This window comes from Mesorhizobium sp. M0045 (genome assembly GCF_040323385.1).
Taxonomy (GTDB): domain Bacteria; phylum Pseudomonadota; class Alphaproteobacteria; order Rhizobiales; family Rhizobiaceae; genus Mesorhizobium.
Genome location: NZ_JAMYUY010000019.1, coordinates 1 through 103,698 on the forward strand (window position 1 = coordinate 1; position 103,698 = coordinate 103,698).

At 61.9% G+C, this 103,698-nt stretch carries 99 protein-coding genes, 4 tRNA genes and 1 riboswitch; of the genes, 51 read left to right on the forward strand and 52 right to left on the reverse strand.

Features of this window, described 5'->3' with window-relative positions; translation table 11 throughout:
- Positions 1 to 126 precede the first annotated feature (126 nt).
- From gfa to NKJ72_RS24325, 5 genes are all read left to right on the forward strand, one after another.
- Positions 127 to 696 (forward strand): S-(hydroxymethyl)glutathione synthase, encoded by a 570-nt coding sequence (gene gfa / locus NKJ72_RS24305; RefSeq protein ID WP_352479737.1) that lies wholly within the window; start codon positions 127 to 129, stop codon positions 694 to 696.
- A 66-nt stretch (positions 697 to 762) separates the two neighbouring features.
- Positions 763 to 1,230, forward strand: coding sequence for a YaiI/YqxD family protein (locus NKJ72_RS24310; protein WP_352479738.1), 468 nt, complete (start codon positions 763 to 765; stop codon positions 1,228 to 1,230).
- A 5-nt stretch (positions 1,231 to 1,235) separates the two neighbouring features.
- On the forward strand, positions 1,236 to 1,913 hold the full coding sequence (locus tag NKJ72_RS24315; RefSeq protein ID WP_352479739.1) for a DUF1345 domain-containing protein: 678 nt from the start codon (positions 1,236 to 1,238) through the stop codon (positions 1,911 to 1,913).
- A gap of 101 nt (positions 1,914 to 2,014) precedes the next feature.
- On the forward strand, positions 2,015 to 2,893 hold the full coding sequence (locus NKJ72_RS24320) for a cytochrome b/b6 domain-containing protein (protein WP_352479740.1): 879 nt from the start codon (positions 2,015 to 2,017) through the stop codon (positions 2,891 to 2,893).
- Between the two features lies 1 nt (position 2,894).
- Positions 2,895 to 3,704 carry a molybdopterin-binding protein gene (locus tag NKJ72_RS24325; protein ID WP_352479741.1) on the forward strand — a complete coding sequence of 270 codons (810 nt, stop codon included), beginning with the start codon at positions 2,895 to 2,897 and terminating at the stop codon, positions 3,702 to 3,704.
- Positions 3,705 to 3,732: 28 nt separating this feature from the next.
- Here NKJ72_RS24325 and NKJ72_RS24330 read toward each other — a convergent pair whose 3' ends face one another.
- Positions 3,733 to 4,335 (reverse strand): DUF3011 domain-containing protein, encoded by a 603-nt coding sequence (locus tag NKJ72_RS24330; RefSeq protein ID WP_352479742.1) that lies wholly within the window; start codon positions 4,333 to 4,335, stop codon positions 3,733 to 3,735.
- A gap of 86 nt (positions 4,336 to 4,421) precedes the next feature.
- Between NKJ72_RS24330 and NKJ72_RS24335 the strand changes: the two genes are divergently transcribed.
- The 4 genes from NKJ72_RS24335 (at position 4,422) to gcvP (ending at position 9,921) form a co-directional block, all read left to right on the forward strand.
- A complete protein-coding gene (locus NKJ72_RS24335; RefSeq protein WP_352479743.1) occupies positions 4,422 to 5,249 on the forward strand; it encodes a transporter substrate-binding domain-containing protein in 828 nt (275 codons plus the stop codon).
- Positions 5,250 to 5,366: 117 nt separating this feature from the next.
- Positions 5,367 to 5,453: riboswitch (glycine riboswitch) on the forward strand.
- 148 nt (positions 5,454 to 5,601) lie between these two features.
- A complete protein-coding gene (gene gcvT, locus NKJ72_RS24340; protein ID WP_352479744.1) occupies positions 5,602 to 6,720 on the forward strand; it encodes a glycine cleavage system aminomethyltransferase GcvT in 1,119 nt (372 codons plus the stop codon).
- A 5-nt stretch (positions 6,721 to 6,725) separates the two neighbouring features.
- Complete coding sequence (gcvH, locus tag NKJ72_RS24345; RefSeq protein WP_352479745.1) at positions 6,726 to 7,094, forward strand: glycine cleavage system protein GcvH; 369 nt, start codon at positions 6,726 to 6,728, stop codon at positions 7,092 to 7,094.
- 16 nt (positions 7,095 to 7,110) lie between these two features.
- The gene (gene gcvP / locus NKJ72_RS24350) at positions 7,111 to 9,921 is read left to right on the forward strand and encodes an aminomethyl-transferring glycine dehydrogenase (RefSeq protein ID WP_352479746.1); all 2,811 of its coding nucleotides are present in this window, start codon (positions 7,111 to 7,113) and stop codon (positions 9,919 to 9,921) included.
- Positions 9,922 to 9,992: 71 nt separating this feature from the next.
- On the opposite strand, the gene NKJ72_RS24355 is transcribed toward gcvP, so the two are convergent.
- The gene (locus NKJ72_RS24355; protein ID WP_352479747.1) at positions 9,993 to 11,162 is read right to left on the reverse strand and encodes a GGDEF domain-containing protein; all 1,170 of its coding nucleotides are present in this window, start codon (positions 11,160 to 11,162) and stop codon (positions 9,993 to 9,995) included.
- 273 nt (positions 11,163 to 11,435) lie between these two features.
- Here NKJ72_RS24355 and parE point away from each other — a divergent pair, with 273 nt between their 5' ends.
- Positions 11,436 to 13,487 carry a DNA topoisomerase IV subunit B gene (gene parE / locus NKJ72_RS24360; protein ID WP_352479748.1) on the forward strand — a complete coding sequence of 684 codons (2,052 nt, stop codon included), beginning with the start codon at positions 11,436 to 11,438 and terminating at the stop codon, positions 13,485 to 13,487.
- A 168-nt stretch (positions 13,488 to 13,655) separates the two neighbouring features.
- Here the strand turns inward: parE and NKJ72_RS24365 are convergent, their stop codons facing one another.
- A complete protein-coding gene (locus NKJ72_RS24365; RefSeq protein ID WP_352479749.1) occupies positions 13,656 to 14,777 on the reverse strand; it encodes a DUF2336 domain-containing protein in 1,122 nt (373 codons plus the stop codon).
- 152 nt (positions 14,778 to 14,929) lie between these two features.
- Here NKJ72_RS24365 and NKJ72_RS24370 point away from each other — a divergent pair, with 152 nt between their 5' ends.
- On the forward strand, positions 14,930 to 15,379 hold the full coding sequence (locus tag NKJ72_RS24370) for a MaoC family dehydratase (protein ID WP_352479750.1): 450 nt from the start codon (positions 14,930 to 14,932) through the stop codon (positions 15,377 to 15,379).
- 3 nt (positions 15,380 to 15,382) lie between these two features.
- Complete coding sequence (locus tag NKJ72_RS24375) at positions 15,383 to 16,264, forward strand: HpcH/HpaI aldolase/citrate lyase family protein (RefSeq protein ID WP_352479751.1); 882 nt, start codon at positions 15,383 to 15,385, stop codon at positions 16,262 to 16,264.
- Positions 16,265 to 16,282: 18 nt separating this feature from the next.
- Here the strand turns inward: NKJ72_RS24375 and NKJ72_RS24380 are convergent, their stop codons facing one another.
- Positions 16,283 to 16,867 carry a nitroreductase family protein gene (locus NKJ72_RS24380; RefSeq protein WP_352479752.1) on the reverse strand — a complete coding sequence of 195 codons (585 nt, stop codon included), beginning with the start codon at positions 16,865 to 16,867 and terminating at the stop codon, positions 16,283 to 16,285.
- Between the two features lie 156 nt (positions 16,868 to 17,023).
- On the opposite strand from NKJ72_RS24380, the gene NKJ72_RS24385 reads away from it, so the two are divergent.
- A complete protein-coding gene (locus NKJ72_RS24385) occupies positions 17,024 to 17,989 on the forward strand; it encodes an RgsD C-terminal domain-containing protein (RefSeq protein ID WP_352466968.1) in 966 nt (321 codons plus the stop codon).
- A gap of 231 nt (positions 17,990 to 18,220) precedes the next feature.
- Here the strand turns inward: NKJ72_RS24385 and thrS are convergent, their stop codons facing one another.
- The 4 genes from thrS to NKJ72_RS24405 form a co-directional block, all read right to left on the reverse strand.
- Positions 18,221 to 20,194: a threonine--tRNA ligase gene (thrS, locus tag NKJ72_RS24390; protein WP_352479753.1), complete on the reverse strand. Its 1,974-nt coding sequence runs from the start codon at positions 20,192 to 20,194 to the stop codon at positions 18,221 to 18,223.
- Between the two features lie 168 nt (positions 20,195 to 20,362).
- The gene (gene blaOXA, locus NKJ72_RS24395) at positions 20,363 to 21,175 is read right to left on the reverse strand and encodes a class D beta-lactamase (protein WP_352479754.1); all 813 of its coding nucleotides are present in this window, start codon (positions 21,173 to 21,175) and stop codon (positions 20,363 to 20,365) included.
- 145 nt (positions 21,176 to 21,320) lie between these two features.
- A complete protein-coding gene (gene yidD, locus NKJ72_RS24400) occupies positions 21,321 to 21,695 on the reverse strand; it encodes a membrane protein insertion efficiency factor YidD (RefSeq protein WP_352479809.1) in 375 nt (124 codons plus the stop codon).
- Positions 21,696 to 21,774: 79 nt separating this feature from the next.
- On the reverse strand, positions 21,775 to 21,942 hold the full coding sequence (locus NKJ72_RS24405; protein ID WP_352479755.1) for a hypothetical protein: 168 nt from the start codon (positions 21,940 to 21,942) through the stop codon (positions 21,775 to 21,777).
- 91 nt (positions 21,943 to 22,033) lie between these two features.
- Between NKJ72_RS24405 and NKJ72_RS24410 the strand changes: the two genes are divergently transcribed.
- Positions 22,034 to 22,948: a LysR substrate-binding domain-containing protein gene (locus tag NKJ72_RS24410; RefSeq protein ID WP_352479756.1), complete on the forward strand. Its 915-nt coding sequence runs from the start codon at positions 22,034 to 22,036 to the stop codon at positions 22,946 to 22,948.
- On the opposite strand, the gene NKJ72_RS24415 is transcribed toward NKJ72_RS24410, so the two are convergent.
- Positions 22,945 to 23,391, reverse strand: coding sequence for an iron-sulfur cluster assembly scaffold protein (locus tag NKJ72_RS24415; protein WP_352479757.1), 447 nt, complete (start codon positions 23,389 to 23,391; stop codon positions 22,945 to 22,947). The two genes, NKJ72_RS24410 and NKJ72_RS24415, sit on opposite strands and share 4 nt — an antisense overlap.
- 240 nt (positions 23,392 to 23,631) lie before the next feature.
- On the opposite strand from NKJ72_RS24415, the gene folE reads away from it, so the two are divergent.
- The 3 genes from folE (at position 23,632) to NKJ72_RS24430 (ending at position 25,831) form a co-directional block, all read left to right on the forward strand.
- Positions 23,632 to 24,294 (forward strand): GTP cyclohydrolase I FolE, encoded by a 663-nt coding sequence (gene folE, locus NKJ72_RS24420; protein WP_254818364.1) that lies wholly within the window; start codon positions 23,632 to 23,634, stop codon positions 24,292 to 24,294.
- Positions 24,295 to 24,304: 10 nt separating this feature from the next.
- Positions 24,305 to 24,775 carry a phosphoribosyl-AMP cyclohydrolase gene (hisI, locus tag NKJ72_RS24425; RefSeq protein WP_352479758.1) on the forward strand — a complete coding sequence of 157 codons (471 nt, stop codon included), beginning with the start codon at positions 24,305 to 24,307 and terminating at the stop codon, positions 24,773 to 24,775.
- Between the two features lie 84 nt (positions 24,776 to 24,859).
- Positions 24,860 to 25,831, forward strand: coding sequence for a patatin family protein (locus NKJ72_RS24430; protein WP_352479759.1), 972 nt, complete (start codon positions 24,860 to 24,862; stop codon positions 25,829 to 25,831).
- 20 nt (positions 25,832 to 25,851) lie between these two features.
- Here NKJ72_RS24430 and recJ read toward each other — a convergent pair whose 3' ends face one another.
- The 5 genes from recJ to NKJ72_RS24455 form a co-directional block, all read right to left on the reverse strand.
- Complete coding sequence (gene recJ / locus NKJ72_RS24435) at positions 25,852 to 27,636, reverse strand: single-stranded-DNA-specific exonuclease RecJ (protein WP_352479760.1); 1,785 nt, start codon at positions 27,634 to 27,636, stop codon at positions 25,852 to 25,854.
- 60 nt (positions 27,637 to 27,696) lie between these two features.
- Complete coding sequence (gene glpX, locus NKJ72_RS24440) at positions 27,697 to 28,680, reverse strand: class II fructose-bisphosphatase (protein WP_352479761.1); 984 nt, start codon at positions 28,678 to 28,680, stop codon at positions 27,697 to 27,699.
- A gap of 199 nt (positions 28,681 to 28,879) precedes the next feature.
- Positions 28,880 to 30,193 (reverse strand): homoserine dehydrogenase, encoded by a 1,314-nt coding sequence (locus NKJ72_RS24445; RefSeq protein WP_352479762.1) that lies wholly within the window; start codon positions 30,191 to 30,193, stop codon positions 28,880 to 28,882.
- Between the two features lie 42 nt (positions 30,194 to 30,235).
- Entirely contained in the window at positions 30,236 to 31,453 is a 1,218-nt protein-coding gene (locus NKJ72_RS24450) for an LL-diaminopimelate aminotransferase (protein WP_254818358.1), read from the reverse strand.
- A 40-nt stretch (positions 31,454 to 31,493) separates the two neighbouring features.
- Complete coding sequence (locus NKJ72_RS24455; RefSeq protein WP_254818357.1) at positions 31,494 to 31,880, reverse strand: hypothetical protein; 387 nt, start codon at positions 31,878 to 31,880, stop codon at positions 31,494 to 31,496.
- Between the two features lie 97 nt (positions 31,881 to 31,977).
- Here NKJ72_RS24455 and phaC point away from each other — a divergent pair, with 97 nt between their 5' ends.
- From phaC to NKJ72_RS24480, 5 genes are all read left to right on the forward strand, one after another.
- The gene (gene phaC, locus NKJ72_RS24460) at positions 31,978 to 33,813 is read left to right on the forward strand and encodes a class I poly(R)-hydroxyalkanoic acid synthase (protein ID WP_352479763.1); all 1,836 of its coding nucleotides are present in this window, start codon (positions 31,978 to 31,980) and stop codon (positions 33,811 to 33,813) included.
- Positions 33,814 to 34,140: 327 nt separating this feature from the next.
- Positions 34,141 to 35,253 carry a YcbK family protein gene (locus NKJ72_RS24465; RefSeq protein ID WP_352479810.1) on the forward strand — a complete coding sequence of 371 codons (1,113 nt, stop codon included), beginning with the start codon at positions 34,141 to 34,143 and terminating at the stop codon, positions 35,251 to 35,253.
- A 173-nt stretch (positions 35,254 to 35,426) separates the two neighbouring features.
- Positions 35,427 to 35,501 (forward strand) — tRNA-Glu (locus tag NKJ72_RS24470).
- Between the two features lie 163 nt (positions 35,502 to 35,664).
- Positions 35,665 to 35,976: a hypothetical protein gene (locus NKJ72_RS24475; RefSeq protein WP_352479764.1), complete on the forward strand. Its 312-nt coding sequence runs from the start codon at positions 35,665 to 35,667 to the stop codon at positions 35,974 to 35,976.
- Entirely contained in the window at positions 35,973 to 36,332 is a 360-nt protein-coding gene (locus tag NKJ72_RS24480; RefSeq protein ID WP_352479765.1) for a hypothetical protein, read from the forward strand. Before NKJ72_RS24475 ends, NKJ72_RS24480 begins: the two co-directional genes overlap by 4 nt.
- Positions 36,333 to 36,478: 146 nt before the next feature.
- On the opposite strand, the gene NKJ72_RS24485 is transcribed toward NKJ72_RS24480, so the two are convergent.
- On the reverse strand, positions 36,479 to 36,778 hold the full coding sequence (locus NKJ72_RS24485) for a DUF982 domain-containing protein (RefSeq protein ID WP_254818355.1): 300 nt from the start codon (positions 36,776 to 36,778) through the stop codon (positions 36,479 to 36,481).
- A gap of 301 nt (positions 36,779 to 37,079) precedes the next feature.
- On the opposite strand from NKJ72_RS24485, the gene map reads away from it, so the two are divergent.
- Both map and radC read left to right on the forward strand, forming a co-directional pair.
- A complete protein-coding gene (map, locus tag NKJ72_RS24490) occupies positions 37,080 to 37,907 on the forward strand; it encodes a type I methionyl aminopeptidase (protein ID WP_254818354.1) in 828 nt (275 codons plus the stop codon).
- A 50-nt stretch (positions 37,908 to 37,957) separates the two neighbouring features.
- Positions 37,958 to 38,704 (forward strand): RadC family protein, encoded by a 747-nt coding sequence (gene radC, locus NKJ72_RS24495; RefSeq protein WP_352479766.1) that lies wholly within the window; start codon positions 37,958 to 37,960, stop codon positions 38,702 to 38,704.
- 87 nt (positions 38,705 to 38,791) lie between these two features.
- On the opposite strand, the gene NKJ72_RS24500 is transcribed toward radC, so the two are convergent.
- The 3 genes from NKJ72_RS24500 to NKJ72_RS24510 form a co-directional block, all read right to left on the reverse strand.
- Entirely contained in the window at positions 38,792 to 41,371 is a 2,580-nt protein-coding gene (locus NKJ72_RS24500; protein ID WP_352479811.1) for a bifunctional diguanylate cyclase/phosphodiesterase, read from the reverse strand.
- Positions 41,372 to 41,730: 359 nt separating this feature from the next.
- On the reverse strand, positions 41,731 to 42,585 hold the full coding sequence (locus NKJ72_RS24505; protein ID WP_352479767.1) for a class I SAM-dependent methyltransferase: 855 nt from the start codon (positions 42,583 to 42,585) through the stop codon (positions 41,731 to 41,733).
- Positions 42,586 to 42,835: 250 nt separating this feature from the next.
- A complete protein-coding gene (locus tag NKJ72_RS24510; protein WP_352479768.1) occupies positions 42,836 to 43,930 on the reverse strand; it encodes a glycosyltransferase family 4 protein in 1,095 nt (364 codons plus the stop codon).
- Positions 43,931 to 44,424: 494 nt separating this feature from the next.
- Here NKJ72_RS24510 and NKJ72_RS24515 point away from each other — a divergent pair, with 494 nt between their 5' ends.
- From NKJ72_RS24515 to NKJ72_RS24555, 9 genes are all read left to right on the forward strand, one after another.
- Positions 44,425 to 44,781, forward strand: coding sequence for an SPW repeat protein (locus tag NKJ72_RS24515; RefSeq protein ID WP_254818350.1), 357 nt, complete (start codon positions 44,425 to 44,427; stop codon positions 44,779 to 44,781).
- A gap of 127 nt (positions 44,782 to 44,908) precedes the next feature.
- Complete coding sequence (locus NKJ72_RS24520; protein ID WP_352479769.1) at positions 44,909 to 45,358, forward strand: DUF2231 domain-containing protein; 450 nt, start codon at positions 44,909 to 44,911, stop codon at positions 45,356 to 45,358.
- Between the two features lie 68 nt (positions 45,359 to 45,426).
- On the forward strand, positions 45,427 to 46,704 hold the full coding sequence (locus NKJ72_RS24525; RefSeq protein WP_502895572.1) for a PQQ-dependent sugar dehydrogenase: 1,278 nt from the start codon (positions 45,427 to 45,429) through the stop codon (positions 46,702 to 46,704).
- A gap of 270 nt (positions 46,705 to 46,974) precedes the next feature.
- On the forward strand, positions 46,975 to 47,790 hold the full coding sequence (gene coxB, locus NKJ72_RS24530; protein ID WP_254818347.1) for a cytochrome c oxidase subunit II: 816 nt from the start codon (positions 46,975 to 46,977) through the stop codon (positions 47,788 to 47,790).
- A gap of 91 nt (positions 47,791 to 47,881) precedes the next feature.
- Positions 47,882 to 49,651, forward strand: coding sequence for a cytochrome c oxidase subunit I (gene ctaD, locus NKJ72_RS24535; RefSeq protein WP_254818346.1), 1,770 nt, complete (start codon positions 47,882 to 47,884; stop codon positions 49,649 to 49,651).
- Positions 49,648 to 50,352, forward strand: coding sequence for a cytochrome c oxidase subunit 3 (locus NKJ72_RS24540; protein WP_352479771.1), 705 nt, complete (start codon positions 49,648 to 49,650; stop codon positions 50,350 to 50,352). Before ctaD ends, NKJ72_RS24540 begins: the two co-directional genes overlap by 4 nt.
- A 13-nt stretch (positions 50,353 to 50,365) precedes the next feature.
- Positions 50,366 to 51,088: a heme-copper oxidase subunit III family protein gene (locus NKJ72_RS24545; RefSeq protein ID WP_254818344.1), complete on the forward strand. Its 723-nt coding sequence runs from the start codon at positions 50,366 to 50,368 to the stop codon at positions 51,086 to 51,088.
- Between the two features lie 10 nt (positions 51,089 to 51,098).
- Positions 51,099 to 51,503, forward strand: coding sequence for a cytochrome C oxidase subunit IV family protein (locus tag NKJ72_RS24550; protein WP_352479772.1), 405 nt, complete (start codon positions 51,099 to 51,101; stop codon positions 51,501 to 51,503).
- A 144-nt stretch (positions 51,504 to 51,647) separates the two neighbouring features.
- Positions 51,648 to 52,121 carry an aminoacyl-tRNA deacylase gene (locus tag NKJ72_RS24555; protein WP_254818342.1) on the forward strand — a complete coding sequence of 158 codons (474 nt, stop codon included), beginning with the start codon at positions 51,648 to 51,650 and terminating at the stop codon, positions 52,119 to 52,121.
- A gap of 65 nt (positions 52,122 to 52,186) precedes the next feature.
- On the opposite strand, the gene NKJ72_RS24560 is transcribed toward NKJ72_RS24555, so the two are convergent.
- From NKJ72_RS24560 to tig, 5 genes are all read right to left on the reverse strand, one after another.
- Complete coding sequence (locus NKJ72_RS24560; RefSeq protein WP_254818341.1) at positions 52,187 to 52,999, reverse strand: DUF2189 domain-containing protein; 813 nt, start codon at positions 52,997 to 52,999, stop codon at positions 52,187 to 52,189.
- Positions 53,000 to 53,315: 316 nt separating this feature from the next.
- On the reverse strand, positions 53,316 to 54,248 hold the full coding sequence (locus NKJ72_RS24565) for a heme o synthase (RefSeq protein WP_352479773.1): 933 nt from the start codon (positions 54,246 to 54,248) through the stop codon (positions 53,316 to 53,318).
- Between the two features lie 147 nt (positions 54,249 to 54,395).
- Complete coding sequence (locus tag NKJ72_RS24570) at positions 54,396 to 54,749, reverse strand: c-type cytochrome (protein ID WP_502895573.1); 354 nt, start codon at positions 54,747 to 54,749, stop codon at positions 54,396 to 54,398.
- A 212-nt stretch (positions 54,750 to 54,961) separates the two neighbouring features.
- Entirely contained in the window at positions 54,962 to 55,486 is a 525-nt protein-coding gene (locus tag NKJ72_RS24575; protein ID WP_352479775.1) for a hypothetical protein, read from the reverse strand.
- 161 nt (positions 55,487 to 55,647) lie between these two features.
- Positions 55,648 to 57,123 (reverse strand): trigger factor, encoded by a 1,476-nt coding sequence (tig, locus tag NKJ72_RS24580; protein WP_352479812.1) that lies wholly within the window; start codon positions 57,121 to 57,123, stop codon positions 55,648 to 55,650.
- 343 nt (positions 57,124 to 57,466) lie between these two features.
- Between tig and NKJ72_RS24585 the strand changes: the two genes are divergently transcribed.
- Positions 57,467 to 57,551: transfer RNA gene (locus NKJ72_RS24585), tRNA-Leu, on the forward strand.
- A gap of 92 nt (positions 57,552 to 57,643) precedes the next feature.
- Here the strand turns inward: NKJ72_RS24585 and NKJ72_RS24590 are convergent.
- Both NKJ72_RS24590 and NKJ72_RS24595 read right to left on the reverse strand, forming a co-directional pair.
- The gene (locus tag NKJ72_RS24590; protein ID WP_352479776.1) at positions 57,644 to 58,228 is read right to left on the reverse strand and encodes a GDYXXLXY domain-containing protein; all 585 of its coding nucleotides are present in this window, start codon (positions 58,226 to 58,228) and stop codon (positions 57,644 to 57,646) included.
- On the reverse strand, positions 58,225 to 59,343 hold the full coding sequence (locus tag NKJ72_RS24595; RefSeq protein WP_352479777.1) for a DUF2157 domain-containing protein: 1,119 nt from the start codon (positions 59,341 to 59,343) through the stop codon (positions 58,225 to 58,227). Before NKJ72_RS24595 ends, NKJ72_RS24590 begins: the two co-directional genes overlap by 4 nt.
- A gap of 223 nt (positions 59,344 to 59,566) precedes the next feature.
- Here NKJ72_RS24595 and NKJ72_RS24600 point away from each other — a divergent pair, with 223 nt between their 5' ends.
- The 5 genes from NKJ72_RS24600 to NKJ72_RS24620 all read left to right on the forward strand — a co-directional run bounded on the left by NKJ72_RS24600 (position 59,567) and on the right by NKJ72_RS24620 (position 62,352).
- Positions 59,567 to 59,707, forward strand: coding sequence for a DUF1127 domain-containing protein (locus NKJ72_RS24600; RefSeq protein ID WP_254818335.1), 141 nt, complete (start codon positions 59,567 to 59,569; stop codon positions 59,705 to 59,707).
- 48 nt (positions 59,708 to 59,755) lie between these two features.
- Positions 59,756 to 59,896, forward strand: a complete 141-nt coding sequence (locus NKJ72_RS24605; protein ID WP_254818334.1) for a DUF1127 domain-containing protein — start codon at positions 59,756 to 59,758, stop codon at positions 59,894 to 59,896.
- A gap of 371 nt (positions 59,897 to 60,267) precedes the next feature.
- On the forward strand, positions 60,268 to 61,677 hold the full coding sequence (gene trmFO, locus NKJ72_RS24610) for a methylenetetrahydrofolate--tRNA-(uracil(54)-C(5))-methyltransferase (FADH(2)-oxidizing) TrmFO (protein WP_352479778.1): 1,410 nt from the start codon (positions 60,268 to 60,270) through the stop codon (positions 61,675 to 61,677).
- Positions 61,678 to 61,746: 69 nt separating this feature from the next.
- Positions 61,747 to 62,037, forward strand: a complete 291-nt coding sequence (locus NKJ72_RS24615) for a type II toxin-antitoxin system ParD family antitoxin (RefSeq protein WP_352479779.1) — start codon at positions 61,747 to 61,749, stop codon at positions 62,035 to 62,037.
- Positions 62,038 to 62,151: 114 nt separating this feature from the next.
- Positions 62,152 to 62,352: a type II toxin-antitoxin system RelE/ParE family toxin gene (locus NKJ72_RS24620; RefSeq protein ID WP_352479780.1), complete on the forward strand. Its 201-nt coding sequence runs from the start codon at positions 62,152 to 62,154 to the stop codon at positions 62,350 to 62,352.
- Positions 62,353 to 62,415: 63 nt separating this feature from the next.
- Here the strand turns inward: NKJ72_RS24620 and NKJ72_RS24625 are convergent, their stop codons facing one another.
- From NKJ72_RS24625 to yajC, 4 genes are read right to left on the reverse strand one after another with little or no spacing between them, the layout of a single operon-like run.
- Complete coding sequence (locus tag NKJ72_RS24625) at positions 62,416 to 63,243, reverse strand: phytoene/squalene synthase family protein (protein ID WP_502901892.1); 828 nt, start codon at positions 63,241 to 63,243, stop codon at positions 62,416 to 62,418.
- Positions 63,244 to 63,268: 25 nt separating this feature from the next.
- Positions 63,269 to 63,658 carry an Mth938-like domain-containing protein gene (locus NKJ72_RS24630; protein WP_352479782.1) on the reverse strand — a complete coding sequence of 130 codons (390 nt, stop codon included), beginning with the start codon at positions 63,656 to 63,658 and terminating at the stop codon, positions 63,269 to 63,271.
- Between the two features lie 15 nt (positions 63,659 to 63,673).
- Positions 63,674 to 66,226 carry a protein translocase subunit SecDF gene (gene secDF / locus NKJ72_RS24635; protein ID WP_254818330.1) on the reverse strand — a complete coding sequence of 851 codons (2,553 nt, stop codon included), beginning with the start codon at positions 66,224 to 66,226 and terminating at the stop codon, positions 63,674 to 63,676.
- A gap of 51 nt (positions 66,227 to 66,277) precedes the next feature.
- Positions 66,278 to 66,619, reverse strand: coding sequence for a preprotein translocase subunit YajC (yajC, locus tag NKJ72_RS24640; RefSeq protein WP_352451381.1), 342 nt, complete (start codon positions 66,617 to 66,619; stop codon positions 66,278 to 66,280).
- On the opposite strand from yajC, the gene NKJ72_RS24645 reads away from it, so the two are divergent.
- Together NKJ72_RS24645 and NKJ72_RS24650 are read left to right on the forward strand one after the other, a co-directional pair.
- Complete coding sequence (locus tag NKJ72_RS24645) at positions 66,525 to 66,761, forward strand: hypothetical protein (RefSeq protein WP_254818400.1); 237 nt, start codon at positions 66,525 to 66,527, stop codon at positions 66,759 to 66,761. The two genes, yajC and NKJ72_RS24645, sit on opposite strands and share 95 nt — an antisense overlap.
- A gap of 147 nt (positions 66,762 to 66,908) precedes the next feature.
- The gene (locus NKJ72_RS24650) at positions 66,909 to 67,784 is read left to right on the forward strand and encodes an ATP-binding protein (RefSeq protein ID WP_352479783.1); all 876 of its coding nucleotides are present in this window, start codon (positions 66,909 to 66,911) and stop codon (positions 67,782 to 67,784) included.
- Positions 67,785 to 67,881: 97 nt separating this feature from the next.
- On the opposite strand, the gene NKJ72_RS24655 is transcribed toward NKJ72_RS24650, so the two are convergent.
- The 13 genes from NKJ72_RS24655 to NKJ72_RS24715 all read right to left on the reverse strand — a co-directional run bounded on the left by NKJ72_RS24655 (position 67,882) and on the right by NKJ72_RS24715 (position 84,354).
- A complete protein-coding gene (locus tag NKJ72_RS24655; protein ID WP_352479784.1) occupies positions 67,882 to 69,414 on the reverse strand; it encodes a peptidoglycan DD-metalloendopeptidase family protein in 1,533 nt (510 codons plus the stop codon).
- A gap of 263 nt (positions 69,415 to 69,677) precedes the next feature.
- The gene (locus NKJ72_RS24660; protein WP_352479785.1) at positions 69,678 to 70,343 is read right to left on the reverse strand and encodes a protein-L-isoaspartate(D-aspartate) O-methyltransferase; all 666 of its coding nucleotides are present in this window, start codon (positions 70,341 to 70,343) and stop codon (positions 69,678 to 69,680) included.
- A complete protein-coding gene (gene surE, locus NKJ72_RS24665; protein WP_352479786.1) occupies positions 70,340 to 71,098 on the reverse strand; it encodes a 5'/3'-nucleotidase SurE in 759 nt (252 codons plus the stop codon). The genes NKJ72_RS24660 and surE overlap by 4 nt, the downstream gene beginning before the upstream one ends.
- Positions 71,098 to 72,402 (reverse strand): serine--tRNA ligase, encoded by a 1,305-nt coding sequence (serS, locus tag NKJ72_RS24670; protein ID WP_352479787.1) that lies wholly within the window; start codon positions 72,400 to 72,402, stop codon positions 71,098 to 71,100. The genes surE and serS overlap by 1 nt, the downstream gene beginning before the upstream one ends.
- A gap of 415 nt (positions 72,403 to 72,817) precedes the next feature.
- Complete coding sequence (gene tatC / locus NKJ72_RS24675; protein ID WP_254818322.1) at positions 72,818 to 73,681, reverse strand: twin-arginine translocase subunit TatC; 864 nt, start codon at positions 73,679 to 73,681, stop codon at positions 72,818 to 72,820.
- A complete protein-coding gene (gene tatB, locus NKJ72_RS24680) occupies positions 73,678 to 74,364 on the reverse strand; it encodes a Sec-independent protein translocase protein TatB (RefSeq protein WP_352479788.1) in 687 nt (228 codons plus the stop codon). Before tatB ends, tatC begins: the two co-directional genes overlap by 4 nt.
- Before the next feature lie 27 nt (positions 74,365 to 74,391).
- Positions 74,392 to 74,613: a twin-arginine translocase TatA/TatE family subunit gene (locus NKJ72_RS24685; RefSeq protein WP_352479789.1), complete on the reverse strand. Its 222-nt coding sequence runs from the start codon at positions 74,611 to 74,613 to the stop codon at positions 74,392 to 74,394.
- Between the two features lie 178 nt (positions 74,614 to 74,791).
- Positions 74,792 to 75,571, reverse strand: coding sequence for an SMC-Scp complex subunit ScpB (gene scpB, locus NKJ72_RS24690; RefSeq protein ID WP_352479790.1), 780 nt, complete (start codon positions 75,569 to 75,571; stop codon positions 74,792 to 74,794).
- Positions 75,568 to 76,368 carry a segregation and condensation protein A gene (locus NKJ72_RS24695; RefSeq protein WP_292664905.1) on the reverse strand — a complete coding sequence of 267 codons (801 nt, stop codon included), beginning with the start codon at positions 76,366 to 76,368 and terminating at the stop codon, positions 75,568 to 75,570. The genes scpB and NKJ72_RS24695 overlap by 4 nt, the downstream gene beginning before the upstream one ends.
- A gap of 58 nt (positions 76,369 to 76,426) precedes the next feature.
- Complete coding sequence (gene nagZ, locus NKJ72_RS24700; protein ID WP_352479791.1) at positions 76,427 to 77,446, reverse strand: beta-N-acetylhexosaminidase; 1,020 nt, start codon at positions 77,444 to 77,446, stop codon at positions 76,427 to 76,429.
- 117 nt (positions 77,447 to 77,563) lie between these two features.
- Positions 77,564 to 81,217 (reverse strand): SPOR domain-containing protein, encoded by a 3,654-nt coding sequence (locus tag NKJ72_RS24705; RefSeq protein WP_352479792.1) that lies wholly within the window; start codon positions 81,215 to 81,217, stop codon positions 77,564 to 77,566.
- Positions 81,218 to 81,320: 103 nt separating this feature from the next.
- A complete protein-coding gene (argS, locus tag NKJ72_RS24710; RefSeq protein WP_254818316.1) occupies positions 81,321 to 83,078 on the reverse strand; it encodes an arginine--tRNA ligase in 1,758 nt (585 codons plus the stop codon).
- Positions 83,079 to 83,139: 61 nt separating this feature from the next.
- Positions 83,140 to 84,354: a deoxyguanosinetriphosphate triphosphohydrolase gene (locus tag NKJ72_RS24715; RefSeq protein WP_352479793.1), complete on the reverse strand. Its 1,215-nt coding sequence runs from the start codon at positions 84,352 to 84,354 to the stop codon at positions 83,140 to 83,142.
- A 73-nt stretch (positions 84,355 to 84,427) separates the two neighbouring features.
- Between NKJ72_RS24715 and erpA the strand changes: the two genes are divergently transcribed.
- The 4 genes from erpA to NKJ72_RS24735 all read left to right on the forward strand — a co-directional run bounded on the left by erpA (position 84,428) and on the right by NKJ72_RS24735 (position 86,387).
- Entirely contained in the window at positions 84,428 to 84,775 is a 348-nt protein-coding gene (erpA, locus tag NKJ72_RS24720) for an iron-sulfur cluster insertion protein ErpA (RefSeq protein ID WP_254818314.1), read from the forward strand.
- Between the two features lie 2 nt (positions 84,776 to 84,777).
- Entirely contained in the window at positions 84,778 to 85,167 is a 390-nt protein-coding gene (locus NKJ72_RS24725) for a VOC family protein (protein WP_352479794.1), read from the forward strand.
- A gap of 30 nt (positions 85,168 to 85,197) precedes the next feature.
- Positions 85,198 to 85,992, forward strand: a complete 795-nt coding sequence (gene xth, locus NKJ72_RS24730; protein ID WP_352479795.1) for an exodeoxyribonuclease III — start codon at positions 85,198 to 85,200, stop codon at positions 85,990 to 85,992.
- A 77-nt stretch (positions 85,993 to 86,069) separates the two neighbouring features.
- Entirely contained in the window at positions 86,070 to 86,387 is a 318-nt protein-coding gene (locus NKJ72_RS24735; RefSeq protein ID WP_352479796.1) for a hypothetical protein, read from the forward strand.
- 24 nt (positions 86,388 to 86,411) lie between these two features.
- Here the strand turns inward: NKJ72_RS24735 and NKJ72_RS24740 are convergent, their stop codons facing one another.
- The 8 genes from NKJ72_RS24740 to NKJ72_RS24775 form a co-directional block, all read right to left on the reverse strand.
- Positions 86,412 to 87,248 carry a tetratricopeptide repeat protein gene (locus tag NKJ72_RS24740; RefSeq protein ID WP_023678939.1) on the reverse strand — a complete coding sequence of 279 codons (837 nt, stop codon included), beginning with the start codon at positions 87,246 to 87,248 and terminating at the stop codon, positions 86,412 to 86,414.
- Complete coding sequence (gene ilvD, locus NKJ72_RS24745; RefSeq protein WP_352479797.1) at positions 87,235 to 88,959, reverse strand: dihydroxy-acid dehydratase; 1,725 nt, start codon at positions 88,957 to 88,959, stop codon at positions 87,235 to 87,237. Before ilvD ends, NKJ72_RS24740 begins: the two co-directional genes overlap by 14 nt.
- 276 nt (positions 88,960 to 89,235) lie before the next feature.
- Positions 89,236 to 90,456 (reverse strand): OmpP1/FadL family transporter, encoded by a 1,221-nt coding sequence (locus tag NKJ72_RS24750; protein ID WP_352479798.1) that lies wholly within the window; start codon positions 90,454 to 90,456, stop codon positions 89,236 to 89,238.
- Positions 90,457 to 90,837: 381 nt separating this feature from the next.
- Positions 90,838 to 93,621 (reverse strand): valine--tRNA ligase, encoded by a 2,784-nt coding sequence (locus tag NKJ72_RS24755; protein WP_352479799.1) that lies wholly within the window; start codon positions 93,619 to 93,621, stop codon positions 90,838 to 90,840.
- A 391-nt stretch (positions 93,622 to 94,012) separates the two neighbouring features.
- Positions 94,013 to 94,900 (reverse strand): DUF2497 domain-containing protein, encoded by an 888-nt coding sequence (locus tag NKJ72_RS24760; RefSeq protein WP_352479800.1) that lies wholly within the window; start codon positions 94,898 to 94,900, stop codon positions 94,013 to 94,015.
- A gap of 199 nt (positions 94,901 to 95,099) precedes the next feature.
- Positions 95,100 to 96,491 (reverse strand): TolC family outer membrane protein, encoded by a 1,392-nt coding sequence (locus NKJ72_RS24765; protein ID WP_352479801.1) that lies wholly within the window; start codon positions 96,489 to 96,491, stop codon positions 95,100 to 95,102.
- 186 nt (positions 96,492 to 96,677) lie between these two features.
- On the reverse strand, positions 96,678 to 97,346 hold the full coding sequence (locus NKJ72_RS24770) for a protein-L-isoaspartate O-methyltransferase family protein (RefSeq protein ID WP_352479802.1): 669 nt from the start codon (positions 97,344 to 97,346) through the stop codon (positions 96,678 to 96,680).
- Between the two features lie 89 nt (positions 97,347 to 97,435).
- Positions 97,436 to 97,509: transfer RNA gene (locus NKJ72_RS24775), tRNA-Cys, on the reverse strand.
- Positions 97,510 to 97,725: 216 nt separating this feature from the next.
- Here NKJ72_RS24775 and NKJ72_RS24780 point away from each other — a divergent pair.
- Entirely contained in the window at positions 97,726 to 97,926 is a 201-nt protein-coding gene (locus NKJ72_RS24780; RefSeq protein WP_352479803.1) for a hypothetical protein, read from the forward strand.
- A gap of 55 nt (positions 97,927 to 97,981) precedes the next feature.
- Here NKJ72_RS24780 and NKJ72_RS24785 read toward each other — a convergent pair whose 3' ends face one another.
- A complete protein-coding gene (locus tag NKJ72_RS24785; RefSeq protein ID WP_254818304.1) occupies positions 97,982 to 98,242 on the reverse strand; it encodes a hypothetical protein in 261 nt (86 codons plus the stop codon).
- A 220-nt stretch (positions 98,243 to 98,462) separates the two neighbouring features.
- Here NKJ72_RS24785 and NKJ72_RS24790 point away from each other — a divergent pair.
- Positions 98,463 to 98,537 (forward strand) — tRNA-Asn (locus NKJ72_RS24790).
- Between the two features lie 253 nt (positions 98,538 to 98,790).
- On the forward strand, positions 98,791 to 99,534 hold the full coding sequence (locus NKJ72_RS24795; RefSeq protein WP_352479804.1) for a tyrosine-type recombinase/integrase: 744 nt from the start codon (positions 98,791 to 98,793) through the stop codon (positions 99,532 to 99,534).
- On the opposite strand, the gene NKJ72_RS24800 is transcribed toward NKJ72_RS24795, so the two are convergent.
- Positions 99,482 to 99,952, reverse strand: coding sequence for a hypothetical protein (locus NKJ72_RS24800; RefSeq protein WP_352479805.1), 471 nt, complete (start codon positions 99,950 to 99,952; stop codon positions 99,482 to 99,484). The genes NKJ72_RS24795 and NKJ72_RS24800 overlap by 53 nt on opposite strands.
- Before the next feature lie 678 nt (positions 99,953 to 100,630).
- Between NKJ72_RS24800 and NKJ72_RS24805 the strand changes: the two genes are divergently transcribed.
- Genes NKJ72_RS24805 through hxsC form a run of 3 tightly spaced genes read left to right on the forward strand, consistent with a single transcriptional unit; the run spans position 100,631 to position 103,572 of the window.
- Complete coding sequence (locus tag NKJ72_RS24805) at positions 100,631 to 100,957, forward strand: HxsD-related protein (protein ID WP_352479806.1); 327 nt, start codon at positions 100,631 to 100,633, stop codon at positions 100,955 to 100,957.
- A complete protein-coding gene (hxsB, locus tag NKJ72_RS24810) occupies positions 100,914 to 102,407 on the forward strand; it encodes a His-Xaa-Ser system radical SAM maturase HxsB (RefSeq protein WP_352479807.1) in 1,494 nt (497 codons plus the stop codon). Before NKJ72_RS24805 ends, hxsB begins: the two co-directional genes overlap by 44 nt.
- Position 102,408: 1 nt before the next feature.
- Positions 102,409 to 103,572 (forward strand): His-Xaa-Ser system radical SAM maturase HxsC, encoded by a 1,164-nt coding sequence (hxsC, locus tag NKJ72_RS24815; protein WP_352479808.1) that lies wholly within the window; start codon positions 102,409 to 102,411, stop codon positions 103,570 to 103,572.
- Positions 103,573 to 103,698: the final 126 nt, after the last annotated feature.

Consider the following 103,698-nt stretch of genomic DNA (forward strand, 5'->3'; position numbering starts at 1 on the left):
AGGGCTTTGACCTGATGCATGAAGGCAAGTCGATCAGGAGCGTGGTGGTTTACTGAGGAGGAGAAAGCCGCCGGCTAACCAGCCAGCGGCCGACAATGCAGATGTTCAACACGGGAGGAGACAAAAATGCCGGAAAAACTGCATCCTAAAATCGACAATGGATTGCCACGGGAAAAGCCCGGCTTTGCCGGCGGCACGCTGGTCTGCGCCTGCACCAGCAATCCGGTCAAGGTGAAGGTCAAGGGCCAGATCGCCCACAATCATGCCTGCGGCTGCACCAAATGCTGGAAGCCGGAAGGCGCGCTGTTCTCGATCGTGGCGGTTGCCGGTACAAACGACGTGACGGTGACCGAAAACGGCGACAAGCTGAAGGTGGTCGATCCGGGCGCGCTGATCCTGCGCCATGCCTGCACCGGCTGCGGCGTCCACATGCACGGCCCGGTCGAGCGCGACCACGCTTTCAAGGGGCTGTCCTTCATCCATCCGGAACGCTTCCAGGAGGATGGCTGGTCGCCTCCGGGCTTCACCGCCTTTGTCTCGTCGATCATCGAATCCGGTGTCGATCCGAGCCGGATGGACGGCATAAGGTCACAGCTGAAGTCGATCGGGCTCGAACCTTATGATTGCCTCAATCCTGGCCTGATGGACTATATCGCCACCTGGACGGCCAAGAGATCCGGCGCGTTGCCGGCCTAGTAGCCGCTCGACTATCATCGATCGAGCCGGGCGAAGCCGCCCGGCTCTTTCACATTTGGAACAACGATGCCCGCACCTGCTATTCTCGTCGACGCCGACGCTTGCCCGGTGAAGGCCGAGGTCGAAAAAGTCGCCGAGCGGCACGGCATCGTCGTCACCTTCGTCTCCAATGGCGGCTTGCGTCCGTCGCGCGATCCGATGATCCGCAATGTCGTCGTCCCCAAGGGCGCCGATGCCGCCGACGACTGGATCGTCGAAAATGCCCGGTCCAACGACATTGTGGTGACCGCCGATATCCCGCTTGCCGCGCGCGCGGTGGCGCTTGGCGCCCACGTACTTGGTCCCACCGGACGCCCGTTTACGCCCGAAACGATCGGCATGGCGGTGGCGATGCGCGACCTCAAGCAGCACCTGCGCGAAACCGGCGAGAGCAAGGGCTACAATTCGAGCTTCGCGCCGCAGGATCGCTCGCGGTTCCTAGGCGAGCTTGACCGCATCCTACGGCGAGCGCTGAAATCCGCGCCAGCGGACTGAAAACCATGGCGGCTGGTACCCCGACCAAGATGCCCATGCGACGCCACACGCTGTTCGCGGTGTCGGCCTGCATCGGCGTGGCAGCCTTTGGCGCAGCGCTGATCTGGCGTGCGCCGCTTGCCTATTCGATCGGCGCCAATGTGTTCTTTGCCGCCTATCTGGTTCTTGTCATCGCCCACATGCCTCGGCTTACCGGCAGCTATCTGCGCAAGAATGCAGGCGACACTGACCTGCCGGTACTGGCGATCTTCGCGGTCACTCTGGTTGTGGTCGCTATTGCCATCATTTCGTTGTTTCAATTGATCAACAGGGAGAAGAGCGCGGACGCCGTCGAGCTTACGGTGGCGCTGCTGTCCATCCCGCTTGGCTGGTTGACCATCCATGCCATGGCGGCACTTCACTACGCGCATCTCTATTGGTTGGACGGCGATGCGATGGATGGCGACACCAAAAAGAGGATTCCAGTCGGCGGCCTCGACTTCCCGGGCGGCAAGCGGCCGGAGGGCTCGGATTTCCTCTATTTTTCGACAGTGATCGGCATGACGGCGCAAACCGCCGACACCAACATCACGACCTCGCAAATGCGCCGTGTCGTGCTTGTGCATTCGATCCTGTCGTTCTTCTTCAACACAGTCATCGTGGCAGCCGCAGTCAACCTCGCCGTCAGCCTCGGCAGTCCGTAATAAATCCGTGATCGGGTGAAACATCGCTTAGGCTGGCGACGTATTGGGAGGAGAAGAGATCTGACAGGCCGCGGCGAACGCGCGGCCGGAGGGAACAACAGATGGAATCGCTTGCCAGAAACCAAGCCGCCGGAGCAGATACCGCCGCGCCGAGCGATGCGACGCTGATCTATCGCCAGTCACGCTGGACGCGGCTGACGCATTGGCTATGGGCGATCGCGCTGTTCTTCATGCTGCTTTCCGGCCTGCAGATCTTCAACGCCCGCCCGCAGCTCTACATCGGCAAGGAGTCGGGCTTTGGCTACAACAACACCATCTTCGCCATCGGCGCCGAGAATACCGCGGCTGGCCCGCGCGGTTACACCGAAATTTTCGGCAAGCGCTTCGATACCACCGGCGTGCTCGGCTGGTCGGGTCCGGCCGGCCAGGAGACTTCCCGGGCCTTCCCGTCCTGGGCGACGATCCCTTCCTATTACGATCTCGGCACCGCGCGCGTCGTTCATTTCTTCTTTGCCTGGGCGCTGACCACCACGCTGCTGGTCTGGCTGGTCGCCAGCCTCATCAACGGCCATTTGCGCCGCGATCTTGCCCCGCGCCTCGATGATTTCAGGCGGCTGCCGCAAGACATTGTCGACCACGCCAGGTTCAGGTTTCACCACGGGCGCGAATACAACACCTTGCAGAAGATGGCTTATGGCGCTGTGCTGTTCGTGTTGCTGCCGCTGATGATCATCACCGGCCTTGCCATGTCGCCGAGCATGGATTCGGTGCTGCCGTTCCTCAACGATCTGCTCGGCGGCCGGCAGACGGCGCGCACCATTCATTTCACGGTCATGCTGCTGCTCGTCGCCTTCTTCATTATCCACATCCTGATGATCCTGGCCGCCGGTCCGATCAACGAGCTGCGCTCAATCATCACCGGCTGGTATCGAACCGACCCGCCGGCGCATGCCGACAATGCGCCAGAGAGGAGTGCCTGACATGGCGAAATTCGAGATCAGCCCCAAGCTACAGATAAGCCGAAGAAAGTTCCTGACCTCGGCCAGCCTCGGCCTTTCCGGCATCATGCTGTCGGGCTGCGACGCCTTCGACAGCCAGCTTGGCGTCGGCGACAGCCTGCGCAGCTTCCTCGAAAGCGCCAATGGCCTGACCTGGCGGGCGCAGCGGCTGCTTGCCGGCGCTGATGCGCTGGCGCCGGAATTCACCGAGGCCGACATTCGCCAGCCGCAGCGGCCGAACGGCGTCACCGCACCCGACGACGATCTCTACAAGGGCCTGCTCGCCAGCGATTTCGCCGACTGGCGGCTGGAGGTTTCCGGCCTTGTCGAAAAGCCGCTGTCGCTGACCCGCGAGCAGCTGATGAACATGCCGAGCCGCACCCAGATCACCCGCCACGACTGCGTCGAAGGCTGGAGCTGCATTGCCAAATGGACCGGCACGCCGCTGTCGCTGGTGCTCGACCAGGCCGTGGTCAAGCCGCAGGCGCGCTATGTCATGTTCCACTGCCTCGACACGATCGACCGCAGCCTTGCCGGCGATATCAAATATTACGGCTCGATCGACCTGATCGATGCCCGTCATCCGCAGACGATCCTTGCCTATGGCCTCAACGGCAAGCCGTTGCCGGTCGAGAACGGCGCGCCGCTGCGCGTCCGCGTCGAGCGCCAGCTCGGCTACAAGATGCCGAAATACCTCTACAAGATTGAGCTGGTCGACGGCTTCGCCAATATCGGCGGCGGCAGAGGCGGCTATTGGGAGGACAATGGCTACGACTGGTACGGCGGCATCTGACTGAAACCTGATCTCAGTTTCACCTAAACTAACTGTCGTCGTCGCTGTCGTCGCCGTCGCTCCGCAGGGCCGGATTCAGGTCGGGATTATCGTCCGGGGTGACGAGCTTCCCAAGCCCGTGCGGTCCTTGGTAGTTGCCGTGGGTATCGAAGTTGGGATTGCCCTGATTGTCGAATTGCGGCGTCGGATCGATCGATTGGCCGTAACGGCGCGGGCGCGGCTTCGGATAGTAATTATCGGAATGATGGCGATGCGAATTGCTGTTGTCGAGAATGGCGCCTACCACGCCGCCGACGATAATGGCTGCGGCGAGGTCGCCAGCAGAGGGGTTACGGTTGGGGCCGGCGACCGCGAATTCGGCCGAGCAACCATTGTCGACCCAGATGCCGCCGCCGTCATAGCCCCAGCTTCTACCGTATACGCAACGCGCCTTCGATAGACGGGAGGTCAACTGCACGCCACGTCGCGTATCGACCCCGCAATAGGAATAACGGTAATCGGCGCTGGAGCAGACCACGCGTTTTGCCCCCGTAGCCTGCGCTGCCGCCGGCAGCAACGAAAGCTTCGCCGGGTTGCCCAGGATGCAACCCAGGAACATCATCGAACCGGTAACCGCCATCCGTGCCGACATCGCAACTCTCCATCAGGGTCCGCTATCGACAGAATGGCACCTCTGTGTAAGTCTGACAACCGGACGGGCTCAGTGAGGTTATATTAATGCGCGCTAAGATTATCGCCACTATTATACTTGCCCTTTCTGCATGGTTGGCGTTGTCGCTGCTGCCAGCCCGGGCGGACGACAGCCTCAAGCGCATCATCGAGCAGAAGATACTGACGGTCGGCGTCGCGCTTAATCCGCCATGGATCCTCAAGAAGGCCGACGGAAAGTTCGCCGGCTATGATGTCGACCTGACCAGTGCGCTCGCGTCCGATCTCGGCGTCGACCTGAAGCTGGTCGAGGTGCCATGGAACGACCTCAAGACGCGATTGCTCAAGGGTGATTTCGACATGATCGCAGCGGGCTACGCCAGCACGCCGGAACGCGCACGCGAGGTGGTGTTCTCCGACCAGACCGGTACCGCCGATATCCGCATGGTGGCGACGATCGCCAGTCTTGGGAAAAGGCCGGGCAAGGCACTGGCGGCGCCGGGCTACAAGATCGCCGTGCTCTCCAACTCGACGGACGAAGCCGCCGCGAGGGAAGCATTCCCGAAAGCGGCCATCGTTTCATTCGACAATGCGGCCGATGTTTTCGCCGCCGTCATCAGCGGGCAAGCACAGGCGATGGTGGCGACATCGCCGACGCCGCAAATGGCCGCCAGGCTTTATGACGCCCGGCTCAAGCTGGTGGGCGGCCCGCTGTTGCGGACGCCGGAAGCGTTTGCCATGCGGCCGGACGATCTCCGCCTCATCCAATACGTCAACAACTGGATCGGCGCGCGCACCGCCGACGGCACCATAGGCGGCGTTCGCCGCTACTGGTTCGGCAGCTTCAAATGGATGTCGCGCTTCGAGACAGCCAAGCCCGAGCCCGCAAAACAATAGGGTCGCGACCTGTTCGCGACGAGGTAGCGAAGACTTGCCAGTAAAAATGTCGCTGGCAGGTGACAAGGTGTCGTCCACGGGCTATGGATGACGAGTCGAGGGCTCCTGACCGAGTCCTACCTGTTTGCGGGAGAGAGCAGCGAGAGCTGCCGCCGAAGGGGAAATCGCCCGAAATCTCTCAGGCAAAAGAACCGTAGACGGGAAAGACACTCTGGAAAGTCGGGGCTTGCCCCCGCGCCGAAGGTGTAAGCGCTGCCGACAGAGTTACGGGGCGCGAGTCTCTCAGGCTTCAGACAGAGGGGCACGGACTGGTCGCCATTCGCGGCCGCTTGCGTGCGACTCTGGAGATGACATGACGGGCGACGACACCAAACACCTTCCCCTCGAAGATCTGCATGTGGCAGCCGGTGCGCGCTTTGGCGCCTTCGCCGGCTGGTCGATGCCGCTGACCTATCCGGCCGGTGTGATGAAAGAGCATCTGCACAGCCGCGAGCATGCCGGCCTGTTCGACATCTCGCACATGAAGCTGTTCGAAATCAGCGGTCCGGGGGCAGCAGCGCTTCTGAACCGCGCCTGCCCGTTCGATGCCGGCGCGCTTGAGGTTTCCCAGTCCAAATATACGTTCTTCCTTAACGAGGCCGCCGGCATTCTGGACGATCTGATCGTCACCAGGCTTGGCGCCGAGCGCTTCATGATGGTCGCCAATGCCGGCAATGCCGCCGCCGACGAAAAGCATCTGCGCGCACTGGCCAACAATTTCGAAGCAGAGGGCGATTTCGACGTGAAGGTGGACGCACTCGACCGCGTCTTCCTTGCCATCCAGGGCCCCGAAGCGTGGGCTGCCCTTTCCCGCGCCGGCATCGAGACGGGTTCGCTGGTGTTCATGCACGGTATCGAGCCGCGCGAAAACTGGTTCATGAGCCGGTCTGGCTATACTGGCGAAGACGGCTTCGAGATCGGCCTGCCGGAAGCGGATGCGCGAAACCTCGTCACCAGGCTGCTCGAGGACGAGCGGGTGATGTGGGTCGGCCTTGCTGCCCGCGACAGCCTGCGGCTCGAAGCCGGGCTGTGCCTGCACGGGCTGGACATCACGCCGGAGATCGATCCGGCCAGCGCCGGGCTGATGTGGGCGATCCCCAAGGAGGTTCGCGCCTCTGGCGCCTTCATCGGCGCCGATGCGCTGCGCGCCATCGTGGAGCGCGGCCCGGCGCAAAAACGCGTCGGCCTGAAGCCGGAAGGCCGCCAGCCGGTGCGCGCCGGTGCTGCCCTTTTCGATGCCGACGGCAACTCTGCCGGCCACGTCACCTCCGGCGGCTTCGGCCCCTCGGCCGGTCATCCGGTCGCCATGGGCTACGTCCAGACACCGCTTGCCAAATCCGGCGCAAAACTGTTCGCCGATGTCCGCGGGACGAAAATCCCGGTCGACATCCACCCCTTGCCCTTCACGCCCCATCGCTACCGCAAAGGATGATTTCAATGGCAAAGACCTATTTCACCGAAGATCACGAATGGCTGCGCGTCGAGGGCGGCATCGCCACCGTCGGCATCACCGATTACGCGCAGGAGCAGCTCGGCGATCTCGTCTTTGTTGAACTGCCGGAGCCAGGGAAAAAGCTGTCCAAGGGCGATACCGCCGTGGTGGTCGAATCGGTCAAGGCGGCTTCGGACGTCTACGCACCGGTCGACGGCGAGATCACCGAGGCCAACACCTCGCTGTCATCGGATCCTTCGCTCGTCAATTCGGCGGCAACCGGCGACGGCTGGTTGTGGAAAATGAAGCTGGCCAATGAGAGCCAGCTCGACGGGCTCCTCGATGAAGCCGCTTACAAAGCCCATATTGGTTGATAGCAGGACCAGGAAGATGACCGCAGCACCCTACCCCTTCTCGGCTCGCCATATCGGCCCGGGCCTCCAAGACGTCAGAGCCATGCTGGCGACGATCGGCGTTCCTTCGGTCGAGACCCTGATCAGTCAGGCAGTGCCGAAGTCGATCCGGCTTGACCGGCCGTTGGCCCTGCCCGCCCCCGCAAGCGAAGCGGAGGCGCTGGCCGAGCTCGCGGCGACGATGGCAAGGAACACGGTGCTGAAGAGCTTCATCGGCACCGGTTATCATGGCGTCCATGTGCCGCCGGTAATCCAGCGCAACCTGTTCGAGAACCCGGCCTGGTATACCGCCTACACGCCTTACCAGGCCGAGATCAGCCAGGGCCGGCTGGAAATGCTGTTCAACTTCCAGACGCTGGTGACAGAATTGACCGGCCTGCCGGTGGCATCGGCCTCGCTGCTCGACGAGGCGACGGCGGTGGCGGAGGCGGTCGGCATTGCGCTGCGCCATCATCGCGACAAGCGCACCAAGGTGGCACTGGCCGGCACGCCGCACCCGCAGACGCTGGACCTCGTGCGCACCCGCGCCGAGCCCCTCGGCATCGAGGTGGACGGCGAGGTGATCGACGACAACACCGCCGCCCTGCTGGTCTCCTGGCCCGATACATTCGGCGTCTACGGCAATCACAAGGCAGCCATCGACAAGGCCCATGCCGCCGGCGCGCTGGTCGTCTTCATCGCCGACCCGCTTGGCTTGACGCTGACCGATGCGCCGGCCAGGCTTGGCGCCGACATCGCCGTCGGCCCGATGCAGCGTTTTGGCGTGCCGATGGGCTTTGGCGGGCCGCACGCCGCCTATTGCGCGGTCTCCGACAGGCTGACGCGGCTGATGCCCGGCCGGCTCGTTGGCCAGTCGAGGGATAGCAAGGGCCGTCCCGGTTATCGCCTGGCTTTGCAGACACGCGAGCAGCATATCCGCCGCGACAAGGCGACCTCCAACATCTGCACCGCACAGGCGCTGCTCGCCAACATGGCGACGGCCTACGCGATCTGGCATGGCCCTGCCGGGCTGCAGGCGATTGCCGGCCGCGTCCACACGCTGGCCAACCGCCTGGCTGCCGGCCTCAAGGCAGCGGGCGTTTCGGTGGTCGGCGAAAGCCGGTTCGACACGGTGGCTGTGGACGTGAAGGGCAGAGCCGGCGCGATTGCCGCCGCCGCAGAAAAGACGGGCCGCCTGTTGCGCGTCATCGACGCCGACCATGTCGGCATCAGCTTCGACGAGACCTCCACCGAAGCCGATCTGGAGGCGATCGCAGCACTTTTCGGCGCCAAGGCCGGCGTTGCCGCCGGCAGTTCCATGCCAGGAAAACCGCGCGGCAAGGAGTTCCTCACCCAGCCCGTGTTCCGCGAAAACCACTCGGAAACCGACATGATGCGCTTCCTGCGCCGGCTGGCCGACAAGGACCTGGCGCTTGACCGCGCCATGATCCCGCTCGGCTCCTGCACCATGAAGCTCAACGCCGCCGCCGAAATGATGCCAGTGAGCTGGCCTGATGTCGCCAACCTGCATCCCTTCGCGCCGGCAAACCATTCGATAGGCTATCGCGCCATGATCGACGAGCTGGAAGGCTGGTTGGCGGAGATCACCGGCTTCGACGCGGTGACCCTGCAGCCCAATGCCGGCAGCCAGGGCGAATATGCCGGGCTGCTCGCCATTCGCCGCTATCATCTGTCACGCGGCGAAGGCCATCGCACCGTCTGCCTGATCCCCTCCTCGGCGCATGGCACCAATCCGGCAAGTGCTGCCATGGCCGGCATGAGCGTCGTTGTCGTGCGCTGCACCGAGGACGGCAATATCGACATGGACGACTTGCAGGCCAAGGCGGCCGAGCATGCGCATAATCTCGCGGCGCTGATGTTCACCTATCCCTCGACGCATGGCGTCTTCGAGGAAGGCGCGCGCGACCTCTGCGCCCTCGTCCACAGCCATGGCGGCCAGGTCTATTTCGACGGCGCCAACCTCAACGCGCTAGTCGGCCTCGCCCGTCCCGGCGATATCGGCGCCGATGTCTGCCACATGAACCTGCACAAGACCTTCTGCATCCCGCATGGCGGCGGCGGCCCCGGCGTCGGCCCGATCGGCGTCAAGGCGCATCTGAAGCCGCATCTGCCCGGCCACGTCACCGAAGGCTCGGTCCATGCCGTGGCGGCGGCACCGTTCGGCAGCGCCTCGATCCTGCCGATCACCTGGATGTATATTCGCATGATGGGCGCTTCCGGCCTGAAGCAGGCAACCGAGACGGCGATCATCTCCGCCAACTATGTGGCGACGCGGCTTGGCGAGCATTTCCCCCTGCTTTACAAGGGGCGCAACGGACGCGTCGCGCATGAATGCATCCTCGACACCCGCGTGCTCAAGGACAGCGCCGGCATCAGCGTCGACGATATCGCCAAGCGGCTGATCGACTATGGCTTCCACGCGCCGACCATGTCGTTCCCGGTCGCTGGCACGCTGATGGTGGAGCCGACCGAATCCGAGCCCAAGCGCGAGTTGGATCGTTTCTGCGAGGCCATGATCGCCATAGCCGGCGAGGCAGCCAAGGTGGCGAAGGGCGAATGGCCGTTGGCCGACAATCCTCTGGTCAACGCTCCGCACACCGCCGCCGAGGCATTGGCCGGCCAATGGACCCATCCCTATTCGCGTCTGGAGGCGGCCTACCCCGCCGGCGATGCCGATACGGCAGCAAAGTACTGGCCGCCGGTGTCACGCATCGACAATGTCGCCGGCGACCGCAACCTGGTCTGCTCCTGCCCGCCGCTGTCGGAATATCTGGGTGCGGCGGAATAGATCATGATTCCGAAAGTGGAATCCGGTTTTCCGACAAGATCATAGGTCTAACAAGAAGCTAGAAACCCCAATCAGGCAGAACGCAAGGCCGGCCCGTCGGCCTTGCTCGCCCGGTCCCGAACGACGACGCGATTTCGCCCGGCGCGCTTTGCCGCATAGAGTGCTGCGTCGGCTTCGGCCAGCACATCGTCGAGACCGGTGCCGTTTGTTCCGCCAAAGCCGATGCCGCCGCTGACTGTGCTTCGCAACGGACCAAGTTGTGTGGCCACGACTTCCGTGCCGAAGGCGACGCTGATCTTGCTCGCAATGTCATAAGCCTTCTCTTCCGTCATCCGCGACATGACGAGCACGAACTCCTCGCCGCCCAACCGGAACGCGTCGACGCCGGTCCTGGCGTATTTCCTGATGACGGCGGCAAAGCGGCGCAGAACCTGGTCGCCGACCGGATGACCGAAAACGTCGTTCGTCCTCTTGAAATGGTCGAGGTCGAACATGGCGACGGACATGAACGGACCGAAGACCCGCTCGCCATAGAGTGCCGTCAACGCCCGCCGGTTCATCAGCCCGGTCAATGGATCGGTCATCGTCTCGGCCTTCAATTCGATCTGCGCCTGCAAATGGTGCAGGGAGAGCGTCAATGCGCCGAGCCCGGTCATGCAGGCGACGGCTACGACGGAATTCACCCGCTCGGCCCAATTGTCGGGCGCAACACCCAGCACCCATTGCCCCTTGACCAGCAGGACCGCGCCGCAAAGTCCGAACGACAGCGCACAGACGCCGCTCAGGAACGAGACGACCAGCAATATCCGTCGATCGTGACCACGCTCAATCCAGAACATCGCCCCGATGAGCGAGAGCAGCGCCGTTACCGTCGCGTAGGTGACGATGAAGCCGACACCATCAAACCCGAGATACGTCGCGCCCGCGCAAACAGCCATCGCAACCAAGGTCGGCAAGATGGCGCGCCTGTAATCGCCTATGCCGAGATATTGCATGGCCGACAGGCAGATAATCAGGAAACCGAGGCTGAGAGGCGCAAGCACGATCTGGCAAAGCCAGAGGCTTGGATCCCTGGTGTAATGCCAGAACAACACCACATGTGCGACGAGCACGAGAATGCCACACGCCACCGTCAGCACAAAGCGTGCCTGTGGCGCGCTGAACCAGATCGCAAACATGGTGATGCTGAGGCACGTGCCCGACAGCGCCGCCGCGAGCAGGAGCGAACTGTAATCCAACATGCTTAAGCGACAGCCTCTTGAGCGTTCCGCTGCATTCTAGGTCAGCGACAGTCCGCAAATACCGCTTTTTAGCCAATCTTCCGGCGTAACCTTCGGACAGGGTTTACAAAACGTCGATGCTCCAAGCTTCGACCCCATTTCCGCCGCTTGGCTGTCGAATGGTTTTGCAGTAAGAGGCTCTATCCTCGAACGTAACAGGAACCTCCGTCGCCTGCCCGCGAAAAGCGTGGCAGTATCGGGTGGTGATTCGCAGCATCGGAATCCAGGACCGGCATGGACGACAACAACGATCTTTTCGCCAAATTGGACAAGCAGCCTCAGCCGGCTCGCGCCGCCGCGCGCCCGGCCGATCCGCTGGTGCAGGCGGCGAAGCGGCCGGCGCCCCGCGACGCCAGCGAGAGTTACAGTGCCGCCGACATCGAGGTGCTGGAGGGGCTGGAGCCGGTGCGCCGCCGCCCGGGCATGTACATTGGCGGCACCGACGACAAGGCGATGCACCATCTGTTTGCCGAGGTCATCGACAATTCGATGGACGAGGCGGTCGCCGGCCATGCGACCTTCATCGATGTCGAGCTTTCCGCCGACGGATACCTGTCAGTCACCGACAACGGCCGCGGCATTCCGGTCGATCCGCACCCGAAATTCAAGAAGCCGGCGCTCGAACTCATCATGACGACGCTGCATTCAGGCGGCAAGTTCGACAGTAAGGTTTACGAGACGTCCGGCGGCCTGCACGGTGTCGGCGTTTCCGTCGTCAACGCGCTGTCCGACCATCTCGAGGTCGAGGTCGCGATTGGGCGCAAGCTCTATCGCCAGCGCTTCTCACGAGGCGTTCCGGTGACCGGCCTTGAGCAGCTCGGCGAGGTGCACAACCGGCGCGGCACGAAGATTCGCTTCCATCCAGACGAGCAGATTTTCGGCAAGGGCGCGGCGTTCGAGCCGGCGCGGCTCTACCGCATGGCGCGGTCAAAGGCTTATCTGTTCGGCGGTGTCGAAATCCGCTGGACCTGCGATCCCTCGCTGATCAGGGAAAAGGACACGACGCCGGCCAAGGCCGAATTCCATTTTCCGGGCGGCCTCAAGGATTATCTGAAAGCCTCGCTCGGCGACGAATTCCAGGTCACCCGTGAAATGTTCGCCGGCAAGAGCGAGAAGCAGGGCGGTCACGGTTCGCTCGAATGGGCCGTGACCTGGTTCGGCGGCGACGGTTTTATCAATTCCTATTGCAATACCATCCCGACCGCGGAGGGCGGCACGCATGAGGCCGGCTTCCGCAACGTCCTGACGCGCGGCTTGCGCGCCTACGCCGATCTGGTCGGCAACAAGCGCGCCTCGATCGTCACTTCCGAGGATGTGATGATCTCGGCGGCGGGCATGCTGTCGGTGTTCATCCGCGAACCGGAATTCGTCGGCCAGACCAAGGACAGGCTGGCGACGATCGAGGCGATCCGCATCGTCGAAAGCGCCATCCGCGACCCGTTCGACCACTGGCTGGCGGACAATCCGCAGGAGGCCTCGAAACTGCTCGAATGGGTGATCGCGCGCGCCGACGAACGGGTGCGCCGCCGCCAGGAAAAGGAAGTGTCGCGCAAGAGCGCAGTGCGCAAACTGCGCCTGCCCGGCAAGCTCGCCGACTGCACGCAGAATGCCGCCGCCGGCGCCGAGCTCTTTATCGTCGAGGGCGATTCGGCCGGCGGTTCGGCAAAGCAGGCGCGCGACCGCGCCAGCCAGGCGGTGCTGCCGCTGCGCGGCAAGATCCTCAACGTCGCCAGTGCCGGCAGCGACAAGCTTGCCGGCAACCAGCAGATATCCGACCTGATCCAGGCCTTGGGCTGCGGCACGCGCTCGAAATACCGCGACGAGGACCTGCGTTACGACCGGGTCATCATCATGACCGATGCCGATGTCGACGGCGCCCATATCGCCTCGCTGCTGATCACCTTTTTCTACCAGGAGATGCCAAACCTGGTCCGCGGCGGCCATCTCTACCTGGCGGTCCCGCCGCTTTATTCGATCCGCCAAGGCGGCAAGGTCGGCTATGCCCGCAACGACGCGCATAAGGACGAACTCCTGCGCACCGAATTCACCGGGCGCGGCAAGGTCGAGATCGGCCGCTTCAAGGGGCTGGGCGAAATGATGGCCGCCCAGCTCAAGGAAACCACCATGGACCCGAGAAAGCGCACGCTGCTCAGGGTCGATGTGATCGACGCCGAGGCGGCGACCAAGGATGCTGTCGACGCACTGATGGGCACCAAGCCCGAGGCCCGTTTCCGCTTCATCCAGGAACGCGCGGAATTCGCCGAGACGGAAGTGCTGGATATCTGAGCGTCTTCTGCCAGGTGAGCCACAGACGGCGGTTGTTGCTACCCGGATATTTTCGCGAAGGACGAGGCCTGGAACGGTTCAGCGTTCACGGAAACGCCGAACCGCTCTTTCCTTTGTTCTAAAGTAATTCCGGACGGAAAACCGCTTCACAGTTTTCCTGGAATTGCTTTAGGCAGCCGCGATCGCCAGCGCGTGCCCGCGCGCGTTCTCGCGCAACGCGTCGAGATGGATCGACTTGATCAGCCCGGCGAGATCGCCCGCGGCGGACTGCCCGCCCAATTCCTTCAGCATCAGCCAGCTGACTTCCTGCACGCCGGCGAGGCGTTTGCCATTGGCGACCTCGCGCCAGACCTTCAGCGCGCGCAGGATGATGGCGTGGGTGGCGGCGGCAAGCCCGGCACTGCGGAACAGTGCCTGCAGCGCCACGTCATGGCCGCCGGCCAGCAGTGCTCTCACCCGTTGTTCGGATTGCTGGCTGAGCGCGACCAGGGCCGAACCAAAGAAGTCGACCTTGCCGTGCGCGATGGTGCGGATGACGAAGCTTGCGGTCAGGTCACCGCGCAGACGCAGATGTTCGACAAGCGCTGTATGTTCCTCGGCACGCGTGCCTTCGATCAATGTCACGGAAGCCTTGACGCAGGCATCGCGCGTGACGCGCTCGGCTCTTGCGGCGCCCATCAGCCCCAGCACCAGCGGCGAGCCCTTGAGCGTCTCGCCCACTTTGACCAGCAGCAAATGCCGACAATCGGCGGGCAGGCGCGCGTCGGCAATCAGCGCCTCGCGCACCAGAGGCAGATGGCCGTGCCGCTCGGCCATGCGCCGAAAGCTGATCGATGCGATGTCGGCGCCGCTGTTGGCGAGCAACGTGGTGCAGGCCTCCGGCTCGCCGATCTCGGCGATCGCCGCCGCAACCGACATCGACACCCGCGGCCGGTCGGCGATCACCTTCTGCGTCGCTTTCTGGCCGCCGGCAACCCGATCGATCAGGTCGGCATCAGTAAGCAGTGGCGACCGCGCCAGCACCAGGGCTGCGACTTCCGGCTGGTCCGAGGCCAGCGCGCTGACGATCTGCGGCGGCGCATGATGGCTCATGGAAAGCGCGTCGGCGATCGCCAGTCGCACCTTCGACGATGCGTCATCGAGCAGCAATGTCAGCGCCGCCTCAGCAGCGCAGCGGTCCTCGAAAGGCAGGTCCGAATCGACATAGGCGCGAGCAAGTGCGCTTGCCGCTGCAACGCGCTCCGACACCTTCGCCGTGTGGATCCATTTCAGGAAATGCGAAACGACCATGTCGCCTGCTTACGCCCTTTGCCAGAACGCTTCTGGCCCCTGTCGCGACCGTAGGCACAAATGGTTTACGAACGGTTCACCATGTTCGTTAACTGGCTTGCGAGCCCGGTATGCAACGCCTATCAACCCTTAGGCAGCAGAGGAGATCGACCATGGCCGGGCTTTATCTTGAGGAGTTCGCTGTCGGCCAAGTGTTCAAGCACACGCTGCGCAAGACCGTGACCGAAAGCGACAATATGCTGTTTTCGGTGATGACGCTGAACCCGCAGCCGCTGCACATCGATTTCGATTTCGCCGCCAAGAGCGAATGGGGCAAGCCGCTGGTCAATTCGCTGTTCACGCTGGGCCTGATGATCGGCATTTCAGTCAACGACATCACCGTCGGCACCACCATCGCCAATCTCGGCATGAAGGAGACAGTGTTTCCGCACCCCGTCTTCCACGGCGACACCATTCGCGTCGAGACCACGGTGGTTTCGGTGCGCGATTCCAGGTCCAAACCGGACCGCGGTATCGTCGAGTTCGAGCATCGCGCCTATAACCAGAACGACGTGCTGGTTGCCAAATGCACGAGGCAAGCCATGATGATGAAAAAGGCATAGCCGATGCGTTCTTTGCTCTTCGTCCCCGGCGATTCGGAAAAGAAGCTGGAAAAGGGCTTTGGCGTGGGTGCCGACGTGGTCATCGTCGATCTCGAGGATTCGATTGCCGCGCAGAACAAGGGGCTGGCGCGCGACACAGCGGCGCGTTTCATCGCCGGGCACAGGCACCAAACCAGCTCCGCGATCTATGTGCGCGTCAACGATCTTTCGACCGGACTGACCGACGACGATCTGGCGGCGCTCGTGCCGGCAAAACCAGACGGCATCATGCTGCCTAAGTCGAACAGCGGACTGGATGTCCAGCATCTCTCGGCCAAGCTCAGGGTGCACGAAGCTGAAAGCGGCCTGCCCGATGGAGCTATAAAGATCCTGCCGATCATCACAGAAACGGCCGCAGGGGTCTTGGCCGCAGCGACCTACGCCCGTGCAAGCGCGCGGCTTGTCGGCGTCACCTGGGGGGCGGAAGATTTGTCGGCGGCGATCGGCGCGCGCGCGACGCGCGACGCGAATGGCCGCTACACGGATGTGTTCCGCCTCGCCCGCACCGTGACCATGCTTGCCGCAAGTGCCGCGGAAGTCGCGGCAATCGACACCGTCTTTCCGGACTTTCGCGACATGGCGGGCTTCGAGGCCGAATGCGCAGAGGCCGAGCGCGACGGTTTCACCGGCAAGATGGCGATCCATCCGGCGCAGGTGCCGGCCATCAACGCCGCCTTCACGCCTTCGGCGCAAGCGGTGACAAGCGCCCTGGCGATCGTCGAGGCATTTAAGGCGGCGGGAAACCCCGGCGTCGTCGGCATCGACGGCAAGATGTACGACCGGCCGCATCTCAAGCTCGCCGAGCGGCTCCTGGCGCGGGCCAGGGTAGCTGGGCTTGGCGCTTAGGTCTGTTCCGCGCCGAAATTATCCCACCCACGGCCCCGAATAATCGGCATAGAGCTTTGCCGGATCGGGCCGTGGCCGCTCCGGTGCCGGCCCCTGGTAGGAGCCGATGTGGACGAAGCCTACGACCCGCTCATGTGGCGCCAGGCCGAGGATCGCCCTGCCCTCGGGCACGTCGGAATACCAGTTGCTGATCATGTTGGTGCCGTAGCCCAGCGCATTGGCAGCGAGCATCAGGTTCATCGCGGCCATGCCGCCGGACAGGAACATCTCCCATTGCGGGATCTTTGGATTTTCCCTGGGGATCGAGATCACGCCGATAACCAGCGGCGCCCGCGAAAAGCGCGCCAATTCCTGGTTGCGACGGCCTTCCGGCAGCGGTCCTTCGCGCTGCTCGGCAAGTGCCGCCAGCTTCTTGCCGATCTCGATGCGAGACTCGCCGCGATAGAGGATGAAACGCCAGGGCTCCAGCCGGCCGTGGTCCGGCACCCGCGAGGCGGCGGCGATCATCGTCGCGATCTCGGTATCGCCCGGTGCCGGCTCTTTCAAATCTGGGATCGGCGCGGAATTTCGGGTCAGCAGAAAATCGATGATTGGCGACGCCATGGGCGCAAGTCTCCTGGAATTTGAGCTGAAGCGCACCATCGGGACATCGGGCGGCTTGGGCATTGGCGCAGCGCGCCGGACAAAGAGCCCTGTAGCAGAAGCCGACCGGACTCTTAAGCCTTGAAATTGCCACCGCCTTGGGCTTCAACGCAAGGCATGTTTGAGGGGACATTGCGTCTTTTCCTGATATGGCTCGCTGCCGCACTGTTGATGGTGCCGGTTTCGCTCGCCGTCGCCCAGGATGTGGACGGCCTCGGCGAGCTGAAACTTCCCGGAATTTCGGGCTATGCGCCTCCGAAAAGCGAGACATCGCTGGCGTTGGGGAGCAGCGGGGCAATCACGCTGTCAGCGCAATTGACCGACAAGGGCGCCGACATCACGCGCGGCATCGTCTGGCGCGTCTTCAAGCCCGAATCGGCCAGCGACGGCAAGCTGCCGATGGTCGCCTCGGCTCATGGCGGTACCGCCGTGTTCCAGCTCGAGCCGGGTTCGTATCTGGTCCACGCCTCCTACGGGCGGGCCGGCGCCACCAAGCGCATCACCGTCGGCAAGGAAGCCAAGCGCGAGAGCCTCGTGCTCGATGCAGGCGGCCTCAAGCTTGATGCCGTGCTGTCCGGCGGGGTACGCATACCACCGAAGAAGCTGCGCTTCTCGATCTATGAGAGCCACGCCGCGGCCGACGGCGATCGCGCCCTGATCATACCCGATGTCGAGCCGAACAGCGTCGTGCGGCTCAATGCCGGCACCTACCACGTTGTGTCGACCTATGGTGCGGTGAACGCGGTCATCCGCTCCGACATCCGCGTCGAGGCCGGCAAGCTCACCGAAGCGACCGTCGAGCACCGTGCGGCCGAGATGACCATGAAGCTGGTGCGCGAACCGGGCGGCGAGGCGATCGCCGACACCTCCTGGTCGCTGCTGAACGAATCCGGCGATCCGATCAAGGAAACCGTCGGTGCCTTTGCCTCGATGGTGCTGGCCGAGGGCGACTATACCATCATCGCCAAGAACCGCGACCGCATCTACCAGAAGGATTTTACGGTGGTGGCTGGGCACAACCAGGACATCGAGGTTCTGGCCACAGAGGCTTCGGCCATCGATTCCGAGGAAGGCGCCGACTAAGCCGCGCCCTCTAAGCTGCCTTGCGCATGCGTCGCGCCAGCAACTGCGCGTGGCCACGCCATACGACCAGAGCCGGATCGACGACAGCCCGGTAAAGCCGCTCGAGCAATTCGTCTCATTCAGCACCTGACCGAAGCGCACGTCGATCGATTTGCCGGATAGGCGCGGCGCAACAGTCATATGAAAATGGCGGTGGATCGCTCCACCGCCATTCATTGCAGGTCGGCTGGTTCAGGCCGCGCGGCGCTTGCGGTCGGGTGTCACCGCCTCGCCGGCAAGCAGCTTCACGGCAGCTGCGAGACCAAGCGATTCCTGGTCGCGCGAACCGAGACGTCGGATATTGACCGTTTCTTCCTCGGCCTCGCGCTTGCCACAGACGAGGATGACCGGGACCTTGGCCAGCGAATGCTCCCGGACCTTGTAGTTGATCTTCTCGTTGCGCAGGTCGGCTTCGGCAATCAGCCCGGCCGCCTTCAGCTGCGCGACGACCTTTCGCGCGTAATCGTCGGCATCGGAAGTGATCGTCGCCACCACCACCTGCAGCGGTGCGAACCAGAGCGGGAAATGGCCGGAATAATTCTCGATCAGGATGCCTAGAAACCGCTCCATGGAACCGCAGATGGCACGATGCACCATCACCGGCTGCTTCTTTTCCGAATCGGAGCCGATGTAGAAGGCGCCAAAACGCTCCGGCAGGTTGAAGTCGACCTGTGTGGTGCCGCATTGCCAGTCGCGGCCGATGGCGTCCTTCAGCACATATTCGAATTTCGGCCCGTAGAACGTGCCCTCACCCGGATTGACGCCCGTCTTGATCCGGTTGCCCGACCGCGCCGCGATCTTGTCGAGCACGTCCTGCAGCACGCCCTCGGCATGATCCCACATCGCGTCGGTGCCGACCCGTTTTTCGGGGCGGGTCGCCAGCTTGACGGTGATTTCGTCGAAGCCGAAATCCGCATAGGTCGAGAGGATCAGATCGTTGATCTTGATGCACTCGTCGGCGAGCTGTTCCTCGGTGCAGAAGATGTGGGCATCGTCCTGGGTAAAGCCGCGCACGCGCATCAGCCCGTGCAGCGCGCCGGACGGCTCATAGCGATGCACATTGCCGAATTCCGCAAGTTTTACCGGCAGATCGCGGTAGGACTTCAGCCCGTGCTTGAAGATTTGGACGTGGCCGGGGCAGTTCATCGGCTTCAGCGCAAACACCCGGTCGTCGTCGGTGTCGTCGCCAGCAACCGTCACCTTGAACATGTTGTCCCGGTACCAGCCCCAGTGCCCGGACGTCTCCCATAGGCTCTTGTCGAGCACCTGCGGCGCGTTGACCTCCTGATAGCCCTGCTCGTCGAGACGGCGGCGCATGTAATTGACCAGGTTCTGGAACATCCTCCAGCCTCTGGCGTGCCAGAACACGACGCCCGGCCCCTCCTCCTGGAAATGGAACAGGTCCATCTCACGGCCGAGTTTCCTGTGGTCGCGCTTCTCGGCCTCCTCCAGCATCGTCTGGTAGGCTTCGAGCTGCGCCTGGTCGGCCCAGGCCGTGCCGTAGATGCGCGTCAGCATCGGGTTGTTCGAATCGCCGCGCCAATAGGCGCCGGCGACCTTCATCAGCTTGAAGGCGCTGCCGATCTGGCCGGTCGAGGCCATATGCGGGCCGCGGCAAAGGTCGAACCAGTCGCCCTGCGCATAGATCTTGAGATCCTGATCCTCGGGAATGGCGTCGATCAGCTCCAGTTTGTAGCGCTCGCCCTTGTCGGCAAAGATCCTTTTCGCCTTTTCACGCGACCATACCTCTTTGGTGAACGGCTTGTTGCGCGCAATGATCTCGCGCATTTTCTTCTCGATCACCGGGAAATCGTCGGGCGTGAACGGCTCGTTGCGGGCGAAGTCGTAGTAGAATCCGTTCTCGATCACCGGCCCGATGGTCACCTGCGTTCCCGGCCAAAGTTCCTGCACGGCTTCGGCCAGCACATGGGCTGCATCGTGACGGATGAGCTCCAGCGCACGCGGATCCTCGCGGGTGATGATTTCGAGCTTGCCCGATTTGCCGATCGGGTCGGAAAGGTCGCGCAACGTGCCGTCGATCGAATAGGCAACGGCCTTCTTGGCCAGCGACTTCGAGATCGATTCCGCCAGGCCGGCGCCGGTCATCGCCGCGTCGTAGTCGCGGACGGAGCCATCGGGAAATGTCAGGGAAACGGAATTCAGCATAAGATTCTCCTATCCAGTCCCGCAAACGAGCGCGGGTGGTAAAATGCACGTCGCTCAAAACTGCCTAGCTGTTTTGGGGGTTACGACATACATCAAGTAAGAGCCGGATGCGTCCGGCGGCGAGCGGTCTTTTATGGACAGTTTTCGGCGGCGTAAAGCCGGATATGGTCATCTGACGAGATTCGGCAGCTCTTTCAGGAACATCGCCCGCGTCTTGGGTCCCTTGGGCGTGTCGGAACGTTCCGTATCGATTACCAGGCGGGCAAAGACGATCTTGCGAGCATCCTTCTGCGCCCAGCCGACAAACCAGCCAAGCGAGCGCTTGTCGACGTCGCCGAGCCCGGTCGTCCCGGTCTTGCCCTGCACCGTCCAATCGCCTGCTCGAAACGTCGGTATGATCGCATCGGTCATGGCGTGGGCCTTGTTCGAAACCGGCAGTTTTCGCGCCAGCAGCTTGCGCAGGAAATCGACCTGTTCGACCGGCGATATCTCGAGCGAAGAATTCACCCAGGAATGGGTGAGTCCATCATTCTTGCCGGGAGTTCCGGAAACGTCCGTGTTGCCATACTCGAATTTCGACACATAGCCGGCAAATTGTTTGCTGCCGAGCCGGCGCGTAATCTCGCGTGAGAACCATATGACCGAATCCCTTTCCCAGATCGTCGGGTCGACGGTCTTGCGGTCCCGTTTCGGCGCATTGAACTCTGCCTTGTACTCCCAGCTTGGCGTGTGCTCGTCGCTCAGGATTCCAGCATCGTAGCCGATCAGCGCCAGCGGAACCTTGAACGTGGAGGCGGGGCTGACGCGCTGATCGCAGGTCCCTTCGCGATACAGCGTCTCGCCGCCTGCGGCGTCGACGATCAGCGTGCATTCGACGTCCCCGAGAGGCGCCGATTGCGCACGGATCGGAAAACCCAACAGCCACGCCAGGACATAGAGAACCACGGCGAAAACGAAGGGAAGACGATCTATCCGGCGCATTTGGCAATCTCTCCTGAAGGGTGTCAGGAGCGGCTTAGCGAGGCGTCTTGTCTCGATTTTGTCTTAAATGCGCTGTGTCCGCGCAAGCTGCGGTTAACCCTACCAGATCGTAAAAGCGGTCCGGTTGTGCACCGAAGAGTTGCGGTCAACTGTCCAGCTCGCCAGGTTTTTTCCCGATCCGCCAGTACCGCCACGGCGCAAACCAGACATAGCGCTCAGCCAGGGTTTCGGGCACGCGGTCGATGCCATGCGTCCCTAACGGCCCGCAGCGCAGCACGCGAAAGAATCCCATCCAGCCGCCGGCCCATAGTCCATGCCGGGCGATCGCTTCGTGCGCGTATTCGGAACAGGTCGGCAGATGCCGGCAGGAATTGCCGACGAAGCCTGACAGCGTCAGCTGGTAGAAGCGGACGAGCGACGTGCCGAGGAGGCGGCCCGGCGTCTTGCGCCACGGGCCGGGCCAGTTGCGTCCTTGTCGAATCGGCCTGGCACCGTGCACATGCCGATGTTGGCCAACCACCGTAGTCTCCACATCACGTTTTCCAACACGATAGATGTGCGCATCGGGCCAGGAACGCAATGGCGTTCCGGCAACCCCGTCATGGCCTGGCACGGCGAGCCGGGCAGCGGTCGGGCGTCGGCTTCCGGCATACGGCGACGCTGGTCGGCGGTCTCTCCTCGCACCAATCCCTATGCGGTTTCTCGTCATGCCATTGAAACGTCGCGATCCGCACGACATCGACCAGAACGTTGAGAAACTGGATCATGGCAGCACTCCTTGAGCGCCGATTAGAGCGCCGCTGGCCTTGCCCTTCAAACGAGTATAACGTCCACGTCAGATAACTCTGAGTTATGCGAATGAAGCGCGGACACCTCCCCCTGACGGCGCTTAGAAGCTTCGAAGCAGCCGGTCGTCACCTCAGCTTCAGCCGTGCGGCCGAGGAGCTTTATGTCTCGCAGGCGGCGATCAGCCGCCAGATCCGCGAGCTCGAAACCTTCCTGCGCCAACCTTTGTTCTTCCGCCATCATCGCCGCGTCGAGTTGACCGACACCGGCCGGCGGCTGCTCGACCAGTTGGTCAGAAGTTTCGAGGGCATCGACAGGCTGCTTTCGGAATTGACGGCGGCCCAGACGCAGTCCGTGGTCCGTGTCAGCGTCGAACCATCGCTTGCATCCGAATGGCTGGTGCCGCGGCTCAACCGCTTTCGCGAGTTGCGACCCGATATCGACGTTTCCCTTGAGGTCGACCCGAGGTTGATAGAGTTTCGCAGCGATCAGCCCGAACTTGCCCTGCGCTTCAGTGCGCACGCCACCTCATGGCCACGCAGCGAAGCCGAACAGCTTGCCGCGGTCATCGATTCACCAGTCCTGTCGCCGGCGCTTCTTGCATCCGGCCCAGCTCTGGAAAAACCCATCGACCTTGGTCGCTACACATTGCTGCACGAAGAAAACCGTCAGGCTTGGGCGCGCTGGTTCGAAGCGGCCGGCGTGGCGGCTGAGGCCGTGCCTGCGCGCGGCCCGATGCTGGCGGATGCTTCGCTTTCGAAGCAGGCAGCCTTGCTTGGACATGGTGTCGCGCTGGGCGATCTTCTGCAGATCGGCGAAGAACTTGCGTCCGGCGCGCTGATCAAGCCTTTCGACATCGACGTCGCGTCCGGCGCCTATTGGCTGGTGGCCAGAAGGCTGAATGACCTTTCAGAGCAGGCCAGGGCTTTTGCCGATTGGGTCCGGGCGGAATTCGCCGAAAGCCGGCGTTTCCTTGCCAAGGCTTAAGCCGCCTCTTCCGCCCGCTTCTTCTCGATCTGGCCGATGGCGTCGACCACTGCGTCGAACGTCAGCATGGTCGAGGCGTGGCGCGCCTTATAGTCGCGCACCGGTTCCAAGTATTTCAGGTCGGCGAAGCGGCCTTCGGGCGGCGGGCCATTTTCCTTCAGCATCTTCAGCATCGTCTCGCGCACGCTGCGCAATTCTTCGGCGCTGGCGCCGACGACATGCTGCGCCATGATCGAAGAGGACGCCTGGCCAAGCGCACAGGCCTTCACGTCATGCGCGAAATCGGTGACGACGCCATGATCCATTTTCAGATCGACGGTCACCGTCGAGCCGCACAGCTTGGAATGTGCTCGTGCGGTTGCGTCGGGGCGGTCGAGCCGGCCGATCCGTGCGATGTTTCCAGCAAAACCCAGAATTTTCGCATTGTAGACATCGTCGATCATATTTTTCCAATCCGTCGCCGCCCAGCGAACAGTCATTGCCGCTCTGGCGTCTTCCTTTCGCTCGGCACGAACATATATAATGGCGGTAGTCGGGTATCGACAAGGCGACCACAAACCTCGTCGTGCCCAATTCTGTTCACGCCACTTACGGGCTGGAAACCGGGCGAGTTTCTGACACCCGAAAGGTCGTGGTCCGTTCAACTCGTTCCTCCTGAGGGAGGAACTACGGGAGACGCCTTTATGGACGCCGTTATCAAGAAACTTATGCCGCGGTCTGCCTATATGGAAAAGCCGGTCACCGACCGGCCGAGCGAGGCCGAAGTCGAAGCTGCTGTGCGCATCTTGCTGCGCTGGACCGGCGACAACCCTGACCGGGAGGGCCTGATCGACACGCCGAAGCGCGTCACCAAGGCATTCCGCGAAATGTTCAACGGTTATGATATGTGCCCAGCCGAGGAACTTGGCCGCACCTTCGAGGAAGTCGCCGGCTATGACGACCTCGTCCTCGTCAAGGACATATCCTTCCACTCGCATTGCGAGCATCACATGGTGCCGATCATCGGCAAGGCGCATGTCGGCTATCTGCCTGACGGCAAGGTTGTCGGCCTGTCCAAGATCGCCCGCGTCGTCGACATCTTCGCCCATCGCCTGCAGACCCAGGAAGCGATGACGGCGCAGATTGCCGGCGTCATCCAGGACGTCCTCAATCCGCGCGGCGTCGCCGTCATGCTCGAGGCCGAGCATATGTGCATGGCCATGCGCGGTATCCGCAAACAGGGCTCCACCACGCTGACCTCGACCTTCACCGGCGCCTTCAAGGATACACCCGAAGAGCAGGTCCGCTTCGTCACCATGGTGCGCGGCGGCGGAACTGATCAGACCCGCCCCACCTTCGTCAAATAAGGACCGGCGAATGTCGGCATTGGAATTCCCGAAAGCTCCCTCAGACAAGAAGGCGCTTGAGGAAGGCACGGTCCTTTCGCCGCGCTTCGATGCCGGCGGCCTCGTCACCGCCGTCGTCACCGATGCCGAAGACGGCATGCTGCTGATGGTCGCGCATATGAATGCCGAGGCGCTGGCGCTGACGCTCGAGACCGGCATCGCGCACTACTGGTCGCGTTCGCGCAACGCGCTGTGGAAGAAGGGCGAAACCTCGGGCAATGTCCAGCAGGTCGTCGAGATGCTCACGGATTGTGACCAGGACGCGATATGGTTGCGCGTCAAAGTGCTGGGTCATGAAGCAACTTGTCACACCGGCCGACGTTCATGCTTTTATCGGACGGTGGGGCTGAGCGATGGCAAAGGGACGCTTGCCAGCGACGGCAGCAAGCCGCTGTTCGATGCGGAAAAAACCTATCGAAAGCCCAATACACCATCAATATGAACCATTCGCAGCACTTCAGCCACGTGTATTCATGATTTCGATACGGCCCGCCTGTAGGATGACCGTGGGACAAGGGAGATTGTGATGCTCGAGTGGGCGTCATTGCGCAACAGACCTGACGTTCGGGAGGCGAATGGCCTCTCCTCGGCCGCGGGCGCATCCGAAACCAAATCTCCGGGCAAAACAGCGATTTCGCTGGCATTGGGCGGCGGCTGTGCGCGCGGCTGGGCGCATATCGGCGTGCTGCGCGCGCTTGACGAAGCCGGCATCGAAGTGTCGATGATCGCCGGCACCTCGATCGGCGCGCTGGTCGGCGGCTGCTATGTTGCCGGCAAGCTCGACGAGTTGGAAGAATTCGCCCGCAGCCTGACCAGGCGGCGCATTTTTGGCCTTCTCGACCTCAATCTACGCGGCAGCGGCCTGTTCGGTGGCATGAAGCTCGATGCGCGGCTGCGCGAGCACATAGCCGGCATCCGCTTCGAGGACCTGCCAAAACCGTTCGTCTGCGTCGCTTCGGAAATCCGCACCGGCCATGAGATATGGCTGTCGAGCGGCTCGTTGAGCACCGCCATGCGCGCCTCCTACGCGCTGCCCGGCGTGTTCGAGCCGGTCGCCTGCAATGGGCGTGTGCTGGTTGACGGCGCCTTGGTCAATCCGGTGCCGGTCTCGGTCTGCCGTGCCTACGAGCAGCCGCTCGTAGTTGCGGTGAACCTTCACTACGATCTGTTCGGCCGCGCCGCGGTGATCAAGCACAATGCCGGCGAGTTGGTCATTGAGAAAGACGCGCCAAGAGGTGGCCACGCCGATCCCGAACGCAAGTCGCGCGAGACGCGGCTCGGCATTACCGGCGTCATGGTCGAGGCCTTCAACATCATTCAGGATCGCATTTCGCGCGCCAGGCTGGCCGGCGACCCGCCGGACATATCGCTGCAGCCGAAGCTCAGCCATATCGGCCTGACCGAATTCCACCGCGCCGACGAAGCAATCCGCATCGGCTACCAGACAACGATGGCGCAGATCGGCGACCTGACCCGGCTGCAGACCGTCCTCGCTTAGGCAGAGCGGTCAGCGAGCTCTCAGGCAAGCGCCGCGTCGACGATACGAAATTGCACCGTGCGGTTGCCGTTCCAGTGGTTGCCCGACAGCGAGCCGGCTACATGCACCGGCTTACCCCTGTTCTTGAACAGGAATTCGCCGAGCGCCGTATCGACGGCGCGAAAGGCGATCGCCTGGATGCGGCCGCCGCTTTCCGACTGCAGGTCGGCGCGGATGTGGTTGGTGCCGACCGCCCGCGCATCGACAAGCCGGTGGCGCGGCAGCGCGAACACCGGCGCGACATGCCCTGCGCCGAACGGCCCTGCCCTCTCAAGTGCATCGAGCAGCGCGAGCGTCGCGCCCTCGGCGGCAAGCGCACCGTCGATCGCCAGGCTCTCCTCGCCTTGCAGGCGGAACACGTCCACCGCCGCGCGCTCTTCGAAGAAAGCCCTGAGTTCACCGAGCTTCGCCCGCTCGACAGTGATGCCTGCCGCCATTCCGTGACCGCCACCCTTGAGGATCAGCCCGGCATCGGCAGCCTCGCGCACCAGCCGGCCGAGGTCGAAGCCAGACACTGAACGGCCTGAACCGGTACCGACACCATTGGCGTTGAAGGCGATGGCAAATGCCGGCCGGCGCGCATGGTCCTTGAGCCGCGAGGCAAGCAGGCCGACAATGCCCGGGTGCCAGTTGCTGCTGGCTGTGACGACGATGGCCGGACCATTGCCGCCGGCAAGCTCGGCGTCGGCCTCTGAGCGCGCCGCGGCCAGCATCTGCTGCTCCATCGACTGCCGCTCCTGGTTGAGTCGATCCAGCGTCTCGGCGATGGTGCGGGCTTCGACCGGGTCGTCGGTTGCAAGCAGGCGGCTGCCAAGTGCTGCGTCGCCGATGCGCCCGCCGGCGTTGATGCGCGGACCGATCAGAAAGGCCAGATGGAACGTGCTGATTGGCTCGCCTATACGCGACACCCGCGCCAACGCCGCCAGCCCTTCGTTTCTCTGCTGCCGCGCCACCTGCAGCCCCTTGACCACGAAGGCGCGGTTGACGCCGGTGAGCGGCACCACGTCGCAGACTGTGCCCAGCGCAACCAGGTCGAGCAGGGCAAGCAGGTCCGGCGGTGCGGCATCTGGCAAGCGGCCGCGCAGGATCTTCGCGGTCTGCACCAGGCAAAGGAAGACGACGCCGGCGGCACAAAGATGACCCTGGCCGGAAAGGTCGTCCTCGCGATTTGGGTTGACGACCGCAGCGGCCGCCGGCAACGGCCCGCCGACCTGATGGTGATCGAGCACCACGACGTCGGCGCCGGCGGCCTTTGCGGCGTCGATGGAAGCAGCACTGTTGGTGCCGCAATCGACGGTGACGATCAGCGTCGCGCCGCGCGAGACGAGGTCGCGCATCGCTTCCGGATTGGGGCCGTAGCCCTCAAAGGTGCGGTCCGGTATGTAGATCTCCGACGCCACCGAGAAATGCGCGAGAAAGCGCTTGAGCAGCGCCGACGAGGCGGCGCCGTCGACATCGTAGTCGCCAAAGATCGCTACCTTTTCCCTGGCCATCACCGCTCGGGCGATGCGAGAGGCGGCCTTGTCCATGTCGGTCAGCGATGCCGGGTCGGGCAGCAGGTTGCGGATGGTCGGATCGAGAAACCGCTCGGTCTGCTCGGCGGTGACGCCGCGCCCGGCCAGCACGCGCGCCACGATGTCGGGTACGCCATAACCTTGCGCGATGGCGAGCGCGGCCATGTCCTGGCGCTCGGTCAGCCGGTGTTCCCAGGAAACGCCGGTGGCCGATTGCCTGACATCGAGGAAAAAGCGTCTTTCCCCCGTCACGTGATGCGCCGTCTGCAATTTGTCATTGCGCACAATATGCAACGGCTAACTGAGTCGAAATCAAAACTTTTCCAGATCCTGGTGCCTGGCTTTGATTTCGCGCACGGTCCGCGATGACGAGCGCAGCACGATCGTGTGCGTGGTGATGAAATTGCGGCCGAACTTGACGCCGGCCAGCAAATTGCCGTCGGTGACGCCGGTCGCGGCAAACAGCACGTCGCCGCGTGCCATGTCTTGCGTGTGGTAGATCCGTCTGGGGTCGGAGATGCCCATCTTGGCGGCGCGCGTCAGCTTTTCCGGCGTATCGAGGATCAACCTGCCCTGCATCTGGCCACCGGTGCAGCGCAAGGCGGCAGCTGCGAGCACGCCTTCGGGCGCGCCTCCGGTGCCGAGATAGATGTCGATGCCGGTCTCGTCAGGGTCGGTGGTATGGATGACCCCGGCGACATCACCGTCGCCGATCAGACGGATCGCGGCGCCGGTCGCCCGCACGGCTTCGATCAACGCGCCATGGCGTGGCCGGTCGAGAATACAGGCGGTGATCTCCGCCGCCGGCACACGCTTGGCCCTGGCCAAGCTGGCGATGTTTTCGGCCGGCGAGGCATCGATGTCGATGATGCCGTCGGAATAGCCCGGGCCGATGGCGATCTTGTCCATATAGACGTCCGGCGCGAACAAAAGGCTGCCTTTTTCGGCAATGGCGATAACGGCCAATGCGTTGGGCAGGTTCTTGGCGCAGATCGTCGTGCCTTGGAGCGGATCGAGTGCGATGTCGACAGCCGGACCTTTGCCGGTACCGACTTCCTCGCCGATATAAAGCATCGGCGCCTCGTCGCGCTCGCCTTCGCCGATCACCACCGTGCCGTTGACGGCAAGACGGTTGAGCTCCTGCCGCATGGCATCGACCGCAACCTGGTCGGCGGCCTTCTCGTCGCCGCGTCCGCGCAATCTGGCGGCCGCGACCGCTGCGCGTTCGGTGACGCGCACCACTTCCATGGTCAGTATCCGGTCGAGGCCGGCGACAATGTTCTGGGCCACATTCATCGATGGACAATCCTCGTTGGCACTTTGTTTTCATGCATGTCGTCGTCCCAAAACCGCCGCACACTTTTGGGCGACATGCATTAGCCTCCCGCCAGAGACGCGCTCGTTGTGTCAAAGCCCCGTGACAACAGCAAGACCTGCGCCGGGCCTTTTTGAAAGCGCAGCAATATCAATCGATTGAAGGCAAATAAGGAGACTTCTATCCGGCCCGCTCGATGCGGATGACTTGCGGCTTGTCGGTCAGAAGGCTGTCCCTGGTGATGCCGTCAACGGCCTTGCGAACCGCCGCCTCGGTAGTCTCGTGGGTGACCAGGATGACGGTCTTCTGTGCCTCGGTTTCCGGCCCGGCGGCATGCTGCACAATCGATTCCAGCGAAATGTCGTTGTCGGCCATGCGCTTGGCTATTGCCGCGAAGACGCCGAGGCGGTCGTGCACGGTCAGCCGGATGAAATAACCCCCGGCATGGCTGCGCATCTGCGCCTTCTTGTAGGGCTTGAGCTCCTTCGCCGGCCGGCCGAAAACCGGACCATGCTGGAAGCCAGGCCGGCTTTTAGCGATGTCGGCAATGTCGCCGATCACCGCCGATGCGGTGGCGTTGCCGCCGGCACCGGGGCCGGAGAGCAGCAATTCGCCGAGGATGTCGGTCTCGATGGCCACCGCATTGGTGACGCCGTGCACCTGCGCGATGACCGAGGCCGTCGGCACCATGGTCGGATGCACGCGCTGCTCGATGCCGCTTTCGGTGCGTTGGGCGACGCCAAGCAGCTTGATCCGGTAGCCGAGATCGCCGGCCGCGCGGATGTCGGCCTGGCTGATGTTGGAGATGCCTTCCATGTAGATATCGTTGGCGGCGATCTTCGTGCCGAAGGCAAGGCTGGTCAGGATCGACAGCTTGTGTGCGGTGTCGTGGCCCTCGATGTCGAAGGTCGGGTCGGCTTCGGCATAGCCCAACCGTTGCGCATCCTTCAGGCAGGCATCAAAGGACAGGCCCTCGGCTTCCATGCGCGTCAAAATATAATTGCAGGTACCGTTGAGGATGCCGAAAACGCGGGTCACCGAATTGCCGGCCATCGCCTCGCGCATCGTCTTGATGACCGGAATGCCGCCTGCCACCGCCGCTTCGTAGTTGAGCAGCACACCCCTCTTTTCTGCGATCTCGGCCAGTGAGACGCCGTGCTTGGCAAGCAACGCCTTGTTTGCGGTGACGACATGTCGGCCGGCCTCGAGCGCCGCTTTGACGGACGAGCGTGACGGGCCTTCGTCGCCGCCGATCAGCTCGACGAAGACATCTATCTCGGCGGTGTGCGCCATCTTGACGGCATCGTCGAACCACTGTGCTGTGCCAAGATCAACGCCGCGGTCGCGTTTGGGATCGCGGGCCGAAACCGCCGACACGACGATGTCGCGCCCGCACTGCCGCGTCAGTTCGGCCGCTTTGTCGCGCAGCACGCGGGCCACCGACGCACCGACGGTGCCGAGGCCGGCAATTCCAACACGCAACGCTTCAGCCATGTCCGGCGACGCCCCTCAACAATTCGGTCGATGTGTATAAGATCAGCGATGCGCGGCGAGCGGTACGACATTATTCGGCTGCTTGGCGCTGGATGCGAGGAAGCGCTTGATGTTGCGCGCCGCTTGCCGGATCCGATGCTCGTTTTCGACCAGCGCGATGCGCACGTGATCGTCGCCATGCTCGCCGAAGCCGACGCCCGGCGCCACGGCGACGTCGGCGTGCTCGATCAGGAGCTTGGAGAATTCAAGCGAGCCAAGGTGCTTGAACGGCTCCGGGATCGGCGCCCAGGCGAACATCGATGCCGCCGGTGCGGGAATGGTCCAGCCGGCACGGCTGAACGAGTCGACCATGACATCGCGGCGTTTGCGGTAGACGTCGCGCACTTCGGCGATGTCGGCGCCGTCGCCGTTCAGTGCATGCGCCGCCGCCACCTGGATCGGCGTGAAGGCGCCGTAGTCGAGATAGGATTTCACCCGCGTCAGCGCCGAGATCAGCCGTTCATTGCCCACCGCAAAACCCATGCGCCAGCCCGGCATCGAAAAGGTCTTCGACATCGAGGTGAATTCGACCGCGACATCGATCGCGCCCGGCACCTGCAGCACCGAGGGCGGTGGATTGCCGTCGAAATAGATTTCCGAATAGGCAAGGTCCGACAGGATGATGATGTCGTTCTTCCTGGCGAAGGCCACCACCTCCTTATAAAAATCGAGCGAAGCGACCAGTGCCGTCGGGTTGGACGGATAATTGAGGATCAGAGCCAGCGGCTTCGGGATCGAATGGCGGATGCCGCGCTCCAGGGCCGGGATAAAGCCGTCGTCCGGCTCGACCTGCAGCGAGCGGATGACGCCGCCCGACATAATGAAGCCGAAGGCGTGGATCGGATAGGTCGGATTGGGGCACAGGATCACGTCGCCGGGGGCGGTGATCGCCTGCGCCATATTGGCGAAGCCCTCCTTCGAGCCGAGCGTCGCCACCACCTGGCTGTCCGGGTCGAGCTTCACGCCGAAGCGGCGGGCATAGTAGTTGGCCTGTGCACGGCGCAGACCCGGAATGCCGCGCGACGACGAATATCGGTGCGTGCGCGGATCGCGCACCACCTCGCATAATTTGTCGACGATGGCCTTGGGCGTCGGCAGGTCCGGATTGCCCATGCCAAGGTCGATGATGTCGGCGCCGCGCGAACGGGCGCTGGCCTTCAGCCGGTTGACCTGTTCGAAGACATAGGGCGGAAGCCGGCGGACCTTGTGAAATTCTTCCATGGCAGTTCCAGACAGTGAGGTTGCGGTCGCGCGTATAAGCTTATTTGCAACTAGGGTCGAGAGCGGGGTCGCATTTGCCTTCGATCTGCTTCAGCGCCTCGGCGCCGTGTTTTTTTGCCAGCTGGTCCAGCGCTGCCTGGTCCGCAACCTTGACGCCGCCGCCCTTGGCGGCCTGGCTCTGCTTCTCGGCCTTCAGTTGGGCGAGCTTGGCGTTCTTTTCCTCGTCGGTGAATTGCTCGGCCGCCACCTGCGGCCGGATGTTCAGGTTCGGATAGGAACCGGTGTCCTTCGCGCCGACAAGGCCGGTGGCGGGCGCCGCACCTTCCATGTTGCTGCTCGTGCAACCGGCCATCGTCAACATGACGAGCGCCATGCGGCAAAAACGACCAGTGCCGGAAAAAACGTTCTTGCCAATATTAATCGTCATATTGTTTTCCTGGCGGCCGGGTTAGAGCACATTGGACCCTGTTCGATATCCCATGGTAATATGTCAACAAAACGCTTCGGGAGGAACCCCGCGAACCATGGCCAAAACACCCGATTCGGGCAAAGCGGAAGATGACCAACCTTCGACCGTCGAGCAATATCTGGTGAAGGACCCGGAACGCTTCGCTCTGAACATGGCCCGCATGATCGAGCAGGCCGGCAAAGCCGCCTCGGCATGGGCCGAGCCGCGGGAAAAGGGCGAGGTACGCGATCACGTCGCCGAGCCGGTCGTCGACATGGTGAAGACGTTCTCCAAGCTCACCGAGTACTGGCTCTCCGACCCGCAGCGCGCGCTGGAGGCGCAAACGCGGCTGTTTTCCGGCTACATGACCGTCTGGGCCAATGCTGTCCAGCGCGTCGGCGCCGGCGCCGAGGACGCCGAGGATGCGGTCAAGCCCGAGCGCGGCGACAAGCGTTTCCAGGACCCGGAATGGGGCCGCAACGCCTTCTTCGATTTCCTCAAACAGGCGTATCTGGTCACCTCGCGCTGGGCGGCCGAACTGGTCGAGCACGCCGACGGCCTAGACGAGCATACCCGCCACAAGGCCGGCTTTTATGTCAAGCAGGTGTCCAATGCCATCTCGCCGTCGAATTTCATCCTGACCAATCCGGAATTGTTTCGCGAGACTGTCGCCTCGAACGGCGAAAACCTGGTGCGCGGCATGAAGATGCTCGCCGAGGACATCGCCGCGGGCAAGGGTGACCTGAAGCTGCGGCAGGCAGATTATTCGCCCTTCGAGATCGGCAAGAATCTCGCCGCCACGCCGGGTAAGGTGGTCGGCCGCAGCGACGTCGCCGAAATCCTGCAATACGAGCCGACTACCGACACCGTGCTCAAACGGCCGCTGCTGATCTGCCCGCCATGGATCAACAAGTACTACATCCTCGACCTCAACCCGCAAAAATCCTTCATTCGCTGGGCCGTCGAGCAAGGCCACACCGTGTTCGTAATCTCCTGGATCAACCCGGACGAGCGGCACGGCGCCAAGAGTTGGGAGGCCTATATCAGGGAGGGCCTGCAATACGGCCTCGACACTATCGAGAAGGCCACCGGCGAAAGGCAAGTCAACGCCATCGGCTATTGCGTCGGCGGAACGCTTCTGGCGGCGGCCCTGGCGCTGATGGCGCAGGAAGGCGACCACCGCATCAAATCCGCCACCTTCTTCACCACCCAGGTCGATTTCACCCATGCCGGCGATCTAAAAGTGTTCGTCGACGAGGAGCAGGTCGCGGCCGTCGAAAAGGCGATGAACGAGAAAGGCTATCTCGACGGCACCAAGATGGCGACTGCCTTCAACATGCTGCGCTCGGGCGACCTGATCTGGCCCTATGTCGTCAACAACTACATGCGCGGCAAGGATCCCCTGCCTTTCGACCTGCTCTACTGGAATGCCGATTCGACCCGCATGGGCGCTGCCAACCATTCCTTCTATTTGCGCAATTGCTATCTCGAGAACAGGCTCTCGCAAGGCATGATGGAACTGGCGGGCCGCACGGTTTCGCTGAAGGACGTTACCATTCCGGTCTACAACCTCGCCTCTAAGGAGGACCACATCGCGCCGGCGCTGTCGGTATTCCTCGGCTCGAAATATTTCGGCGGCGAGGTCGACTACGTCATGGCCGGCTCCGGCCACATCGCCGGGGTCGTCAATCCGCCGGCGGCGCAGAAATATCAATACTGGACCAGCGGCAAGCCGGCCGGCGACTTTGACCAATGGCTCGCCGGGGCCACAGCCCACCCCGGTTCCTGGTGGCCGCACTGGCAACGCTGGATCGAAGCCAAGGACAATACCCGCGTTCCGGCCCGCAAACCGGGCGAGCACATGCAAGTTCTAGGCGAAGCCCCCGGCACCTATGTCAAGGTGCGCGTGTAACCATCTGTAATGTGTGGTGAGTTGACGCGCCGCCAAAAGCGGGCGAAATGGTGCCGTCAACCCTGAGCAGCCTTGATTCATCCTCTAGCCGCCAAATTACTTTGAGGCTTGCAGATTTGACACAGGTCTCGTTTCCGGTTCGGGGAACAAGGGTCATTTCGACGAGACGTTTCGGCGCCGCGCCAATGACGAACCGGTCGGATATCGAGGGGGAATTTTGTTTTGAGATCAGCAGGATCGCGCCTCGCGAAGGGAGAAAGCCGCGCCATTGTGGCGGCACTTTTCTCGATGCTCCTGGCGTCCTGCACCTCGGCCGGCGACCCGACCATGTCGGTCGGCATGCCAGGCTACAATACCTCGGCTACCGAAATCAGCACGGCCGCCGGTGCGCCCCAGGCCAGCACGGCCGCATCATCGTCGCAGATGACAACCACACAAATGACGATGAATGCCGACGGTGACGCCAACCTTCCCGAGCACGTCGCCTATGTGCCAGTAGCCAAGCCAGGGGCCAAGCCCGATGCCGGCTTCCCGATCGCCGTTCCAACGGCAGCGGAGACGATCGCGGGACACACGCCGCAGCCGCTGCAACCAAACGCCCAGAGGGCCGAACAGGCCGTGGCACAGAACAGTGCTGATGCATCGAAGCCCGACGCCAAGGCCGCCGCGGCGGCGAGGAACAACCCGGTCTATGTGACCGCCGGCGAGATGCCGCAGCCACAGGCCTACGCACCGAAGAAAAACTTCCTGGCCTCGCTGTTCAGCGCCACCCCCGCTTCGGCAGCATCGCCGGCCAACAGCAGATCGGGCGGGCAGGCAGCGGTCGTGCAGGCCAAGGCGACGCCTGCGACAAAACCCACCGTTACCCTGGCCTCAGCCAATCCGGCTGAAAAGCCGGTGCAGTTGGTGTCGACGGGCGATACCAGCCACTTCACGGCCGATGCGCTGCCGGGCGTGCGCCAGACGGCGCTGTTCGAGATCAAGCGCAAATCCGGCCTCGACGATGAGAGCGACGTCGATCTCAACGAAGACGAAGGTTCGGGTGGCGCCTACCAGGTCGCCTCCGCCGCCGGCCTCGCCAGGCTGGCGCCCAACGGCCTCCTGAAACAGAACGAAAGCGTCGATGTCGCCTGCTTGAAGCCGTCGCTGGTTCGCGTGCTGAAGACGATCGAAGGCCATTACGGCCGCAAGATGACGGTCACCTCCGGCTATCGCGATCCGGCCCGCAACCGCCGCGCCAACGGCGCCAAGAATTCGCTGCACATGTACTGCGCCGCCGCCGACATCCAGGTCCCCGGCGTCTCGAAATGGGAACTGGCGAGCTATATCCGCACCATGCCGGGCCGCGGCGGCGTCGGCACCTACTGCCACACCGAATCCGTCCATGTCGATGTCGGCCCCGAGCGCGACTGGAACTGGCGTTGCCGCAGGCGCGGTTAGGGAGAGGTTCTTCGGCCACTGCGAAGTTCGCTCGGCGACGCTACATCATGCCGCAAAACCAGCTTGGCTGTCGGAAAGACGCGGTTTGGAGCCAAAGGAAAAAAGTTGTCGCAGCCGGCGGCAGACGGGTTGCCGGTTTGCCGCGACGCAACTATAAGCGCTCACATCTGAGCGCGCCCATCGTCTAGCGGTCAGGACACCGCCCTTTCACGGCGGTAACAGGGGTTCGATTCCCCTTGGGCGTACCAGAAAAATCAAGCGCTTAGCAAAAAACTCCCCTATCCCATCCAATGTTTGGCCGATTTCCTTTCAGGAAGCTCGGCCGAATCGCTCCTGTTTGATTTTCAAGAGTTTCCTGCGACTATCGACCGGTGCGCGCGGTCTGGAACGCAACGTGAGAAGGATATTGAGGTGAGCGACGACGACACAACCAACAACCCGCCGCCAGTTACCATGTCGGCAGCGTATAACAAAGCCATGGCAGAAAACAGACCAATCCACTTATCGGTCAAAGACGTCGATGTCCTCGTTTCTACGGTTCTTACGCTGCAGAGCGCTGTGTTCCGCTTGATCAGTGCCCAACTCTTTCACCAGCAGGACCCCGAAAAAACCAGAACCTATGCCGTTTCGGCTGAGCAGGCAGCGACCAATTCGAACAAACTGATTCTAGCATTCTTGAAGCGTCTCGACGAGAGCGTACGGGCTGAGGAGGCCAAGCAATGAGTGCGCTAACAAACTTGGACGACGCGCGCCGTGCTCGCGAGGAAGCGTCAACAGCTGTGTCATCCTTGAAAACCGGCGGTGGCGACGGTACATCTGGAGAGATGGAAGCGCGCGTAAAGGCCCTTGAGGACAAGTTCGACAAGATCGACTCTAAGCTCACCACTATTGGCAACGACATTTCCTACCTCAAAGGGAAATCCGAAGGACTTCCTACCGCTATCGCTTTTGGTGAGTTGAAGGGCCGGGTCGATAGTCTCCCCACGACCGCGAAAATGGCTGGACTAATTGGTATTGCAGTCGGATTAGCTACCATCATCACGAAATGGGTTGAGATCAAAGCCGCCCTTGGGATCTAGGAAAATAGCTCGTCCCGCAGGCTATGAGGTTCTCCGGGCGTTCTTCTTGCGTTCCGGGGTCTTCCTGCGACTCCTCCGTCGGTTGTGATATTTGCACTTGTGAAATTAGCACAGGATGATGCCGGCAGAAATCGAACCAGGCCGGTCTACGCCCGCAGTCCCCTCGCCTCGCCGCCGCGCTTGCGCGGAGGAACCATCATGTCCCTGGCAAGCAGGCCGCTCACCCGGCAAAAGGCCATGAAGGCCCGCCATGCGTCTTCGGTCTCGACGATGTCCACCGTGGCGCCAAAACAGGCATTGAACGCAGCCTGGTAGGTTGGCCCCTTCCGGCGAACCGGCCACGTTTGCAGGAAATCGAGCGCCTGCTCGACACTGTAGATTTCCTCGACCGGCTGGCTGGGCACAGGCGCGATACGCACCGGCACCGCAAATTGCAGTCTGTCCATTCGACCTCTCCCGAACCGACACCCCCGCAGCAACATCGTTCGGCATAAAAAGTTGCCGGGCGGCTTCATGCTTGGGCCGACTTCTCGCCTAGAAATGTGTCGTCACTGCGGTAGCCAAATGAACCGGTCGGGAGCATGGGCAGCTACAGGCAAGGAGAGTGCCCCAAAGACCTGAATATCGCCGGTCTTCGGTCGTCGCCGGCAGTTCGTCCTTGAACCTTGCGCCTTCCAGTGCCAAATCTGGGGAGATTTCTCTGGCGGGGGCTCATCCAGCCCTCGCATCCCTGCAAGACGGATAAAAATGGTCACCTATCTCGACGCCGCCACGGCACCGCTCAGAAACACCGGCCAGATCCGTCTTTACGACGAGGAAGGCTTTATCGGCATGCGCAAGGCTTGCGATCTCACCGCGCGCTGCCTCGACGAACTGGTGTCGATGGTGGCGCCCGGCGTCACCACCGAAGCGATCGATCGCTTCGTCTTCGAGTTCGGCATGGACCATGGCGCGCTTCCGGCGACACTCAACTACCGCGGCTACACGAAATCATCCTGCACCTCGATCAACCACGTCGTCTGTCACGGCATACCCGACAGCAAGCCGTTGAAGGATGGCGATATCGTCAATATCGACGTCACCTATATACTCGACGGCTGGCATGGCGACTCCTCGCGCATGTATCCGGTGGGCACGATCAAGCGTGCCGCGGAGCGGCTGCTCGAAGTCACGTATGAGTGTCTGATGCGCGGCATCGCGGCAATCAAGCCGGGCGCCCGCACCGGCGCCATCGGCGCCGCCATCCAGACCTATGCCGAAGCCGAGCGTTGCTCGGTGGTGCGCGATTTCTGCGGCCACGGCGTTGGCCGGCTGTTTCACGACGCGCCGAACATCCTGCATTACGGCAGCGCCAGCGAAGGCGTCGAGATGCGGCCGGGCATGATCTTCACCGTCGAGCCGATGATCAATCTCGGCCGGCCGCATGTGAAAGTGCTGTCGGACGGCTGGACCGCGGTGACGCGTGACCGTTCGCTTTCGGCGCAGTACGAACACACGATCGGCGTCACCGAAACCGGCTGCGAGATCTTCACGCTGTCGCCAAAAAACCTCGACCGCCCCGGCCTGCGGGCCTAGTGTCTGGCAGATCGGGCGTTACCTTGCCCGGCAAATGCTGGGTGGCAGCCATGAACGGTGACGACGACGAGCGGGCCTTCTTTCCCGAAAGGCCTATGCGATCGCCTGCGAAGGCGGTGGCCGCCGACAAGTCGCATTATCTCGGCCATCGCGACCGCTTGCGCGAGCGCTTCGCCGCCAGTCCCAACACCCTCCCCGACTACGAACTGCTCGAGCTTCTTTTGTTCCGGCTGATCCCGCGCGCCGACACCAAGCCGGTCGCCAAGGCCTTGCTGTCACGCTTCGGTACATTGGCCGAGGTCCTCGGCGCGCCCGTCGAGCGCCTGCAGGAAGTGAAGGGCATCGGCCCGGCGGTGGCGCTCGACCTCAAGGTGGTTGCGGCAACGGCGCAGCGCATGGCGCGCGGCGAGATCGCCGGCCGCGAGCTGTTGTCGACCTGGACGCAGGTTCTCGAATACTGTCGGTCGGTGATGGCCTTCGAGGAGCGCGAGCAGTTCCGCATCCTGTTCCTCGACAAGAAAAACGCGCTGATCGCCGACGAAGTGCAGCAGGTCGGCACCGTCGACCACACACCGGTCTATCCGCGCGAGGTGGTCAGGCGCGCCTTAGAGCTCTCTGCCACGGCGATCATTCTGGCGCATAATCATCCGTCGGGAGACCCGACGCCGTCGCGCGCCGACATAGAGATGACCAAGCTGATCATAGAGACGGCCAAACCGCTTGGCATTGCTGTTCACGACCACATCATCATCGGCAGGAAAGGCCACTCCAGCATGAAGGGCCTGCTGCTGATCTGAGGTTTGGCGTTATTTTCAGCTTTGTCCGCTATGCGCCTATGTACCGCAACGTCAAGGCGGTCGTTCGATAAATTCTGGCGCCGAGGCTCAGCTGGCCGTGCGCAGGCGCCGCGATCGGACAAATGTCTTAAGTCCCTCGGAGTCGAACGGGTGGCCGAAGGCATAACCCTGCAATATGTCGCAGCCCAGGCCCTTGAGTAGCCGTGCGTGCTGCATCGTCTCGACGCCTTCCGCCACGACCTCGATACCCAGCGATTTGCCGATTTCGATGATCGACGAGACAACCTGCCTTCTCTGCGGCGATTTGACGATTGGGGTGACCAGCTGCCGATCTATCTTCAGCCGGCGCGGCTGCAACTTCAGCAAACTGACCATCGAAGCGTAACCGGTACCGAAATCGTCTATTTCGACGTCAATCCCCAGTTCTTTTATTTGCTCGATGTTCCACGTGACGAGATCGTCGTTCTCGTCCAGGAAAATCGACTCAACAAGCTCGAACGAAACCGTTCCTTTCTTGATATCTTGTTCTCGCAGGCTCTTGATAAGCTCCTCGTCTTGAAGGCGCCTCGCCGAGACATTGACCGACACCCGTGGAATGTTAAGTTTTGCAGCGGACCACCCTTCGAAATCCGAAAGCGATTGCTTCAATATGGCTTGGTCGATGATCGAGACGACGTTCAGTTCTTCCGCAATCCTCAGGAAGATGTCGGGCGCCAAAATACCCTTTACTGGATGTTGCCATCTCGCCAGCGCCTCAACCCCAACGATTTCGAGCGTCTTTGCGTCAAATTGGGGCTGGTAGAACGGGATGAACTCGTTGCGCTCGAGGCCGCCGAGAATTTCGTCGGCAATCCGTTTTGTATCGACGATTTCGCTTTGCATCGCGTCAGTGAAGAATTCGTATCGATTGCGCCCACGGCTCTTTGCTCGGTAAAGCGCGATATCTGCGTTCACCAGCAGGTGTTTGGCTTCGACATCTTTTCCGTTGTCGACAGCTATACCCACGCTGACGCCAAAACGGCACCGGTGGCCCTGATAATAGACGGGCTCGCGCATCTGGCTGATGACCCGATCGGCAAGCAGCGCCAGTTGCTTGGTATCGTCGCGTACCACGCACAGAACGATGAATTCGTCTCCTCCGATGCGGGCGACGAATCCTTCGTCGCCGACCTTCGATCTGAGGACTGTCGACGCGTGAACCAGCATCGCGTCACCGGCGGCGTGGCCCAGCGTATCGTTGATGTGCTTGAACCGATCCAGATCGATGTGAAGCAGTGCCGCACGCCCGCCTGAGCGCCTGGCGTTTGCCGCGTAGTCTTCCAGTACCTGGTCGAGGTAACGCCGGTTGGGCAAGCCGGTCAGCGAGTCATGAAGCGCAATGTGCTCTATGCGCGCCTTGGCCGACTCGAGTTCTGCATTTTTCGACTCCGACAGCTGTTTTGCGCGAACCAGATCCTTGTTCAGCAGGACGTCGACAGTCACGTCCCATTCCGCGCCGATCATTTTTGGGGTGTCGTTTGTGGCCCGGTAAAGGATCGCCTTGGACCGGACATGACGGATCTCGCCATTCGGGCGCACAATCCGGTACTCCGACAAATATGGTCGTCCGCTGGCCACCGCCGTATCGAAATCTGCGTTGGCGCCAGCCAGATCATCTGGATGGATCGCTCCCGCCCAGTCTGTGTAGCCCCGGTGCTCCCCCGCTGGTTTGCCATATATTTCATTGACGCGATCATCCCATGTAAGCTCGTTGGTCGCGAGATCATGTTCCCAAACCCCGATAGCCGAAGCTTCCAGAGCGAGTTCAAGGCGTCGTGACAATCGGCGCAATTCCGCATAATTGCGCTGTCTTTCGCCTATCAGACGACCAGTGACCAGGAAGGGGAACACAACCAAGGCCCCGGCCGTCGCCATGATCGCGCGCAACAACCATGCGTTACTTGGCGTCGAAGGCCAGCCGTTCTTGGGAATGGCAGCGAGCTGCCACGAGCCGGAAGGAAGCAAAACGTCAGCCGTCACCGGATCGCTTTTGCTGATCTCCTCATTGCCGTAGAATTGACCACCTCGGTGACCGAGGGCGTCCCTGCCGATCAGCGCGATGTCGATCCCGAGATCGTCGTCAAGCATGCCGCTCGCTTTGTAAAGGCGCTGCACGTCGACAACGGCTGAAATAATGCCCCAGAACCTTTCCGTGTTGCCCGCGCTCGGCACGAAAACCGGAAAGCGGCCGATGAAGCCTTGTCCTCCCTGCTTCAGCTCGACGGGACCGGCAAGCACCAGCTTGCGTTCGTCTCGCGCCCTTAGCGCAGCCGCACGCTGCCGCTCGTTCTTGCGGTAGTCCAGGCCCATCGCCTGCTCGTTACCCTCCATCGGGTACATCAGGGAAACGACCAGATCGGGCGCGCCGGCAATATTGTTCAATTGCGAGTCGGCGCCAAACAGATTGCTCGCCAGCGAGGCGAAGCGTTGCTGTCCCATATAAGGCTCGGTCACGACCGCGGCGACCAATCCACGCACGAGTTGAAGGTTTCCGTTGATATTGCCTTCGAGCTTGGCGCGGATGAGATTGACCTTGGTCAGCACGTCCGCACGGACGGCCTGGTCCGAGACGACTTTGTTCTGGTGCTCCGCGAACGCTGCGCTGATAAGTATGACGACAAGCGCGATCGCCGCCGGAATATTTGCCGACGAAAAGACGACTTCCTTGATGCCGCCGAACTTAGCGCGGAAAAAAGCCAATAGGCGATTCCTCAAGTGCCATTTCAGGTTCCCGGGTCGACCCGATGAGGAAACATTAGCTTTCAATGTTTAATGTCACCTTCACGCTCCTTAGAGCTTTGCGCTTTCCGACCCGTTGCTGATGCTGCAGGCCCGAGCGGTTGGAGCCAGCTGCCGACTTCCACTGACATGGTCCCACTGATTGAGTTGAGATGCGCTGGCGCCGGCGATCCTTCGGAAGATCGAGGAGCGCGAGCGATTGCAAACTTCGACGCTCCGACCCGAGTACTCAGGAGCGTCGACCTGGACTAGTGCCCCTCGATCGCCTTGGGAGACACAAGGTATGGTATCTTGCCGATGCTGCGCTTCGTCGCGCCAATGGAATAGGCCATCGGTATCTTGGGAGAGTTCTCTGGCAGGCCGTACATATCCTTGCCGGCCCGCACGGCAAATGAGAAGTGCTGCCACGAAACAGTGTCATGCTCATTGAGAAAATCGAGCGTCAGACCAGCTGAAATCAGCGCATTCACCACGTCACTGATCGGGTGGATCCATTCATAATAGCGAGGATGCTTCAAGATGCGGTCATCGCCGGTGTAGGTCAGTTCCTCGTTCCAGGCGAGCGGTCGAGCTATCGGCGTTCGCCAGTCGTGCTTCAATTCCAGGGCCGCGGCCTTTCGATCGCACTGAAACATCAATGGATGGCCCTCGGCCATGTAGAGACGGCCGCCGGGTCTCAGGAGGTCGGCAACCACCCGCGCCCAACGGAAAACGTCGTCCAGCCAGTTTACCGAGCCCCATGTAACGTAAGCGATGTCAAAGGTCCGACCGAGCGCTTCCACCGCTTCGAACAGTGGCGCTTCCACGAAGCGCACGTCGGTGCCTGCCTTCGCAGCAAAATCCCGCGCCGCCGCGATCGCCGCCGGTGAAAAGTCGAGCCCCGTCACACTGCCTGCGCCGAGATTCTTCAGGCTGATCGTGTCGAGGCCGATGTGACACTGCAGGTGGACGATATCCTTGCCGGCAATATCGCCGACCTCGCGCGTTTCCAGCTCATAGAGATTGGATCCGCCGGCCAGCACATTCTCGATGTGGTAGCTGCCCGTTGTGTCGGTCGAGTGCAGTTCGGCCCGATCATCCCAATTAAGGCGGTTCGCACCCAAAAACCGTTCCAAATTCCCCCCACCCCTGACTGACGCATGGTAAACAAGTCGTTAAACTACCTTTGCAGCGAAAGTATCGCGCGTCAATCCGGACCGGGCGGCGGCAGTGTGCCACCGTTCGCGGACACCATAGCTTCTGGAACGCTTGCCGCAGATCAAAGGCTTCTGGCGCAGTCGCCGCGCTTGGCAATAAGACCCTGCAGGCGCACCTGACGCCATCCTCGTGGTCTGCATGTGGATTGTCGGTTCCTCAGCCCGGCACAGCCACCATCGCGACATTTCGGGAGAGTTCGTTTGTGGGGGCACCTGCGCCCGCCGTGCCGTTCGTGAGTGCTCGGTAGAGTGCCACATAATCGCTGCACATGCGCTCGACCGTGAACCGCTTCTCGAACGTCTGCCGCACTCGTGCGCGATCGAGGCTGTCTATCCGCTGGAGCGCGCCCACAGCTTCCTCGACGGTATCCACGATCCATCCGGACACACCGTCATCGATGATCTCCGGGACGGCGCCACGCCGGAACGCAACCACCGGCGTACCGCAGGCCATTGCTTCGATCGTTACGAGCCCGAAGGGTTCCGGCCAGTCGATTGGGAACAAAAGCGCTTTCGCATTGCCCAGAAAATCCGCCTTTTGCCGCTCATCGATTTCGCCAATGAACTCCACGTTCGAATGCCGCAGCACTTGCGGCCCGACCCTTTCCTTCCAGAACGACTGGTCCACCTTGTCGATCTTGGCGGCGATCTTCAGGGGAAACCCGGCCCGCGCTGCTATCTCTATGGCCGCTTCCGGCCCCTTTTCCGGCGAGATGCGACCGAGAAACGCAAGATAGCCAGAGGTGTTCGGGTGGAATGGCAGAAGATCGCGGGGCAGGCCATGATGCACGGTTCCAATCCAATTGACTGGCGGCACGGGCCGGCGCTGGTCGAAGGAAATCGAGACCAGGGGAACGTCGTCGAACATAGCATAAAGCTGCGCCAGATCGGGCAGGTCGAGCCTGCCGTGAAGCGTGGTAACCGTTCGCCTGGCAAAATCCCGAATGATGGGGAAGTGCAGAACATCGACGTGGAAATGCAAAACGTCGAATTCATCGGCTCGCCGGCGCACCCGTTCAAGCATCATAACGTGGTGCGGACCACCGTCCTGGACCCTGGGATTCAGGCGCAGCGCGACGTCGCAACACGGCACCAGCTCGGCTGAGGTACGAGAATCGGCGCTGGCGAACAACGTCACCTCGTGGCCCTGTCGGACAAGTTCTTCGGTCAGATACGAAACAATTCGCTCGGTTCCACCGTAGGTTCGGGGCGGCACGGATTCGGTTAGCGGCGCGATCTGGGCTATTTTCATTTAGAAAATCTTTTCGGCGGCGACCGCCGTCTTTCAAGCAAGCTTCGGCGGCAACCAAGACAAGCGAGAGCTTCTCGCTGCGAAGTATTCTATGCAGAGCGTATTTATAGTTGTGCCGTCCGTGCTCCTCCCGTGCAAGCAGGTTGCCCTTATTCAACTCCTCTGGATCCAAGAACTGCGATCCATAAGAAATGTTTCACCGGCTCGATAAAAAGACAGAATGAGCTACGCGCCGCCGCCCCGCCGCCCCCTGACAGGCAGCTTTGGATTGCTCGATCACCACCAAGTGATCCAGGCGTGCCGGTGCCGAATGGAACATAAAGCCCGGAATTCAGTTAGATAGCCGGATTTGGCTGGAGTACCGCCAGATGCGGAATTCCAGCTGGGCAGGGCACTACCGTGACACGGAGTGAGCGGCTTCGGGCGCATCTCGCCGAACTCAGGCACCACCTTGCCGAACTCGGGAGCCATAAACGCTCCCTATGGAGGATGCCATGAACCAGTGGACAAACGCCAGGCTCTGTGACGTAGCCAACCTGATCCTTGGGGCAATTCTGTTCTTCTCTCCCTGGATCTTCACGTTTGCGGCAGGCCCGCAGACGCAGAACGCCCTCGGCAGCGGAATCTTGATCGTCGTGCTGTCAGTTGCCGCCCTCGCAGCATTTGCCGTGTGGGAAGAGTGGGTAAACCTGGTCGTCGGACTGTGGGTTCTCGTATCGCCCTGGGTGCTTGGATTCCAGGCGACCACGGCAATGACCGTGCATGTCGTGATCGGCATTCTGGTCGCCGTGCTTGCGGCTATCGAGCTCTGGATGATGTACCAGAACCCGCCGACCCAGTCGGCCGCCTAGCAGGCGCAGCCAGCCAGCGCCCTTTTTGGGCCTGACAGATCGATCGGTCGTCTGCCGGCCTCTCGGCAACAGCCGCCGGAGGCCGGGTAGGTGGTTGTCTGGACGAGAACCAAGAAGGAGGCGCATCATGGTCGGTGACAATCCGCGTTCGACGGCCAGGATTGCAGGACATCCTATTCATCCGATGCTGGTGCTGTTTCCGATCGCCTGCTTCGTCGGCACCCTGCTGACGGATCTGGCCTACTGGCGAACAGCGGAGATGATGTGGGCTGACTTCTCCGCTTGGCTGGTTACCGTCGGCGTGATCATGGGCTGCCTTGCAGCGATCGCGGGGCTGATCGATTTCCTGGCCAATCCGCTGGTAAGGGCACAGCCCCCCGCCTGGCCGCACGTGCTCGGCAATCTGCTGGCGCTGGCGTTGTCCATCATCAACATGCTCGTGCACACTCGCGATGCATGGACCTCCATCGTTCCCACCGGCTTGATCCTCTCGGCGGTTGTCGTGCTCATCCTTATCTTTACCGGTTGGCTGGGCTGGTCCATGGTTTACCGGCATCACGTCGGAGTGGCGGATTGATACGCGCAGCAAGCTCCATCAGTCAGACCAGGCGCATCACGGTGTCCGTGCTCATTTGCACTGCGGCGATCACTCTTGCAGCGTGCAGCGGCAACGACCCGGACCCCAGCAGTCAGATAGGGCCGAATCCAAAACTGCCGGAGCCGGTCCAATATTTCTTCCCGCCCATGCATCTCGCTTCCGTGGTCGGATGGAAGAACGACGAAAAGCCGACAGTCGCGCAGGGGCTGCAGATCCAGGCTTTTGCCCACGGCCTGCAGCATCCCCGGTCGCTTTATGTGCTGCCCAACGGCGACGTCCTGGTGGTCGAGTCCAAGGCGCCTGGTGGCGAACCGATCAAACGGCCCAAGGATTTGGTGATGGGCTGGATCGAATCCTGGGTCACCTCGGGCGGCGACAGCGGCCCAAGCAACCGCATTACGCTGCTGCGCGACGCCGACGGCGATGGCAAGCCGGAGCTGACCAGCGTCTTCCTCGACCACCTCAACTCGCCCTTCGGCGTGGCGCTGGTGGGAAGCGATCTCTACGTCGCCAATACCGATTCCATCGTCCGCTATCCCTACAACACTGGTGACACAAAGATCACCGCGCCCGGAACGCCGCTCACCGCCCTGCCCGGCGGCCCGATCGACCACCATTGGACGAAGAGCCTGGTGGCAAGCCCCGACGGCTCACTGCTCTATGTCGGCGTCGGCTCGAACAGCAACGTCGCCGAAAACGGCATTGAGGCGGAGAAGAACCGCGCCGCCATCTGGCAGGTAGACAGGGCCACCGGCCGGTCGCGCATTTTCGCTAGCGGTTTGCGCAATCCAAACGGCCTGAGCTGGGAGCCGCAGACCGGGGCGCTCTGGGCCGTGATCAATGAGCGCGACGAGCTCGGCCCCAATCTCGTGCCGGATTATCTGACGTCGGTAAAGGATGGCGGCTTCTACGGATGGCCATACAGCTATTATGGCCAGCATCTCGATCCCCGCGTCATGCCCCAGCGTCCGGACCTGGTCGCGAAAGCGATCGTTCCGGACTATGCGCTGAGTTCCCACGTCGCCCCTCTGGGACTGGCCTTCTATACGGCAAACAGCCTCCCCGAGGCATATCGCGGCGGCGCTTTCGTTGGCGAACACGGCAGCTGGAACCGCACGCGCTTCAACGGCTACAAGGTGGTGTTCGTACCATTCAGCGGCGGCCATCCTAGCGGCGTCGCTACCGACGTGGTGACCGACTTCCTGGACAAGGACAACAAGGCGCGCGGCCGGCCTGTCGGCCTGGCTGTCGACAAGACCGGGGCCCTGCTCATCGCCGACGACGTCGGCAACACAGTTTGGCGGGTGACATCTGCCGGCCAATAAAGTGGCCCCGCTCCCTTCGTCGAGCTGTCGGTCGAGCAGGTGAAAGCGATCCCGGCGATCGCCGTTCCGGTGGTTCTGCCAGGCGCATTCGGTGTGCTCGCCATTGCCTGCCGCTGTCACCGCCGAACCGAAGGACCGCCAGCGCCGCGAAATGGTATTTTTGCCCTTCCCACAGCCGGCTCTAGAATTTTCATCGCAAATCAAGTTATGATGCACTTGGTATTTCCCGGGACGGCTTGCGCCGCTTGGAATACCGGGAGGAACCGGGACATGGCCGTTGCGCTTGTACTCGTTCTGATAGTCGTGGGCTCGGTGTTGTTCCACTTCCTGAGCCCATGGTGGTGGACGCCGATTGCCTCGAACTGGGACTATATCGACAACACCATCATCATAACTTTCTGGATCACCGGCGTCGTCTTCGCCGCCGTGGTTCTTTTCATGGCCTATTGCGTCTTCCGCTTCCGTCATCGGGAAGGCAATCAGGCGGCATATGAACCTGAGAACAGGCGGCTCGAATCCTGGCTGACGGTGGTCACCGCGGTTGGCGTCACGGCTTTGCTCGTTCCAGGCCTGTTCGTCTGGAGCCGGTTCGTTAACGTTCCAAGCGACGCAACAGAGGTCGAAGTCGTCGGCCAGCAGTGGCAATGGAGTTTCCGCCTGCCCGGCAAGGACGGCAAGCTCGGCACATCCGACACTCGCGACGTCAACGCTGAAAATCCACTCGGCGTCATCGCCACCGATGCCAACGGCCAGGACGATGTCGTAGTGGAAGCGGCCGACCTGCACCTCCCGGTTGGCAAACCGGTCAAGATGCTGCTCCGCTCGATCGATGTGCTGCACGATTTCTACGTGCCGGAATTCCGCGCCAAGATGGACATGATCCCGGGCTCGGTCACCTATTTCTGGTTCACTCCGACCAAGACCGGAACCTTCCAGGTCCTGTGTGCCGAACTCTGCGGCCAGGGACATCCGATGATGCATGGCGTGGTCATGGTCGATACGCAGGAAGACTATCTGGCGTGGCTTGGCCAGCAGCAGACTTTTGCGCAGCTGTCCGCGCCCCAACAGATGGGCTCGGCAGAGTAGGAAACCGGAACGGCGGTGCGCCGTCGGGATTGAAAATAGTGCGGCAAGCCCGAACTGTCGGGCTGGCCGAAAAGGGCACGGAGGTGTTCCTATGGTCGATATCACACCTGCAGATGCGGTTCCGCCGGCCGAAGTCGCGGAAATGGAACTCTACCATCCGCACAGCTGGTGGACGAAATACGTTTTCTCGCAGGACGCCAAGGTCATCGCCATCCAGTACTCGGCGACGGCGACGGCGATCGGCATGGTCGCGCTGGTGCTATCCTGGCTGATGCGGCTGCAGCTCGGTTTCCCCGGCACATTCGATTTCATCACCCCGGAAGCCTACTACCAGTTCATCACCATGCACGGCATGATCATGGTGATCTACCTGCTCACCGCACTCTTCCTGGGCGGCTTCGGCAACTACCTGATTCCGCTGATGGTCGGCGCTCGCGACATGGTCTTTCCCTATGTCAACATGCTGAGCTACTGGATCTATCTGCTGGCCGTGCTGGTTCTGGTGTCGAGCTTTTTCGCGCCCGGCGGACCGACGGGTGCCGGCTGGACGCTCTATCCGCCGCAGGCGATCATGACCGGTACGCCAGGCGGCCAGGACTGGGGCATCATCCTGATGCTCGTCTCGCTGATCCTGTTCATCATCGGCTTTACTATGGGCGGCCTGAACTATGTCGTGACGGTGCTGCAGGGCCGCACGCGCGGCATGACGCTGATGCGCCTTCCGCTCACTGTCTGGGGTATTTTCACCGCCACCGTCATGGCGCTACTCGCCTTCCCGGCGCTGTTCGTCGCCTGCGTGATGATGCTTCTCGACCGGGCGCTCGGCACCAGCTTCTTCATGCCGGCGATCGTTGAGATGGGCGAACAGTTGCAGCACGGCGGCGGCAGCCCGATCCTGTTCCAGCATCTGTTCTGGTTCTTCGGCCACCCGGAGGTCTACATTGTTGCGCTTCCGGCCTTCGGCATCGTGTCCGACCTGATCAGCACCCATGCGCGCAAGAACATCTTCGGCTACCGCATGATGGTCTGGGCCATCGTCGGCATCGGCGCGTTGAGCTTCGTAGTCTGGGCGCACCATATGTATGTCAGCGGCATGCATCCCTATTTCGGCTTCTTCTTCGCCACCACGACACTGATCATCGCCGTTCCGACCGCCATCAAGGTCTACAATTGGGTGCTGACGCTGTGGCGCGGCGATATCCACCTCACCATTCCAATGCTTTTCGCCCTCGCCTTCATCGTTACCTTCGTCAATGGCGGGTTGACCGGCTTGTTTCTCGGCAATGTCGTTGTCGACGTTCCGCTGTCGGACACCATGTTCGTCGTTGCCCATTTCCATATGGTCATGGGGGTCGCGCCGATCCTCGTGATTTTCGGGGCGATCTACCACTGGTACCCGAAGGTCACCGGCCGGATGCTGAACGAGACACTGGGCCGGTTCCACTTCTGGATCACCTTCCTCGGCGCCTATCTGATTTTCTTTCCCATGCACTATCTCGGCTTGATGGGCGTGCCGCGGCGCTACAACGAATTGACCGACATGACGATCATGACGGAATCGGCCCACCACCTGAACTCGTTTATCAGCATCATGGCTTTTATGGTCGGTTTTGCCCAGATTGTGTTTCTGTTCAATCTCATCTGGAGCATCCGCCATGGCCGTGAGGCTGGCGGCAATCCGTGGCGGGCAACGACGCTCGAGTGGCAGACGCCGCAAACACCGCCCGCCCACGGCAATTTCGGCAAGGATCTGCCGATCGTCTATCGCTGGGCCTATGACTACAGCGTACCGGGAGCCAAGGAGGACTTCATACCACAAAACGTTCCGGGCTCCTTCGCGCCCTCCAGGGAGCCGGCATGAGCGTAATCCTGGTCTTCCTGCTCGTGATCGCCGGTATTGCTGGGTGGTGGCTTTCCCATCAGAGGCTAATGACGAAGCCGTGGCTCGAGCAAGGCATGGCCGGGGATTTTGTCGCTTTGGACCGATCGGCGCTGCCGACCGCAAAGATCGGTCTCGGCGTCTTCCTTGCCGTCGTCGGCTGCCTGTTCGCGCTGTTCATCAGTGCTTACTTCATGCGCATGGCGCTGTCGGATTGGCGGCCGCTGCCCATCCCGCCCCTGCTCTGGCTTAACACCGGCGTACTGGTCTTGAGCAGCATTGCGATACAGTGCGCTTCGCTCGCGGCGCGCAAGGGTCAAGTGGACATGGTCAGGCTCGGCCTCGCCACAGCTGGACTCACGGCGCTCGTCTTCCTGATTGGACAGCTTGTGGCATGGCGGGAACTGAGTGCGGACGGCTATTTTCTGGCATCCAATCCGGCCAACAGCTTCTTCTACCTGCTAACGGGAATGCATGGCCTGCATATACTGGGAGGACTGGTCGGGCTGGGCAGAACGAGCGTCGGCGCCTGGAACGGAGCGCAGCCGCAGCGGCTTCGCCTCAGTGTCGAGTTGTGCGCCATGTACTGGCATTTCCTGCTTTTCGTCTGGCTCGCCATCTTTGCGCTTCTGGCCGGCTGGGCTTCGACTTTAATCGACATTTGCCGAGGGTTGCTGACCTAGGAGGAACGGGCGGATGGCAGAGACGACACTGGCCCACATCGGCCGAACAGAGCCGCGGCCCGCGGGCTGGCAAGGCATCGCCGCCGACTGGTCCTCGGATCAGCGGGCGTTCAAGAACGTGTCCTGGGGCAAGGCCATGATGTGGATCTTCCTGCTCAGCGACACGTTCATCTTCGGCTGCTTCCTGCTCTCCTACATGACCGCGCGTATCTCCACACGCGTGCCGTGGCCCAATCCGAGCGAGGTTTTCGCCCTGCGCATCGGCGGCTCCGACATTCCACTGATCCTTATCGCCATCATGACCTTCGTGCTGATCTCGAGCAGCGGAACGATGGCCATGGCGGTCAATTTCGGCTATCGCCGCGACCGCCGCAAGACGGCAGTCCTGATGCTCTTGACCGCAGCACTCGGCGCGACCTTCGTCGGCATGCAGGCCTTCGAATGGACCAAGCTGATCACCGAGGGCGTGCGGCCTTGGGGCAATCCCTGGGGCGCTGCACAGTTCGGCGCATCCTTTTTCATGATTACCGGCTTCCACGGCACGCATGTGACGATCGGGGTGATCTTCCTGATCATCGTGGCGCGAAAGGTCTGGCGCGGGGATTTCGACGTCGGACGGCCCGGCTTCTTCACCAGCCGGAGGGGGCGCTACGAGAACGTCGAAATCATGGGGCTCTACTGGCATTTCGTCGACCTGGTCTGGGTGTTCATTTTCGCATTTTTCTATCTTTGGTGAGAGGCAGGACATGGCTGAAGCAACCGCAAACGGCCTGGGACAACACGCACTGGACAGCGCCCATAGGCATGATGCGACGACGACCGGCGTTACCCCGGCGGAGGTTCATCAGGAGCACCCGATCAAGCTCTATCTGGTGGTGTGGGCGTGGCTGTTCATCCTAAGCACCTGCTCCTATCTGGTCGACTATTTCGGTCTCCATGGCTATCTCAGATGGTCGCTGATCCTGATCTTCATGATGCTCAAGGCCGGACTGATCGTCGCCATCTTCATGCACATGGCCTGGGAACGGCTGGCGCTGACATATGCGATCATCCTGCCGCCGGTGCTGGTGCTGGTGTTCGTGACGATGATGGTCTTCGAAGCGGACTACACGCTGCTCACCCGAATGGCGTTTTTCGGGGCCGGGCCCTGACATGCAATCCGGCTCCAGGCGGTCCGGTCCTTGAGGCTTAGCCTTGAAACAATCCACGGCTGGTCCATTTCTGTTGGTATAGGAAACGACAGGCGATGCCGGCGTTTCCACATGCGTCGCGAACACCAGCAAGGGGCGCCCAAGATGACCATCGCAAACAGATTGAAGGACTTCATCGATAGGAAAGGAATTTCCTACGATACCGTCGAGCATCACCGCACCGCGACAAGCAGACAATCCGCCATTGCGGCACATGTGCCCGGCAGCATAATGGCCAAATCGGTGGTCGTTCACCACGACCGTGGCTACGCGCTCGCCGTGGTTCCAAGCACGCACAGGATAGAACTCGCGACATTGCAGGATGTCATGGAGAAGCCTCTTGGACTGGCGTCCGAAGACGAGGTGGTCTCGTTGTTCGGCGATTGCGATGTCGGCGCTGTGCCGCCGATCGGCGCTGCCTATGATGTGCCGGTGGTTCTCGATGAAAGCCTTGGCGACGCTCCCGAAATCTATTTCGAGGGCGGCGACCACAAGACGCTTGTGCATGTGAGCGGCAAAGATTTCCGCGACCTGACAAAGGACGCGCGCCAGGCCCGTTTCAGCCACCCCGCCTATTGAAAGCTCTGCCTCACCCTGCCCGCACCGGCACTTTCGCTGGTGCGGACAGAGTGCATTTTTTCAGCTCACGGTCTGGTGGCCGGCGGCGATTCCACAACTTTCCGGTAAACATGCCAGGTGGCATGACCAAGGATCGGCAGCACGACTGCCAACCCGGCGAACACTGGCAGCGATCCGATGATCAGGGCGACGGCGACAATAAGGCCCCACACCGCCATCACGATCGGGTTGGCCAGCACAACGCGCACCGAGGTGTGGATGGCTTCGTAGGCGCCGACATCGCGGTCGAGCAACAACGGGAATGCGACGACCGTGGTGCACAACACAACCGCGGCGAACACGAAGCCGATGGCGTGACCCAGGATGATGAGCGTCCAGCCGCGTCCCGTGGCGAATATTTCACTGATGAAGCTGGACAGCGATTGCGGCGGCGCCGGGCCGAACAGGGTCTGGTAAAATATCTGGGCCGTCAAAAGCCAGGCGATGAAGATCGCAAGCAGCATGACGCCGACCGCTGCAATAGCCGGCAGCGCTGGAGAACTCCTGACCTCAAAGGCGTGTCTCCACGAGGCGTCGAGCCCGGCTTCCCGCCGCCGGCTGATCTCATACAGGCCGATCGCCGCGAACGGACCAATCAGCGCAAAGCCGGACACAAGCGGAAACAGCAACGGCAGCGTGTTGTTGCCTGATGTCCAGACAGCAAGCACGACTCCGGCAATCGGATAGATCAGGCAGAGAAATACGATGTGCGACGGCTTGACCATGAAATCATCGACGCCACGCCTGAGCGCATCAAAAAGATCGGAGACACCGATTTTTCGAATTCTGGTGTGTTCCAGCGTCTCGCTGGCGCCTGCTATCACGTGAAAGCTTGCCATGACCATTCCTCCAGACCAGGTCCGGTAAGGTCGCGTTTTACGGTGCTGCCGTTCTGCATGCTTGGCCCACGCAAACCGCGACCTGCACCATGATCAATATACTCTCATGCGGGGGACTTGTCGCGCTTTGTAGGAAGGCCCGGGAGTAGGAGGTCCCGGGTAGCCCGACTAGCTACGGACGTGGTTCTTCGATATGCTCTTCTAGTCGAAGGTGAAGGTCATGGACGGAAGGACAGTTCTCATACTCGGCCTTGGCGTCGTTATTCTGCTGTTGCTGGGATTTTGTGCTCTGCCAACGTGATGTTTTGAGCCGGGGTCAATAGCCGGCTGAAGCGATCACTCGCATTACAATGGTGTCGGCAAGCAACGCCGCAAATATTGCGAAAAGATAGACAATCGAATACGCAAACAGCGCCTTTGCCGGCTTCATCTCCTTGTCGGCGACGAGAACCTTCCAGGCCTGCCAAATGAAACCTGCACCCAACGCGGCTGAAGCAGTGCCGTAATATCCGCTCGCGAAGCCGAAGCCCCAAGGGAGCACGCCGATTGGCGCCAAAAGCAGCGAATAGGCGAAGATTTGTTTTCTGGTCGAGTGCTGGCCGGCCACATTCGGCATCATCGGGATGCCAGCCGCGGCATAGTCGCCGACCTTGAAAAGGGCCAGCGCCCAGAAATGAGGCGGCGTCCAGAGGAAAATAATCAGAAACAGAATGAGACTTTCAATGCCGATTGCGCCTGTTGCGGCCGCCCACCCGATTACCGGAGGAAGGGCGCCTGCCGCGCCGCCTATGACGATATTCTGTGGCGTCGAGCGCTTCAGCCACATTGTGTAGATAACGACATAGAAAAAGATGGTGAACGCCAACAACGATGCGGCGAGCCACCCAACCAGCACGCCGAGCGTCATGACCGACAGTGCGGAAAGCACCAGACCGAAGCCGAGAGCTTCGCCAGGCGTGACGCGACCGGACGGAATTGGTCGCTTGGACGTGCGAGACATCAAGGCGTCTATGTCTGCGTCGTACCACATATTGAGCGCGCCGGCGGCTCCCGCTCCAACCGCGATTGCGCCGATGGCGATTACGGCGATAACTGGATTCATCACGCCGGGCGCCATCATCAGGCCGACGAAGGCAGTAAACACGGCAAGGGCCATGACCCGTGGTTTCAAGAGCGCAATGAAATCACCCGCCGTCGCCTCCGAGAGGCGGATGCCGGTATCCTTGAGACGGCTTTCTTCAGTCGACATTCAGACGACCACCGATGGGAACGGCAGCCTAGCCGGCCAATGTCTTTTTTGCAACGAGCCGCCCTCCCCACCGACACTGCCGGCAGATTGCGGCCGAGGCTATGCCTCGACCTGTTTGCGATACCAAGATCCGGCGGAAGAGCCGCGTTATTTGGAGAATTGCTTCAGGTAGGCAATGACATTGGCGATGTCCTCGTCTTTCTTGAGGCCGACAAACGCCATCTTCGTTCCTTTGACCATCGCCTTGGGATCGCGAAGGTAAGTCGTCAGTGTGGCTTCGTCCCATTTGACGCCCGACTTGCCGGCCTCGGTCATCGCCTTGGAATAGCTGAACCCCGGATGCGTCCCGGCCGTTCGGCCGATGACGCCGTTCAACGACGGACCGACCTTGTTCTGGTCCTTGTCTGCGACGTGGCAGACCTTGCATTTGGCAAACACCTTCTCACCCGCCGCGGCATCCTGTGCCCGCGAGGGGCCGGCAACGACGGTCGCGACGGACATGACGATAAAAAATACAATGGCACGCATGGCATTTCCTCCCTGATCGCCAATTTGCCCTGGCTGACCTGCGCAGGCCGACATTTAGTCCGCTGGCATGCGCTCTTGAATGGCAGAACGGATATCCACTGCCTGGAGTTGCGGCACCTACATACCACGGAACCGGGCCGGCAGGTAGAGTTCGATCATGCAATGGATTAATGCGGACAATCCGCTCAAGGCAATTTGGTGTTGCAGGTGGTGGCGATCCGGCCGACCGCCTCTTCAACTCCGGCGAGGTCAAACTCGGCTTTGCCGCGCCCCGACAGCAGCCCAAACCGCCAGGACAGCAGCAACCGGTCCGCGGAAATCAGTCGCCTGATGCCATCGGCACCGTCGCGGACCAGCATCCTGCTGTGCGGCCCGACCGACCAGCTTTCGTTGAGCTTGGCGGATTGGTCGACAGTCACCGACATGGCGATGGTTCGGCTGGCGGAAACGGTGTCGCTCAGCTGCAGCCATTCGCTCCAACGCGGTTCGCCGGCGGTCCGGCAGGCGATCGTCAACACCGGGCTGTAGCTCAACGCGCCGCCGCCGGTGATGAGCTTGTTGGTCGCGTAAAGCGAAGCGGTGACAAGGCCATCGCTGCTCTTGTCGAACCGCCAGTTGTCGAGAACCGTATCAGCCTGGGCAATGCCGAAGACCGACGCAAGCAGGAACGCCGCCGCCGCCACGCTTCCGATACCGAAGAACTGTCTCAACGATGCCTCCAACAACCGCTGCGATTTCGCAACCCAGCGCAGATAATCATCAAAGCTTCGTATCGCTACCTCGACCGCCAGATACGTGAAATCCGTTTCGTCTGCGCCACAACGAAAAAGGCCGCCTCGAGAAGGCGGCCTTTCGGAATTCAGCAGGAACGTTATTCAGCGTCCTTGGCGGCCTTCTTCTTCGGCGCGGCCTTTTTCTTCGGCTCTTCGGCGTCGTCGTCGGCCTTCTTTGCGTCCGCTTTTTTCGCAGCCGCCTTCTTCGCCGGCTTGGCCTTGGTTGTCTCCGTATCCTCGTCGTCGGCCAGCAGCTCTTCCTTGCTGACCTTGACATCGGTGACCGAAATCTGGCCGAGCAGATGGTCGACCACCTTCTCTTCGAACATCGGCGCGCGCAACGTGTTCAGCGCTTCGGGATTGTTGCGATAGAATTCGAAGGCTTCCTGCTGCTGGTTGGCCGGGTAGCGGCGTACCTGCTCGAACAGGCCGCGCTGCAGTTCCTCGTCCGTCACCGTGACGCCGGCCTTCTCGCCGATTTCGGCGAGAACCAGGCCGAGACGCACGCGGCGCTCGGCAAGCCGCATATATTCAGCACGCGCTTCTTCTTCCGTCGTCTCTTCGTCGGCAAAGGTGCGCCCGGCAGCTTCGAGATCGCGATTGACCTGGTTCCAGATGTTGTTGAACTCGGCCTCGACGAGCTTGGACGGCGCCTCGAACGAGTAGGCAGCGTCGAGCTGGTCGAGCAACTGCCGCTTGACTTTCTGGCGCGTTATCGAGCCGAACTGGTTCTCGATCTGACCGCGCACCACCTCGCGCAGGCGCTCCAGCGATTCCAGGCCAAGATTTTTGGCCATCTCGTCGTTGATCTCAAGTTCGCCGGGCTTCGACACTTCCTTGACGGTCACGTCGAAAGTGGCTTCCTTGCCGGCCAGATGCCCCGCCTGGTAGTTTTCCGGGAAGGTAACCGTGACCTGCTTCTCGTCGCCGGCCTTGCTGCCGACCAGCTGGTCCTCGAAGCCGGGGATGAATTCTTTCGAGCCGAGCACCAGCGGCTGATCGGTGCCGGCGCCGCCGTTGAAGGCTTCGCCGTCGATCTTGCCGACGTAATCGATGGTCACGCGGTCGCCCTCGGCGGCCTTGCCGGTCTTCGGCTCGTAAGTGCGGGCAGATTCAGCGACACGCTTGACCTGCTCGTCGATCTCTTCATCCGGCACGTCGAACACCTGGCGCGTCACCTTGATGTCGGAGAAATCCTTGATCTCGATCGGCGGAATGACCTCATAGTTCAGGCGGAACTCGAAGTCGGCACCGCCTGCCAGGATCTTCTCGGCTTCCTTCTCGTCCTCGGTCATGATCACTTCGGGCTGCATGGCAGCCTTTTCGCCGCGCCCAGTGATGATCGAACGGGTCGAGTCATTGAGGATCTCGTTGACCACTTCGGCCATGAACGATTTGCCGTAGACCTTGCGCAGATGCTGCACCGGCACCTTGCCGGGGCGGAAGCCGTTGATGCGGACCTTGTTCCTGGCATCGGAGAGCCGCGCCATCAGCTTGGCTTCCATGTCACCAGCCGGCACGGTGATCTTGATCTCGCGCTTGAGACCGGAGTTGAGCGTTTCGGTGACCTGCATCATAAAACCTTTGTTTCCACCAATGAGGCCGTCAAACGGCCCCTGCCGCTTACAGCCTGCCGGTATGATCTTGCCGGGAATGGCTTTTGGTGCGGGACTTGGCGATCTGTCCGCTCAAGGCGGCACAAATCCTCCAGAAATACGCTCCAAAATGTGAATAAGTCTTTGTTTTTCCTACTTCTTATCACATTCTGCAGAAGCGGATCGTCGCGTCCCGTCACATTCGACACGCCTTTTGTCACAGGCGACGCTGATTTTCAACCATCTTTGCATTCCGGCCAAGGATACCGATGTGAGCTCTGACATTGACAGAATGATGGCTACATGGGATTGGCCGGGCAATGCGGATGTGGCGGAATTGGTAGACGCCCTGGATTTAGGTTCCAGTGCCGAAAGGCGTGGGGGTTCGAGTCCCTTCATCCGCACCATCCCTTCGCTCTTCGAGCTTCGGGTGGCAGGCCACTCGAAGCTCCTCCGAAGCCCTGGCGAAGGAGGGTCATTGGCAAGGCAGTAGCGCGATCTAATAAAGCGGTTCCTCGAACAGTGTCTTGTCGCCGTCCACCAGCGCCTTGATCTGCGCCGTGCCGTTGGCCGCGATCGCCACGCGGATGCCGAACGGCCGCACCCGCATGTCGTTCTGGATCGCTATCCCCTCGCCTTCCGGCAGATAGAAGCGCTCGATGCCGTACTCCGGCGCGATCGTCGTTGCTCCCTGGCTGATATCCCAGCCCTCGGAAACGTGTCCGACGATATCGGCTTCGCCGGACGCTGCCGGCGCCGGCGCTTGCCCGAACCAAGCCGCGGTCGGCCCCCAATAGCCATCGGCGCCCTGCTTCAGCCTGACCACGATCGACGTTTCCTCGCTGGAAAGCTTGCCGGCCGGAATGTTGCCGATCAGTTTCACCGGTGTGCGCGAAATATCGTAGCCGAGCAGAATGTAGTCACCGCGCAAGAGATCGCGCGGATCGATCGGCTCGACTCTGAGCAGGACCTGCTTGCCATCGCGCAGGATTGCCGCGCGTCCGGCGATGATCCAGCTCAGAAAGCCAATCTGGACGAGCGCCACGACCAGCGCCGAGATGATCAGTCTTTTGCCGGTCATCATGCCGCCGCTCCTGTCATGTTCGAGGCGTTCATGCGCTTTTCTATGCGGATGATAATGAAAGCAAGAACGGCGAGAAGCACCGCCGCCGCAAGGAAGAAGCCTGCCGTGTCGAGCATTGATTGCAGCATCACCACATAGATGATGGCGAGTTCGAAGGCGAAGCCGGCATAGGCAACCCAGCGCAGTCCCCGGCTCTCGCGGCCGCCGAGCACGATCGCCGCGACGATGCCGGCCAGCGCAACAGCCGAGGCAATGGCGAAGCCGCTATTGTAGCTGCTTTCATCCGCCAGTTCGAATTGGATCATCGCCAGGCCGGTGAGAAAGCCGATCAGCGCGTGCAAGGGTAACCTGCCGCCGAGTTGCAAAACCCTCTCGACCGGCCCGGCAGCAAAGATCGCAGCGGTAAAAAGCAGCACCGACGCGGCAACGAGCGGGATGGCGACTTGCAGCGTGTCGTATTCCATGGCCAACAGCACGAGGTAGAAAAGGACCGACAGGATGATCAGGTGGCGCGCCGCCTGGCTGCGCGTCCAGAACGAAACGGCGAACAGAATTAGCGCCATGACCACGAAGAGATGCGGAAATTCCGTGCGCCGGAAGTAGTCGAACCCTCTCAGGAACAGCCAGGCATCGGCGATGCCGACGGCAGCGACGGTCAGCGGGTTTGAGCGCAGCGCCACCGCCGCCAGCGCCGTGCCGGCGCCCCAGGTGATCAAGGCCGAGGCCTCGTCGCCCGACAAATGATACATCTGGCCGATCAGCGCGATCGATCCGCCGAACGCTGCTGCCGCGACGATCCACAGCGCCTCGCCGATCGCCGCATGGTCGCGCATCTTCAGCACCGCCCCGCCGACATAGCCGGCAAGGATAACGGCAAAAAGTGCCGCGACCCGCACCAACCGCGGGATGACTTCCCAGTTGGCGGCGATGAAGATCAGGGTAGCGGCGCCGAACAGCAGCGCCGCCATCATCGCCAGGATCGAGCCGAAACTCAGCGATTTGCGTTCGTTTGCCTCGACGTCTCGCGTCAGCGCAACGGCTGTCGGCGCGTCGATCAGGCCGGCCTGTTGCCATCGTGCGATATCCGACCTGACCCGTGACGAATAGCTCGCCATGCCCCTCCCCCTTTGCTCGGTCCTTTTAGCTTGTCCGGCCAAGCGTTTGACCTAACGGCATTTTTCCGATCTGGGCGGAAAACCGGACGCGCGTTAATGTTGCATTGCACAAATTGCATTGCTGCCATGCACCAATAGCGCTTTTAAATCGATATGACCCCACCTATTTTCACGGTGCACACAAAGACGGAATGATCCGAAAGAAAGACGAAACGAGACTACCATGAACCTGATCCGCAACTATCGCAACTGGCGCCGCTATAGGGACACCGTGTCCGAGCTGAGCCGCCTGAGCACCCGTGAACTGACCGATCTCGGCATCAGCCGCAGCGACATTCACTACGTCGCCCGCAAGTCGGTCTAATCCTTCGGGCCGCAAATGGTCCGAACCAGTTTTGAAAAGAGAACGACAATGAACCTGATCCGCAACTATCGTAACTGGCGCGTCTACCGCGAGACGGTTACCGAGCTGGGTCGCCTGTCGAACCGCCAGCTCAACGATCTCGGCATCGTCCGCGACGAGATCAAGATGATCGCTCGCAAAGCGATCTAACCACAAGAATTTCGCCAAGGTCGACCTCCTCCCCGACCCTGACGGATACGGTCAGCCTTCACCTCCTCCCGAGGGTTGACCACAAAAACGGCGCCCGCCGGACCTCCTCCCCCGGCGGGCGCTGTTTCCAGGTTGTTTCTAAAAGGGTTTCGCGCCCTTCAAATGGCGAAAGAATTTCGTCAAAGCCGACCTCCTCCCCGGCAATGACGAATACGGTCGATCTTCACCTCCTCCCGATGATCGACCAACAAAACGACACCCGCCGGACCTCCTCCCCCGGCGGGTGTTGTTGTTTTGGGGCGGCTTCCCCCGTCAGCCATTCTCCCGCGTGGCAATTGCAATCCTTGCGCCAAGCGACTATTTCGGCGCTCATGGACAAGAACCCCATTCACGTTATCGGCGGCGGACTTGCCGGCTCCGAAGCCGCCTGGCAGGCGGCCGAAGCCGGCGTTCCCGTTGTCCTGCATGAAATGCGTCCCGTCCGCGGCACCAACGCGCACAAGACCGACGGGCTGGCCGAGCTCGTCTGTTCGAATTCCTTCCGCTCCGACGATGCGCAAACCAATGCCGTCGGCCTGCTGCACGCCGAAATGCGGCTGGCCGGTTCACTGATCATGAGCGCCGGCGACGCGCATCAGGTGCCGGCCGGCGGTGCGCTTGCCGTTGACCGCGACGGATTTTCCGAAGCGGTCACCAAGAAGCTCGAAGCCCACCCGCTCATCACCATCCGACGTGAGGAAGTGCCCGGCCTGCCGCCGGCGGATTGGGACCAGGCGATCGTTGCCACCGGTCCACTGACCGCGCCTTCGCTCGCCCAGTCGATCGCGGAAGCAACCGGCGCCGACGCGCTCGCCTTCTTCGACGCCATCGCGCCGATCGTCCATTTCGACACAATCGACATGGACATCTGCTGGTTCCAGTCGCGCTACGACAAGGTCGGCCCCGGCGGCACCGGCAAGGATTACATCAACTGCCCGATGGATAAGGAGCAGTACCTTGCCTTCGTGCAGGCGCTGGTCGACGGCCAGAAAACCGAATTCAAGCAATGGGAAGGCACGCCCTATTTCGACGGCTGCCTGCCGATCGAGGTGATGGCCGAGCGCGGCGTCGAGACATTGCGCTACGGGCCGATGAAGCCGATGGGACTGACCGATGCGCATAATCCGTCTGTAAAGGCGTATGCCGTCGTTCAGCTTCGCCAGGACAATGCGCTGGGCACGCTCTATAACATGGTCGGCTTCCAGACCAAGCTGAAGCACGCCGAGCAGGTGCGCATATTCCGCACCATTCCCGGGCTGGAACACGCCGAATTCGCCCGCCTCGGTGGCCTGCACCGCAACACCTACATCAATTCGCCGACGCTGCTCGACGCTTCGCTGCAGTTGAAGTCGCGGCTCGGCTTGCGTTTTGCCGGCCAGATCACCGGCTGCGAGGGCTATGTCGAGAGCGCCGCCATCGGCTTGCTTGCCGGGCGTTTCGCCGCCGCCGAAAGGCTTGGCCACGCGCCGTCGCTGCCGCCCTTGACCACCGCCTTCGGCGCATTGCTCAACCACATCACCGGTGGCCACATTGTCTCGGACGACGAGCCGGGAAAGCGATCGTTCCAGCCGATGAACGTCAATTTCGGCCTGTTCCCGCCGGTGGACGCGCCGAAGATCGAAGGCAAGCGGCTGCGCGGCAAGGACAAGACGGTCGCCAAGCGGCACGCGGTGACATCGCGCGCGCTGGCCGACTGCCGCGAATGGCTGGGGCTGCCTGCAACAGCGCAAGCTGCGGAATAGATCTCGGTTCTTGCGGATTTCGCGGAGAAGTAGGATAATATCCTACTTTGTATCGCGAGGCCAAATCCCATGGAATCCGCTGAGAAACTATCCGTCACCGTAACACCCGCCATGGCGCGTATGATCCGCGAAAAGGTCGAGGACGGCTCCTATGGATCGGCGAGCGAGGTCGTCCGCGCGGCTCTTCGCGCCTTCCAGCGCGAAGAGGAAGAACATGCCGAGCGCATGGCCTCGATCCGGGCGCGCGTGAAGGCCTCGATCGAGGACGCAAGGCCAAACGTTTCAGGCGAAGAAGTTCGTGGCCGTCTTAGGGAATTCGTCGCGCAGTATTCGAGCCGCGCCGATGATTCGGCGGCTTGAGGTCGAATATCGCGAAGACGCCAAAAATAATTTGGCCGATATTTTCCGGCATATTGTTGAGGCTGGTGGAAATCCTGACGTTGCATTGAAATTCGTCCTGCGCGTCGAAGATCGATGTCAAACATCGGCAATGCACCGCGTGGCGGCCGGCCGCGCGGCGACATTGCGCCAGGATTGCGAACGGTGCCGTTCGAGCACTCGGCTATCATCGCCTATGTTGTCGACGATGATGTCGTCCGCATCGTCAACATCTTCTATGGCGGTCGCGATTATGAAACGCTGATGCGCGATGGCGGATCGAGTGATCCATCATGATGGAAACTGCTCAGCCGGGCCGATGCTCGCCGCAGGCCGGATTTCCTCATTAGCAATCAGCCTTCACACAGCCGGCCAGCCCCGCGTCGCGCGCCGGAACAAGAGCCAATGCCGGCGCAAGGCCGAAAGCCGCACCGCGCCATCAAGCGGTGAATGGCGGGAGCCGTCCATCTTGTCGAGATAGGCGCGCGTCAGAGCCAGCGGCAGAAAGGCCGGACGCAGTGAAACCGGCAGGGTGGACGCCCCCTGCTCGAAAGCGGAAAGATGCTCGCGTGCCAGCGCGATCATCGCGGCGACCGCGCGTTCCGCGCCCGGCCCGCCGTCACCTGTAACGAACTCTTGCGGCGACGATCCCGCCGCAGCCAAAATATCGGCCGGGACAAAGCACTGTCCCCGCTTGCGATGCAGCGGCAGCAGAAGCAGGAGACCGGTCATCGCCTGCGCACAACCTGCCCTGCCGGCAAGTTCGGCAAAGCGTGGTGCTTGGACCGGATCGAGCACCATCGCCGCAAGCTGGATGAGTGCTGCGGCAGTCTCGCCGCAATAGCCTTCGAGGTCGGTGCGCGACGGCATCGGGTCGTCATAAATATCGAAGATGCGCGCTTCGAGCATATTGTCGAAAGCGGCCTTGGGGAGGCGGTGAGCGGAAATCGCCGCCCTCAGCGCGTCCGCCACGGGATGGCCGACCTTAGCCCCATCCTCTTCGGCGGCGATGACGTCGCGCCACCATTGCAGCCGCACCTCGCCCGGCAGCGCCTCGTGGATGCGATCGCGTATGCCGGCGACTTCGGCATTGAAGGCATAGAGCGAAAACAGCGCGTCGCGCTTGTTGTCGGGCGCGTAGAGCACGCTGAGATAGCGGTCATGGTCGGCGGCACGCACCGTCTCCATGACGAGTTTGGTGTTTTCGGCCACGTCAGTCGACGGCGATGAGCGCTGCGGCCACGGCGCGATCTTCCGCCAGCAGCACATTATAGGTCCGCACCGCCGCCCCCGTCGACATCGGATCGGCGGAAATGCCCGCTTCTTTCAGCGCGGCCCGCAGCGCTGCAGGCAATGGCCTCAGATCCTTGCCGCTGCCGACCAGCAGGATCTCAACCTTGGCGGCCTCGTTGAACAGCTTGGCGAAATCCGCCGCCGTCAGCGCGAACGGATCGGCCGGCTCCCAGCCATAGATGCCAGATGGCAGGCACAGCAGCGAGCCGCGATGCGACATGTCGGCAAAGCGGAAACCGCCATTGCCGTAAGCCTCGATCGGTGCGCGGCCTGGGAAATGCGCCTCGCGGATGACGATGCCCTTGGCCACTTTTGAGGCAAGCCGTCAGGTAGCTATGGCTTTGCCGCCGCCCACCGGCTTTTCCTCATCGGACGCTGTGGCCTGCGGCCGCAGCTTGAACAGGATAAGCAGTGGCGCGGCGATAAAGATCGACGAATAAGTGCCGAACACGACGCCGAACAGCATCGCCATGGTGAACGAGCGGATCACCTCGCCGCCGAACAGCACCAGCGCCAGCAACGCCAGGATCGTCGTCACCGAGGTCAGCGTCGTCCTCGACAGCGTCTCGTTGATGGCGTTGTTCAGCAGTTGCGGCAGCGGCATTCGCTTGTATTTTCGCAGATCCTCGCGAACACGGTCGTAGACGACGATGGTGTCGTTGAGCGAATAACCGATGATGGTGAGGATCGCCGCCAGCGACGACTGGTTGAATTCCAGGCCGGTGATAACGAAGAAGCCGATCGTCATGACCACGTCGTGCACGGTCGCAACGATGGCGCCGACCGCGAACTGCCATTCGAAACGGAACCAGACATAGATCAGGATGCCGAGCAGCGCGATAAGCATGGCGATGGTGCCTTGCTTGGCAAGCTCGCCCGAGACCGTCGGCCCCACCACTTCGACGCGGCGGAAATCATACTGATCCTGCAGCTCGCCGCGCACCTTGTCGATGACGGTCTGCTCAGCGTTCTCGCCGCCCGCCTGCGTGCCGACGCGGATCAGCACGTCGTTCGGTTCGCCGAACTGCTGAACCTGCACCTCGCCGATATTAAGTTCCGTCAGCCTGCCGCGGATGTCGGCCAGATCGGCATTGCCGGCCTTGGACTGCACCTCGATCAGTGAGCCGCCCTTGAAATCGATGCCGTAATTTATGTCGATGGTCATGAAGCCGATGACCGACAGCACCGAAAGCACGCTGGACAGTGTGAACGTCCAGCGGCGAATACCCATGAACGGAATTTTCGTGCCTGGTGGAATGAACGTCACAGGCGCCCGCGGCAACTCCTTCGGACGGGCGCGGCGAAGCCAGATCGACACGAGCAGGCGGGTGAAGGTGAAGGCGGTGAAGACCGTGGTCAGGATGCCGATGGCATAAGTGACGGCAAAGCCCTTCACCGGCCCGGTTCCGAGCCAGAACAGCACCACGGTCGCGATCAGTGAGGTCACGTTGGAATCGACGATGGTCGCCAGCGCCTTGCTGAAACCGGTATCGATTGCCTGAATGACCGAGCGGCCGGCACGTCGCTCCTCGCGGATGCGTTCATAGATGAGAACGTTCGAATCGACCGCCATGCCGATGGTCAGCACGATACCGGCGATACCGGGTAGGGTCAGTGTCGCTCCAAGCAGCGACAGCAGCCCGACGATCATCGCCACATGCACCGCCAGCGCGATGTTGGCGAGGAAGCCGAGGAAGCCGTAGGCGACGAACATGAATGCCACCACCAGGATCGACCCGATGATGCCGGCGACCTTACCGGCATGGATGGAGTCCTGGCCAAGTCCCGGCCCCACCGTCCGCTCTTCGATCACCGTCAGCGTCGCTGGCAAGGCGCCGGCGCGCAGCAGCACGGCGAGATCGTTGGCGCTCTCGGCGGTGAAATTCCCCGATATCTGTCCGGTGCCGCCCGGGATCGGTTCACGGATCTGCGGCGCCGAAATCACCTGATTATCGAGGATGATGGCAAACAGCTTGCCGACATTTTGTGCGGTCGCCTGGCCGAACCGCTGCGCCCCTTTCGAATCGAACCGGAACGAAACAACCGGCTCGTTGGTCTGGGAGTTGAAGGTCGCCTGGGCATCGACGAGGTTTTCGCCGGAAACGATGACGCGGTTCTCGATCAGGTACGGAACCGGCGGGTCGTCCTGCGAATACAGCACCGAGGATCCCGGCGGCGGACGGCCGTTCAGAGCGTCCTGCACCGGCATCGATTGGTCGACCATCTGGAAGGTCAGCTTGGCAGTCTGGCCAAGAATTTCCTTCAGCCGTTGCGGATCCTGCAGACCAGGCACCTGCACCAGGATACGGTCGTCGCCTTGGCGCTGCACGATCGGCTCGGTGGTGCCGAGTTCGTTGACACGACGCTCGACAACCTGGATCGCCTGCGTCAGCGCCGTCGAGGTGCGATATTTGATCCCCGCATCGGTGACGGAGAATTTGAGCAGGCCGGGCTCGGAATCATCCAGCGTCATCTCCTGGATGGAGCCGCCGCTGAACAGGCCTGCGGCCACCGGATTGGTCAATGGTTTCAAGGCTGTCTTGGCAGCGTCGATCTGTGCGGGATCGGTGATGCGGACCTGCACCGTGCGGCCCGTTCCGGAAAGGCCGGTATAGCCGATCTTGGCATCGCGCAGCAGCGTCCTGATTTCGTCGCGCGTCGTCTCCAGCCGATCCTTGATCAGATCGTTCGGATCCATCCTGAGCAGGATGTGCGAGCCGCCCTGCAAGTCGAGGCCGAGCGTCATCTGCCGCTTCGGCACCCAGTCGGGCAACTTGGCCAGCGTGCTGGCGGAAAAAAGGTTGGGCGCAGCGAGGACCACTGTGGCCGCCACGGCCAGCCAGATCAGGATCATCTTGAAGCGCGAAAAATAAAGCATATGGCGTCGTCCGTCAGGGCGTACTGGCGGATCGTTCCGCCGACAATTCGGTTATTTCTTGGCGTTCTGGTTCGCTACCGGCTCGCCCTTGACGCGCACGTCGGCGATCGTCGAGCGCAGCGCCGTCACCTTGGTACCGCCGCCAAGGTCGATCTCGAGCTCGTTATCGTCGATCACCTTGGTTACCTTGCCGACCAAGCCGCCACCGGTGACAACGGTGTCGCCGCGGCGAACCGCCGCCAGCATCTCGCCGCGCTTCTTCAGCTGCGTACGCTGCGGCCGGATGATCAGAAAATACATGATCACGAAAATCAGAGCAAACGGCACGATCTGGATAAACATTGCGGACGAGTCCCCGCCGATGCCTTGGGCGTATGCCGGTGTCACGAACATCGAGGTACTCCTGAATTTTAAAAACAGCCGCAAACCGTTCTGGGAATTTGACGGCCCCGCCAAATTTGGCCGGAATATAGTCGGTAACGTTGCCAATGCAACTGCGCGGCCGGGCAAATCGGCTGCTTTTCCGGCCTGGTGAGCCGTGTTAGAGGGTGATCCCGAAAAGCGACGCTCGGTTTTCGCAAAAGATGATGCCCGAACAAATGCTTGGGACGAGTTTCGAAACCGCTGAAATCAGGTAGGTTGGCCTGCCGCACCGTCCCGAATGCGAACAAAAAGACAAGAGATGACCGACAGCACCATCGATATCCTGAGCCAGAAGCTCGACCGTCTGATCGAGGCGATCGCCCGCCTCGCGCCACCGCCGGTGCCGCAAACCGACCTCGGCGACGCCGATTGCTTCGTCTGGCAGGCCGATCCCGGCTATCTGGAGCCGGTGCTCAAGGTCAACCGCGTCGACATCGGCCTGATCCGCGGGGTCGACCGCGTCCGCGACATATTGGTCGACAATACCGAGCGCTTCGCCTCCGGCTATGCCGCCAACAACGTGCTGTTGTGGGGCGCGCGCGGCATGGGCAAATCGTCGCTGGTCAAGGCCGTGCACGCCGCGGTCAACGCTTCGACCAAGCTCGACCTGCCGCTCAAGCTCATCGAGATCCATCGCGAAGACATCGACACGCTTCCGAAGCTGATGAGCCTGCTGAAGACAGCGCCCTTCCGCTTCATCCTGTTTTGCGACGACCTGTCATTCGACCATGACGACACGTCCTATAAATCGCTGAAGGCAGCACTTGAAGGCGGCGTCGAGGGCCGCCCGGCCAACGTCATCTTCTACGCCACCTCGAACCGGCGGCATTTGTTGCCGCGCGACATGATCGACAATGAGCGCTCGACGGCGATCAATCCGTCCGAAGCGGTCGAGGAGAAGGTTTCGCTGTCGGACCGCTTCGGCCTGTGGCTTGGCTTCCACAAATGTTCGCAGGACGAATATCTCGACATGATCGACGGCTATGTCCGCCATCACGATCTCGCCATCGATCCCGAGACGCTGCGCGCCGAGGCGCTGGAATGGGCGACGACGCGCGGCAGCCGTTCGGGCCGCGTCGCCTGGCAGTTCACCCAGGACCTGGCTGGCAGGCTCGGCAAGCCGCTGAAGGATTAGCCGCTCAAGGACTAACAGCAGAAGAAGCCCGCACCTTGCGGAGCGGACTTCCTCGGCGGGCTGAAGGTCAGGTGGCCCGCAAATCGCTTTTCGTCGTCTATTCGAGATAGGTCGAAGGATCGACCGGCGCCGAGTTCTTGCGCACTTCGAAATGCAGTTTCGGCGAGTCGGTGGTGCCGCTCATGCCGGACAGGGCGATTTCCTGGCCGCGCTTGACCTTCTGGCCGCGCTGCACCTCGATCGAGCTGGCGTGGCCGTAGACAGTGACCAGACCGTTTTCGTGCCGCACCAGCACCGTGTTGCCGAATTCCTTGAGGCCGTCACCGGCATAAATGACGACACCGTTTTCAGCCGCCTTGACCGGCGTCCCCTCGGGCACGGCAATGTCGACGCCGTCCTTGCCGCCGCCGAAGCTTGAGATCACGCGGCCGCGCACCGGCCAGCGCATCTTGCCGATGCCGGTCGCGTCCGGCGCCACCGCATCGTCGTCCTCGGCCTGCTGGATGACTTTCGCATCCTTCTTCGGCGGCGTGTAGGAGGCGAGCGTCTGCGTCGGCGTGGCCTTGGCCGGCGGCTGGGTGGTGGCCGTCGTCACCGGATCGACCTTAGCCGGCTTCGCACCGGCGACGACAGCGGTTCCGCCTGCCGGCACTTTCAGGGTCTGGCCGATCTTGAGCAGTCCATCCTGCATGCCGTTCGCCTGCTTCAGCGCAACAACGCCGACGCCGGTCTTTCTGGCAATGGCGGACAGCGTATCGCCTTGCTGAACCGTGTAAGTGCCGCCGGCACCGGCCGGCTTGGCCGTCGCCGAAGCCACCTTCGCCGCAGTCTTTCCATCCTTCGGCTGGCTCGCGGCAGCCGAGGCGTCCACCTGCGCGGCAGACTTGCCTTCCCTGAGCTTCGGTTGCTGCGGCAGCACGGCCACCTTCTCCGGCGCGTCGGCCGGCTGGTCGTGCCTGGTGCCGTTCGCGGGCTTGGCATCGGCGACTTTTGGCGCGGCGCCGTTGCTCGAATACGCATAGGCCGGGATGACGAGCTTCTGGCCGGTCTTCAGCCCCTTCGTCGCGCTCAGGCCGTTGACTTTCATGATGGCATCGGCCGGCACGCCGTAGCGCCGCGACAGCCCGGAAATGGTCTCGCCGTCCTTGACGACGATCTCGGTTGCATGTGGCGCGCCGGCGGCTGTCGCCATGCGCGGCGCGTCGGGCTCGGCGTTCTTGAACGGCCTTGCCGCCGGAGCGACGGTGCCGGTTGCCGTCCTGTCGACAGGAGGAGCGGCAGGTGCCAGGGCCGGCGCGGCAGCGGTACGCACCGGACGGGCGGCAGGCGCCAGCGCGGGAGCCGGCGGCGGCAATTGCTGTGCCGTGACCGGTTCGAGGCTTGAGCGGCTGACCGACTGGGTGTGGCTGCCGTCGATCGGCGCGGCCGCAACATCGCCCGGATAGGGCTGGGCAGCATCCTGCTTGTCGATGATGGCGCGCTGGTTGTTGGTCGAGGCGGTGAACACGTCGTCGACGCTGTTGAACCGCGCCACCTGGGAACTACACCCTGTCGCAGCGCCTGCGATCATGAGGACGGCGCAGCCACGCGCCAGATTGCGTCCGTTTGCCTTCAAAACACTGAATTGCATCGCACTAACCCGCACAGACCCGGTACAACTGAGTGTGATTAAAGCGCGTTAATGTTACCGGTCGGTTAAACCTGTAGAATCAGGCGCAAATTTTCTTAAAATATTCCAGGATCCGGGCGCCGGGTGTGCCGAGATTCAGGTCAGGCCGAGCCGAAAATGGTGGGTTCCGAGAACCGGAGCGGAGCGTACTTTTGGGTACGTGAGCACCGGAAGCGGAGGAAGCCGCCATTTGCAGGCCGACCTCACCTGAATATCGACACAGCCTAGATGACGGCGGCGACACCGTGCAGGATCGGCTGCAGGCGCACCAGGCCGATATCCTCGCGTTCGAAGCGGCTGCCGACCTTGGTAAGCTTGGCCAGCACCTGCTCGCCCTCGTCGGGTCCGATCGGCGCGATGACGATGCCGCCGCTCGACAATTGATCGAGGAGAAAGCGCGGCAGGCTGTCGAAGGCCGCCCAGGCAACGATGCGGTCGAACGGCGCTTCGTTGGCCAGCCCGTTGGAACCGTCCGCCTGACGCACGATGACATTGCCGATGGCGAGTGCCTCAAGGCGCTGCCGGGCCTGTTCGGCCAGCGTCTTGTAACGGTCGATGGTGACGATCCGCGCGGCAAGCCGCGACATCACCGCCGCCGTGTAGCCCGACCCGGTGCCGATCTCGAGCACGCGGTTGCCCGGCTCGATCGCAAGTGCCGCGATCACCGCCGCCTGCAGGTCGGCGCCTTCGATGGCCTCGCCGCATTCGATCGGCAGCATACGGTCCGACCAGGCTATGGAATGAAAATGCGGAGACAGAAAGCCGCGCCGCGGCGTCGCCTCAAAGGCGGCGATCAGCGCCTTCGGCACCGTGCCCCTGCCGCGCAGGCGAAGCAGGAAGGCAGCGAAACCTTCGCGCTCGTCGACCGTTGCAGCGTGGTTTGAGTTCATGCGAGCGCCTTGGCCAGTTGATCGCGGATTTCATGCGCGGTGAGATCGAGCTGCAGCGGCGTCACCGACACCAGCCGATTGCGCAAGGCATGGAGGTCGGTGCCTTGCTTGCCTTCGACGGGCTCGCGGCCGAAGCGTAGCCAATAGTATGGCAGGCCGCGCCCGTCGCGCCGCTCGTCGACCCACAGGCTGTGGACCAGCTTGCCCTGCGAAGTGACCACGATGCCGCCGATCTCTTGCGGCTCGCAATTCGGAAAATTGACGTTGAGCAGCACACCGTCCGGCAACGGCATGGCGACGAGCTTTTCGAGCAGCGCCGGTGCCAGCGCTTCGGCGGTCTCGTAGGGAACGACGCGGTCCTCGCCAACATAGGAATAGGCCTGGCTGATGGCGATCGAGCGCACGCCGAGCAGCGCGCCTTCCATGGCGCCGGCGACCGTGCCCGAATAGGTGACGTCGTCGGCGATGTTGGCGCCGGAATTGACGCCGGACAGGATCAGGTCAGGCGCTTCGGGCAGGATCTTCTTCACGCCCATGATGACGCAGTCGGTCGGCGTGCCGCGCACCGCAAAGTGCTTTTCGCCGATTTTCCTGAGCCGCAGCGGCTCCGAGATCGACAGCGAATGCGCATAGCCGGACTGATCCTGTTCCGGTGCCACCACCCAGACGTCGTCCGACAGCGTGTGCGCGATGCGTTCGAGTGATGCAAGGCCCTCGGCATGGATGCCGTCGTCGTTGGTCAGAAGGATGCGCATTATGTCGATTCGATCTTTTCCAGACCGCCCATGTAAGGCCGAAGCGCTTCAGGAATGGTTACGCTGCCGTCCTCGTTCTGGTAATTTTCGATGACGGCAATGAGAGCGCGGCCGACGGCGGTGCCCGAACCGTTCAGCGTGTGGACGAAGCGGTTGCCCTTGCCGTCCTTGTCCTTGTAGCGGGCGTCCATGCGCCGCGCCTGGAAATCGCCGCATACCGAGCACGACGATATCTCGCGATAGGCATTCTGGCCGGGCAGCCAGACCTCGATGTCGTAGGTCTTGCGCACGCCAAAGCCCATGTCGCCGGTGCACAGCGTCACGGTGCGGAACGGCAGGCCGAGCCGCTTCAGCACCTTCTCGGCGCATTCGGTCATGCGCTCATGCTCGGCAACCGAAGTCTCCTGGTCGGTGATCGACACCAGTTCGACCTTGTAGAACTGGTGCTGGCGCAGCATGCCGCGCGTGTCGCGCCCGGCCGAGCCCGCCTCGGAGCGGAAGCACGGCGTCAGCGCCGTATAGCGCAGCGGCAGTTTTTCGTGCGGCGTGATCTCGTCGCGAACGAGATTGGTGAGCGGCACTTCGGCGGTTGGGATCAGGCCAAGCCTGCCGTCCCCGTGCCGAACGAAAAATAAATCCTCCTCGAATTTCGGCAGTTGGCCGGTTCCGAAAAGCACCTCGTCGCGCACCATCAACGGCGGCTGGATCTCTACATAGCCGTGCTCGGTGGTGTGCAGATCCAGCATGAACTGGCCGAGCGCGCGTTCCATCCGCGCCAGGCCGCTTTTGAGCACGGTGAAGCGCGAGCCGGAAAGCCGTGCTGCCCGCTCGAAATCCATCATGCCGAGCGCTTCGCCGATCTCGAAATGCTCCTTCACCCAGTTCGGCCGCGTCGGCACCTCGCCAACGACGCGCTTGACGACGTTGTCGTGCTCGTCCTTGCCGACCGGCACGTCGTCGAACGGCACGTTTGGCAGCACTGCCAACACATCGTTCAGCGCCTTGTCGAGCTCGCGCTCGCGCGCCTCGCCATTCTGGATGAAGGCCTTGATCTCGCCGACCTCGGCCTTCAGCCTTTCGGCAAGAGCGGCGTCGCCCGAGCGCATGGCATTGCCGATCTCCTTCGAGGCGGCGTTGCGGCGTTCTTGTCTGGCCTGCAGCTCGGTCAGATGCTCGCGCCGCGCCTCATCCGCCGCGATCAAGTCGTCGACCGTGGACCGCGCATCCTCAGCCGACCACGAGCGCTTCTGGAGCGCTTCGACAAGGGCCTTCGGGTTGTCGCGAATCCATTTGATGTCAAGCATGGTCTGTTCGTCCTTGAGTAGGCCAGAGGGGGTAAACCGCATCGATGCAAGGCGTCAAGGCAGAGTTCCTTCGCGCCGCCCCTCTGTCCTGCCGGACATTTCCCCACGGGTGGGGAGATCGGCCGTCACTGCGGCTTTCGCCAATCTCCGGCGCTGAAAAAGCAAGCCATCGGCGAAGTTGCCAATCTCCCCCCAAGTGGGGGAGATGTCCGGCAGGACAGAGGGGGGCGCTGTCCCGCCGACCTCAGGCGGCAACACCGGAACTTCAAAAGGAAGAAACAAAAAAACCCGCCCTGAGTGGGCGGGTTTTTGGAGCCAATTGGCACCATAGCCAAATTAGTAGCATAGCTGCCGGCACAAAGCAAGAACAAAGTTGCAGCGGTCGGAAGAAAGATGCTGTCCGCTTCAACCGAACCTACGTCGATGACGCGTCCGCCGGCTTGTCGGCCACCTCTTCCGTGGCGTCCTGTTTTTCGCGAGCCACACGGTCGCGCTCCTTGCTGCGCTCGATCAGCCGGGCCGACCAGATCGAGACCTCGTAGAGCAGGATCGTCGGAATGGCGAGGCCGATCTGGCTCATCGGGTCGGGCGGCGTCAGCACCGCCGCCACGACGAAGGCGATGACGATGGCCCATTTGCGCTTCTCGGCAAGGGCCGTGGACGACAGCATGCCGACCCGCGTCATCAGGCTTGTCACCACCGGCAACTGGAACACCAGGCCGAAGGAGAAGATCAGCGTCATGATCAGACTGAGATATTCGGACACTTTCGGCAGCAGCGAAATCTGCACCTGGTCATTGGTGCCGGTCTGCTGCATGGCGAGGAAGAACCACATCACCATCGGCGTGAAGAAGAAATAGACCAGCGACGCGCCCATCAGGAACAGGATCGGCGAGGCGATCAGGAACGGCAGGAAGGCATTGCGTTCGTTCTTGTAGAGGCCGGGCGCGATGAATTTGTAGATCTGCGTGGCGATCAGCGGAAAGGCTATGACCATGCCGCCGAACATGGCGAGCTTGACCTGGGTAAAGAAGAATTCCTGTGGCGCCGTATAGATCAGCTCGACCTTGTGCGGGTCGAGCCCGGCCCATTGCGTGGCCCATTTGAACGGAATGACCAGAAGGTTGAACAGCCGCTTGGCGAAAAAGAAGCAGACCAGGAAGGCGACGAAAAAACCGCCGATCGACCAGATCAAGCGCCGGCGCAGCTCGATCAGGTGCTCCATCAGCGGAGCCGACGATTTTTCGATCTCGTCCTTTTCCTTGTCCGAAACGCTCACTTGGCGGCTCCCGCCGTTTTCCTGGCGGCCGGCTTCTTCGCTGCTGACGCCGGCTTCTTCGCTGCTGGCGACTGCGGTTTCGGCTCAGCTTTTGCGGCGGCCTTTGGCGCAGCGGTCTTTGCCGGCTTGGCCGGCGCGGCGGCCGCGGCTTTCGCGGGCGCCGGCTTCTTCCTTGCCGTAGATGCTTTTTGCGGCACTGCCGCCGCAACCGTTTGCGCCTGCACGGCCGGCGCCACGACGGACTCGTCCGTCATCGCCGGAAAGATCGGCGTGGCCGGCGTAGGCTCCGGCGGGCTGACGCCCGGCATCGTCGTTGCGCCGTTGTTCAGCGGCTCGGCTGCCTGCTCCGTCGAAGCGGCGGCATCGACGGCCGGCTTGGGTTTCATCACGGCATCGACGCCGGAACGGACCTCGGCGGCGGCCTGTTCGAATGGATTGAGCTGCTTCCTGATCTCGGCTGCCGGATTGAGACTTCTCAGCGAATCGACCGACTTCTTGACGTCGTCGAGTTCGGCTTCCTTCAACGCGTCGTTGAACTGCCGCTGGAAATCGGAAGCCATGGCGCGCAGCTTCGCCGTCGTGCGACCGAAGGTGCGCAGCATGTTGGGCAAATCCTTGGGCCCGACGACCACGATCATGACAATCGCGATCACCAGCATCTCGGTCCAGCCGACTTCGAACATGGCTATACGTCCGACTAAAGTTTGGGCTCAGCCTTTGCTGGCCTTTTCCTTCGGTACCGAAACGGTTTCGTCGGCACGGTGTTCGACGGTGCGCTTGTCGTCGGCAGTCTCGTCGTCCGCCATGCCCTTCTTGAAGCTCTTGATGCCCTTGGCCATGTCGCCCATCAGCTCGGGGATCTTGCCGCGGCCGAAGACCAGCAGCACGATCACCAGAACGATCATCCAGTGCCAAATCGAAAATGAACCCATAGCAAATCTCTCTCGAACGGTTTCCCAGACGCTGATCTATGCGCTTTCGGGTTCGGATTCAAACAGAACTGCGACAGAGTTCATGAATGAGTCGCCGAAGTCACGCACTTTCGGCACGGCGGCCCGCTACCAATCGGCGCAGTTCCATCCTGCCTGTGGCTTTAAGATGGCGCTCGGCTCAATCTTCCGTGACGCGCGGCGTCAAAAGACCGAGTTCCTCGAGGTCGATATCCGTCAGCGGATCCTCGTCGTCGGTGAGCGCATCGGGGTCGGCCGGCGGCAGCGGCACCGAGAAATTCGACGGCATACGGCCGGACAGCAGCCCCGCACCCTTCAATTCCTCCATGCCGGGGAGATCGCGTATCTCCTCCAGCGCGAAATGGTCGAGGAAAATATCGGTCGTGCCATAGGTGACGGGACGGCCGGGCGTGCGGCGCCGGCCGCGCATCCTCACCCATTCGGTCTCCATCAGCGTGTCGAGCGTCCCCTTTGACGTCTCGACGCCGCGGATGTCCTCGATCTCGGCGCGCGTTACCGGCTGGTGGTAGGCGATGATCGCCAGCACTTCGAGGGCAGCGCGGGACAGTTTGCGCTGCTGCACCGTGTCACGGCTCATCAGGAAGGCGAGGTCGCCGGCGGTGCGAAACGCCCAGGCATCGCCGACGCGCACCAGATTGACGCCGCGCCGCGCATAGATCTGCTGCAGTTCGGCCATTGCCGCGGCAATGTTGATGCCGTCGGGCAGCCGCGAAGTGAGCTGTTTTTCGCTGACCGGCTCGGCGCTGGCGAAAACGATCGCCTCGGCCATCCGTACGGCCTCCGCCATATGCAGCCGCCCGCCAGGATTCCGCGACAAATTCTGCCCCTGATTTTGTGCCGGGTTCTCGGCGACCGCGCCTTGCTCGGCGTCGTCCTCGACCTTGAATGGAATGATCGAAGCGTTGGCGCGTTCGCTCATGATGTCACCTCGACTATCTTGATGGCCTGGGCGCGGCCGCGCAGATAAAGCGGCGCGAAAACTTGGTCCTGCCGCATTTCCATCTTGCCTTCGCGCACCAGTTCCAGCGTCGCCGCAAACGAGCTGGCAACCGCGGTGCGCCGCTCTTCCGGGCCGGCCAGATATTCGACCAGGAAACTGTCGAGCGCCGTCCAGTCGCGCAGCGACCCGATCAGCCTGGTCAGCACGTCGCGCGCATCCTTGAGCGACCACACGCCGCGCCTGGCAATCGTCACATTGGTGATCGCCTGCTTCTGGCGCTGCTGGGCATAGGCGGTCAACAGGTCATAGAGCGAGGCCGAATAGGCATTGCGCTTCTCGACGATCACCATCTCCGGCATGCCACGTGCAAACACGTCGCGTCCGAGCCGGTTGCGGTTGACCAGCCGTGCCGCCGCGTCGCGCATGGCCTCCAGCCGCTTCAGCCGGAACTGCAGCACCGCCGCCAGTTCCTCGCCGCTTTCGCCTTCGTCGCCGGGCTGCTTGGGGATCAGGAGCTTCGACTTGAGAAACGCCAGCCACGCTGCCATCACCAGATAGTCGGCGGCAAGCTCCAGCCTCAGCGCCCTCACCTTCTCGACGAATGCCAGATACTGTTCGGCCAGCGCCAGGATCGAGATGCGCGACAGGTCGACCTTCTGATTGCGGGCAAGATGCAGCAGAAGATCGAGCGGACCTTCGAAACCGGCCACATCGACGACCAACGCCGGATCGCCGGTCAGCCGGGAATCGTCGTTCTCGGCCCACAAGCGGTCCATCGGTGCGGCCTTGCCGGCCTTCAGGTCCAATGCTTCCGCCACTTCGCTTCCTTTGATGCTAGGCTACCGCGTCGAAATAACTGGCAAATTCGGCCCGAATCTCGGTCTCGTCCACAACGTCACGGTTCCTGATATAGGTCAGCGCCCGCTCCGCGCGCTCAAACGACTTGCCCTCAAGCCCGGTCGTTCGCGATGCAATGCCGGCCATCTCCTCGAACACGCCGTTGCAGTGAAGGACCAGATCGCAGCCCGCCGCAAGGATAGCGGCCGCCTTTGACGGGAAATCCCCAGAAAGTGCCTTCATCGAAGTGTCGTCGCTCATCAACAGACCATCGAAGCCGATTTCGCCGCGGATGATCTTTTCGATGACCTTGCCGGATGTGGTGGCCGGGTTCTTCGGGTCGATCGCGCTATAGATGACATGCGCCGTCATCGCCATCGGCAAATGGTTGAGCTCCCTGAATGGCGCAAAATCATGCCGCTGCAGGTCGCCGATCGAGGCGTCGACGGTCGGCAGTTCGAAATGCGTATCGGCGAAGGCCCTTCCATGACCGGGAATATGCTTCATCACCGGCAGCACGCCGCCCGCCATCAGGCCTTCCGCCGCGGCGCGACCCAATTCGATGACGGCGCGCGGCTCCTTGCCATAGGCGCGCGCGCCGATGACGTCGCTGGCGCCCTCGATCGGCACATCGAGCACCGGCAGGCAATCCGCCGTGATGCCGTAGCGCAGCAGGTCGAAGGCATGCAGCCGCGCCATCAGCCATGCGGCACGGGTGCCGGCGTCATGGTCGTCGCGCCACAAGGCACCGAGTGCACCGGCAGCCGGATAGTTCGGCGCAAGCGGCGGCCGCAGGCGCTGCACGCGGCCGCCCTCCTGGTCGATGAATACCGGCGCGTCCGCACGCCCGACGCAGTCGCGCATGGCGGCGACCAGATCGCGGATCTGCTCGGTCTCGCCGATATTGCGCGCAAACAGGATGAAGCCCCACGGGCATTCGTTGCGATAGAAACGGATCTCGTCGCGGGTCAGTGATTTCCCGGCGCAGCCGAGGATCATGGATTTTGATTCGGTCATGCGGAACAGTTTAGAGCTTCGCGACGACAAAGGGAATCGCCCGCAATTGCCTCCAAAGTTTCCGTTCACGCAAAAAAGCCGGCGCGGGCGCCGGCTTTTCGAGGGGCTTTAGTGCCGCTAGTGGGACACGAAGCAATTGCCGCCGGCAGCCTTGTAGCTGGTGCACAGTTTGATCGCCTCGTTGCGAGACTGCGCCGGAACGCGGACGCGGTAGAAGGTGCCCTTGCCGGCAATCTCGGCCTTGACGATGTTGGCGGTGCGGCCGGAAAGCACGCCGCCGTAGCGGCGCTGCAGATCCTGGTAAGTCGCCTGGGCGCTTTCGACTGTCGGCTGCGAAGCGATCTGTATCGACCACGAACCAGCGCCGGCAGCGGCCGGATCGATGGAAGCAACCTGATCGGGCTTGACCTCGCCGACCACGTCGACCGGCTGGTCGGACGGGCGCTGCGGCGCCACCGGAACCGTGGCCGGGGTGGTGGCCGACTGCTTGCTGGCTGACGGCTGGGCTTCAGCCTTTGTCTCGGGCTTGGGCGCCGGCTGCAGCTTGGAGGTTTCGGCCTGATCGCCGCTCGCCTGATCGCCACTCGGCTGGTCGCCAATCTTCGGGTCGCCAATTTTCGGGTCGCTTGTCATTTGGTCGATCAGGGGCACGGTGCCGGTCTGCGCGGCGGCGTCCGCCTGGGCGGCCGGAGCCACGTGCTGCGGCGCCGGATCGGCCGGCTCGGCAGCAGCCATCTGCGGGGCGGCAGGCGCCGGATCCTCGCGCGCCACCAGCGAGCCGTCAGGTTTCACGACCATGGTCCGTACCTTGCGCGGCGCAACGGCGACGGTCTCGGCACCCTTCTCGGCCTCCTGCAGAACCTGCGCGATGCGATCCTCGGACTTGGGCGCCGGTGCGGCGGCTACGGTATCGCCAGCCGCATTGGCGCCAAGCGCATTAGTGTCAGGCGCGCTGGTGTCACGCGCGTTGGTGCCAGACGCATTGCTATCGGACGCCTCGGTGCCGGGCGCGTCGATATCGTCTGCGGCATCGGGGTCATTGGGCGAAAGATCGACGACGCGGCTCTCCGGTTCGTTGGCCTTCAGGTCCACAGGCTCTTCGGTGTTGGTGACCAGCTTCTGCTGAACCGGCTCGGCGGGCTTGGCGCCCTTGGCCACAGCGTCATAAACCTTGTTGTCCTGGTTCGGCACGACAGTGCCGCCTGGATTCTCCGGCTTGATCTTGATCGGCCTGTTGTCGGCTTTGACGATGACCGGCGCATCGCCGCCGCTCTTGCCGCCGAGGGTCAACGCAAAGGCGCCAAGGCCTCCGGCGATCGCAACGGCGCCGACCACCGCACCTATCAGCAGCCCGCGCCTGCGCGGCTGCCTTTCGGCCTCGCGTGCCGCGAGGCCGGGAACCGACATCTCCTCGTCCAGTTCGGGATCGTAGTCGAGCTCATCGAAGGTGAAATCGTCGGCTTGCGAAACCGGCTGGCCGCCGGGCAACGATCCCAGATCGAAACCGTCCGCTGCATCCGCATAGGAAGCGGCTGCCGGGCTGACAGGGGCTTCCGCAGGCTTGGTGCCATAGGCGCGCGTCTCGCCGCGATCTTGCTTGTAGCCAGACGCGAAGCCGGGATCGTATTCATCGTCATAGCCAGCACTGCGCACTGGGGCCGGCGCTATATCCGTGGCATTCATTTCGGTGAGAAGGCTGGCAAAATCGGCATCGAGATCGTCGTAGGCGGGCGCCACCGGCTCGTCATCGTCGAAGTTGAGCTCCGGAATGTCGAGATCGTCCGCCAGCGCCACGACGCGCTCGGGCACGTCGACCGTCTCGACATCGGGCATCTCGTCATAGGCGGAAGGCTGTTGATGCGAAATTGGCGCAGCTTCCATGTAGGCGGGCCGATCTTCATAGGATGACCTATCTTCACGCGATGCCTGGCCTTCATAGGACGGCCTCTCTTCGACCGGTGCGGCCCGATAGGACGGCGTTGCAGCCGGCTGCGGTGGCGCCGGACGCGCCGAAGCCACCGGCTGGCTTGCAAAAGCGGGTTGAGGCTGTGCGACCGGCGTCACGCGGCTCCACGAGCGGGCCGGCTCGGGCGGCGTGGCGCGTGTCGTCAGCCAGTTCAGCGCATCGAGCGGGTCTTCTTCGGCAGCAGCTGCCGCACTCTTGTCGGCCGAGTCATGATCCAGACCGATGTTCCTGGCGAAGTCGGCGTCGAGCGCATTGTTGTCTAAATCACCCGTGGGTCCGGCAGCGGCTTCAACACCGAAATCCTCGCCTTCAAGCTCATCGAGGAGGACACTGCCAAGATCGGCGTCATCGGCGGCACTGGACTGCTGCGGCTCAGCGGGCTCGTGCTCGTCGAGTTCCCAATCCAGCTCGTCGACAGCATGCACCGGGTCGTTGGCGACGTCTTTGACCGCCGCCATTGGCTGTTCAGCAGCCACTGCTTGCTTCTGAATTACCGGCGCGATGGGCTGCTGAACAGCCATCACGGGCTTCTGGGCAGTCTGCTGGGCAGACTGCTGGCTTGTCTGAGGTTCGTTGACCGCTTGTGCCGGCCGTGTGCTCATCGCACCCAGCAGCGCGTTCAGTTCGTCCTCCAGGCTGCGTTCCTCGGCCACTGGGGCCGTTGGGACGACAGCGGCGGCCTGGGCCGCGGGTTCGGCTGCAACGACCTGCGCTACGGGCTGTTCGGGGTGCTCGGCAGGCGCATCGTCGAAGCTCAGATCGAAATCGTCGTCGAGCGCCGCTTCAGCGGCCGTGCCGGAAAGCCGGGCGGCCTCTGGCTCTTCGATCGACAGCTCTTCGATAAACTCTGGTTCTTCGATTTCGGCAGGCTCGTTCGCGCGAACGTCGAAGTCCATGTCGACATCGGCCATGGCATCATCGGCATGGCCGGCAAAATTCTCATCGGCCGCCTCAACCGGCGATGCCGGGGCGGCGTTATCAGCCGGCTCCTGCTCGTCGAACATCGGCTCGTCTTCGAGCGAGCTTGCAACCGCGTCGTCGAATGCGTCATCGAACGCAGGCGCGGCCGCTTGCGCCGCCGTTTCAACGGCGACCGCCTGCTCCATCGGCTCATGCTCTTCGAGCATCAGCTCGTCTTCGAGCGAGCTTGCCACGGCGTCGTCGAACTCAGGGTCCAAGGCGGGCTCGTCGACCGGCTCGATCGCCTCGGCCGCGGCCCTGGGTTCGTCCTCGCCGGTCACATCGTCGTCGAGCCGAAAATCCTGGTCGAGCGAGGCGGCAAGTTCGTCGTCACTCGAAAGGTCGTCCTCGAACGGCGACACGTCTTCGAGCGAGCCGGCGACGGCGTTATCGAACTCTTCATCGAACTCCGGCTCGACAGCGCGAGCGAACGCCCTTTCGGGGCCGGAGGCAATTTCGTCGGCGGCAACAGGAGCGGCCGCAACAGGAGCAACATCATCCACCGCACTGTCGTCGAACGCGAAATCCTGTTCGAATGAGGCAGCAAGCGCGTCCTCCATTTCGTCGGCGGCGGTCGGTTCGGGTGTCGGCTCGCGAAGCTTGGCAGGGGAAGCATTATCATTGGCGTCGGCGCCGAATTCGCCCATCAACTCCTTCTCGAGATCGATCTCGAAATCGCCCTCGTCCACCGACGGTTCGGCGGCAGCGGTTTTCGGCTGGGCCGGCGTTTGCGGTTTGACCGGCTGGCGCGGGTCGAACCCCATGATCCTGGTCAGTTCCGCGAACGGATCATCGTTGGCGATGTCGTTGTGGTCGGCTGCTCTCAGCTGGGTTCTGTCTGCCATTATTGTTCCCGAACTCGCACTCATTCGGACGCCATGGACGTCGCGTAGGGTTGGCCCTTACCAGCGCAATGTGGGCAAAAGGTGACAGGTTTTTTACTCAAACCTAACGCATTTCGGTGGGCGCATTGGCTCCGATCAGCGTCAGGCCGGACGTCAAAACGTCCGAAACAGCCTGCACCAGCCCTAGTCTGGCATACGTCAATTGTCGGTCGTTAACCTTAACAAAACGTAAGTCGGGATTGTCGGTGCCCCGGTTCCAGTGTCCGTGGAAGCTGGAAGCGAGTTCGTAGAGGTAAAATGCCAGCCGGTGGGGCTCGAGCGCGAGGGCCGCGGCTTCGATCAGCCGAGGATATTCGGCGAGCTTCCTGATCAGGCCGATCTCACCCTCGTCGGTCAGCAAAGCCACTTCGGCGGCCAGCTGGTTGCGGTCGAACATGGCCTCGCCCAATTGCTCGCTCGCCTGCCGGAACACCGAATGGCAGCGCGCCGAGGCATACTGCACGTAGAATACGGGATTATCCTTCGACTGCTCGGTCACCTTGGCGAAGTCGAAGTCGAGCGGCGCGTCGTTCTTGCGATAGAGCATCATGAAGCGGATCGGGTCGCGGCCGACCTCCTCGACCACTTCGCGCAAGGTCACGAACTCGCCCGACCGCTTCGACATGCGAACCGGCTCGCCGGCGCGAAACAGCCTCACCAGCTGGCAAAGCAGCACGGTAAGCTTGACCTCGTCGCCGGCAATCGCCCGGGCAAGCGCTTCCAGCCGTTTCACATAGCCGCCATGGTCGGCACCAAGCACATAGATCAGATCGACGAAGCCGCGATCGACCTTGTCCTTGAGGTAGGCGACATCGGCGGCGAAATAGGTGAAGGTGCCGTCCGACTTGACCAGCGCCCGATCCATGTCGTCTCCGACTGCGGTCGAGCGGAACAGCGTCTGCTCGCGGTCCTCCCAGTCGTCCGGCTTCTCGCCTTTGGGCGGCGGCAGCTTGCCCTTGTAGATGTGCCCCTTCAGCGTCAGGTCGTTGATCGCCGAGCGGATCTTCTTCGCATTGTTGGCATGCAGCGTCCGCTCGGAGAAGAAGACGTCGTGATGCACGTTGAGCAGCGCCAGATCCTCGCGGATCATCGTCATCATCGCATCGATCGTCCTGTCCTTGACGATGGCAAGCGCCTCCTCGTCCGGCATCTGCAGCAGGGAGCGGCCGAATTCGCTGGCCAGCGCTTGACCAACGGGGATCAGATAGTCGCCTGGATAAAGCCCGGCCGGAATGTCGCCGATCTCATCGCCAAGCGCCTCGCGGTAGCGCAGCATGACCGAGCGTCCGAGCACGTCGATCTGCGAACCGGCATCGTTGATGACATATTCTTTGGTCACGTCGTAACCGGCGAAGGCCATCAGATTGGCGAGCGCGTCGCCGACCACGGCACCCCGGCAATGGCCGACATGCATCGGCCCGGTCGGGTTGGCCGAGACATATTCGACATTGGTTTTCTTGCCGCCGCCGATCGTCGAGCGGCCGTAATTGCGGCCTTCGCCGAGCAGCGCCGTCAGATGCGCCTGCCAGAAGCCGTCCTTGAGCCTGAGATTGACGAAGCCCGGGCCGGCGATCTCGGCGGCCGCGATATCCTCGTCGGCGCGCAGCGCCTCAGCCAGCCTTTCTGCCAGCGCGCGCGGATTCTGGCCGGTCGGCTTGGCCAACACCATGGCAGCGTTGGTCGCGAGGTCGCCATGGCTGGCATCGCGCGGCGGCTCGACAGCGATGCGCGACAGGTCCGGCGACGCGCCATCCTTGTCTTTCAAATCAAGCGCTTCGACGGCCTTTATGATTCGCGCGTTGAAATCGGCGAAGATGTTCATTGCTGTGGCTCTGACGGTTTTGCAGGGGTCCGGCTCGCTGGCCGGCAAAATCGAGCCCGCCCTAGCTCAAATCCGGCGTATGGTCAAACAAACGCCTGTGTTCCTTGAGCGCATAAGTGTCCGTCATGCCGGCCAGGAAATCGGCAACACTGCGCGCCTTGACGCGGTCCTCTGCCCGGTCGAGCCCTTCGCGCCAGCCATCCGGCATGGCGCGCGGATCGGCGAAATAGACGTCGAACAGGTCTCGGACGATCTGGTCGGCCTCGGCGCGCACCCGCATGACGTCCGCGTGCCGGTAGAGATGCTTGTAAAGAAAGGCCTTCAGCTCCTTTTCCGATACGGCCGTCTCGGCGGAGAAGCTCACCATCGTCTCGCCGGCCGCCCTCACCGCTTCGGCGCTGTCAGGCTTGATGCGCGCCAGATTGGCCGTCGTCGAGATGATCACGTCCTCGACCATGATGGTGATCTGCCGGCGCATCAGTTCGTGGCCCGTGCGTACGTCATCTAGCGCCGGATAGCGCTGACGCACGCCCTTGAGGATCGACCCCGGCAGCGAAACGCCCTCCAGCATATCGAGCGTCAACAGCCCTGCCCTCAGCCCGTCATCGATGTCGTGGGTGTTGTAGGCGATGTCGTCGGCAATCGCCGCACACTGCGCCTCGATACCGGCGAAGCGGTCGAGCTCGAGGTCGTGCAGTTCGGAATAGTCGCGAATTGCCTGCGGCACCGGCCCCTTCAGCCCTTTGCCCTTGGCATCGGTCAGTGGGCCATTGTGCTTGACCAGCCCCTCCAGGGTTTCCCAGGTGAGATTCAGCCCATCGAACTCGGCATAGCGCCGCTCCAACCGCGTCACCACACGCAGCGACTGCGCATTGTGGTCGAAGCCGCCCCAGGCGGCCATCTTCTCATTCAGCGCGTCCTCGCCGGTATGGCCGAAGGGCGTGTGGCCGAAGTCGTGCACCAGGGCCACCGCCTCGGCCAGGTCCTCGTCGCCGCGCAGCGCCCGCGCCAGAGCGCGTGCGATTTGCGCGACCTCGATCGAATGCGTCAGCCTCGTGCGGTAATGGTCGCCTTCGTGTGCGACGAACACTTGCGTCTTGTGCTTCAGCCGGCGGAACGCCGTCGAATGGATGATGCGGTCGCGGTCGCGCTGGAACGGCGTGCGCGTCGGACTTTCCACCTCGTCGAACAACCGCCCGCGCGACTTTGCCGGGTCGCTAGCATAGGCCGCGCGCGGCCGATAGCCGAATCCGATGTCGCCCAACTCGTTGGTCATAGCGTATGCCGCAGTTGACTTGCCCCGTCGCGCTTCATACCTATCATACGAAACCGAATGCAAGGTGACGCCCATGGGCGCTGATGCCAAGACTGCCATGAAAGTCGAGATGACCGACGCCGCCGCCAGGCGGATCGCCAAGATTGTGGCGAGCGAAGCCGGTAAGACGGCGCTGCGCGTTTCGGTCGAGGGCGGCGGCTGTTCCGGCTTTTCCTACAAGTTCGATCTGGTCGACAGGCGCAATGATGACGACGTCGCCATCGAAAAGGACGGCGCCACCGTACTTATCGACGACCTGTCACTGGTCTACATGGGCGGCTCGGTAATCGATTTCGTCGACGATCTGATGGGCCAGTCGTTCCAGATCAGAAACCCCAATGCGGTCGCCTCCTGCGGCTGCGGCACCAGCTTCTCGATCTAGAAATGCCTCACATCGGCGCGGTCCGTCAGGTCGCGCTTTCCGCCGGGCGCGACCTCGATGCGACGCTGGCGTTTTGGCGCGAAGTGCTCGGCATGAGCCTGCACGCGCGTTTCGACCCGCCGGGCATCGCCTTCATCCTGGCCGGTGACGTGCGCCTGCTTTTCACTGACGGCCTGCCGGCCGGCACCGTCTATCTCGATATATCGGGCCTCGACGAGTTCCACGCTTCGGCAAAGGCCGCCGGCATCCCCTTCACCGCGCCGCCAGCGCTCGTTCATCGCGACACCGAAGGCCTGTTCGGCCAAGCCGGGGAAAGCGAATGGATGGCCTTCCTAAAGGACCCGGCAGGCAATACGATCGGCCTTGTCGAACGTCATCCACCGGATCGCTAGTCTCCGGACCACCAGCCTATCGAGGCCGCCATGAAAATCGTCACCTGGAACATCAACGGCGTTCGCGCCCGCATCGGCAATTTGACCCATTGGCTGACGGAAAGCGCGCCCGACATCGCCTGCCTGCAGGAGATCAAGACGGTCGACGAGCAGTTTCCTCGCGCCGAGATCGAGGCGCTCGGCTACAATGTCGAGACTTACGGCCAAAAAGGCTTCAACGGCGTCGCCATCCTGTCGAAGCTGCGTTTCGATGAGGTCAATCGCGGCTTGCCGGGCGACGATGCCGACGAACAGGCGCGTTTCATCGAGGGCGTGTTCTCGACCGACAAGGGCGCCTTGCGCGTTGCCTCGATCTACCTGCCGAACGGCAACCCGATCGACGACGAGAAGAAGTTCTCCTACAAGCTTTCCTGGATGTCGCGACTTGAGCGCTGGGCCGAGGAGCGGCTTGCTCTGGAAGAGCCGCTGGTCCTGGCCGGCGACTACAATGTCATTCCCGAGCCGATCGACGCGAAATATCCGGAAAAGTGGCTAAGCGATGCACTGTTCCAGCCCGCGACGCGGCAGGCGTTCCGGCGGCTGAAGAATCTCGGCTTCACCGAAGCCGTGCGTGCCGTCACCGACTCCGCGGACGTCTTTACGTTCTGGGACTATCAGGCCGGCGCCTGGCAGAAGAACAACGGCATCCGCATCGACCATTTGCTTCTGTCGCCCGAAGCCGCCAACTGGTTTTCGTCGGCTTCGATCGAGAAGCAGGTGCGTGCCTGGGAAAAACCCTCCGACCACGTGCCGGTGGCGATCGATCTGGCGCTGCGGCCGGCCTGACCGGACCTGCTGTCCGGCGGCACATCGATAAGTTGACCTCTTATCGCCACAAATCGCGCGCTTGATGGGAAATCATCATGGTGGCTGGGGTTCCCATGACTACTCGATTTGCACTCTGCCCGATTGGCTGCGCGCTTGCGATGGCGGTGGCGACGCCGGCTTTTGCCGATGCAGAGTGCCTTGCCAACGGCAAATCATTCCAGATCGGCCGGGTCGCCTGCTTGACGCCTGCCGGCCAAAGCTACCTCGCCCGTTGCGAGATGGTGCTCAACAACACGTCCTGGACAAAGCAGCGGGACGGCTGCCCGGAGAACACGCTGGCCCCGCATTTGCAGGGCACACCGATCTCAACGCCGGCGCCCAGCGGCATGCCGGCGGAACCGAACGAGAATTGATCTCAAAACGGAATTTCTGCCGGCCTACTGGTCGCCGCCACCCTTGGTGAGGATGTCGTCGGCCAGCGAGATCGCGGTGCGGCGGTCGGCTTCGCCGGCGGCGGCAAACGCTTCTTCCTGCATGCCACGGATCCATGGCTGGTCGGCAGGTGAGGCTCGTTCGAGCGCCGCGGTCATCATCGCCAGCCCCCGCACGATCTTGCCGCTTTGGAAAAGCAGGTTGCCGAGCGTCGCCTGCGCGCCCGCATGGCCCTTTTCGGCCGCCAGCTGGAACCAGCGTCCGGCCTGCTTGACGCTGGCCTTGACGCCGCCCTCACCCTTGAGGAACATCTGGCCCATCTCGAACTGAGCGTTCGGATTGCGGTAGTTGGCGGCGGCACGCATGTAATATTCCTGGGCCGCAACCTCGTTCTCCTCGACGGGGCTGCCGGGAATACCCTTCCTCAGATAGTCGCCAAGCGCCACCAGTGCGTCCGAAACATAGCTTTCCTCGGGCGAACCGGGCTCGACATCCTGGTCGACGATCTCTGAGAAGAACTTGAACGCCGCGTAGTCGTCTCGCGCCACGCCATCGCCTTCGGCATACATGCGCGCAAGCTTCCAGGTGGCGCCGATCTGGCCGTTCTCCGCGGCATATTTATAGGCTTCCGCGGCCTGCTCCTTATGGCCGTTCTTGTAGGCGGAAAAGCCGAACTGGAACACCGCCCACGGGCTCGACTGCGGCTTCACGCCGGTCTTGTCGTCGAACACCTTGTCGTCGAAGGCCATGGCCTGGCCGACGGCGCCCAAGGTCGCGCCAAACGTGGCGAGCGCAACCAGTGCCGAAAGGACAGACGACCTCAACAACTCAGATGTCCGCATAGCAGTGTGTTTCTTTGGCACCGCCGGGATGGGTGACCGCGCCGTCGCGGGCAGATCCGACCGTCTGTGCGTATTTCCAGATCGCGCCCGACTGATAGTCGGTCGTGCGCGCCTTCCATGCCTTTGCCCTCGCCGCCAGTTCGGCTTTGGACAATGCAACCTCGATCGTGCCGTTCACGGCATCGATCGAGATCAAGTCGCCATCCCTAAGCAGCCCGATCGGGCCGCCCACTGCCGCTTCCGGCCCGACATGGCCGATGCAGAAACCGCGCGTCGCGCCCGAAAAACGCCCGTCGGTGATGAGCGCCACCTTACCGCCCATGCCCTGGCCGTAGAGAGCCGCCGTCGTCGACAGCATTTCGCGCATGCCCGGGCCGCCGCGCGGCCCCTCATAGCGGATGACGAGAACCTCGCCTTCCCTATAGTTGCGATGCGTAACCGCTTCGAAACATTCTTCTTCCGAATCGAAGCAGCGCGCCGGACCCGAGAATTTCAGCTCCGTCATGCCGGCGACCTTCACGATCGCGCCTTCGGGGGCAAGGTTACCCTTCAAGCCCACGACCCCGCCGGTCTGGGTAATCGGCCTGTTGGCGGGACGGACCACATCCTGGCTGTCATTCCAGGAAACATGTTCCATATTTTCGGCCAAAGTGCGGCCAGTCACCGTCAGGCAATCGCCATGAAGGTAGCAATGGTCGAGCAGCGTCTTCATCAAGAGCGGAATGCCGCCGGCCTCGAACATGTCCTTGGCGACGTATTTGCCGCCCGGCTTGAGGTCGGCGATGTAGGGTGTCTTCTCAAATATCCTGGCCACGTCGAAAAGATCGAACTTTATCCCGGCCTCGTGCGCGATCGCCGGCAGATGCAGCGCCGCGTTGGTCGAGCCGCCGGTGGCCGAGACCACGGTCGCGGCATTTTCCAACGCTTCCATGGTAACGATGTCGCGCGGGCGGATGTTCCTTGCGATCAGCTCCATGATCTTTTCGCCGGAAGCGAAATTGAAGCGGTCACGCATCTCGTAGGGTGCAGGCGCCCCGCAGGAATAGGGCAGCGCCAGGCCGATGGCCTCAGCGACGGTGGCCATGGTGTTGGCGGTGAACTGGGCGCCGCAGGAGCCGGCCGAAGGACATGCGGCTTGCTCGATCTCGAGCAGCTCGGCGTCGCCGATGGTGCCGACCGAGTGCTGGCCCACCGCCTCGAACACGTCCTGCACGGTGATCTGCCGGCCACGGTAGCTGCCGGGCAGTATCGAGCCGCCATAGATGAAGATCGACGGTACGTTGAGGCGCACCATGGCCATCATCATGCCGGGCAGCGACTTGTCGCAACCGGCCAATCCAACCAGCGCATCGTAGCAATGGCCGCGCATGGTGAGCTCGACCGAGTCGGCGATGACCTCGCGTGACACCAGCGACGACTTCATGCCCTGATGACCCATGGCGATGCCGTCGGTGACGGTGATAGTGCAGAATTCGCGTGGCGTGCCGTTGGCCGCCGCCACGCCCTTCTTGACCACTTGCGCCTGGCGCATCAGCGAAATGTTGCAGGGTGCGGCTTCGTTCCAGCAGCTGGCGACACCGACCAGCGGCTGCGCGATCTCGGCCGCCGACAGCCCCATAGCATAGAGGTAGGAGCGATGCGGCGCCCGCTCGGGACCAACGGTCACGTGGCGGCTCGGCAGCTTGGCCTTGGAGATCGCTCTGGTGTCCATACTCGTCCTTGCCGCGGGCGGTGCGGCCTGCCTCTTCGCCTAGCCTTTTGGCGCGTGTCCCGAGACAAATTCGAGGTGCGCCGCGTTTATGGCGGGAAATGGGCAATGTTCCCGGGCGGCCGGGTGGCGCGAGGGTTGTTCAGAAACTGTTGCCAAAACGTCACAATTACAGGAGCTAACATCTTGGGGGCAATTGTTGCGCCGCCGAATGCCGGACGAGCGCCGAACGAACCGACCGGGCAGTGCCCGGCCGTTTTGTCGTTTAAAAATCCGTAGTTAGAACTTGATCTTGACGGAAGCCGAACCGGCGAGAAGCAGGTCGTTGTCGTAAGTGTAGGTGACCGCATTTGCCTCGTCGCCGACACCGCTGAAAGTCGATGACCCGCTCGTCAGCACACCGATCGAGCCGCCGAGCCTGACCTCGATCTGGTCGTTCGGCGAATAGGAGACGCCGCTGGCCACGGCCCAGGTATCCGACTGATAGCCGGAGGTCGTCGAGGTGCCGCGATCCCAGGTCAGCGAAACCACGCCCGACAATTGATCGGTGAACTTGTGACCGATACCGCCGGTGACCGTCCAGCCGTCGCGATAAAGCAGATCGAATGAAACGGGCGAGGGAGCACCGGTTACCGGACTGCGCACGCCATTGATGGCAATGACGCCAAGCTTGCTCCACTCCTGCCAGCGGACGGAACCAAAGGCCAGCCAGCCAGGAGCTATGCCGCTCTGCAGCTTGAATTCCAGAGCTTGAGGTATCTCAGCCGACGCCGAGACTGGGTACACGCCGGTAGAGCCGGGAATCAGATCCGCTGGAAAGGCGCCCCTGAAGCCGGTCGTGTCGACGGTTCCCGACAGCCCGTCATATTTGTAGCTCGAAGAGTACATCAGGCTGGCGCGCAGAGCGATCTCGGGGATTTCATAGGCTGCGCCCGCACGCCAACCCCATGCCTCGTCGGATAGTTTGAAGACGCCGAGGCCGGTATTGCCGAAGGCGAGCAGTGTCTGACGGGAAAGAAACGCGTCTACCTGCTGGTAGGAGACACCGCCGATGAATCGTACGGCGCCCTTGCCGACGTTCACCTTATAGGAGCAGGTGAGACCGAAATCGTCTGTGTCGACGGCGTATTTGACCGCTGTCGGCGAATAGGCGTTGTTCATGCCGAAATTTGCGTCCGCACCATACGGTCTCGTATAGGTGGCAAGACAGTCTACGGGCTCAAAGATGTTGGCCTTGATGCCGACATGCGGCACCGCATAATCGCCACCAACGTCCACCGCCGATGTCGACAAACCCGAGCCATCGAGACGCTGCACATTCTTGAGTTTGCGCTGTGGCGAAACATAGGTGACGCCCGCATCGAACGAATATGGCGCCGCGTCGAACAGCTGGTCGATGTTGACGCCGCCCCGGTCAAAGCCCCCGGCTTGCACCGTCCCGGCAAAAGCCAGCGAAAAAGCCCCCGCGCCCAGCAGCACTTTTAGACGCGAACAACACATGAATCTCCTCCCCGAAATGTCCTTGCATCAAGCTAGAACCAATTCAGGTTAACGGCGCAACAACGAATTCGCCGTGCGTACATGTATACGCTGGCGGAACGCATTTCCGACAAGGTGTCGGCCTTCTTGCCGAGGCGGGAAAATGGCCGCCTCAATACAAATCGACGAGAAAACTCGGGAAAACCGCCTAAATCACTAGGGAACAGGGAATTTTGCCTGCCCAGCCGGCCATTGTTACATTATGGCAACAATGGGGCAAAAACATTCAGTTTGCCTCAACATTTACGCTGCGGAATGCCTGTTTTCGTGGCAGGCGGCGTAGCTGGAAAGCAGATTCGTGAACGGCGAATCTATTGCAGCCAGCCGGCCCAGTTTGTTTGATCAGCCCGCATCGCGCACCCGCGCCAATGCGACCGAAAGCTTCTCTTGCGCCTCGCGATATTCGGCGAGTTTTTCACGCTCGGCCTCCACTACCTCTTCCGGCGCGTTGGCGACGAATTTCTCGTTGGACAGCTTCTTGTAGAGCCGCGCTATTTCCTCGGTCACCTTGGCAAGCTCCTTGTGCAGGCGCGCTGCCTCGGCGGCAAGGTCGATCAGGCTGCCGAGCGGCAGGCAGATGGTCGCCTCGTTGACGACGATCTGGGCGGATCCCCTGGGTGGCGCCTCCGCGAGCGAGATGTCGCCGACCCGCGCCAGGCGCTTGATGGCCGAGCCCTGACGCTCGAGCCTTTCGCGTGTCGTTTCGTTGGCGCCGATCACCACGAGCGGTGCGATCGCCGCCGGCGGCACGTTCATCTCCGAACGCACCGAGCGGATACCGGAGACGAGATCGACCAGCCAGTTGATATCGGCGGCGGCCGCCTCGTCCTCGAAATCGGGCGACGGCCATGCCGCATGACAAAGCAGCGATGGCCGTTGCCTGCCCTCGCCGGCGGTTTCGGCCCACAGTTCCTCGGTCATGAACGGCATCATCGGATGCAGCAGCTTATAGATCTCGTCCAGCACGAAGGCGACGCATGCCCTGCTCTCGGCCTTAGCGGTCTCGTCGGTGCCCATGAACACCGGCTTCAGCAGTTCCAGGTACCAGTCGCAGAACTGGTTCCAGACGAACCGGTAGGCAGCACCCGCCGCCTCGTTGAAGCGGTATGAGGTGATGCCGTCGGTTATGTCGCGCGCGGCTCGCGTCAGCTCCGTCAGGATCCAGCGGTTGACCGCCAGCTTGGCGTCCTGCAGCCAGAAATCGTCGTCGCGCGCCACTTCGTTCATCTCGGCGAAGCGCGTCGCGTTCCACAGCTTGGTGCCGAAATTGCGATAACCTGCAATGCGGGCCGGATCGAGCTTAACGTCGCGCCCTTGCGCTGCCATCACCGTCAAGGTGAAGCGCAGCGCATCGGCGCCGTATTCGTCGATGAGCTCGAGCGGATCGATGACGTTGCCTTTCGACTTCGACATCTTCTGCCCGTTCTTGTCGCGAACCAACGCATGGACATAGACGGTATGAAACGGCTCCTGATCCATGAAATGCAGGCCCATCATCATCATGCGGGCGACCCAGAAGAAGATGATGTCGAAACCGGTCACCAGCACGTCGGTCGGGTAATAAGTCTTCAGCTCCGGCGTCTGGTCTGGCCAGCCAAGCGTCGAGAACGGCCACAGCGCCGACGAGAACCATGTATCGAGCACGTCCTCGTCGCGGGTCAGGATCTCGCCAGGCTGGAAATTCTCGAGCTTGTCCTCGACCCAGGCCTTCCACGGCCCTTCCAGCGCCAGATAATATTCGACGGCGGCACCGAGGGCTTCTTCCTCGGTCTTTTCGACAAAGACATGCCCGTCCGGCCCATACCAGGCAGGGATCTGGTGGCCCCACCAGAGCTGGCGCGAAATGCACCAGGGCTGGATGTTCTCCATCCAGTCGAAATAGGTCTTTTCCCAGTTTTTGGGCACGAAATTGGTACGGCTCTCGCGCACCGAGGCGATCGCCGGCTTGGCCAGTTCCGCCGCATTGACATACCATTGGTCGGTCAGAAACGGCTCGATCGGCACGCCGCCGCGGTCGCCGTGCGGCACCGTGTGGCGATGCGGCTCGACCTTCTCGAGAAAGCCGCCCGCCTCCATCAACTCGACGATCTTCTTGCGCGCGTCGAAACGGTCCAGGCCGTCGAGGCTGTCCCATACGGCCTGGCGCTCCGGCGTCACTTCCAGCCCGGCGAGAAAGTCCTCATTGTCCTTGAGGCTCACCGCCGCATTGACAGTGAGGACGTTGACCGCCGGCAGCCGGTGGCGCTTGCCGACCTCGAAATCGTTGAAGTCATGCGCCGGCGTGATCTTGACCGCACCGCTGCCTTTTTCGGGATCGGAATACTCGTCCGCGACCACCGGGATCCTGCGGCCGACGATCGGCAGGATGAGTTTCTTGCCGACAAGATGCCGGAAACGCTCGTCGTCGGGGTGGACTGCGACTGCCGTATCGCCCAGCATCGTCTCCGGCCGGGTCGTCGCAACGGTGATGAAGGTCTTCGGATTTTCCGGATCGAAGGTCATGCCTTCGACCGGATAGCGGAAGTGCCAGAGGTTGCCGTTGACTTCCTGCTGCTCGACCTCGAGATCCGAGATGGCGGTCAACAGCTTCGGGTCCCAGTTCACAAGGCGCTTGTCCTTGTAGATCAGCCCTTCCTTGTAGAGCGTCACGAACACTTCGAGCACGGCCTTGGACAGGCCCTCGTCCATGGTGAAGCGCTCCCGGCTCCAGTCGGCCGAGGCCCCGAGCCGCTTCAGCTGGTTGAGGATGGCGCCGCCGGATTCTGCCTTCCACTCCCACACCTTGTCGATGAACTCATCGCGCGTCAGGTCGCGGCGGTGGATCTGCTTTTCCATCAGCTGGCGCTCGACCACCATCTGCGTGGCGATGCCGGCATGATCCATCCCCGGCTGCCACAGCACGTTCTTGCCGCGCATGCGCTCGAAGCGCACCAGAATGTCCTGCAGCGTGTTGTTGAGCGCGTGGCCCATATGCAGCGAGCCGGTGACGTTCGGCGGCGGGATGACGATCGTGAAGGCTTCAGCCCCCTCCTCGGCCCCGGCGCCGGCCCGAAACGCGTCGGCCTCTTCCCAGATCCTGGCAATCTTCGGCTCGACGGCTTTGGCGTCGTAGGTCTTTTCGAGCATGGGAAAACGGTCCGCGCTGTCCGGAATCTGTGGTCCGGTGTAAATCGGAAGGTTGTTGCCAAGTCAACCGCAACGGCGGCATGGCCAATAGATAGCGCCGGGATGGTTCGGTGCAACTCGCGCAACTGAATGTTGCAAGGCAATCGCTTCAGGTTTGCGCCGCCCCTCATTGCCCTGCCGGGCATTTCTCCCCGTATGGTGACGGGGCGAAAGACACCTTCGCGAACGATTTCGTCAACCTCCCGCGTTGCGGAAAGAATGCCGAGGTTGCGGCCAGCCCCTTCTCCCCGTCACTATGCGGGGAGAAGGTGCCGGCAGGCGGATGAAGGGCAGCGCCGACTTCGACAATTCGCCGGTCGAGCCGCCTATCGGCGGCGTTTCCTGCGAACTGCTATTGTGCGCCGCGCGCGACGCGCTCGATTTCCTCGCGCACCAGCCGCTCGACCAGCGTCGGCAGGTTGTTGTCCAGCCAGTCCTGCAGCATGGGCCGCAGCATCTCCTCGGCCATCTCGTCGAAGGTCTTCTTGCTGCGGCTGGCAAACGCGTCGGAAAGCTCGCCGAAGGCGGCGGCAACCTGCCGGCCCGTATGCTCCGAAAGGATCGCCGGACGTGCGGGCGGCGGCTCGCTCGCCGCCGGACGCGCCAGTCCGATTTTCGAAGACTCCGGGCCGATTTTCGAAGATTCCAGGGCGATTTTCGAAGGTTCCGGGCCGAGTTTCGAAGGTTCCGGCTCAATTTCCGAAAGCTCCGGCGCAGGTCCAGCAGTCGCCTCATCCTCGAAAAGCTCGGCTTTCGGCTCGGCGTCCAGCCTGGGTGGCTCGGCGCGCTCCGGCTTGGCCATCGCGTCGCCGACCGCAGCGATCTCGCGCCGCCAATCGGCAATGATGGTGTCGGTCGTCTCGGCAGCGTTGGCCATCGCAGGCCGTTCCGGCTTTGCGGCCGGTGCGGGAGCGGCGTTCACCTCAGCCAACGTCACCGGTGCTTTTACCGGGCCGGGGCGGAGCGGCGTTTCCAGGCGCTCAATAACCGGCACGGCCGTTGGCTGCACCTCGGCCCGCGTGGCCGGCTTGGCGATCTCCAGTCCGCCGCGCAGTTCGGAGCGGAACGCATCCGCCTCCGCCGTGCGTCCGGCTGCCGGTGCCGGTTGCAGATCCTGGCGCAGCTCGTCCGCTTCGCCCGGCTGCTTGCGGCCGGTATCGCTGTCCTCGATGATCCTTCTGATGGAAGCCAGTATCTCTTCCATGGAAGGTTCGCGCTGTACGCTGCTCGCCGTCGCCATCGTCACATCCGCCGCCCTTGTGACTCGTTCTCAGATTTCCTGTCCGGCAAACGCCGGATTCGAATCATGGCAACAGCGTAACCGACGGAACGCCTTGCGAGAATCCCCAATCTGGCGACATCTCGGATTTCAACAGATTAGGGTCGGGAGTTGAAGCCCGCGCGTCGTTCGAGCGCGGGCTGAAGACACGGCCTGGCGATCAGCGGCCGTCCGGCGTGCGCAGGCCGATCCACTTGTCCTTGACGGCATTGTAATGCTCTTCGGGCCTGTACTTCGTCACATTGAGCGCAAGCCGGTCTGCGGACAAATGGCCAACCGCCGAGAGGATGGCATAGCTCGCCACCACAACGTCTCGTTCGGCGCTGACAAGATTGATCTTGGCGGTGATGAGGGTCGCCTGCGCGTTGAGCACGTCGAGCGTGGTGCGCTGGCCGACATTGCGCTCTTCGATGACGCCGTTCAGGGCAAGCTGTGCGGCGGCGACCACCTGCCGGTTGGCCGTGACGCTTTGCTGCGCGGCGGTGTATTGCGACCATGCCGAGGTCACAGCCTGGCGCACTTGGTCGCGACTGACATCGACCTCGATACGGGCCTGGCTGAGCGATTCCTTCGACTGGCGAACGGTCGCCGAGGTCCGTCCGCCCGAATAGATCGGCACGATCAGCGTGGCGCCGATGTTCGCCGACGTCCTGGTGCCATCCTGCGACGCTCCAAGGACGCCTGGAACCGTGTTGCGATAGTCGCTGGAAACGCCGGCGCTGGCCGAAAGCTGCGGCAGCAGCGCGCCTTCGGCAGACTTCACCGAAAACGCCGCCGCATCGACCAGATGCGCGGTGGCAAGGATGGCCGGATGCTCGGCCGATGCGATCGCGATCGCCGCATCGAGACTCGACGGCAACAGCTTAGACACCGGCGAAGCCGGCCTGAGCCTGCCCGGCTCGTCGCCGACGATCTGGCGGTAGGTCGCAGCGCTTGCCAGCGCCGTCGCGCGGGCGGCGCTCAACTGCGCCACCGCGGAGGCACGCTGCGCGTCGGCTTGCGCGACGTCGGTGCGCGTACCTTCGCCGACCTCGAAGCGCGACCGCGCCGCACGCGCCTGTTCGGTCAGGAATTGCAGGTTCTGTTCGGTCAGCACCGCAATCTGGCGGTCGCGGATCACATCCATATAGGCGCTCGCTGCGTTGAACAGCGTGTTCTCTTCGGTGTTGCGCAGGCTTTCGAACGAAGCGCGGACCCGCGCTTCAGCGGCAGCGACGTTGTTCTTGGTCTGGAAGCCGTCGAACAGGGTTTGGTTGATCTGGACGCCAAAGTTGCCCGTGGTTATGCGCGCGGTTCGACTAGTACCATTGACGTGGGTGCTGGTGTAGTCGATGTCCGCGGAACCCGTTACGGTCGGGCGCCAGCCGGACTTGGCGATGGCAACGCCCTCGTCGGTGACGCGGACGCCGGCGCGTGTCGAATTGAGCGAGGAATTGTTCTGATAGGCCTTTGAAAGCGCCCCGAGAATGGTTTCGGCCGAGGCGCCCATTGGAGACAGCGCGGTCGCCGAAACGAGGACGGCGGTAAAAAGCAACTTGCGTACAGACGGCACGTTATATTCCCTCATTCGTTTTGCACGGGAACTGCGCCACGCTGGCTTCTCCTTCTGATCAGCCGGCGCCGCGTTTTTTATCGTTCCCCCGCTGAAAGCCCCCAGAAACGCCCGGTTATGCAGATCAGCAACGATTGTTCAAACGCAAGCGATCATGACAACGCCTTCGCTGCAAGGCAAAATCACTCAGAATTCGAAGGCGGGAATGCGTTCGAATCCCGGTAGTGGCTTAATTGCCGCATTAAATGCGCGTCTTCCCGTTACAACCCCCCCAGTCTTAAAAAAAAGCCGGGCTACGCCCGAATTGCCCTGCCCTTCCACGGCGACGAGTCGGCCGCCTTCGGCAAGCTGGTCGAACAGCGCCGCCGGCACCTCGCCGACGCTGCCACCGATCAGGATGACGTCGTAAGGCCCATTGGCGGCATGGCCTTGCGGCAGCGGTCCCTGGACCACGGTGACATTGCCGCACCCCAGCGCAGCAAGCGTCGAAGTGGCGGTCTCGGCCAGCGCCGGATCGCTTTCCAGCGCCACCACGGACCTTGCCAGCCGCGACAGGATCGCCGCCGAATAGCCGGTGCCGCAGCCGACATCGAGTGCCGAATCGCTTGGGCCGATATCGGCCAGCTGCATCAGCTTGGCCAATGGCGACGGTTCCATCAGATAGCGCGGACCATCGGCCGTATCGGCGATGCGGATGTCCTCGTCGATATAGGCAAGGTCACGCTGGCCGGGGGCAACAAAGGCCTCGCGCGGCACGACAAGCATAGCCTCGAGCAGCGGTGCGCTGGTCACGTCGGTGGTGCGGATCTGGCCGTCGACCATCTTCACCCGGCGTTCGGCAAAATCAGCGCTCATGTTCCAACCATCCGCTTGCCGCGCAAAGGCCGCGGCTGTTTCGACCGGAACTGAAGCCCCCTGGCGCTGACGCGCGGGAGCTCGGGCATTGGAGGCCTCGCCCGGAATCGAACCGGGGTGCAAGGATTTGCAGTCCTCTGCGTAACCACTCCGCCACGAGGCCTCATTGCTCCCGGCGTTCCACCCGGCTCCAATAGGTTGCGGCGAAAATGCCGTCAAGCGGCCACCATGCATTCCCAACGGTTCTTCCGACATCGAGGCACTGCTTATCAATGCAATGCCATGCTAGCAATAACATATTAGCTTATCGTTAAGGATGATCCTCGGCGACAGGAACCCGAAACCGGCGGCCACGTTGGGCAGAAAGGAGAGTTCCGCCATGGGTCGAGCAGTTACGAAAGACGGCACACCGCGCGGATTGTCGCAGTCTGCAGAGCTTGTGCGCTATGCCATCGATCGCCTCAGCATAGAAGGCGCAAACAGCCTGCCGCCGCGCGACCGGGCGCGGCTGGCATCGGCTACCGCCGTTCTCAAGGAGCTCTGCGAGCGCCTGGAAAGCTGTTTCGACCAGCCTCGGTGATGACCACGCCGCTCTCAAACAATTGCCCTGTTTCCCGCCTGTCAGCAGGGCAACCTCAATCCGGCCGGCGGCGTCGCTCCCACCAGACGACGAAGCGGCGCCGGTGACGGCGCACCAACGCGAATTCGTAGGACAGCACCAGCAATCCGATCGGCACCATCCAGAAACCCAGGATCGGCAGGAAGCCGAGAATGCCGCCGATGATCAGCACGACGCCGATCGCAATCCGGAGGCCGCGCGAGCGCGGCATGGTGAACTGGCGGCCGAAGACCGAGATTTTCCGGGCCGGTGGCTGGTCGTCGCTCATTGCCGTCATGTGAAATATCGATCCGTTTGCTTCAGTAGCACTACCACCCGGAGAAAGCCGCAACGGCCTTTTCCGTTCCGTGACAGGCGAGAGACAGCTCATATGAGGGCGCTTGCCGGCCACTGCCAGGAAGCCTCGCGCCAAAAAGCGTCGAAAAAATGCGAAATGCTTCTTTGCAAAGCCGAAACGGGTTTGCTATAGGCTGCCCCACTCACGCAAGAGCCTCTGTTCCCCGGTAGCTCAGTGGTAGAGCAACCGGCTGTTAACCGGTTGGTCGCTGGTTCGAATCCGGCCCGGGGAGCCACTATCACCAGAAAAGCCTTGAAACCTAAGGATTGCAAGGGTTTCCACTTCCCCAGAGATACACCGCGCGATACACTGCGGGGTACCCTGAGCTATGAAGATTGACGTGAAGCACATCCAGAAACGTGGCCTTGCCGGCTGGCGCTATCGGCGCAAAATCCCAAAGAAACTTCAGGCCGCTGCGGGCAAGTTGGAAATCCTAGTTCCACTCGGGGCCACCGAACACCAAGCTCTAAAGGCGTACCCCAAGGTGCATGCCCGGGCAGAGCAGCAGTTGCGCCTTTGGTCGCAGCCGCACCGTCCGTGCGGTGATCAACCATGCCATCAGGGAGTTTGACCTGGCTGGCGTCATCAATCCTTTCATGAATTTGGAAGCGGCACCGAAGGACAAGGCTGAGCCCGACAAGGACAAGCGCCGCCCCTTCACGAAAGCCGAGGTCACAGCCATAACCGCCCGCATCACGTACCATGCGAAGGCAGACCTTCAACACATCTGGGCAATCCTAAATGGTACCGGATGCCGCCTCGCCGAGGTGTCGGGTCTTCGTGTCGCAGACATCCACCTTGACCATGCCATTCCGCACATAACGGTCGAGTGGCATGACGACCGGCGTATTAAGAATAAGGTTTCTCGGCGAAATGTGCCGTTGATAGGTGGCGCGCTGGAAGCTGCAATGGAAGCCGTCAAAGCTGCCGGCAGCGCAACGATGCTCTTTCCGAACTACGGCCGTCCCAAAGGCGCGTCGTCAGCGTCTGCTGCCTTGGGCAAGCACGTTCGGGCTTGTGTGACCGATCCGAAGGCCACAACCCACTCGCTTCGGCATCTCATGAAGGACCGATTGAGATTGGCCGGGGTCACCAAGTCGGACCAGGACATTGTGCTGGGTCACTCCTCGGGCAGCGTTGGGGAGGACTATGGGGGTGATGAGGCGCGGCTTGAGGTGGCTAGGCGGGCACTTGAGAAGGCACTGGGGTTGAGCTCAGCGTCTTCAGCTTGAAATTGTCTCGATAGCTTCCAAAGCGCCGTTCGAGTTGGCTGATGGTCAAATATCGAACGTTTGCCGTCTTCGTAGTTGGTGCATTTCGCTGAGCCTGTCGGTCCACCTCGGCCCTAGGGACGATGTAGATTGTCCTCTTGTTGGTGCCGTCATCTGCCAGAATGACGATGGCCAGCCAGTCAAATACGTCTGAGCCGAGATACTGCACGAATGCTGCACCCTTCTTGAACGTCCGTGCCTTGACCGAAATTCGCTGCGGTGCAGTGGCTGCCGGCTGCGCGATGACATCGTAGGACGGCCAGTTGTCCGGAACCTTCAGGGCGGGAACGCCAGCCAGCGTAAGCTCGGCCGCGACAATCATTTCAGCCGCGTCACCCATTTGCTTGCTTGTGAATAACCGAACAGCGGCTTCTGTCATTCCACCCCCCTATAGCCATCCCAGATGCGTGCCAAGGCCGAGAGGCTGGCGCTTCTGAACCTCTTCCAGTGTGGTAGTGTCCCATCCGAATGGGCTGGGAGCGACCTCCTCGCGCGTCGAGAAGCGCGCCACGCCGGTCAAGTTTCCGGAGGGTGCAGTCGGAAGCGGTGAACCATTTCTGTTGGACTATCAAGCTGGACGTGCGACGAAACGGTGAAAGTAATTCCTCCGCTAGAAAAAACAGCCGTAAGCTCCATGCCTAACCGGCTACTTTCACGGTAGGTGCCGTGCCTCTAGTTATCCTCAAATAATGCTAACCTTGTTAGTGGAGGCTGCTCAGAACCACTTGCGTTCCGCGCGGGGGCGCTTTAAGTCTAGACATCTTGGGATGGGTGGGAGGCTTAAATGTCAAAGCGCAGTTTTCTGTCGCCGGTCGCTCTGTCGGCTTCGATAATCTTGGGCACGCCGGTGCAAGCGGCGGTTTCAATAGATTCCGCAGAAGCACTCACAACCACCACGGAAACCGGTATATCGCCTCGCAATGATGGATTCGGAGTGGTCCTTGATCGTTCGAGCGGTACCGAAGTGAGAATGGCATACCATTCCAGCCACTCCAGCCATTCGTCACACGCCAGTCACGCTTCTCACTGTTCCGGCTACAGCTATTGCTAAGTGCATATGCTCGCCGAAACCGTGGCGACGGTGAACTCCGCACAAATCCGTTTCGATCTGAAGGTCTTCACGTTGGATTGCGTGAAGCGCGCCGCCTATAGAGTGACCGGCGGTTCTTCAGTCGACATTGCCATCGAGGCTGGCGCAGCAAAGTGCGTGCTTCACTTCAGCAAGCCGATCTCAGGAGAGCAGGCTGAGCGTGCGATTGAAACGCTTCGACTTGAAGTCCTAGACCAGGACCTGCGAGGGGTGGTGGCCAAGGAAACGGCCTCCGTTCGAAACGCAGTGCTTGCCTTGGCATTTTCTAAATCTGGCCTTCAATCAGTTGACTAAGTTCGCCCCACCTGCCGAGTTTCGAGAGCCCCTCGAGGCCAAGTATCAACTGGCCTTCTTTCGCTTTTCTCCGCTGGACGGTGACCGTTACGTGCTCAGCAATCAGGCGGGAGAATATCTGGTTCTGCCACGAGCGGTGTTGGCCTCGTTCGTCCGACACGAGCTGTCGAGCACCGATCCTTACTACTCGCGCCTTCGGCACCGACACTTTCTCTTTGATGCCTCATCGAACCTCGGCAAGGCTCTGCTGGCCAACAAAGTTCGAACTAAAGCAAAGCGGCTAGAGAATTTCACCTCCCTTCATATCCTGGTGGTCTCTCTTCGCTGCGAGCATTCCTGTCCTTACTGTCAAGTTTCGAGGCAGAGCGAGGACCGCTCCGCATTCGACATGACTGAGGAGACGGCCGAAACGGCCCTGGCGTTGGTTTTTCGCTCGCCAAGTCCTTCCATCAAGATCGAGTTTCAGGGGGGCGAGCCGCTTCTGAATTTTGAGTTGATTCGTTACGTCGTACGACGGGCGGAACAGGTCAATGCGTCGGAGCAAAGGGACCTGCAATTCGTAATCACGACCAACCTCGCGGTCGTCGATGATGCGATTCTCGAGTTCTGCCGCCTGCACGACGTTCTCATTTCAACGTCATTGGACGGACCCGCTGACCTTCACAACTCAAACCGCCCACGCCCGGGCAAGAACAGTTACGAGCTGGCTGTTGCCGGAATCGAGAAGGCGAGGAAGGTGCTGGGCCACGAACGGGTTAGCGCCCTCATGACCACGACCAAAACGAGCCTCTCTAGGGGCCGTGAGATCATAGACGAATACGTGCGACTGCAGTTTCCGGGAATATTTCTTCGACCTTTGTCGCCATATGGTTTCGCGATCAAGACCAAGTCGTATGCGGCCTATGACGTCGACAGATGGCTGGATTTTTATTTCGACGGCCTGGAATACATAATCGACCTGAACCGGAGGGGCTTGCCGTTCAAGGAGCTGTACGCGTCAACTATTCTGACGAAGATGCTCACCCCATTTGAGCCGGGGTATGTGGACTTGATGAGCCCAGCCGGAATCGGGATTTCGGCGGTCGTGTACAATTATGACGGCGACGTGTACGCCTCCGATGAAGCTCGAATGCTGGCTGAGATGGGCGATAAGACGTTCCGTATCGGCAACGTCCATCATAATAGTTACCATGAGATATTCGCGTCAGACGCCCTGCTGGACCCAATAGAACAATCCTTCGCTGGCTCGGCTCCAATGTGCTCAGAGTGCGCTTTTGAACCTTACTGCGGGTCCGACCCTGTCTTTCACATGGCCACGCAGCGTGACTTCGTAGGGCTGAAGACGAGGTCAGCCTTTTGTCATCGAAACATGACGATCTTCAAGAGGCTCATCAGCCTAATGGAAGACAGCCCAATGATCCGCGAGTTGTTCTTACAGTGGGCCAACTAGGATGCTCCAGCTCAGCGGCTTCGCCAAGACGGACACCCCAGCAGCCGACCTTCGGCCCGTATTACTCCGGCTGATCGGCACCGATCGGGCAGAGCGGCATGTTAATCCAGAGCATGACGCCCCCCTCTTCAGAGGCGGGAACATGGCGGAAGGTTTCGAATGGGTTGTCACCTTTGAAGCTCACGAGGCGGAAGCTGCGCGCATTGCTGGTGACAAGCAACTTATCGTCCTGCCGGACCACTTTGGCTATCTTGGCGATGGAGATGTCATAAGGTTCGTTCCCGGCCGGAATGCGATCCGGGTGCTCTTTCGGGTAACGGCCAGTGCGAACTATTTTCTCCTAACGGAGCGCTGCAACCACTACTGCCTTATGTGCTCGCAGCCCCCGAAAGACATAGATGACAGTTGGCTCGCTGCAGAGATGCAAGAATTGCTTCCGCTTCTGCCGATCAGCACGCCGTTTCTGGGCCTGACGGGAGGCGAACCTACTCTGCTTGGGCAAGATTTTTTTGCCCTTTTGTCCACAGCCAAAACGCTCCTACCAGACACAGCGGTCCACATTCTGTCCAACGGTCGAGCTTTCCAAGATTTCGAGTTTGCGTCGCGCTATGCAAGACTGAACCACAGAAAGTTATCGCTAGGCATTCCTCTTTATTCGATTGATCCTGAAGTCCACGACTACGTTGTTCAATCCAAGGGCGCCTTTGACGAGACCGTTAAGGGCATTTTGAACCTGGGGGCGCTTCGACAGAAAGTCGAGATACGTATTGTCGTGCACAAGCAGACATGCCAAGGGCTGCTAGAGCTCTCAGAGTTTATCTTCAGAAACCTGACGTTCGTTGACCACGTCACGTTCATGGGATTGGAGATTACCGGGTTCACCCGCGCAAACATGGACAAGCTCTGGATCGACCCTTTCGAGTACCGTGAAGAGCTTCGGTCAGCGGTTCAGTTCTTAGCGGCGGCCAAGATGAATGTGTCAGTGTACAATCATCAGCTATGCGTGATTGATCCGTCGATTCATCGGTACGCTAGGCAATCAATTAGCGACTGGAAAAATGAGTACCTGGACGAATGCTCCAACTGCAGCCGCCGTGACGAATGTGGGGGCTTCTTCTCCTCAAGCAAGCTCGCGCATAGTGCTCACATTGCGGCGTTCCAATAGAGCTATTTGGTGCCAGAACAGCTGGATCGCCGCGCCCGATTGTAAGCGCTACGCCGCTCCCCTCGTGCGGGGCATGAGGTGAATGTGCGAAGAATCCTCCCGATCGCGAGAGACGGAGGGCCTACG

What these genes read in the sequence shown, in the direction of transcription:
- gfa (WP_352479737.1), top strand. Translation starts at nt 127, where the DNA reads ATGCCGGAAAAACTGCATCCTAAAATCGACAATGGATTGCCACGGGAA.
- NKJ72_RS24310 (WP_352479738.1), top strand. Translation starts at nt 763, where the DNA reads ATGCCCGCACCTGCTATTCTCGTCGACGCCGACGCTTGCCCGGTGAAG.
- NKJ72_RS24315 (WP_352479739.1), top strand. Translation starts at nt 1,236, where the DNA reads ATGGCGGCTGGTACCCCGACCAAGATGCCCATGCGACGCCACACGCTG.
- NKJ72_RS24320 (WP_352479740.1), top strand. Translation starts at nt 2,015, where the DNA reads ATGGAATCGCTTGCCAGAAACCAAGCCGCCGGAGCAGATACCGCCGCG.
- NKJ72_RS24325 (WP_352479741.1), top strand. Translation starts at nt 2,895, where the DNA reads ATGGCGAAATTCGAGATCAGCCCCAAGCTACAGATAAGCCGAAGAAAG.
- NKJ72_RS24330 (WP_352479742.1), bottom strand. Translation starts at nt 4,335, where the DNA reads ATGTCGGCACGGATGGCGGTTACCGGTTCGATGATGTTCCTGGGTTGC.
- NKJ72_RS24335 (WP_352479743.1), top strand. Translation starts at nt 4,422, where the DNA reads ATGCGCGCTAAGATTATCGCCACTATTATACTTGCCCTTTCTGCATGG.
- gcvT (WP_352479744.1), top strand. Translation starts at nt 5,602, where the DNA reads ATGACGGGCGACGACACCAAACACCTTCCCCTCGAAGATCTGCATGTG.
- gcvH (WP_352479745.1), top strand. Translation starts at nt 6,726, where the DNA reads ATGGCAAAGACCTATTTCACCGAAGATCACGAATGGCTGCGCGTCGAG.
- gcvP (WP_352479746.1), top strand. Translation starts at nt 7,111, where the DNA reads ATGACCGCAGCACCCTACCCCTTCTCGGCTCGCCATATCGGCCCGGGC.
- NKJ72_RS24355 (WP_352479747.1), bottom strand. Translation starts at nt 11,162, where the DNA reads ATGTTGGATTACAGTTCGCTCCTGCTCGCGGCGGCGCTGTCGGGCACG.
- parE (WP_352479748.1), top strand. Translation starts at nt 11,436, where the DNA reads ATGGACGACAACAACGATCTTTTCGCCAAATTGGACAAGCAGCCTCAG.
- NKJ72_RS24365 (WP_352479749.1), bottom strand. Translation starts at nt 14,777, where the DNA reads ATGGTCGTTTCGCATTTCCTGAAATGGATCCACACGGCGAAGGTGTCG.
- NKJ72_RS24370 (WP_352479750.1), top strand. Translation starts at nt 14,930, where the DNA reads ATGGCCGGGCTTTATCTTGAGGAGTTCGCTGTCGGCCAAGTGTTCAAG.
- NKJ72_RS24375 (WP_352479751.1), top strand. Translation starts at nt 15,383, where the DNA reads ATGCGTTCTTTGCTCTTCGTCCCCGGCGATTCGGAAAAGAAGCTGGAA.
- NKJ72_RS24380 (WP_352479752.1), bottom strand. Translation starts at nt 16,867, where the DNA reads ATGGCGTCGCCAATCATCGATTTTCTGCTGACCCGAAATTCCGCGCCG.
- NKJ72_RS24385 (WP_352466968.1), top strand. Translation starts at nt 17,024, where the DNA reads ATGTTTGAGGGGACATTGCGTCTTTTCCTGATATGGCTCGCTGCCGCA.
- thrS (WP_352479753.1), bottom strand. Translation starts at nt 20,194, where the DNA reads ATGCTGAATTCCGTTTCCCTGACATTTCCCGATGGCTCCGTCCGCGAC.
- blaOXA (WP_352479754.1), bottom strand. Translation starts at nt 21,175, where the DNA reads ATGCGCCGGATAGATCGTCTTCCCTTCGTTTTCGCCGTGGTTCTCTAT.
- NKJ72_RS24405 (WP_352479755.1), bottom strand. Translation starts at nt 21,942, where the DNA reads ATGATCCAGTTTCTCAACGTTCTGGTCGATGTCGTGCGGATCGCGACG.
- NKJ72_RS24410 (WP_352479756.1), top strand. Translation starts at nt 22,034, where the DNA reads ATGAAGCGCGGACACCTCCCCCTGACGGCGCTTAGAAGCTTCGAAGCA.
- NKJ72_RS24415 (WP_352479757.1), bottom strand. Translation starts at nt 23,391, where the DNA reads ATGATCGACGATGTCTACAATGCGAAAATTCTGGGTTTTGCTGGAAAC.
- folE (WP_254818364.1), top strand. Translation starts at nt 23,632, where the DNA reads ATGGACGCCGTTATCAAGAAACTTATGCCGCGGTCTGCCTATATGGAA.
- hisI (WP_352479758.1), top strand. Translation starts at nt 24,305, where the DNA reads ATGTCGGCATTGGAATTCCCGAAAGCTCCCTCAGACAAGAAGGCGCTT.
- NKJ72_RS24430 (WP_352479759.1), top strand. Translation starts at nt 24,860, where the DNA reads ATGCTCGAGTGGGCGTCATTGCGCAACAGACCTGACGTTCGGGAGGCG.
- glpX (WP_352479761.1), bottom strand. Translation starts at nt 28,680, where the DNA reads ATGAATGTGGCCCAGAACATTGTCGCCGGCCTCGACCGGATACTGACC.
- NKJ72_RS24445 (WP_352479762.1), bottom strand. Translation starts at nt 30,193, where the DNA reads ATGGCTGAAGCGTTGCGTGTTGGAATTGCCGGCCTCGGCACCGTCGGT.
- NKJ72_RS24450 (WP_254818358.1), bottom strand. Translation starts at nt 31,453, where the DNA reads ATGGAAGAATTTCACAAGGTCCGCCGGCTTCCGCCCTATGTCTTCGAA.
- NKJ72_RS24455 (WP_254818357.1), bottom strand. Translation starts at nt 31,880, where the DNA reads ATGACGATTAATATTGGCAAGAACGTTTTTTCCGGCACTGGTCGTTTT.
- phaC (WP_352479763.1), top strand. Translation starts at nt 31,978, where the DNA reads ATGGCCAAAACACCCGATTCGGGCAAAGCGGAAGATGACCAACCTTCG.
- NKJ72_RS24465 (WP_352479810.1), top strand. Translation starts at nt 34,141, where the DNA reads ATGTCGGTCGGCATGCCAGGCTACAATACCTCGGCTACCGAAATCAGC.
- NKJ72_RS24480 (WP_352479765.1), top strand. Translation starts at nt 35,973, where the DNA reads ATGAGTGCGCTAACAAACTTGGACGACGCGCGCCGTGCTCGCGAGGAA.
- NKJ72_RS24485 (WP_254818355.1), bottom strand. Translation starts at nt 36,778, where the DNA reads ATGGACAGACTGCAATTTGCGGTGCCGGTGCGTATCGCGCCTGTGCCC.
- map (WP_254818354.1), top strand. Translation starts at nt 37,080, where the DNA reads ATGGTCACCTATCTCGACGCCGCCACGGCACCGCTCAGAAACACCGGC.
- radC (WP_352479766.1), top strand. Translation starts at nt 37,958, where the DNA reads ATGAACGGTGACGACGACGAGCGGGCCTTCTTTCCCGAAAGGCCTATG.
- NKJ72_RS24510 (WP_352479768.1), bottom strand. Translation starts at nt 43,930, where the DNA reads ATGAAAATAGCCCAGATCGCGCCGCTAACCGAATCCGTGCCGCCCCGA.
- NKJ72_RS24515 (WP_254818350.1), top strand. Translation starts at nt 44,425, where the DNA reads ATGAACCAGTGGACAAACGCCAGGCTCTGTGACGTAGCCAACCTGATC.
- NKJ72_RS24520 (WP_352479769.1), top strand. Translation starts at nt 44,909, where the DNA reads ATGGTCGGTGACAATCCGCGTTCGACGGCCAGGATTGCAGGACATCCT.
- coxB (WP_254818347.1), top strand. Translation starts at nt 46,975, where the DNA reads ATGGCCGTTGCGCTTGTACTCGTTCTGATAGTCGTGGGCTCGGTGTTG.
- ctaD (WP_254818346.1), top strand. Translation starts at nt 47,882, where the DNA reads ATGGTCGATATCACACCTGCAGATGCGGTTCCGCCGGCCGAAGTCGCG.
- NKJ72_RS24540 (WP_352479771.1), top strand. Translation starts at nt 49,648, where the DNA reads ATGAGCGTAATCCTGGTCTTCCTGCTCGTGATCGCCGGTATTGCTGGG.
- NKJ72_RS24545 (WP_254818344.1), top strand. Translation starts at nt 50,366, where the DNA reads ATGGCAGAGACGACACTGGCCCACATCGGCCGAACAGAGCCGCGGCCC.
- NKJ72_RS24550 (WP_352479772.1), top strand. Translation starts at nt 51,099, where the DNA reads ATGGCTGAAGCAACCGCAAACGGCCTGGGACAACACGCACTGGACAGC.
- NKJ72_RS24555 (WP_254818342.1), top strand. Translation starts at nt 51,648, where the DNA reads ATGACCATCGCAAACAGATTGAAGGACTTCATCGATAGGAAAGGAATT.
- NKJ72_RS24560 (WP_254818341.1), bottom strand. Translation starts at nt 52,999, where the DNA reads ATGGCAAGCTTTCACGTGATAGCAGGCGCCAGCGAGACGCTGGAACAC.
- NKJ72_RS24565 (WP_352479773.1), bottom strand. Translation starts at nt 54,248, where the DNA reads ATGTCGACTGAAGAAAGCCGTCTCAAGGATACCGGCATCCGCCTCTCG.
- NKJ72_RS24570 (WP_502895573.1), bottom strand. Translation starts at nt 54,749, where the DNA reads ATGTCCGTCGCGACCGTCGTTGCCGGCCCCTCGCGGGCACAGGATGCC.
- tig (WP_352479812.1), bottom strand. Translation starts at nt 57,123, where the DNA reads ATGCAGGTCACCGAAACGCTCAACTCCGGTCTCAAGCGCGAGATCAAG.
- NKJ72_RS24590 (WP_352479776.1), bottom strand. Translation starts at nt 58,228, where the DNA reads ATGATGACCGGCAAAAGACTGATCATCTCGGCGCTGGTCGTGGCGCTC.
- NKJ72_RS24595 (WP_352479777.1), bottom strand. Translation starts at nt 59,343, where the DNA reads ATGGCGAGCTATTCGTCACGGGTCAGGTCGGATATCGCACGATGGCAA.
- NKJ72_RS24600 (WP_254818335.1), top strand. Translation starts at nt 59,567, where the DNA reads ATGAACCTGATCCGCAACTATCGCAACTGGCGCCGCTATAGGGACACC.
- NKJ72_RS24605 (WP_254818334.1), top strand. Translation starts at nt 59,756, where the DNA reads ATGAACCTGATCCGCAACTATCGTAACTGGCGCGTCTACCGCGAGACG.
- trmFO (WP_352479778.1), top strand. Translation starts at nt 60,268, where the DNA reads ATGGACAAGAACCCCATTCACGTTATCGGCGGCGGACTTGCCGGCTCC.
- NKJ72_RS24615 (WP_352479779.1), top strand. Translation starts at nt 61,747, where the DNA reads ATGGAATCCGCTGAGAAACTATCCGTCACCGTAACACCCGCCATGGCG.
- NKJ72_RS24620 (WP_352479780.1), top strand. Translation starts at nt 62,152, where the DNA reads ATGTCAAACATCGGCAATGCACCGCGTGGCGGCCGGCCGCGCGGCGAC.
- NKJ72_RS24625 (WP_502901892.1), bottom strand. Translation starts at nt 63,243, where the DNA reads ATGGAGACGGTGCGTGCCGCCGACCATGACCGCTATCTCAGCGTGCTC.
- secDF (WP_254818330.1), bottom strand. Translation starts at nt 66,226, where the DNA reads ATGCTTTATTTTTCGCGCTTCAAGATGATCCTGATCTGGCTGGCCGTG.
- NKJ72_RS24645 (WP_254818400.1), top strand. Translation starts at nt 66,525, where the DNA reads ATGATCACGAAAATCAGAGCAAACGGCACGATCTGGATAAACATTGCG.
- yajC (WP_352451381.1), bottom strand. Translation starts at nt 66,619, where the DNA reads ATGTTCGTGACACCGGCATACGCCCAAGGCATCGGCGGGGACTCGTCC.
- NKJ72_RS24650 (WP_352479783.1), top strand. Translation starts at nt 66,909, where the DNA reads ATGACCGACAGCACCATCGATATCCTGAGCCAGAAGCTCGACCGTCTG.
- NKJ72_RS24655 (WP_352479784.1), bottom strand. Translation starts at nt 69,414, where the DNA reads ATGCAATTCAGTGTTTTGAAGGCAAACGGACGCAATCTGGCGCGTGGC.
- NKJ72_RS24660 (WP_352479785.1), bottom strand. Translation starts at nt 70,343, where the DNA reads ATGAACTCAAACCACGCTGCAACGGTCGACGAGCGCGAAGGTTTCGCT.
- surE (WP_352479786.1), bottom strand. Translation starts at nt 71,098, where the DNA reads ATGCGCATCCTTCTGACCAACGACGACGGCATCCATGCCGAGGGCCTT.
- serS (WP_352479787.1), bottom strand. Translation starts at nt 72,402, where the DNA reads ATGCTTGACATCAAATGGATTCGCGACAACCCGAAGGCCCTTGTCGAA.
- tatB (WP_352479788.1), bottom strand. Translation starts at nt 74,364, where the DNA reads ATGTTCGAAGTCGGCTGGACCGAGATGCTGGTGATCGCGATTGTCATG.
- NKJ72_RS24685 (WP_352479789.1), bottom strand. Translation starts at nt 74,613, where the DNA reads ATGGGTTCATTTTCGATTTGGCACTGGATGATCGTTCTGGTGATCGTG.
- scpB (WP_352479790.1), bottom strand. Translation starts at nt 75,571, where the DNA reads ATGAGCGAACGCGCCAACGCTTCGATCATTCCATTCAAGGTCGAGGAC.
- NKJ72_RS24695 (WP_292664905.1), bottom strand. Translation starts at nt 76,368, where the DNA reads ATGGACCGCTTGTGGGCCGAGAACGACGATTCCCGGCTGACCGGCGAT.
- nagZ (WP_352479791.1), bottom strand. Translation starts at nt 77,446, where the DNA reads ATGACCGAATCAAAATCCATGATCCTCGGCTGCGCCGGGAAATCACTG.
- NKJ72_RS24705 (WP_352479792.1), bottom strand. Translation starts at nt 81,217, where the DNA reads ATGGCAGACAGAACCCAGCTGAGAGCAGCCGACCACAACGACATCGCC.
- argS (WP_254818316.1), bottom strand. Translation starts at nt 83,078, where the DNA reads ATGAACATCTTCGCCGATTTCAACGCGCGAATCATAAAGGCCGTCGAA.
- NKJ72_RS24715 (WP_352479793.1), bottom strand. Translation starts at nt 84,354, where the DNA reads ATGACCAACGAGTTGGGCGACATCGGATTCGGCTATCGGCCGCGCGCG.
- erpA (WP_254818314.1), top strand. Translation starts at nt 84,428, where the DNA reads ATGGGCGCTGATGCCAAGACTGCCATGAAAGTCGAGATGACCGACGCC.
- NKJ72_RS24725 (WP_352479794.1), top strand. Translation starts at nt 84,778, where the DNA reads ATGCCTCACATCGGCGCGGTCCGTCAGGTCGCGCTTTCCGCCGGGCGC.
- xth (WP_352479795.1), top strand. Translation starts at nt 85,198, where the DNA reads ATGAAAATCGTCACCTGGAACATCAACGGCGTTCGCGCCCGCATCGGC.
- NKJ72_RS24735 (WP_352479796.1), top strand. Translation starts at nt 86,070, where the DNA reads ATGGTGGCTGGGGTTCCCATGACTACTCGATTTGCACTCTGCCCGATT.
- NKJ72_RS24740 (WP_023678939.1), bottom strand. Translation starts at nt 87,248, where the DNA reads ATGCGGACATCTGAGTTGTTGAGGTCGTCTGTCCTTTCGGCACTGGTT.
- ilvD (WP_352479797.1), bottom strand. Translation starts at nt 88,959, where the DNA reads ATGGACACCAGAGCGATCTCCAAGGCCAAGCTGCCGAGCCGCCACGTG.
- NKJ72_RS24750 (WP_352479798.1), bottom strand. Translation starts at nt 90,456, where the DNA reads ATGTGTTGTTCGCGTCTAAAAGTGCTGCTGGGCGCGGGGGCTTTTTCG.
- NKJ72_RS24755 (WP_352479799.1), bottom strand. Translation starts at nt 93,621, where the DNA reads ATGCTCGAAAAGACCTACGACGCCAAAGCCGTCGAGCCGAAGATTGCC.
- NKJ72_RS24760 (WP_352479800.1), bottom strand. Translation starts at nt 94,900, where the DNA reads ATGGCGACGGCGAGCAGCGTACAGCGCGAACCTTCCATGGAAGAGATA.
- NKJ72_RS24770 (WP_352479802.1), bottom strand. Translation starts at nt 97,346, where the DNA reads ATGAGCGCTGATTTTGCCGAACGCCGGGTGAAGATGGTCGACGGCCAG.
- NKJ72_RS24780 (WP_352479803.1), top strand. Translation starts at nt 97,726, where the DNA reads ATGGGTCGAGCAGTTACGAAAGACGGCACACCGCGCGGATTGTCGCAG.
- NKJ72_RS24785 (WP_254818304.1), bottom strand. Translation starts at nt 98,242, where the DNA reads ATGACGGCAATGAGCGACGACCAGCCACCGGCCCGGAAAATCTCGGTC.
- NKJ72_RS24795 (WP_352479804.1), top strand. Translation starts at nt 98,791, where the DNA reads ATGCCCGGGCAGAGCAGCAGTTGCGCCTTTGGTCGCAGCCGCACCGTC.
- NKJ72_RS24800 (WP_352479805.1), bottom strand. Translation starts at nt 99,952, where the DNA reads ATGACAGAAGCCGCTGTTCGGTTATTCACAAGCAAGCAAATGGGTGAC.
- NKJ72_RS24805 (WP_352479806.1), top strand. Translation starts at nt 100,631, where the DNA reads ATGCTCGCCGAAACCGTGGCGACGGTGAACTCCGCACAAATCCGTTTC.
- hxsC (WP_352479808.1), top strand. Translation starts at nt 102,409, where the DNA reads ATGCTCCAGCTCAGCGGCTTCGCCAAGACGGACACCCCAGCAGCCGAC.